The following is a 115,343-nucleotide window of genomic DNA, read 5'->3' on the forward strand; positions in this document are numbered from 1 at the left end:
GCCGAACGTGGCGCGTTTATCCCGCGGGGAAGCCCGCCGCCTGCGCAACAGCGACTTTATCCAAGCCGCCCATGTGATGGGAATGAGCGATTGCCGCATCCTGATCGCCCACATCCTGCCCAACGCCCTGATGCCGGTGGTGGCCATGCTGGCGATGCTGGTGGGCCACGCGATCCTGACCGAAGCGGCATTATCCTTCCTGGGGATGGGCGATCCGAACGTGGTGTCCTGGGGCAGCATGATCGGCCAGGGCCGCGATGTGCTGCGCAGCGCCTGGTATATGAGCGCCATCCCCGGCGTGGCGATTTTCTTTACCGTGGCATCGCTGAGCCTGCTGGGCGGCGCCATTAATGACTGGATTAATCCGCAGCGCGGGAGATTGCCATAATGACGCCATCCATACCCCTGCTCCAGGTGGAAGGCCTGCGGGTGACCTATCGCGCTTCCGGCGGCGAACCCGCCGCCCCCGCGGTCAAGGATCTGAGCTTTGAACTGGCCGCGGGCGAAACGCTGGCGCTGGTCGGCGAATCCGGCAGCGGCAAAACCACCACCGGCTACGCCCTGCTCGGCCTGCTGCCCGCGGCGGCGGCCGTTGAAGCCCGGCGCCTGGCCTTTGAAGGCGCCGACCTGCTGCGGGCGGACGAACGCCGGTTGCAGCAGATCCGCGGCGGACGGATCGGCATGATTTTCCAGGATGCGCTCTCCGCCCTTAACCCGCTGATGACCGTGGGCGATCAAATCGCCGAAGCGGTGCGCATTCATCGGCGCGTCAACCGGCGCACCGCCCGCCAGCAGGCGCTGGCGCTGCTGAAAAAAGTGCGGATTCCCCAGGCGGAAAGCCGGCTGGACGATTATCCGCACCGCCTGTCCGGCGGCATGCGCCAGCGCGTGGTGATCGCCATGGCGCTGGCGGGCAATCCATCTCTGCTGATCGCCGACGAACCCACCACGGCGCTGGATGTCACCATCCAGGCGCAAATCGTCAGCTTGCTGCTGACGCTGCAACAGGAGCTGGGGATGGCTATTTTACTGATTACCCACGACCTGGGCGTGGTGGCGGAAATGGCCGACCGGGTGGCGGTGCTGCGCTACGGCGAATGCCTGGAGCACCAGGACGCGGCCGCGCTGTACCGCGCGCCGCGCCACCCCTATACCCGGCAATTACTGGCGGCCCGGCCGCCGGTGGGAGGACGGCGATGAATCCTGTCTTGCTGGATGTCCGGGATCTGAATGTGCGCCATCATACCGCCAGCGGCACCCTGACCGCCGTCGATGCCGCCAGTTTCCATATCGGCTACGGCGAAACGCTGGCGCTGATCGGCGAATCCGGCTGCGGTAAAACATCGCTGGGCAAAACCCTGGTGGGCCTGCAAAAGGCCGACAGCGGGGAAATCCTGTTCCATGAGGTTAATCTGGCCCCGCTGTCGCGGCGCAAATTGCGGCCCTGGCGCCAGGCGATCCAGATGGTGTTTCAAGACCCGCTATCGGCGCTCGATCCGCGCCAGCGCGCGTATAAAGCCGTCGATTTGCCCCTGCGGCTGCATACCAAACTCGACCGCGCCGGCCGGCGGGCCCGCATCCGCGAATTATTCGATCAGGTGGGGCTGGATACCGCGTTATCGCAGCGTTTCCCCCACCAATTGTCCGGCGGGCAGCGCCAGCGGTTGAATATTGCCCGCGCGCTGGCCCCGGCGCCGGAGCTGATTGTCTGCGATGAGCCGGTTTCAGCGCTGGATGTCAGCCTGCAGGCGCAAATCGTCGCGCTGCTCGGTTCCCTGCAACGGCGCACCGGCGTGTCGTTTTTGTTTATCAGCCACGACCTGTCGGTGGTGGAGCATATCGCCGGGCGGATTGCGGTGATGTATCTGGGCCAGATTGTCGAGATACTGCCCAAGGACCGCCTGTGGACCCGGGCCGCGCATCCGTACACCCGCCTGCTGCTCAATTCCATACCCGGCGCCAGCCCGGATGAGCGACGGCTGCACGCCATCCCGCCGGATGATATGGACCCCCCCAGCCCTTACGCCCTGCCGGCGGGCTGCCGCTTCCAGCAGCGTTGCCCGCTGGTGCAACCGGTTTGCCGTACGCTCGCCCCGCAGCTGCTCGCCCTTGATAAGACGCAGTCGGTGGCCTGCCATTTGCACAATCCGGCGGTTATTCCCCCGGAACCCGCCAATATCATTATCAGGAGTAGCGTATCGTGAACCCCCTTAATCATGTACCGGACAGCGCGCCGGGATCGCCGGCGACCACGGGCGGACCGGTCACCGTCGGCGCCCTGCTGACCGCCGCGGATCGCCTGGCCGCGCGCCTGGCGGAAACGTCGGCCGCACGCGATGCCAACCGCGAACTGCCGGTGGCGGTCTTCGCGCAAATCCGCCGGCTGCGCCTGGGGGCATTGCGCGTCCCCGCCGCCTACGGCGGCGCCGGCGGCACCTGGCATGACGTGGCGCGCCTGTTTATCCGCCTGGCCGCCGGCGACGCCAATATCGCCCAGGCCTTTCTTTCCCATTTCGTGGCGGTGGAACGCGTGCGGCTGATGGGCAGCGAGGCGCAGCGGCGGCGCTATCTGCCCCAGGCCGCGGCGGGCGTACTGTTCGGCGCGGCGACGGCGGAACGCGGCGGGCGGTATCGCGGCGAATTGGCCACGCGCCTGACCCGGGATGGCGACCAGTACCGGCTCAACGGCACCAAGCACTATTGCACCGGCGCATGGTACGCCGACCTGCTGAAAATCCGATGTGTCGACGGGGACGGCGCCACGATCTCGGCGCTGGTGCCGGCGGATCGCCCGGGCATCGAGCGTTTGGACGACTGGGACGGCATGGGGCAGCGCTGCACCGCCAGCGGCACGACCGAACTGCGCGACGTGGCGGTTTTCGCCGAGGAAATCCTGCCGATGGAAGCCTGGAAAACCCAGCGCCATCACGGCGGGGCCAGCGCCCAGATTATCCATTGCGCCATCGACGCCGGCATCGCGCTGGCGGCGCTGGACGATGCGGTTGCCTGGGCGCGCCGGGGGGTCAGGCCGGTGAAAGAGAGCGGCGTGCGGCAGGCCGCCGACGACCCGTATATCCTGCATGCGCTGGGGCGCATGTCGGCCCGCGCCCGCGCCGCCGAAGCGATGGTGCTCAGCGCCGCCGACCTGCTGGAGGCCGCCGCCGCGACCCGCTTCGGCGCGGCGGGCGAATCCTGTTTGGCCGCCTGCGAAGCGGCCGCCGGCGAGGCTTCGCTGGCGGTGGCCGAAGCCAAGATATGGTCGACCGCGGTGTCGCTGGAAGTGGCGCAAATGCTGTTCGATATCGGCGGCGCCTCCACGACCTTGCGCACGCATAATTTCGATCGCCATTGGCGTAACGCCCGCACCCATACCACTCACGATCCCATTGCCTATAAATACCGCGCGCTGGGAGATTTTTACGTTAACGGCACCTTGCCGCCGCTGACTTTTTCCTATTAATCATCCGGGATAAACATATATGACAACCGATCCACGCAAATTTAGCCGTCGCCAGGTTTTGGAACTGATGGCGATTGGCGCCGGCACCATGGCGGCCTAGGGATTCCTGCCGTCGGCGCTGGCGGCCCAGGTGTCCGCCGCCGCCTCCGGGGAAGGCATCATCAAGGGGGGAACGCTGTTTGCCAACGTAAACCCCGAGCCCGCCGGCCTGGTGGCGGGCATTAATATTTCCAGCCCGGCGGTAGTGGTCTCGTCCAGCATTTTCGACGGGCTGGTGAGCTATGACAATAACTACCGGCCCCAGCCGCAGCTGGCCGAATCCTGGGAACAATCGGCCGACGGCAAAACCATCACCTTCAAGCTGCGCCAGGGCGTCAAATGGCACGACGGCCATCCTTTTACGTCCGCCGATGTGCAATATTCCATCCTGAACGTGGTGAAGAAAACCCATCCCCGCGGCGCCTCCAACTTCGCCAAAGTCACCGATGTGGAAACGCCCGACGATCATACGGTGATTTTCCGGCTGAGCGGCCCCGCGCCGGTACTGTGGTCGGTGCTGTTCGGCACCGAGACCCAGATTGTGCCCAAACATTTATATGAAGGCGCCAATCCGCTTACCAACCCCTGGAACGCCAAGCCTATCGGCACCGGCGCGTTCAAGTTCAAGGAGTGGGTGCGCGGCAGCCATATCGTTTTGGAGCGCAACCCGGATTACTGGGATACCGGTAAACCCTATCTGGATCGCATTATCTTTAAAATGTTGCCGGATGCCGGCGCCAGGGGCGTGGCCCTGGAGAGCAATGAGATCCAGTACGCGCCCAATAACCCGGTGGCCGAAAGCGACGTGGCGCGCCTGAGCCAAAACCCGGCGCTGCAATTGGATACCCGCGGCTGGGAAGTCCCCGCGCCGATTTTCTTTTTCGATTTTAACTTCAGGCGCAAAACCTTCCAGGATATCCGCGTCCGGCAGGCCTTCGCCCACGCCATCAATCGGCAGGGACTGGCGGAGATTGTCTGGTATGGCCTGGCCAACGTGGCGGAAAGCTGCGTGCCCAGCTTCCAGAAACAATTCTTCAAGCCCGGCTTGCCGCAGTATGAATTCGATCCGAAAAAAGCCGAGCAATTGCTGGATGCGGCCGGGCTGAAACGCGGGGCCGACGGAGTGCGGCTGCGGATTAACCATATCACCGAAGTCTCTTACGGGCAGGTCTACCTGCGCGCCGCGGAATATATGCAGCAGCAGCTCAAACATATCGGCGTCGAAATGGATCTGATTAACCTGGAGCTGGCGGCCATGATCCGCCGGGTATTCGGGGAATACGATTTCGACACGTTTTCCCAATGGTATTCCGCCTATCCCGATCCGCAAATCGGGGTCACCCGCCGTTTCTGGACCAAGAATATCAAGCCCGGCACCCCGTCGAGCAACAGCTCCGGTTACTCCAATCCGGAAATGGATCGCATCATTGAAGGCATCCAGGAAGAAGGGGATGTGGCCAAACGCAAACTGTATATCGATCAGATGCAGGAGTTGGTGCAAACCGATGCGGCATCAATCAATTTGCTGGAGCTGAAGTTCTTCGGGTTTTATTCCAAAAAACTCCAGGGCCTGCGCAAAGGCCCCATGCTGTTCTATTCAAGCCTGGCCGACGCCTGGCTGGAGAAATAACATGCCGACCACCTCCCTGACACCCCCTTTATTATTGGCCCGGGCCCGCGAACTGGGCCAGGAGCTGGCCGGCCAGGCGGCGGAGTATGACCGCCTGGCCCGGGCCAATATGCCGGCGTTCGACCGTATCCGCCAGCTGCGCCTCGGCGCGATGCGCGTCCCCCGCCGCCACGGCGGGGCCGACGGCGAGATCGGCGATGTGGTGGCGCTGATGATTGCGCTGGCCAAAGGCGATCCGTCGGTGGCGCAATCCCTGCTGCCGCATTTTGTGTTTGTCGAACGCACGCTGTTGATGGGTACGCCGGCGCAAATCACCGATTTTCTTGGCCAGGCGGCGCAGGGGAAACTGGTGGGCGGCGCATCGGCGGAATTGGGCGGCGCGTTTCGCGGCGAGGTGCGCACGCTTCTAAGCCGGCACGGCGATGCGTATCGCCTCAATGGCCTGAAGCATTACAGCACCGGCGCGCTGATGGGCGATCTGCTGAAAGTGCTGGCGGTGGATGAACAGGGCGACACGGTGCTGGCGGTGGTGCCGGCGGATCGCCCAGGGATTATCCGCCATGATGACTGGCAGGGCATGGGCCAGCGCGGCACCCTGAGCGGCCGCACCGAGCTTGATGATGTGCTGGTGGAGGAAGCGGAAGTCATGCGCGCGCAGCGTTGGCAAACCGAACGGCACCATACCGGCGCCGCCTCGCAAATCCTCCATTGCGCCATTGAAGTCGGCATCGCCATGGCGGCGCTGGAGGATGCGGCCGCCTGGGCGCGCAGCGGCGTGCGGCCGGTGAAGGAAAGCGGCGTCGACCGCGGCCAGGACGATCCTTATCTGCTGCATTATGTCGGGCAAATCGCCGCCCAAACCCATGGGGCGCATGCATTGGTGCTGGCGGCGGCGGCGAAAATCACGCTGGCCGCCCGGGCGCGCTTTGCCGGCGCCGATGCGCAAGATATCGACCGGCTGGCCGTGGAAGCCTCCATCGCCACCGCCGAGGCGAAAGTCATCGCCACCGAGGCCGCCCTGTTCGCCGGCCAGACCTTATTCGACGTGGGCGGCGCGTCCACCACGCTGCGTAAACATGATTTCGACCGGCACTGGCGCAATGCCCGCACCCATACCACTCACGATCCCGCGGCCTATAAATACCGGGCGATCGGCGATTATCGGCTGAACCGCCGGGCGCCCCCCATCGGTTATGGCTATTGATGCCGCCATGGCGGGATAACCCGTTTGCAGACAATTCAGAGACCCTATGATTACCAACATAACTGCCAACACGCTTGAGCAATGGCTGGACGACGGCGGCGAATTGGCGCTGTTCGATGTGCGCGAACATGGGCAATTCGGCGAGGGGCACCTGTTTTTCGCCGCGTCATTGCCTTACAGCCGGCTGGAACCCGAGGTAGCGAAGCTCGCGCCCAATCCGTCGGTAAGGGTCGTGGTTTACGACGCGGGCGAAGGCGTGGCGCAACGAGCCGCCCGCCGTTTGCGGGATCTGGGCTACGGCGCGGTGCATGTGCTGGCCGGCGGCGCCCAGTCCTGGGCCGCGGCGGGCTACCAACTGTTCCAGGGGGTTAACCTGCCGTCCAAAACCTTTGGCGAATGGGTGGAAACGCGGCGCGCCACCCCGCACCTGGGCGCCGATGAATTGGCGCGCCGGCAGGCCGCCGGCGAAGCGTTGATCGTACTCGACGGCCGCCCGTTTGATGAATACCGGCAAATGAGTATTCCGGGCAGCATTTGCTGTCCGAACGGCGAACTGGGGGTCAGGGTCGACGCGCTGGCGGCGGATCGGGCCACCACCATCGTTATCAATTGTGCCGGTCGCACCCGCAGCATCATCGGGGCGCAGACCCTGATCGATTTGGGGATCGCCAATCCGGTGCTGGCGCTGGAGAACGGCACCCAAGGCTGGATGCTGGCGGATCTGCCGCTGGAACACGGGCAGCAGCGGCGTTACCCCGACGGGCTGCACGCGGGCCACGCCCGGGTTCAGGCCGCTGAACGCCTGGCGGCCCGGGCCGGGGCGGAGTGGATTGGCGCGCGCGATATACGGCAATGGCGGGAAAAAAACCATAGCGTCTTTTTGCTGGATGTGCGCACCGCCGAGGAATTCGCCGGCGGGAGTTTGCCCGGCGCCCGCCATGCGCCGGGCGGGCAGTTGCAACAGGCCACCGATCAATATCTGGCGGTCAGAAACGCCAAAGTGGTGTTATTTGATAATGACGGCGTCCGGGCGCCGGTTACCGCGAGCTGGCTGCGCCAATTGGGGCATCAGGCTTTTGTGCTGGAAGGCGGATTGGCGAGGGGGCTGGCCGATGGGGTGTCCCTGCCCCGGCCGGAACCCGCCGCGGTCCCCTCCTGGCCAACGGTGAGCGCGCGCGATCTCGCCGGCGAACTGGACCAGGGACGGCCGATCGACATCGTGGATCTGCGCGCCAGCCAGCATTACCGCAACGGCCATATTCCCGGCAGCCGCTGGTCGATCCGCCCGTTGCTGGATCGGCTGCCCGCCGCCGGCCCGGCAAAAATCGTCCTGCTGGCTGAAGATGCGGCCCTGGCCGCGTGGGCCGCCGCCGATATCCCCGCGCCATTGCGGCCCCGGATTTATCTGCTGGCCGGCGGATTTGCGGCGTGGCGGGACAGCGGCCTGCCGGTGGCCGTCACCCCCGATGCGCCCGCCGACGCCGAACGCATCGATTATCTTTTTTTCACCCATGACCGCCACGCCGGCAATAAAGACGCCGCCAGGCAATATTTGGCCTGGGAACAGGGTTTATGGGGCAGATTACATGCCCGGGAACGGGCGGTATTTAAACCGCTGCCCGGCGCGTAATGCCCCGGCCGGCTGCATCCGTCGGCGCCAGGCCGTATATCGGGCCGGGCGCCGGCATCAACGGGAACCAGGCGTTCGGAGCGGCACGGAATAATGCCGGCCGCCGCCGCGCATAATTTAATCTTATTATGCAAAACACCATCATACATATTTCCTATAGCCGGTTTTTTATTTAAAATTTCAGGTCCCGCCGCGGCATTTGTCCGTTTTTAATTGCCTGTTTCCTGACGGAAATAGCGCAAATGCATCTACCGTTATATTTCGCTAATCTGATTGATTTTGCTGAGCTTTCCTTTAATTAGGCGGTTGACAGCGATTGTCATGTCATTCAATTATCATGACAACTTATCGGCAACCAGAATGAATAATCATGCAATGGGATCAGCATGGGCTTATTTCCGGCCCGCAGCCATTATGGTGGCAAATAGCAGATAGATTACGGCGCGAAATTGAATTCGGCGGGTTTAAACCCGGCGAAGCCTTGCCGTCGGAGACCTTGCTCAATCAGGTATTCGGCGTCAGCCGGACCACGGCGCGCACCGCATTGGATAAACTCGAACAAGAAGGGCTGATCAGCCGCCGCGCCGGTAAAGGTTCGATCGTACTGCCGCCGCAGGTGGTGCAACCGCTGAGCCAGATGGCGAGTTTTGCGGAAGATATGCAGCGCCGCGGTTTTACCGCCGGTTATCAAACCCTGTCGGCCCGGATGGCGGTGCCTCCCGCCGATATCGCCGCCGCCCTGCGCCTGGACAGCCATGAAAAAGCCTTTATGTCGACCCGCCTGTTGAAAGCCGACGCTATGCCGATGGCGCTTTCATACAGCTGGCTGTCGCCGCATATCTTCACCCGGGGCGGGGTCCCCGGCGCCGACGAGCTTGACCGCCAATCGCTGTACGTTTGGCTGGAACAGCACTGCGGTTGCCGCATTATCGGCGGGCAGGAAACCATCAGCGCGTCGATCCTCACCGGCGAACTGTCCCGCGCCCTGCAGGTAGCCAAAGGCTCCGCCAGCCTGGTCGCCCGGCGTTTGAGCCACGATGCGGATCGGCGGCCGGTGGAGTATGTGACGGTGCACTACCGCGCCGACCGCTACAGCTTCACCATCGATCTGGTGCGCAAATAATGGCGGCCGGTAAAGGGTTGTTCGTCGGGGATATCAGCCTTGATACCACCCTTAGCATGGCGCATATCCCGCAGCCTGATGAAAAAGTCATGGTGCATATCAACAGCGAATCCGCCGGCGGCGTGATCAGCAATGCCGCCCTGGCCTGCCGCCTGGCGGGAGCCGACGTCGCGCTGGCGATTGAAACCGGCGACGATCTGTTTGCCGATTCCCTGCTGCGCGGCCTCCAGCGCACCGGCCTGCGGATTATCAGCCGCAAAGTCCCCGGCCGCACCTGCCGCGCCATTATTTTGCTCGAACCCCATGGGGAAAAACGCCTGCTGCTGGAACCGGGCGTCACGCTTTATCCCAGCCTCGAATGGGTGCGGACCCTCGATTTACAGGATATCGAATGGGTGCACACCGCCGCGTATGGCGATAGCGCCTGGCATCTGATCGAACGGTGCCGCCTGGCGGGCTGCAAATGGTCGCTGGATTTGGAACCCGCGACCTTCGCCAACGGCCTGGAACCCTTATTTCCCCTGCTCGACGGCGCGGAAGCGGTGTTCTGCAATCAGCGCGCGCTGCGGCAATTGGGCGATGACCCCGTTGCGCGCTTGCTGGGCCTGGGGGCGAAAGCCGTGATATGCACCCTCGGCCCCCAGGGCGCGCGCTATGTCGGCGCCGATGCCGATTTGCACGCCCGCTATCCCGCGGATGCGGTGATTGTGGATACCACCGGCGCGGGTGATTGCCTGGCCGGATGGTTTATCGCCGGCCGCCTGGCGAGAAAATCCCTGCAACAGTCACTGACCCAGGCGGTATTTGCCGCCACCTACAGCTGCGGGCAAATGGGCGCACAGCCCTCTTACCCCAGTATCGCACAACTCCAGCAATATCAATGCGCCGGCACGCCCGATGGCGATGCCTGAGCCCTGACCAAAGAGAGACTCCATGGCCGGACCACACGTACTTCCGCACAAACCCGATATGCTCGCCGCGCTGTTCCCGGTTAAAAAACCGGTGATCGGCGTGATCCATTTGCAGGCTTTGCCCGGCGCGCCGCGTTATCGCGGACAAGCGATGAAGGAGATTTTCGCCGCCGCCGTGGCGGATGCCAAAACCCTGGCGCAGGGAGGCATTGACGGCATTATTATCGAAAACGCCAGCGATCTGCCCTTCCGCCGCCCTGAAAACATTGGTCCGGAAACGGTCGCCGCGCTGACCGCCGCCTGTATGGAGGTGCGCGCCGCGGTGGATACGCCCATCGGCATTACCTGCGTGGCCAACGGCGCCATTCCGGCGCTGGCCATTGCCAAGGCCGTCGGCGCGCGCTGGGTGCGGGTGAACCAATGGGTCAATGCCTACATCGCCAACGAAGGTTTTATCAACGGCCCCGCCCCGGAAGCCATGCGCTACCGCGCCATGATTGATGCCCGCGACGTGGCCATTTTCACCGACGTTCACGTTAAGTTCGGCGCCCATGCCATTACCGCCGATCGCAGCATTCCCGAACAGGCCACCGACGCCGAATGGTTTGATGCGGACGTATTGATTGCCACCGGCACCCGCACCGGTTCGCCCACGGAACCCGCCGAGGTCAATGAAGTCCGCAACGGCACCAATTTGCCGGTGATCGTCGGTTCAGGCCTGTCGCCGGCCCAGGTGCCCGCGCTATTCAGCGCCGCCGACGGGGCGATTATCGGCCAATGGCTGAAACATGACGGCCTGTGGTGGCAGCCGGTGGACCCGCGCCGCGTGGCGGAGTTAATGCAGGCGGTAATGCAAGTCCGGGAGGGAAAATGACCCTTCTGACCGGTGAAACCGAGGTTTTCTCCTCCCAACCGACGGAGTCGGGCCGCTGCGTGGTGGCTTTTATGGCCAAACGGCAGCCGGATGCCGGCGGCGCGGTTTATCAGCCGCAGCATTATCAGGCGTTAATGACGCTGTTGGAGCAACTGCGCGGCGAAGGCTGGCTGCTGTCGTTCCGGGCCATGTTCGAGGCGCCGCGCGGCGACCTGCCCCCCATGGCGCTCGACAGCGGCGCGCTGCATGAATGGGATATGGCCGGCGCCTTCGAAGCGCCGACGCTCGACGCCGCGCTGGCGGGAACCGTGCGTCTCGAACAGGCGGGCTGGGCCAGGTTATTCGCTACCCAATGGCTGCTGGGTCCGCGTGAATTCGCCACGGTTAACGGCGCCGGACCGGATATCAAGCGCCCCTGGGGCTTTATGGCGCTGTGGGAATGGAACGATGCCTGGTGCGAAGCCACGGCGGACGAGCGCGCGGAGTATGACGCCGAATGCGACGTGGCGTTCAAGGGCGACCTGGCGCTGAATATCAATATCGCCGGCCGCCACCGGCTCGACTGGGCCCACAGCTGGCATCATTTGGGGATCTGGGAGGTTGACGGTTTAGACACCGTCGCGCGCGCCATCACCGGCCATCAGGAGGCCGCGGATTTTAAATTCACCACATCACGCCACGTTGCCGGCAAGGTTCGTCCGCTGGCCGACCTGCTGTTGCCCGTTACCGTCTAAGGAGACCCCATGTCAGAAAGTATTTGGCTTCATTATGCCCGTCCGCGTCCGCATTGGTATTTGCTGACCGCCGCCGAACAGCGGGAAAAACAGGCGCGCTGGGATGCGCTGTCACGCCGGGCCGCCGGGGAAGGCGCGCATTTTATGGGCCGGTACCATATCCGCGGCCAGCATGATTTCGAAACCGTCGACGTATGGACCTTCCCGGACGCGCAGGCCGCCTTTGATTATTGGTCCGGCCTGACGGCTGCGGCCTACAACCAGTGGTTCGCATTCGCCAACAATATCGGCCTGGGATTGGAAAAACAGGCAGCGGAGATACGTGACCATGACAATTCCGGTACTTGAAGCCACGGGCATCAGCCGCCATTTTGGCGGCGTCAGGGCGTTGGAGCGCGTTGATTTCCGGGTATATCCCGGCGAAATCTGCGCCCTGATCGGCGATAACGGCGCGGGGAAATCCACCCTGGTGAAAATTCTTTCCGGCGCCGATAAGCCTGACGGCGGCGTAATCAAAATCGACGGCCGGGACGTTGGTTTCGATTCGCCGGGCGCGGCGCAGGCCAGCGGCATCTCCACGGTGTATCAGGATCTGGCGCTGGCGCCGGAATTGACGCCGGTCGATAACCTGTTTTTGGGCCGCGAGGAAGTGCGCAGCGGCCTGCTGGGCAGGCTGGGGGTGTTAAATCGTTCCGCGATGCGCCGCAAGTCGGTGGCGCAATTTGCCCGCCTGGGGGTCAATTTACGCTCGTTATCGGTGCCGATTTCCGCCCTTTCCGGCGGGCAGCGGCAGTCCGTGGCCATTGCCCGCGCCGCCATGTGGGCCGGACGGGTGATTTTTATGGACGAACCCACGGCCGCGCTCGGCGTAATCCAGACCGAACGGGTGCTGCAATTGATTCGGCAGGTGCGCGACGCCGGACTGGCGGTGGTATTAATCAGCCACAATATGCCGCAGGTACTGGAAGTCGCCGATCGGGTCGAGGTGCTGCGGCTGGGGAAAAGCGTGGCGCAGATGCCGACCAAAGGCTTGCGGGTGGAGGACTTGGTCTCGGCGATGACTAGCGGTACTTATCGCCGCGCGGATAGCCGCACGGAGGTGATGCCATGAATAAAATCCTGCCTGATAACCGCGGCCAACGGCAGGAACAGCCGGCTACGCCGCGCGATATGCTGGCCAGGCTGATAGGCGGCGGCTGGATATTTATCCTGCTGATCGCGCTGATTGCGCTGTTCGGCATTCTGCGTCCCGAGCAGTTCGGCTCCGCCTATAACCTGTCGCAAATCGCCATCAACGCCGCCATCCTGCTGGTGCTTTCGGTTGGGCAGACCTACGTCATTATCGCCGCCGGGATTGATTTATCCGTGGGCGCGGTGCTGGTGTTTTCTTCGGTGGTGTCCGCGCAGTTCATGCTGTACCTGACCGGCAGCGCGGGCAATACCTTCGGCACCACCGACGCCGGCTGGGGCGTAATTGCCGCGGGCAGCCTGGCGGCCATAGTGACAGGGTCACTTTGGGGCGCCCTGAACGGTTTCCTGGTCGCGGTGGCGAAAATCCCGGCGCTGATCGTCACGCTGGGCACCTTTGGCATGGCGCTCGGACTGGCGCAGGTGCTATCGGGGGGCATTGATGTGCGCGCCATGCCGGAACGGCTGGTCGATACGGTCGGCAGCGGCGATATCGCAGGCATCCCCATGCTGGTCGTCATCGCCGTGGCGGTGCTGATAATCGCCGCCTTCTTTTTGCATCTGACCCGCTTCGGCCTGCATGTTTTTGCCGTCGGTTCCAATCTGGAAGCGCTGCGGCGCGCGGGGATCGGCGTGCGGTCGCGCCTGATCGCCATTTATATGATTTCCGGCGCGCTGGCCGGCGTGGCCGCCGTGATGTCCAACGCGCGGTTTTCAACCACCACCATCGGCGGACACGCCATGGATAACCTGGCGACCATTTCCGCCGTGGTGCTGGGGGGAACCAGCCTGTTCGGGGGCATCGGCAGCGTCGCGGGCACGATTATCGGGGTGTTTATCCCCATTATTTTGCTCAATGGTTTTGTCATTTTGGGTATTCCGCCGTTTTGGCAAACCGTGGCGATGGGGGTGGTCCTGATCCTCGCGGTTTGGATTGACCAGCTTAAACGCCGGGCAAGGGAACGCAATTAATGTGAGTCAACCGCACGTCTTAATAACATTTCTACGGGGAATAATGATGCGTAACAAAGTGATATTCGCTGTCTCATCGATGTTGGCCCTGGCGCTGGCGCGCAATGCCTGGGCCGCCGGACAAAACCAAACCGTCGCGCTGGTATTGGGCGTCAAAGGCAGTCCGTTTTATCAGGCGCTGCAATGCGGCGCGCAGGAAAAGGCCGCGCAAATGGGCGTGACCCTGCGGGTATCCGCACCGGACCAGTTTGCCGCCGACAGCCAAATCCCGGTGGTTAACGCCGTCACGGCCACCGGACCGGCGGTGGCCGCCATCGTCCCGACCGATATGCAGGCGCTGGTTGCGCCGATGAAACAATTGGCGGCGCGCGGGACAAAAGTGATGACCGTCGACCAAACGCTCAACGACACCGGCTTTTTGGCCACGGAAATCATTTCCGATAATGAACGCGGCGGGAAAATGGCCGCGGAGGCCATGAATAAACTGCTTGGCGGCAAGGGGGAAGTCTTGGTTATTACCCAGCCGCCGGGTTCCGCCGCGCAGGATGCCCGTGAAAAAGGCTTCGCCGAGCAGATAAAAACCTACCGGGGCATTACTTATCTCGGGCCGCAGTACCAAAGCGACGATCCGCAAAAGGCGGCGGAAATCATTACCTCCACCCTCTCCGCCCACCCCAACCTGGCCGGCGTGTTCTCAACCAACGACCAGGGCGCGATTGGCGCCATCACCGGCTTGCGCCAGGCCGGCGCGGTGAAAAAAGTCAAAGTGGTGGCCTATGACGCCGCCACCGCCGAAGTCAGCGCGCTTAAAAACGGCGCCATCAGCGTATTGATCGCGCAAAACCCCAAGCAGGAAGGCGAAGCGGTCATCACCACCGCGCTGGCCCTGCTGGCCGGAAAACCGGTAGCGAAACAGACGCTCACCGATTTGGTGGCAATTGATGCCGGCGAACACCAAAAAGCCGATAAATACGAGTATAAAGCCGACTGCATGTAATGGCGGCCGGCGGGGTCATCGGCCGCGGTGTGATGCGGGCAATGGTCATTATTCGGAAAGAATACGCAGCGGCCCCTGACGGAGCCGCTGCGTTTGATGACAAAGCCATACTTGCGGGCATGGCGGGGCCGCTGCTGCCGGGGCGTTAGTTGAGCACGCCGTTGCAGATCAGCATGGCCAGCATGCCGCCGATGGCGGGAATAAAAGTACGGCGCACAATCATAAACGGGGAGCATTCGCCCGCCTTGCTGACGGCGATAATCACGCCCGACACCGGGGATATCGCCCGCCCCATCCCCGCCATAAGCTGCATCGGCAAAATCATCCGCACCGCGCTTTCCCCGAATTTGGCCGCAATGCCCGGCGCCAGTCCGGAAAAGGAGAAAAACGCGGCCACCCCGGAACCGGTCAGGGCCGCGGTCACGCCCACCAGCAGCGCCATCACCACGGTCATGCTGGCAAAACCAAAGCCGGCGGTTTGCACGGTATTGATGATAAAATCCACCGCGCCGATAATTTGCAACCCCTGGGCAAACACATCCGCGCACACCAGCAGCGAGACAATGCTGGCGAACATGTTCCCCATGCCTTTAAAAAACACTTGCACGCCTTTACAGGCGGTTTTGAAATCCCGCTTTACCAGCAACTCGCATAAAAAGGCCAGCAACGTGCCGATGATCATGGCGGTGACCACATCCACCTTGATGCTGCTGACGATCAGCGGACTAAATACCAGCACCAGAACCACGGGAAAGACCGGCAGCAATGCGTAAAATCCCGGCGTCCGGCCGCCGCGATCCTCGGCGGCGCGATCGGGTGCCTGCCGGCTGGCCACATGCCCGTCTTTGGCGTCGAAATAGCGGGCGGTAAAAAATATCAACACGGCCACCGTGAGCATCACGCCGGCGGCCACCGGCAATTGATAATGGGCAAAGTACACCGCCGCTTCCATATCGGCATGCTTCGCCGCCAGATTGGCGGTGCCCACCGCCGGGCCGAGATCCATAAATGCCGACATCCCAATCATCGACGCCGCGGCCGCCTTGCTCACCCCTAAACGCACCAGAACCGGAAAGAAGGTCACCAGCAACAGCATGGCGAGCCCCGCCGCGCTGGAGATGGCGACGTGCAGCAACTGGGACAGGATATAGCCTATGGCCAGGATGAGATACGGCGCCTTGATCGCCTGGAGCGGCTTGATGCACAGGTTCACCATGGCGTTGGAGGCCTTGATATGATCCATATAATCGGCAAATCCCCCCGCGGCCATAATGATCAACCCGACCCCGGCCACCTGGGTGGTTAATGATTCTTTGACGAACGCGAAAATATCCCCGCCGACCCAGCCGATTGATTTCGCATTGCCATATAAAATAGAGTGGCCCGGGAAAAAAATTGCCGAGATCAGCAGCAAAAGCAGCCCCGCCAGCAGCAGGACGGTTTGCGGTTGATAATTTTTAATAATAAACCACGCCGCAACTACGGTAATCAACATTCCAATCAGAAAGCCGGCCATGATTTTCCCTTTTTATCGAGTGCCATCATTAGAGATAAAGTCTTGCAGCAACCCGGTGTAATAACCGGGCGCCTGGAAATAGGGGGCATGCCCCAGTCCCGGCATCTCGATGTGTCTGGTAAACGGCACCAGGGCCAGCAGGTCCGCCGTCAACTGCGGCTGCACCACATGGTCTTCGCCCCCCGTTAATATCAGCGTGGGTACGGCGATGCGCGGCAGCAGCGGCCGGTTATCGGCCAGTTGCAGCATCCGGGAGGCGCGCCTGAGCCCTTCGGGATGGGTTGCGGCCGCGATGTCGGCCGCATACGCCAGAACGGCCGGCGAAATATCCGCAAACGGCAATAAATCGCGCGCCCGGTTCCGGCCGTAGGCCTCGGCGCCGATGTCATGTAATTCCCGCAGCCGTTTTTCCAGTTTTTCCGACGCCGGCGCGGTGGCCGGGACCCCGTATCCCGGATGAGTGCAAGACAATACCAGGCGCTTGATATGGGCCGGATAGCGCGCCGCATACCGGCTGGCGACCGTCCCCCCCATGGAGTGGCCGACCAGGGAGACTTTTTTATCACCGAATTGCCGGATAAATTCATGCAGCGCCTGGACATAGGCGTCGATATCCGCCGCTATCAGCGCGGACGCGCCATAACCCGGCGCGTCCCAGGCGGCGACCTGATAAGCGGATGACAGCCCGGCAAATTGGAATGCCCAGGCTTTTGAACTGCCCAGCAGGCCATGCAAAAAAATAATCACTTCGCCGCTGCCGCAGGCGCGGAAAGATAATTGCCCCTGGGAGGTGGCGATAATATGTTGTGGCGGACACTCAGGGACAGTTTGGTTTTCTGGGTTCATGATCCTCACCTTATTTTATAAAACCCGCGTTTATTACCGCGCGTTATATCGCGATAACCGGCGCGGCGATATGCCTGGCGCGGCGGCGGGACCGGCGCGCGAATAGCGTCGAATAATGTTATCTAGGGTAAATGGATAATAATGCTATCTGATATGCCCGCCACGGTCGGCCGCCGGCCGCTATTTATTAAACACATTAAATTCTTCAAACAGGGATTCCATGACCTGGAAGTTATCGCCCAATTCTTTTCCAGTCACCTCGCCCATATAATTCACCAGGGCCTCAATCAGCACAAAACCGGAGCTGCGGCTATTAAATAATCCCTGGTGCCCGCTCTCCATAATCAATATGGCGCTGGCGAAATGGCTGAACGGGTTGACCGCGCGATCGGTGATCACCACGGTATCGCCCCGGTGCTGGTGAAACCACCGCACCAGACGCGTGGTGACGCTGGAGAAGCGAAAGTAGGAGATGGCCAGCAAGACGTCTCCCGGGCGCGAATCCACTAATTTATGCGGTAAATTACCAATATTGGCATCAAGTAAAATAATATCTTTCTTGATATAACGGCCCAGTAAATAAAAATACTCCGCCAGGGCATTGGCGCTGGCGCTGCCGATAACATATAGCCGTTTATCGGGGTCGCAAATCAGCGCCACGGTCTTTTCCAAATCCGGCACGCTGATTTTATGCAGCGTAGCGGTAATATTCGCCGTAATTTCCGCAAAATGTCGTTCAATGTAAGCAAAACTATTTTTTATATTGTTCTCTTTATTAAATCGGTCAATAGGCGAAACATTGCGGCACAGATCGGGTTTCACGGTGGCTTTTTTAAATTCCTGGAATCCGCTAAAGCCGATTTTTATCATAAACCGTCCCAGCGTTGACTTGGCGATGTTTATTTCCTGGCAAATATCGATCATTTTACTGTAGGGGATCGATAAGAAATGCTTGTCAAAATAGTCAATAATCCGCCGATCGGTCTCGGTCAGCGTGGTCAATTCGCCAATACGTTGAGAGAATTCGGTTTTGTTCATATCATTGCTCCCCTCTTCGTCAACGCCAAGTTCATTAATAACCCAACCGAAAAGATAAAAAAGGGGAATTAAAAATTCCCATATCAAAAATGTGGGTCATCTCTCATTTGCCCGCTTCCTTGCCGCCGGTTAACCAGTGCTCAAGACGTTTTCGGCGCCACCGTGAACACGGTGCGGCGGGTGCTGTCATCCCGCGGCCACGCCTGTTCGACCTCGGACAAAGGCACCGGCGTGGCGGCGATCGCGAATCCGCCGGGCAAGGTGGCATGCAGCAGCTCGCCGGCGGCGCTAACCAGCCGATCCAGCGCGATGCTGCCGATACCGCTGCCCATCAGTTCGATGGCCGACGAACGGAGCACGGCGCCCGGCAGCGAGATGTCCGGCCCGCCGGCCGCGCCGATTTGGACGAACCGCACCGGCCTGGCGCCGACCCCCGCCCTGGCGGCGGCCGTCAGCAAGCGCTCCGCGCTCCTCCCCCAGAGATAGTCGATAACCACATCCACGCCGGCGGCGAACTGCTGCCGGAAGCTGTCATCCACGTCCCGCTCGCCGTCGGCGAGCGGGAGAATAACATCGGCGCCAAGGGCCTTGAGCGCTTGCAGCGCATCGCTATTGCGTCCGGTGGCGATCACTTTCTTCGCGCCGAGATATTTGGCAATCTGCACCGCGAGCCGGCCCGCGGTGCCGGTGGCGCCGTTGATCAGCACGGTTTCCCCGGCCCGCAGCCTGGCGCGCAGGGTGTAGGCGGCCCAGGACGACACGCCCGGATTGGCGATGGCGGCGGCGGTGACGTCGTCCAGGCCGTCCGGCAGCGGGACACATTGCGCCGCGGGCGCCGCCGCGCTTTGCGCCATGCTGCCGTAGGGCGCGCGCGGCAACAGAAAATAGACCCGGCTGCCGTCCGCCAGGCGCCCCACCCCGTCAATGCCGGCGATAAAGGCGGCCTGGCCGGATGAACTGTAATGGGTGCCCGAGGCCCGGCTTTTCACCACATGGCTCATCGCGGCGGCGGTGACGGTGATAAGATGTTCGCCGGCCAAGGGCGACGGCGGCGCAAAATCACGGTATTCGGGCGGCTGCCCGGCTTGCATAATAACGGCGGCTTTCATATTAACCTCTTTATGTTTATGCTTGGGAATATATGTGTATAATGCACATACTAGAGGGGAGTTAAGATGTCGTCAATAAATAATGTGCAAAATACACATATAAGCGATCAGCTGCGGCAGTTGCACGGCGCGGTGCTGGATATCGTCAGCGCCATGAACCGGCCGCAGCGCGATGAGATATTGATCAAGGAAGCCGGTATCCCGCTCGATCGGGCGCTATTTCCGTTATTGGTGGGGATTGAACGGTTCGGCCCGATCGGTATCGTGGATCTGGCCGATCGCGTCGGGCGCGACTACACCACGGTGAGCCGCCAGGTCGCCAAGCTGGAAAGCCTGGCCCTGGTGGCGCGCCAGGGCAACCGCGCCGACCGCCGGGTGCGTGAAGCCGTTATCACCCCGCAGGGCAAGGCGATGACCGATTTGGTGGACGCCGCGCGCGAAAGGATGGGCCGCGCCATTTTTGCCTCCTGGGACCCCCGGGAGATCGACGAACTGGTGCGGCTGATGCGCAAGTTCGCGGATGCGTTCAGCGATGGACCGCCGGCGTGAACAGCCGCACACCCTTACCTGCCGCCGGTCAACGTGCGGGGATCAGCAGTTCGGTGGCTACAATCACCACGATCAGCCCCACCAGCACGGGCACGGAGGTGCGTTTCACCACTTCAAACGGCGAGATTTTCGCCATGCCCGCCACGGCCACCACCACGCCTGAAACCGGCGATATGGTGCGGCCGAGGTTCGACGCCTGCAGCATGGGGATCACCAGATAAGCCGGATTGATGCCCATTTGCGCCGCCAGTTTCGGGATCAGTTCGACAAAAGCATAGAACGGCGCATTGCCGGAGCCGGTGGTCATGGCCGCCAGCATGGTGATGGCCACCAGCACCAGCATCATCACGATGCCGCCGCTGCCGAAGGACTGCGCCATGCCGATCAGCCCGCTGATAAAACCGATGGTGCTCAGCCCCTGGGCAAACACGCCCGCGGCCACCAATAGCATCACCACCGTGGCAAACGCATCGGCCATGCCGCGGTAGGCCACTTCCAGTCCGGCAAAGACCTTCTGCGCGCTGAAGCTGCGGCAAAATTCAACGATCGCCGTCAGCAGCATGCAAATCACCAGAACGGTAATAATATGCAGCTCCGGCGCCCATTTGCCGTCGAAGATCAACACGCCGATAATCGGCGTAAACGGCAAAACGGCATAGAAACCCGGCGCATGGGTTTTGATTTCGCTGACGTCTAAAATATGGTGCTCTTCGTGATTTTTTTTATCCAGGTAACGCTGCCAAAAAAAGTGCGCGACGGCCATGCAGACGATCGCCGCGATAGAGATGGGCAGCGTGGTTTTAAACGCGAAATCCACCAGCGGCATTTCGGCGGCTTTGGCGGCCAGCACCACGTCGCCGGAGGTCGGGGAGAGAATAATGGCCGCGGGAGAGGCGCAGATAGCCGCCGCCGCGCCCCGGCTGATCCCGACATTGACCATCACCGGGAACAGGGTCGCCATCAGCAATACGCCCAGGCCGGTCGCCGACGACACCGCCAGCGACATCAGGCACGCCATCAAATAGGCGGCCACCATCAGCAGATAGGGCGAATTGATCATTTGCAGCGGACGCGAGGCGAGTTTCACCACCACGTCGTTGGCGCCGATATGGGTCATATAAGCCGCAAACCCGCACAGCACCATAATCATCATGCCGAGATCGCCGCCGCGGCTCATCAGCAGGATTTTCACATACTCGACAATATCGGTGGCCCGCCAGCCGGTGGCCGTCGCGCTGGCGGGCAAGACGTTCTTGCCCATCAGCGCGCTTAAAACCAGCAGTAACAACCCGCCCACCAGCAGGACGCCCGTCGCCGAGTAGCCTTTGATGATATAGCGCCCCACCACCACGGCCACGGCCACGCCTATAAATAGATCCAGCATAATCCCTCTCTTATGTCCGGCCACGTCAGCGCGTCGCCTGTTTTATGAATAGCAATATATGAAACCCAGAAACAAGGCCAGCACTTTGCACAAAACGACGGCAGGATGTTATGACGCCCATCAAGGAATATGGCGGATGTATCGACCAGGGTCGGCTAATAATGAAAAATAATCTATGGCTCACAGTATTCAGCGGGCGCTGAACGAACTGGCATGGGCGCCGGGGGAAGATGTCAGCGTTGACATCATGCCCGTATACCGGGCAAAGCAACCGCGGACCAAGCCGCCGGAAACGGCGGCGCGGGCCGAATAATCCGGACGCCATCATCGGCCTTCGGATTATTCGGGGTTAACAGGCCGCCAGGTGGCCGTTGCCAAAATCCTGGAACCGCTGTTCCGGCATCCGGTAGCCCAGCGGTTTAATGGGGTCGGGACGCTCCATATCCTGCAGCAGCGCCCGGAAGTCGCGCCGCCGTTCGGTATCGGGCAGCGGCACCGCGCTCAACAGCCGCCGGGTATAAGGATGGCGCGGATGATGCAGCACCCGATCCCGCGGTCCGATCTCGACAATCTGGCCGCAGAACATCACCGCCACCCGGTGGCAAATGCGTTCGATTACCGCCATATCATGGGAAATAAACAGGTAGCTGAGATTAAAATCGCGGCGCAGTTTTTCCAACAGTTCCAGCACCTGCGCCTGCACCGACACATCCAGCGCGGAAACCGACTCATCGGCGATAATCACCTTGGGATTAAGCGCCAGCGCCCGGGCAATGCAGATGCGCTGGCGCTGTCCGCCGGAGAACTGATGCGGATAGCGGTACATGGCATCGGCCGGCAGGCCGACCTGTTCAAGCAATGTCGCCACCCGCGCGCGCCGGGGCGTATCGGCGATGGCGTCGTGAATCAGCAGCGGCTCGCCCACCAGATCGAAAATGGATTTGCGCGGATTAAGCGCGGCATAGGGGTCCTGGAACACCATTTGAATATCGCGCCGTATCGCCTGTAGCGCGGCGCCTTGCAACCCGTTGAGTTCTTTGCCTTGCAGGCGGGCGCTGCCCTCGAAGGCAATCATATTCATCAGCGCCTTGCCGGTGGTGGATTTGCCGCAGCCGCTTTCACCGACGATGCCCAGCGTTTCGCCGCGCAACAGATCGAAGCTGATTTTTTCCACCGCATGTACCTGGCGCCTGGCGCTGAAGCCTTCCCGCCTGAGCGGAAAGCGTACGCTTAAATCGCGCACCGACAAGATCGGCTCCGCCGAGAGCACCGGCGCCAGCGGCGGCGCGCTGCCCAGCACCGGCACCGCCGCCAGCAGCTTGCGGGTATAGGCTGCCTGCGGCGCGCGAAACAGCCGCGCCGCGGGCAGCTGTTCTTCGATGCGTCCCTGATTCATGACCACCACTTCATCGGCCATTTCGGCGACCACGCCCATATCATGGGTAATCAGCAGCACGCTGGTGGCGAAATCCTGCTGCAAGTCCCGCATCAGTTGCAGAATCTGCGCCTGGATCGTCACATCCAGCGCGGTGGTCGGTTCATCGGCAATCAGCACTTCCGGCTGGCACAGCATCGCCATGGCGATCATCACCCTCTGGCGCATGCCGCCGGACAATTCGTGCGGATACTGTTTCAGCCGTTTTTCCACCTGCGGCAGCTTAACCGCGTCAAGCATCGACACCATGCGCCGGCGCAGCGCGCCGCGCGCCAGCGATTCATGCCGCCGCAGCGTTTCTTCCAACTGCTGGCCGACGGTCATCAGCGGATTAAGCGAGGTCATCGGCTCCTGAAAAATCATGCCGATCCGCTTGCCGCGTATCTGCTGCATCCTGCGCTCGGTCAGGCTAAGCAAATCGTCGTTGCCAAAGACAATCGCGCCGCTGGCGACCTGCGCATCCCCCGGCAGCAGCCCCATAATCGCCAGCGATGACAGCGATTTGCCGCTGCCGGATTCACCGGCGATGCACAACGTCTTGCCCGGTTCCAACGCGAAACTGATATCGTCCACCACCCGGCGCGGGCCAAAATCGATGGATAGACGTTCAACGGATAATACCGGACGGCTCACGGCTGCATTCATACCCCTGACCTCAACTCAGCACCACTTTCGGGAAATAAAACGACACCACCCAATTGGGCAGGTCGACAATCTCGCTGATGCGCAGATCGCCGCAAACCGAGCACAGCATATAGGCCTCTTCCGGCGACATGCCCTGCTCGCGGCTCAGCCAGTCGATGGCATGGCTAAGCGCATCTTTGGCGCCCTGCATCAAATCGCCGCCGACGCCGGTAAACACCTCATAGCCGGCCGCATCCAAATGGCGCGTCACCGGGCCGGGCGTGCTGAAACGCGGCGACGGCAGCGCCATGTTTTTCACCACGTCCAGCTTGAGCACCACGTCCATGGCGCTTTCGATGGCGGTGCCGCACACTTCGCCGTCCCCCTGCGCGGCATGGGTATCCCCCACCGAAAACAGCGCGCCCTCCACTTCCACCGGCAAATACAGCACGCAGCCGGCGCCGAGATCGCGGATGTCCAGATTACCGCCGACCCGGCGCGGCGGTACGACCGAATGCAGCCCCGGCGCGGCCGGCGCTACGCCAATGGTACCGGCGAACGGTTTGAGCGGCACCCGGCCATGACGGCCGAACGCGCTTGGCGTCATCGACCGCGGGTCGTACTCCCAAAGCGTCAGCGCCGGCGCGGTAAATTGATCCGCCAGCAGGCCGAAGCCGGGAATAATTGCCGTCCAGCCGAATCCGCCGGGCTTGAACTGTTCGATGGTGACTTTAAGCACGTCGCCCGGCCGGGCGCCTTCCACATAAATGGGACCGGTCACCGGATTAATCCGGTCGAACGGCAAATTACCGACGTCCAGCGCCGTGGACCGGCTGGAAAAATAGCCGTTGCCGGAATCCAGACAATTGAATTCCAGCGTGGCGCCGGGGTCGACCCGCGCCGCCGGCGCCAGGCTGTTATCCCAGCCGAAATGGTGATGGGCGCTGTGAATCGTTTTTACCAGGCAATGTTGGCACATGACCTTCTCCTTATAGACCGCCTACTTGGCCGGCGCTTTAATCCAGATGGCATCATAGTTGACCGGGACATGTACCGGGTCCACATACAGCGCATCGTCTCCGCCCATCCGCGCCGAGCGGACGGTAAAGCGTTTTTCATTGAATACCGGCACCCACGGCGCGTCTTTCATCACATCGGTAAAGATTTTGCGCCACATGGCCAGGCGTTCCTGCTGCTGTTCCGGTTTCGCCATGCTGTCGGCCTTGACCGCCGCTTCGTCCAGCGCCTTGTTACAATAGCGCGCCCAGTTCCAGCCGCCCTCCACCGCGCCGGCGCAGCCGAGAATCGGGCCGTAGAAATTGGACGGGTCCGGGAAGTCGGCGATCCACGCCATCCCGCCGGACCAGACCATCGGCGCTTGATCGGCCGAGCCGCCGGCGGCGATAACGTTGGCCTGCGCCAGCGATTTGATGCTTACCTTGATACCTACCTGGGCCAAATCCTGTTGAATCGACTGGGCAATGCGCGGCTGCGGATCGGTGTTCATCACATAGAGTTCGGTACTGAAACCGTCAGGCAAGCCGGCGTCTTTCAGCAGTTGCCTGGCCTTGGCGACATCGTAACCGTAGCCCTGGTAATCTTTGTCGTAGCCCGGCATGGCCGGCGGCAGCGGCTGGTTGGCCGGCGCGGCGCGGCCGTTGATGATGCGCACGATGCGGTCTTTATTAATCGCCATGTTCACCGCCTGGCGCACCGCCAGCTTATCAAACGGCGGCAGCGTGGTTTTCATGGTGACATAGCCGGTCTGCAACTGGTCGCCGGTCACCAGCATGCCCCGGTATTTCGGGTCTTGCTTAAACTGTAGAAAACGCGCCGGCGGCACGCCGTCGCCGGCGATATCCACTTCACCCTTTTCCAGGCGCAGCAGGGCCACCGACGGGTCCTGGCCGACTTCGAAGCGGATGCTGTCCATATGCGGCAGCCCGGCCTTGAAGTAGTGCGGATTCTTTTTAAAGATCAGTTCCTGGCCCAGTTTCCATGCGCCCAGTTCAAACGCGCCGGTGCCCACCGGATGCTTGCCGAAGTCGGCGCCCCATTGCTCCACCGCCTCTTTCGGCACCACCGAGGCGAAGTTCAGCGCCATAACGTGCAGGAAGGTGGCGTTAGGCTCTTTTAGCGTAATTTTCACCGTGGAGGCGTCCGGCACTTCGATACCGCTCAGATGCTCGGCTTTGCCGGCGGCCATCTCGTCATAACCGACAATGGAACTGAAGAAACCGGCGCCCGGACTTTGCGTTTTCGGGTTAACGGTACGCTCCAGCGAATATTTGACATCATCGGCGGTCATCTCGCGTCCGTTATGGAATTTGACCCCCTGGCGCAGCTTAAAGGTATAGACCTTGCCGTCGTCGGAGACGCCGTAGCTTTCCGCCAAATCGGTCACCAGATCGGTCGTGCCGGGTTGATAATCCATCAGCCCGTCGAACAGACTTTTGATCATCGACCAGTTTTGCCAGTCATAGCCAATGGCCGGGTCCAGGGTGGCGACATCGTTTTGGTACGTAATTACCGCTTCGCCGCCGTTAACCGCATCTTCCGCGTGGCCTGTGCCGGCATAGAACGCGCCGGCCAGGGCCAGCATGAGTAAACTTTTTTTCATGTTCCCACTCCTCTACTGTTTTTTTACGTCAATGCGGGGATCAACCCAGGGCAAAGCCAGGTCCGCGATTAAATTACCCAATACGATGGCCACGGCCGACACGGTAGTGACGCCGACAATGACCGGAATATCCACTTGCTGTATCGCCTGCCAGGCCAGTTGGCCGATACCGGGCCAGCCGAACACCGACTCCACCACCACCAGACCGCCGATAAAAATACCGATATCGATGCCGATCATCGGTATCAGCGGCAAAATGGCGTTGGGCAGGACATGGCGGCAGATCACCCGGACGCGGCTCAGCCCCTTGGCGCGCGCGGTGCGGATAAAATCCTGATGCAATACTTCAATCATCGAGGAGCGCAGCATGCGCGAATACCAGCCGCTGCCCAGGATGCCCAGCGTCAGCGCCGGCAGCGCCAGGTGCGCAAAACCGCCATAGCCCCCCATGGGGAACCAGTTCAGCACCACCGCGAACACATAAAGAAACAGCATGGCGGCGATAAACTGCGGCGCCGAGACGCCGACAAACGAGAATGCCATCAGCAGCTTGTCCGCCACCCCGCCCCGGCCCAAAGCCGCCAGCGATCCCAGCACAATACCCAGCACCAGTTCGCAGAAAATACCGGCGGCCATCAGCTCCAGCGACGGGCCGATACGGGCGGCGATCAGTTCGCCGACTTCGCTGCGCTGGATAAACGAGCGGCCCAAATCGCCGTGCAGCAGGCCGGTCAGATAGTGCCAATATTGCAGGTAGAACGGCAGATCCAGGCCCAGTTGGTGGCGAATGCTGGCCACCACTTCCGGCGAGGCGCTGCGCCCGGCGATTTGCCGCGCCGGATCGGCCGGCAGCATAAACAGCAGCAGATAGCTGATCAACGTTACGCCCAGGAGAATCAGCAGCGCATGGCCAAACCGCCGGCTAAGGAAAATCAGCATCAGGTACGTCCTTTCAAAGTGGGGTCCAGTACATCGCGCAGCGCGTCGCCCAGCAGGTTGAATGCCAGCGAGAGCATTACAATGGCGGCGCCGGGGAAAAACACCAGCCAGGGGGCCGAGGTAAAATAGGTCTGGCTTTCGAAAATAATATTGCCCCAGCTGGCGGTCGGCGGCTGGACGCCGACGCCGAGGAACGACAGCGTCGCTTCCAGCAGCACGGTGGTGGAGATGCCGAGGGTGGCCCAGACCAGAATGGTCGGCACCAGATGCGGCAGCAAATGCACCGCCAGGATGCGCCAGGGTCCGGCGCCCAGGGTTTTTTCCACCGCCACGAAGTCCCTGGCGCTCAGGGCGGTGGTTTCGGCGTAAATCACCCGGGCAATCTGCACCCAATTCACCATCGCAATCACCAACGCGACGATCCATACGCTGGGCTGAAAAATCGCCGCCAGCGTAATGGCCAGCAACAGTGCCGGAAACGCCATCATCAAATCGGTCAGGCGCATCAGCAGGCCGCCGATTTTGCCCTGCGCATAGCCGGCCACCAGGCCGACCAGCGTGCCGATTAACACCGCGAGGCCGTTGGCGGCCACCCCCACCAGCAGCGAGGTGCGGGCGCCGTAAATCAGCCGGGACAGCAGGTCGCGGCCCAGCAAGTCGGTGCCGAGCCAGAATGTGCCGTCCGGCGACAGCGGCGCGCCGTCCATCGTCAGCCCTTCGGTAAACTGTTCGTTGGGATTGAAGGGCGCGCACCAGGGGGCCAGCAGCGCGGCCAGTACCACCAGGGCGATAAAAAGAGCCGCCAGGCAAAGCATCGGCCGGCGCAGGATATGACGCAGGGTCGACATGTTTAACGCCCTCCCCGCCATTTGCGCCGGCGGCGGTTTTGCAGCGACTGGCAGAGTTCGTCGATGCGCCAGTTGCAGCGCATCGATTCGCTACGCAGCCAGGCGTAGGCGTCTTCCTCGCTGATATCGCGTTCGACCATCAGCGCGGCCAGCGTTTGGGACAGCAGCGGCGTGCTGTCCAGCCGGCGGCGCATTACGTCCAGTTCGCGGCCGTCTTGATTGAGCTGCTGACGCAGGCCGATGGCCATCATCAGCGTGGTATAGATGGCGCGCTGGTTGATGGGTTTATGCAGCAGCGCGGTGGCGCCCAGCGCAATGGCCCGCTGGATTTGCGACAGCGCTTCGTGGGACATCAGCGCGACGACCGGCAGGCCGCCGGCATTCAGCCGCGCCAGCACGCGGGGACTGGCGAAATGTTCCAGTTCCACCAGCGCGCCGCAAAACGGGCCTTCGGCAATATCGCCATCGCGGCTGACCGCGTGCCAGCACATGCCCATGCGCGGCAGGCTTTTTTCCAGCGCTTCCAGCGAGCGCGCTTCGCAGTCCACCAACAGCAGCGGACAGGATTTAAAATCCGGCAGGGTTAGCAACGTCATTTCACAATCCTCAGCAGGTGGCCGCCAGGATGGGGCCGCGCGGGCAGACATTCGCGTAAATCGGTGGCGGTTAAATAAGGGTCGGGCGCCAGGCGTTGGGGTTCGCTATGGATGAGCCTGAAAGCGCCGTGACGCAGTTCGGCGATATGACACGGCAAATGGCAGTGGTTGTTGCGCCGGGAAATTTTCATCGGGCCCATAAAAGTGACATTTTCATCGCGGTACAGCGCTTCGCAAATCCGCTGCGGATCGTCGCAGCCGGTCTGCCGTCTGGCGCGGGCAAACAGCATCACGGACAGGTAACCGCCCGTATAATGGTGCGAATAGCGCATGATGCCCCGGTGGCGGCGGCGTTGGGCGGCGCAGAACGCCGGATCGGCGGCTTCGAAAAACGGCCCGCAGGAAAGCAATCGCAGCGCGCGCATGTCGCCTATCGGGCCGAGTTCGGCTTCGCTGAGGTTGCAACTGAGCACCGGCAGTTCGAGACCGCGCAGCAGGCAGGCGGCATCGAGCTGTTGCAGGAAGTCATAGGACGACTCGCCCACCAGATTGTTGAGCACGAAGTCGGGTTTGGAATCCAGCAGCGGACCAATCAGATCTTGCGGGCGGGCGCCGGCGAGATGGAGATATTTTTCGCCGGTGACGTCGCCATGGGCGGCTTCGATGATTTCCCTGGCGATGCGGTTGCTTTCCCATCCCCAAACGTAATTGGACCCGATCAGGTAGCCGCGGGTGCCGAAGGTGGCCAGCGCCAGGCGCAATATCGGCAGCAAAGTCTGGTTCGGGCAGCCGCCAAGATAAATGACGTGTTCGCTGCTTTCGTAACCTTCATAGGGGCAGGCATACCAAAGCAGCGCGTTTTGCTGTTCCAGATCGGGGATGATTTCTTTGCGGCTGGCGGACGTAATGGTGCCGAACAGATGGCGGATGCCCTGCGCCATCAATTGCGCCATACCTGCGCCGTAGCCGGCGAGCTGGCCCTGCGGGTTGTGATGATGGCCGTTCAGGGTGAAGTCGAACGCGGGGTCGGCGTTGACTTCATTGATGGCATCGCGCATTCCCGCCAGGGCGCTGGCCGCCACGTGGCGATAGGCGCCGTCGGTTGACAGCAGGATGCCGATGTCCACAGGTTGCCGCATGATCGTTCTCCAAAAAAAAAGCCCGATCTTCCCGGTAGGGAGGATCAGGCTTCGTTACCTGCACCACGAAAATAATAAGTTCAAGACTTATGGGAACGGGCCCGGCTTGCCGATGATGATATGAAAGAATCGTGCCAATTTGCCAGGCGTATAAAGTTCAACGGGTTATGCCCATTGCGGCCGTGGGACGGCGCGCCCATGCACCACGGTGGGGCGCGCGCTTGATGATAGTGCACCAACGCTGCGGCGCGGGCCGCCGCGGCCTGGCGCCGTCGGCACGGATGATAAAAGTGTCATCATGATGGATTTATTATGGATTTTTGTGTTTTCCACCCCATTTCCGGCGCGCCGCCTCTGACAAAATCCCCTTACATAACGCAATGATTTCCCAGGGATGCGGCAATGAGTGATATTGCACTAACGATCGGTATGTTGGCGCTGGTGGCGGTGATAGGGTTATGGATAGGCAACTGGCGCATCTATGGCGTGGGGCTGGGGATCGGCGGCGTGCTGTTCGGCGGCATTATCGTCGGCCATTTCGCCCAAACCGCGGGCCTGGGCCTCAATGGCGATATGCTGCATTTTATCCAGGAATTCGGCTTAATCCTCTTTGTCTACACCATCGGCATCCAGGTCGGTCCGGGCTTTTTCTCCTCACTGCGCGTCTCCGGCCTGCGGCTCAACCTGTTCGCCATGCTGGTGGTGGCGCTGGGCATGCTGCTGGCGGCCATTATCCACAAAGCGTTCAACGTGCCGCTGCCCGTGGTGCTCGGGGTGTTTTCCGGCGCGATCACCAATACGCCGGCCCTGGGGGCCGGACAGCAAATCCTGGCCGATCTGGGCACCAGTCCCTTGCAGATCAGCCAGATGGGGATGGGGTATGCCATGGCCTATCCCTTCGGCATCTGCGGCATCCTCCTGACCATGTGGCTGATTCGCTTTGCGCTGCGCATCAATGTGGATCGCGAGGCGCAACAATACGACCGCGACAGCGGTGCCAGCCACGCGCAGCTGCAAACCATGAATATCCGGGTGATTAACGCCAACCTGGTAGGATTGGCGGTGCAGGATGTGCCGGTGCTTAATAGCAGCGAGATTGTTTGCTCGCGCCTCAAACGCGGCGACATGCTGATTGTTCCCCTGCCCACCACGCTTATCCAGGCCGACGATCTGCTGCATCTGGTGGGTTTGAAACCGGATCTGGAAAAAGCGCGCCTGGTGATCGGCCAGCAGGTGGATACCTCGCTTTCCATGCACGGCACCGACCTGCGCATGGAGCGGGTGGTGGTGACCAACGAAAAAGTGCTGGGCAAGAAAATTCGCGATCTGCATTTTAAACAGAAATACGACGTGGTGGTTTCCCGCCTGAACCGCGCCGGCGTCGAGCTGGTGGCCGGCAGCAATGCCAGCCTGCAGTTCGGCGATATCCTCAATCTGGTGGGCCGGCCGGAGGCGATTAACGCCGTGGCCGCGGTGGTGGGCAATGCGCAGCAAAAATTGCAGCAAGTGCAGATGCTGCCGGTGTTTATCGGCATAGGCCTGGGGGTGCTGCTGGGGTCGCTGCCGGTATATGTGCCCGGCTTCCCCGCCGCGCTGCGCCTGGGACTGGCGGGCGGGCCGCTGGTGGTGGCGATTATCCTGGGCCGCATCGGCAGTATCGGCAAGCTGTACTGGTTTATGCCCCCCAGCGCCAACCTGGCGCTGCGCGAGCTGGGCATCGTGCTGTTCCTGGCGGTGGTGGGGCTCAAATCCGGGGGAGATTTTGTGCATACGCTGATTCAGGGGGACGGCATATCGTGGCTGGGCTACGGGGCGCTGATTACCGCTATCCCGCTGATTAGCGTCGGCCTGCTGGCGCGGCTGGCGTTCAAGATGAATTACCTGAGCCTGTGCGGCATGCTGGCCGGATCGATGACCGATCCCCCGGCGCTGGCCTTCGCCAACGCCCTGCACGGCACCAGCGGCGCGGCGGCGCTCTCTTATGCCACGGTGTATCCCCTGGTCATGTTCCTGCGCATCCTGTCGCCCCAATTGCTGGCGCTTATTTTTTGGGGGGGGATGTAGCCAGCCGGGCGCATAGCGCCAGGCGCTGTATTTTCCCCGATCCGCCGCGGGGCAGCGCCTCAATCACATAAAATCGCGTCGGCACCTTATACGCGCCCAGTTTATCCCGGCACCAGTCCCTCAGGGCCGTCTCATCCAATACCGCGCCGGCGTCGACCACCAGGGCGGCGGCGATATTTTGGCCATAGGCGGCATCGGGTATGGCAAACGCGGCGGCCTCGCGGATGGCGGGAAAGTCATTCAAGGCCTCGTCGATTTCCTGCGGCGCGATATTTTCGCCGCCCTTGATAATAATTTCTTTCAGCCGGCCGGTAATAAAATAAAACCCCCGGCTATCGCGATGGCCTAAATCGCCGGTATGCAGCCATCCCCGCGCATCGATGACCGCGCCGCTGCCCGCGGCATCGCGGTAATATCCGTCCATCACATTGGCGCCGCGCAGGATAATTTCACCGGCGCGGTTATCCGCCAGATGCGTCCCCTGGCGGTCGCATACGGCGGCGGTAATGCCGCAGGGTAGACCAACGCTGCCGCACACCGCGCCGCCGTGGGGATTGCAAAAAGCCAGCGACGCGGATTCCGTCATTCCCATGCCCTCGATCACCGGGATGCCGAAACGGCTGACGAACCGCCGGTGCTGCGATGGCGACAGCGGGGCCGAGGCGGAGCGCGCGAATTTAACCCAGGGATAGCGCCGGGGGCCGGGGCCGGCCGCATCCAGCAGGAACGCGATCATGGTCGGCACCAGATTGAGCCAGCTGCAACGATAGGTACCGACCATCCCCCACCAGGCCGATACGGAAAACCGGCGCGGCGCCACTACGCTGCCGCCGGTAATAAACGGCACCAGGGTGCCGATGACCAGGCCGTTGATATGATACAGCGGCATGGCGCACAATAGCCGGTCCCGGGGGGTCAGTTGATGCCAGCGGGCAATTTTGCCCGCCGCCGTCAGCAAATTGCCCTGGGTTAATAACACTCCTTTCGGTTTACCGGTGGTGCCCGAGGTGTAAATCAGCAACGCCGGCGTCTTGCGGGTTAATTCCGGGGGCGGCGGCGGCGCGCTGGCCGGGGCCAAAGGCGGCTCTTCCGGTTCGTGCAGCGCGATCCCCGGGCGCCGATCCGCGGGCAGCGCCGCCAGCGCGGCGCGCAGGCGCGCGACATGCTCTTCGCAGGTCACGACGACCCGGCACCGGCTGTGGGCAATAATCCAGCCCAGGGTTTCCTCGCCGGCCAGCAGGCTGAGCGGCACCGCGATATACCCCGCCAGCATCAGCGCCAGGGTAAAGGTGGCGCCATGGACGCCGCCGGGCAGCAGCAGCGCGATTTTATCCCCCGGACGATGGCCCAGGGCATGCAACATCGCCGCCGTCCGGCGCGCGGCCAGCGCCAGTTGCGCGAAGGTCAGGGTTTGCCCGGTCTCCGGGGCCAGCATAAACACCGCGCCCGGACGCTCCAGCAGATGCAGGTGCAACACCGCCGACAGGGAAGCGAACGGCTGGATATTCACCCCGCTCTCCTGAGCAAATACTCCCCGAACAGGGCGTCCAGCGAAGGCATATTTTCTTTAATCGGGCGGGAAATGCGCACCTTATTAAAAAAATGCCGATAATTCAGGTTGGCGGAAAAATGATTGCCGCCCCAGGTGCCGCATCCCAGGGAAAGGGTAAACGGCAGCCCATTGTCGAAATTGCCGCCGGCGGCGAAACTGTGCGCCTGGTTCACGATGACGCGGCTTACCGGCAGGTCCAGGCCCGCCTGCAGCGCCTCGGCGGGGTCGGTGCCATGCAGGCCGACGGAATGGCCGGCGCCCTGCCAGGCATACAGCTCCCGCACCCGGGCGCAGGCTTGCCGGAAGTCCTGCGCCTGGTAAACCGTTAATATCGGCGCCAGTTTTTCGCCGGAGAACGGAAAGTCCGCGCCGACCCCCCGCTCTTCCACCATAAAAAAGCGGGCCGCCAGGCACGCCGGGCGCCGCAGGCCGACGGCGGCGGCGATCAGCGGCGCCGGGCGGCCAATCAGCTCCCGCGCCAATTTGCCGTCCCCGTGCGGCCAGAGCGCCTGCTGCAACCGTATTTTTTCCGGCGCCGTCAGCAGTACCCCGCCTTGTTGCGCCAGCGCGGCCAGCATGGGCCGGTAGCGTTCGGCGGGGATAATCACGCTGTTTTCCGCCGAGCAGCTGGTGGCGTTATCAAAGGTTTTCGAGGCGGCTATTTTTTGCGAGGCCGCGGCCAGATCCGCCGATGCGCTGATAATCGCCGCCACATTGCCGGCCCCGACCCCAAAGGCCGGCGTGCCGCTTTGGGCCGCCGCGGCCACGTTGGCCCGCGAACCGGTGACGATGACCAGATCGGCGGCGCGCATTAACCACGCGGTATGCCGCCGGGTCACCGGCACGGGCAGCATTTGCACCAGTCCATGGGGCAAATCGAGCACGTCCAGCTCGCGATAAATATACTCCAGCAGCAAAGCGCAGCTGGTGGCGCCTTTCGGGGAGGGGGCGATAATAATCGCATTGCGGCATTTCAGCGCGTTGATAATATTATTGACGACCGTGGCCACCGGGTTGGTGGAGGGCGTAATCGCGGCGACCACCCCCACCGGGCGGGCGATTTCGGTTATGCCGCGGTGCGGATCGTCGCGGATCACGCCCACGGTCTTCTTGCCGTGCAAATCGCGCAGCAGACCCAGCGTCTTGCGGTGATTTTTGGTCACCTTATCCGCGACGTTGCCCAGCCCGGTGTCCCGCACCGCCAAGGTGGCCAGCGCCAGGTTATTACCCGGCTCGATCACCGCCCAGCCGACGGCGCTGACCAGCAAATCGATTTGCGCCTGGTTATAGACGTCGATTTGCCGCTGCGCATCGCGAGCGCGCGCCACCAGCGCCAGGACCTGCCGCTGCGCCGCGATATCCGCTGCGTCCCCGCCCCGGATATCGGCTTCCTCGCGGGTTTGGCTCATTTGCGCGTACCGGGGGTCCAGATCGACACGGCCTGGGCATCGATACGCTTGGGCAATAACCCGGCATCGAAGAACGCGTCGGCGATATGCTGCTGTTCGCCGAGGCTGTCCGGCGTCACCGGCTTAACCAGATAGGTACGATGCGCGTTGGCCTGCTCGACGGTGGCGACATCCAGGTTGCCCCACAGCGGCCCCAGCAATTTTGCGGCATCCGCGGGATGGGCCTTGATCCAGGTGCCGGTGTTTTCCAACTGCCGGTAAATCAGGTCAAGGATTTCGGGATGGCTTTGGGCATACGCGGTGGACGCCAGATAATAGCGTTGATAGCTGGCCAGCCCCTGGCCTTCGCTCAGCACGCGGGCATTTTGCTGGCGCTGGGCGCTGGCGACGAAGGGTTCCCAGGTGACCCAGGCATCGACTTTGCCGGTTTCAAATGCCGCGCGGCCATCCGCCGGCGTAAGGTAGGCCGGGGTAATGTCCTTGAACGTCAGGTGAGCCTTGGCCAGCGCGGCAATCAGCAAATAATGGCTGCCGGCGGCCTTGGTCACCGCGATGCGTTTGCCCTTTAAATCGGCCAGGGTTTTTAACGGCGAGGCTTGCGGCACCAAAATGGCCTGGGCATCGGGAGAGGGTTCCTCGCGGGCGAAATAGGTCAGGTTGGCGCCGGCCGCCTGGGCGAAAACCGGGACGGTATCGGCGACATCCGCGGAAACATCCACATTGCCGATATTCAGGGATTCCAGTAACGGCAATCCGCTGGAAAATTCATACCAGCTGACTTTCACCCCTTGCCGGCCCAGGTCTTTTTCCAGCGTGCCCTGTAATTTCAGCAGGGTCATCAGGGTGGAGGATTTTTGATATCCGATACGCAATTCCGTGTCCGCCCGGGCGGAGATATGCGTCAGCAATGCCAACAGCGCGGCGGCAATATATATCAATCGGCGAGGAGCGCGACTAAAGGCAAACATAACATTATAATCCGTAAGTATTGGGTAATAGTAAGCTCCAAGACTTGCAATATTATGTCAAAGTATAAAACCTGCTTAAGATAGTCTTTTTTTTGCGTTGATTTCATTGCTCTAAAACAGGGCGATCGATTGCACCACCGGCCAGCGGGAAAACCCGTTTCCAGCCCGTTTACCGGGAGTAAAACCGCCCCCGGCAGCCTTTGTTATAATTAAAAATAACATCCCGGCCAAGGTTTTATTTTTTACTTAATTAATTAAATACAACTTATCAACATTTGCCAAATTAATTTCCGGTTAGATCATAAAAGTATTTCCATAGGTTAAAATAACATTTACCGGTTAATTTAAGACACTGTTAGGATTTTTCCATTCATAACAAGGGATGGAAATATAAAATGGTCGTGCGATCCGGTATTGCTTTATTACTTTCATTGGCCCTGTCGGTCAGCGCGTATGCGGCCGATACCTTACGTATCGGCTACCAGAAATCCGGTACCACCCTGGTGTTGCTCAAAGGACAAGGCTCGCTGGAAAAGCGCCTCGCCGCCCGGGGCGTGGACGTGAAATGGACGGAGTTCCCCGGCGGTCCCCAGCTATTGGAAGGATTGAACGTCGGCTCGATTGATTTTGGCTTTACCGGCGAAACGCCGCCCGTGTTCGCCCAGGCCGCCGGGGCCGACCTGGTTTACGTCGCCAATGAGCCCGCCTCGCCGGCCGCGGAAGCGATTTTGGTGCCCCACGACTCGTCTTTGCGCAACGTGGCGCAACTGAAAGGCAAAAAAGTGGCCCTGAATAAAGGGTCGAATGTTCACTATCTCTTGGTGCAGGCCCTGCGCGAAGCCGGCCTGGCGTATAGCGATATTACGCCGGTTTATCTGTCCCCCGCCGACGCGCGCGCGGCGTTCGAACACGGCAGCGTAGACGCCTGGGTGATTTGGGACCCCTTTGCCGCGGCCGCCGAGCAGCAATTAAAGGCGCGTATCCTGCGCGACGGCCGGGGGATCGTTGATAACTATCAGTTCTATTTGGCGACCCGGTCCTTCGCCCGGCAGCATCCGCAGGTGATTAGCGCGCTAATCGACGAAATACGGCAAATCGGCAAAAACGCCACCAGCGATCCGCAGGCGGTAACCCGCCAGGTGGCGCCGCTGCTGGGCTTATCCGAGGATATCGCCCGCGTGGCGGTCGAACGGCAAAAGTATGACGCCCGCTTTATTACCCCGGCGGTGATCGCCGGCCAGCAACGCATCGCCGATACCTTCGCGTCGCTGAAATTAATCCCCAAGACGTTAAATATCAACGATGCGGTATGGACCCCGGCCGGGCAATAACCGGATCGGCGACGCCGTCGCGGTTTTACGGGAGCAACAGGATATGAAACACATCACCACGCAGCTTATGGAACGTTTGGCGCCGTGGCTGCTGCCGGTCCTGCTGCTGGCGGGCTGGCAACTGGCCGTCGGCACCGGCTGGTTATCCAGCCGGATTCTGCCGGCGCCGAGCGCCGTAATCGAAGCCGGCTGGCGGTTAACCTATTCCGGCGAACTGTGGCGGCATTTGGCCATCAGCAGCTGGCGCGCCGCCGTGGGGTTCGCCATCGGCGGCTCCCTCGGTTTATTGCTGGGGTTCATTACCGGCCTGTCGCGCTGGGGAGCGTTATTGCTCGACAGCACCGTGCAAATGATCCGCAACGTTCCCCATCTGGCGCTGATACCGCTGGTGATCCTGTGGTTCGGCATTGACGAATCGGCAAAAATTTTCCTGGTCGCCCTCGGCACGTTGTTCCCCATCTACCTCAATACCTATCACGGCGTGCGCAATGTGGACGCCGGATTGGTGGAAATGGCCCGCAATTACGGTTTGTCCGGGCTTTCGCTGTTTTCCCAGGTGATTTTGCCCGGCGCGCTGCCGTCGATATTGGTGGGCGTGCGGTTTGCGCTGGGCTTTATGTGGCTGACGCTGATCGTCGCGGAAACCATTTCCGCCAATTCCGGCATCGGTTATCTGGCCATGAACGCCCGGGAATTTTTGCAAACCGATGTGGTGGTCATGGCCATTATTTTGTACGCCATCCTCGGCAAAGCGGCCGATACCGCGGCGCGCGCCCTGGAGCGCATTTGGCTGCGCTGGCATCCGGCATACCAGAAGGCGGGAGAAACGGCATGAGCGCGGATATCTATCAGGTTAAACGGGAGCCGGTTAAACGGGGGATCGCCCTGGCGATACGCCAAATCGATAAGTCATTTCACGGCCGCCGGGTGCTGGAGGATATCACGCTCGATATACCGGCCGGGCAATGCGTGGCGATTGTCGGACGCAGCGGCTGCGGCAAAAGCACCCTGCTGCGCCTGCTGGCCGGCCTGGAGCAGCCCAACCGCGGGGAATTGCTGGCGGGGAATACCCCCCTGCGCACGGCGCAAGGCGAGATGCGGCTGATGTTCCAGGATGCCCGCCTGCTGCCCTGGAAAAAGGTGATTGATAACGTCGGCCTGGGCCTGGGCAAAGGCTGGCAGGCGCGCGCCCTGGCCGCCCTGGATACCGTGGGGCTGGCCGGACGGGCCGGCGACTGGCCGGCCGCCCTGTCCGGCGGGCAAAAACAGCGGGTCGCGCTGGCCCGGGCGCTGATTCACCGTCCGCGGCTGTTATTGCTGGACGAGCCGCTGGGCGCCCTGGATGCCCTGACCCGGATCGAAATGCAGCAGTTAATTGAAACGCTGTGGCAGCAACAGGGCTTTACCCTGCTGCTGGTGACCCATGATGTCCATGAAGCGGTTACCCTGGCCGATCGGGTGATATTGCTGGACGGGGGCCATGTGGGCCTGGATATCGCCATCGATTTACCCCGGCCGCGGCGCCATGGCCAGGCCCGGCTGGCCTTGCTGGAAAGCACCATACTGGATCGCATTTTTTCCGGCGACCGTGATTCCGCGCAGCAGGATCACGGTCGGCGTACCCACACCCTCTGAATAAACCAGGCAGGCTCCACGTGGAACAGGAAACGTTGGTACTTACGCCCCAGGAAGCGCGGCTGTGGCATCCCGCCGCCGCCCCGGCGGGGACGGAGGATCGCACGCAGCGGCTGCTGGCGCGCATCCAGCATGATAAACCGGCCATCGATATCGAGCGGGCGCGTTATTTCACCGAATCGATGCGCGAAACCGCGGGCGAGTTGTTGATTTTGCGCTGGGCGAAAGCGATGTACCACATCGCCGGGCATATTACGGTCTATATCGACGACGATCAGCTGATAGTCGGCCGGGCCGGCAAGCCGGGCCGCTACGGTATACTTTATCCGGAGCTCGACGGCGATTTCCTCGACGAGGCCCTGGCCCGGCTGCCCGCGCGGGTGGAGTCGCCGTTTACCGTCCGGACGGAAGACATCGCCATTATCAACCGGGACATTTCCCCCTACTGGCAAGGGAAAACCTATCATGAACAGCTGGCCCGCGCCCTGCCCGGCGACACTCTGCGCCTGACCTACGACCCCGCCGACGCGTTGAGTTCCCGTTTTATCGTCAACGAAACCTCGTCGTTCCGCTCATCCATACAATGGGTGCATGATTACGACAAAGTGCTCAGGCTGGGCTTCAAGGGGATCAAAGAAGATGCGCAGCGCAGATTGGCGCAGCTGGACCCGTTCAATCCCGTCGATAACGTGGAAAAAGCGCCCTTTCTCCAGGCTATTATCCTCAGCGCCGATGCGGTGATCCTATGGGCCGGCCGCCATGCGGCGCTGGCCCGGGAACAGGCGGCGCGCGAACCTGACCCGCGCCGGCGCCGGGAACTGCTGGATATCGCCGAGCGCTGCGCCCGGGTGCCGGAGCATCCGGCGCGCGATTTCCGCGAGGCGCTCCAGGCCCAGTGGTTTACCCAATTGTTTTCCCGTATGGAACAAAAAACCGGCACCATTATTTCCAACGGCCGCATGGATCAATACCTGTTCCGCTATTACCGGCAGGATCTGGCCAGCGGCGCGCTGACCGAGGACCAGGCGCTGGAGTGGCTGGGCTGCATGTGGGTGGCGATGGCGCAGTTTGTCGATTTGTATATTTCCCCCACCGGCGGCGCGTTTAATGAAGGTTATGCCCACTGGGAAGCGGTCACCATCGGCGGCCAGACCCCGGAAGGCCAGGATGCCACCAACGCGCTGTCCTATTTGTTCCTGCGCTCAAAACGCGAGTTCCCGCTGCACTACCCGGATTTGGCCGCCCGCATCCACAGCCGCACCCCGCAGCGGTTCCTGTATGAGGTGGCGGAAACCATCAAGGAAGGCGCGGGGTTCCCCAAGCTGATCAACGACGAGGAAGTGGTGCCGCTGCTGCTGGCCAAGGGCGCCGGTTTCGCCGAGGCCTATGACTACGCGGTGTCCGGCTGCGCCGAGTGCCGGATGCCCAATCGCGACACCTATACCAGCCCCTGCGCGTATATTAACTTCCCCGCGGCGCTGGAAATGGCGCTGTATAACGGCCGGATGAAAAAATATGGCGACGGGCGCCTGGGCCTGGAAACCGGCGATGCGCGGGATTTTGCCGATTGGGAGACGTTCTGGTCGGCGTATGTCGCGCAGCATCTTAATTTTCTCAAGCACGCGTTTATCCAGCAAAAAATCATTATTGATTTGCGCGCCCGGCATTTTGCCTGGCCGCTGGGCTCCGCCCTGCATGATTTAGCCATGGACGCCTGCAAGGATATTCACCAGCCGGTGATTGAAGGGGGCATCGATTTAGGGTATTTCGAATTTATGGGCTACGGCACCGTAATCGATTCCCTGGCGGCGATCAAAAAATGGGTGTACGAAGAGCGGCGCATGACCATGGGGCAATTGATCGAGGCGCTGGCGACCGATTTCGAACGCCACCCCGCGATCCGCGCCCTGCTGTTAAGCGCGCCGAAATACGGCAATAACGACCCCTATGCCGATGATATCGGCAAGGCATTGGATAAACTGTGCCTGGAGTTTACCCGGCAATACTCCCGGACGCTGGGCGTGCACCTCGATTTGCGCCTGGTGCCCTTCACCTCCCACGTGCCTTTCGGCAAAGTGGTGCATGCCTCCCCCAACGGCCGCCGGGCCTATACTCCGTTATCGGACGGGTCTTCGGCGTCCCAGGGCTGCGATATCCACGGCCCCACCGCCGTGCTGCTGTCCAATTACCACACCAAAAACTACCAGTTCCGCGAGCGGGCCGCCCGCCTGCTGAATGTGAAATTCACCCCGTCGGTGGTGGCCGGGGACGCCGGTACCCGCAAACTGTGCGATTTAATCAAAGTCTGGTGCGACCTGAAACTATGGCATATCCAGTTCAATGTGATTAACCGGGAAACCCTGCTGGCGGCCAAGGCCGATCCGGAGCGCTACCGCGGGCTGATTGTCAGGATTGCCGGCTACAGCGCTTATTTCACCGACCTGTCGCCGGACCTGCAGGATGATTTAATCGCCCGCACCGGCCACGCCGAGCTGTGAACGACGCGCCGTCCGGATGGGTATTCAATATCCAGCGCTACTCGCTGCACGACGGCGGGGGCATCCGCACGGTGGTGTTCCTCAAGGGCTGCCCGCTGCGCTGCCGGTGGTGCAGCAACCCGGAATCCCAGGCCCTGCTGCCGGAAATCGCCGTCGATAGCGGTAAATGTCTCGGGGGCGCCGATTGCGGCCTGTGCGCCGGGCGCTGCCCGCAGCGCTGCCTGGACTATGATGCCGGCGGGCGCATCCGGCTGGACGCCAATCGCTGCCGCCATTGCCTGGACTGCGTGCCGGCCTGCCCGACCCGCGCCCTGCACGCCTTCGGCGATCGGCTGGCCAGCGATCGGGTGATGGATATCGTCGAGGCCGACAGCCTGTTTTACGCCCGCTCCCGGGGCGGATTGACCCTGAGCGGCGGCGAACCCCTGATGCAGGCGGCGTTCGCGCTCGCGCTGCTGCGGGAAGCGAAAAAACGGCGCATCGATACCCTGCTGGAGACCTGCGGTTACGGGCCGTGGCAGGCCTTGAAAGCGCTGGCCGGTTATACCGACGGCATCTATTTCGATCTCAAAAGCCTGGACGACGCCAAACACCGCGCGTTCACCGGCCGCTCCAACCGCCGGGTGCTGGAGAATCTGGCGCGGCTGCGGCGCGAGTTCCCCGCGTTGCCGATTCTGGTGCGCACCCCGTTAATCCCGGGCTTTAACCACCGCCGGGAGGAGATCGATCGCATCGTCGATTTTATCACCCCCCTGGCGGGGGTGCGTTATGAAATCCTGCCCTATCACCGGCTGGGGCGGGACAAGTATCGCCTGCTGGGACGGGAATATCCGCTGGGGGACGCCCGGCTCGATCCCGCGGACGCCGGCGCGGCGATCGACCTGGCCCGGCGGCGCTGCGGGGATCGCTACGGTCCCCCCGGCGCGTAAGGCTGCCGCCATACCTCACCAGCTTACCCGCGCCGCGCATTTGGAATGCCGGAAATATCAGTTGGTAAGCCGGCGTCCGTTCGCCATCATGGGCTGATAGCCACGCTGTAACCGCCACGAGGAATCACCTATGGGCCTTCATCTTTTCTGGTTTCTGCCGACCCACGGCGACGGGCGCTATCTTGGCAGCGCGCAGGGCGCGCGCAAAGTCGATCACGGTTATTTACAGCAAATCGCCCAGGCGGCGGAGCGGCTGGGATACGGCGGCGTGCTGATCCCCACCGGCCGTTCCTGCGAAGACTCATGGCTGGTGGCGGCGTCGTTAATCCCGGTAACGCAGCGCCTGAAATTCCTGGTGGCCCTGCGTCCGGGCGTGATTTCGCCGACCCTGGCGGCCCGGCAGGCGGCCACTCTCGACCGGCTCTCCCAGGGGCGGGCGCTGTTTAACCTGGTGACCGGCGGCAACCCCGACGAGCTGGCCGCCGAGGGGGTATTCCTCGATCACGCCCAGCGTTATGAGGCGGCGGCGGAATTCACCCATATCTGGCGCCGGGTGCTCGAAGGCGAGACCGTGGATTTCAGCGGTAAACATTTGCAGGTCAAAGGGGCGCGCCTGATGTTTCCCCCCGTACAGCAGCCCCGTCCGCCGCTCTATTTCGGCGGTTCGTCGGATGCGGCGCAGGACCTGGCGGCGGAACAGGTGGAATTGTATCTGACCTGGGGGGAGCCGCCCGCCCAGGTCGCGGAGAAAATAGCGCAGGTGCGCGAAAAAGCCGCCGCGCTCGGCCGCAAAATCCGTTTCGGCATCCGCCTGCATGTCATTGTGCGCGAAACGACCGAAGAAGCCTGGCGGGCCGCCAACCGGCTGATTGCCCACGTGGACGACGAAACCATCGCCCAGGCGCAGGCGTCGTTTGCCCGGTTCGACTCAGTCGGGCAAAGCCGCATGGCGGCGCTGCATAACGGCAGCCGCGACAACCTGGAGATCGCCCCCAATCTGTGGGCCGGGGTCGGACTGGTGCGGGCCGGCGCCGGCACCGCCCTGGTGGGCGATGGCCCCACCGTCGCCGCGCGTATCCGGGAGTATGCGGACTTGGGCATCGATACGTTTATTCTTTCCGGGTATCCCCATCTGGAAGAAGCCTATCGCGTGGCGGAACTGCTGTTCCCCCTGCTGGATGCGGCGCCGAATACCGGCGTTGCCGCCCAGGATGCCATCCGCCCGCAGGGAGAAGTCATCGCCAATGACTTCGCCCCCGGCAAAGTGCATTAGGCCAGGCGGTAAACCGCGGTCCGCTCCCCATTGACATACAGCAACCGCGCCTCGCCGGCCGGCAGTTGCAGCGCCAGTTCGCGCCAGGCCGGCCGGTAATCACCGCGCTGTTCGATACGCAGATCGATGCGGCGCGCGTCGCTTTGCATTTCCCAATCGAGCCAGAGCGCGTGCCCATTGCGCCAGCCGTGGCTTTCGCCGTCGTCCTCATAGAGCAGGCCCGCGCTTTGCCCGGCGCCCAATAAGGGAAACAGGGCCAGCCGGCGGCGGTCATCCTGGGCGCTATCGTGGCACTGATAGCAGTCGGACAGCGGAATCGCCGCGCCGGCCCGCACCAGCATCGGCAGCCGTTCCAGGGGCGCGTCCAGCTCGATATCCTGACCGCCGGCGAACCATTGCCCGCTGTGCCAGTCATACCAGCCGCAGTGATTATCGGGCAGATAGACCCGGCGCCGGCGCGCGCCCGCTTCCACCACGCTGGCGACCAGCACATCGCGTCCCAGCATAAAATCGTCGTTTTCCGCAAACGTGCGCTCATCCTGTTCATGATCGAGAAAGGTCGGGCGCAGCATGGGCTCATCGTCGCTGCACGCCTGCCAGAACAGGGTATAAAGATAAGGCATCAACCGGTAGCGCAATTGTATGGCCGCGCGGATAACCGGCGTGATCGCCGGGTACATCCAGGGTTCATTAACCGTATGGTCATCGTTCCAGGAGTGGATGGTGAAGCGCGGATGCATCACGCCGTTTTGCACCCAGCGCGCGAACAGCTCCGCATCCGGCTTTTCGCCGGAGAATCCCCCTACGTCATGGCCGACGTTATATAACCCGGACAGGCTCATGCCCAGCCCCATGCGGGTATTGAACCGCAGCGTCTGCCAGCTAGTGCGGTTATCGCCGCTCCAGGTCTGCACGTAGCGCTGCATGCCGGCGCAGCCGGAACGGGAGATCAAATACGGCCGTTTAGCCGGCGCGAAGCGCTGCTGGGCTTCCAGCGAGGCCCGCATCATCAGCAACGGCATGACCGGACGGATATGCTTGATGGCGATTTCGCGGCCAAAACCATGGCAGCGGGCTTCCCCGTCCCAGAGTTCATACTCGTTATTATCATTCCAGGTGGCATCGATGCCCATGGCCAGCAGTTGCTCCGTTACCTGCTGCTGCCACCAGGCGACGGCGCGCGGGTTGGTGAAATCGAGGTTGGCCCCCTCGTCGTCCCAAAACACCGACCGCGCCGGCCCGGTTTCCTGCGAGTCGCGGATAAACAGCCCCTGCGCCGCCGCCTGTGCGTATTGTGGATGATCTTGCAGCAGGCAGGGTTTGATATTGGCGGCCAGCTTCAGCCCGGCCTGGTGAAACGCCCGGGTCATTACCTGCGGCTGCGGGAATTTGTCATGGTTCCAATTGAAGACATACCGTTTGTCATTAATTGACGTATAGCCGGAAGAGAGCTGGAACGAATCGCAGGGGATGGCGTGTTCCCGGCATAAAGCGATAAATTTCAGCAACTGTTGCTGCGCATCCGGGGCGTCGGTGTAATGCATGGTCGATCCGCTGTAGCCGAGGCTCCATTTGGGGCCAAACAGCGTTTTACCGGTCAGGCGCACCATGGCTTTGGTGACATCCAGCACCCGCGGCCCCAGGAGCAGGTAATAATCCAGATCCCCCGCCTCGGCGCGGTAACGCCGATAGGCCGGATGATAATTATCCAGTTCGTTGCCTAAATCGAACCAGCTGGTGCTGAGATTATCGTAAAACAGGCCAAAACTGGCGGCGCTGCGCTGCGTGATGGTGAAGGGAATATGTTTATACAGCGGATCGGTAGCGGCGGCGTTATAGCCCATCGCATCAAGATTGCGCATTTCGAACCGCTTGCCGGCGCGGTTGAGATCGCCGCTTTTTTCTCCCAGGCCATAATAACGTTCCCCGTCGTTCCTGCGCTGGTAATGTTCGATTCCGTCGCCGTGGGCATTAAGCAGATAAGCGCCGGTGGGGCGGTCGCCGGCCAGCGGCAGCCAGCCATGTTCCGGCGAACGGAACTCCCATTCCAGCCACAGCGGCCGATGCACCGTTACCCTAAGCGTATCGGTACTCATACGCAGCCCGGCGGCGTCATGTTCGAGTTCATAAGCCGGCAAGCTAAAATCATCCACGTACTCGCGATCGCGCCCCTCCCAAGGTACATCCTGCCGCGGCGCGATACTCCAGGTGCGATCGAGCGCCAGCGCCCCATGGCGTTTAATCAATACGCGGAACAGGCTATTTTCCAGCACATACAGGCGGAATAAATGCAGCCCATCCACCTCGAGCTCGACAAAGCGCTCGGTTTGCTGGCTGAAGGTCCAATTTTTCAAGGTTTTCATAGCGTGGTAACTCCCTATCCGTCACGCCGGCGAGCGATCGCGCCGTTGTGCAATAAACATCACCAGGAAAATAGCGCCAATCAGGTCAAAAAATCCCATGGCGATAAACAGCGGTTTAAAACCGATGGTATCGGCGGTGACGCCGATGATTAACGAGAATATAAAACTGGCGATCCAGGCGCACGAACCGCGCATGCCGTTTACCGTCGCCATCTGTCCTTTTTCAAAGGTTTCCACCACCAGCGCGCTGAGCATGCAGGAGATCACCTGATGGCCGAAGCCGCCGATGGAAATCAGCAAGATGGCCAGCCAGGGGGTTTGCACCAGCGTCATTAACGCCAGCGACAACATCAGGAAGGCGCCGGTGATGGAGCTGGCGACGATGGAATTAACCCGCGTGCACCCAAACCAGCGGATATAGATGCGCGTGAGGTATCCGCTGGCGATACTGCCCAGATCGGCGGCGAGAAACGGCATCCAGGCAAACATGACGATTTGTTTGAGATCCATGCCGCGATCGTTGGCCAAATAAAGCGGCACCCAAAAACTCAGCACCCCCCACGCGGGCTCCGCCAGGAACGCCGGGATGGCGATGCCGTAGAACCGTTTGGTTTTCGAGATGATTTTCAGCGATTGCCAGAAGGACTGCTTGACGAATACGCTATCGTTGTCCTGGCCGATAAAGTCGCGTTCATCGTCGCCCAGGTTGGGATGGGTCTGCGGCGTATGGTAAAGCCACCACCACAATCCAGCCCACAGCAAACCCAGTCCGCCGGCGAGTAAAAACGCGCCATGCCAGCCCAGGGAAGCGTGGGCGATATAAATAATCGGCGGCGCCAGCATCGCGCCCAATGAAAACCCGACCCCGGCCCAGCCCGCCGCCACCGGACGCTCTTTTTTCGGGAACCAGTCGCCGATCGCCTTGGCGTTGGCGGGCGTGGCCGCCGCTTCGGACGCGCCCATAAAAAAGCGCAGAATGGCCAATTGCAGCCAACTGCTCGCCCCCGCGTGCAGCAGACACATCAACGACCAGATCGCCGCGCAAATCAAAAAGCCCATTTTCAGGCCAATCACATCGATCAGCCAGCCGCAAAACGGCTGGAACACCGTATAGGCCAACTGGAATGCGGCGATGATCCAAGAATACTGTTCGGTGGTCATATGGAGGCTGTTTTTTAACTCGGGCGCCAGTATCCCCAGCGCGTTACGCGTAATGTAGTTAACCGTGACCCCCAGCAAAAACAGGGCCAGCATCCACCAGCGCAGGTTTTTCACCACGCGTTTACCCGTAATAGACGCCGCTTTGGCATGGCTATTGAAATTCATGATTTCCCCTGCGTTCCGTGACCTTTTCCCGACAGTAAAAGAGTGAAAAATGCGGGTCTATGCAATTTTTTGCAAAAGTTTTCATGTAATAGTCGGTTATCGATGTTATCCCTCGATCCAGCGCAACCAGCGGGCACAAAGGCCTTATGAAAACTTTGTCATAGACGAATATGACGGCGATCACAGAATGAAAGGAAAGTTAAAAATCACCGCCATAGCCCGCGAAACCGGCCTTTCCATCAGTACCGTTTCCCGGGTGCTGGCGGGTAAATCCAATACCAGCATCGCGGCGCGCACCCTGGTATTGCAGGCCGCCCGTGAAAAAGGCGTGATGGACGACCTGTCCAGCGGCCGGCTGTTGTTGAATAGTTTGCAGGTCTTCGCCCCGCCGCGGGCGTTTGACGTGCGTACCGATATCTTTTATTACAAGGTCATCCAGGGAATCAGCCAGGCGCTGGCGCAGCATGACGTCCGGCTGCGCTATTATGGGCTGGAGGAGAACGACAGCGATGCCGCGCTGTTTCTGGAAAAGATGAACCAGCCCGACGGGGAGGCCGCGCTGATTATCGGCATCGATGATGCCGATATCCATACCCTGGCGGCGGAGTTGCATAAACCCTGCATATTGATCAATTGTTATGACCGCGGTATGCGACTGCCGTCGATTTCACCGCATCACCAGCTTATCGGCGAATTTTCCGCCAATTACCTGTTCGAACAGGGGCATCGCAATATCCTGACGCTGCATTGCCTGCGGCGCTACACCATGGAACTGCGGATGAATGGCGTACGCGCCGCGTGGCATGCCCGCAATCTGGTATTTAGCGAAGAACGCCATCAGCTTATCGCGCAGGGGTTCGGCACCGCCGAATCGGAACGGATGCTCGGGGAATTTATGCGCCGCTGCCCCCCGGGCGAGCGGCCGAGCGCCATCCTGGCCGGCGGGGATTTTATGGCGGTGGGCGCGGTCAATGCCTTGCGGCAGGCCGGTTTACGCGTGCCCCAGGACGTATCGGTCATGAGCATGGATGGGTTTAATTTGGCTACTATCCATGATATTCCGCTGACCTCGGTGCATGTTCCCCGCGACGAATTGGGGAAAGAAGCCGTCAGAATGCTCCAGCAGCGGCTTTTGTGCCCGGACGGCCCGGTGGGGAACCTCTTGCTTAACGGTACGCTGATGATCAGGGATTCAGTACGCCGCATCCGCGACAACAAAAACCATTCCGCCGTGCAGCGGGAGGGGTTGTACGACTAAGCTGCCATAACCGCGCTGCTATAACCGCGCGACCAGGCGCGTCAGGCGATGAAATTCATCCACCGCCAGAGGCGGCAGGCGCTGGGTAAGCGCGGCCTGCACGCGCGGCACCCGCGCGCTCAGATCCGCGTAGAGCTGCTCGCCGGAATCGGTCAGCGACAATAGCGAGCGGCGGGCATCCTGGGGGTCGCGCGGGTCGCGCATAATCCGGGTGCGCACCAGGCGCATCACCATGCGCACCGCATTGCTCTCCTCGATGGAAGCCCGCAGCGCCGCGCCGCGGATATCGATATGCGGCTGGGTGGCGACCGCATCCATCAGGGCGAACAGCGACGCGCTGATATTCTCATCCACCCGCTCGCGCCATAAGCGCCGATAGTTGCGGCAGGCCTGGCGCAGGAAATACCAGGGATAATGGCTCAGGGGCCGGATGGCCGCTGCGTCCGCGGCCTCCTCCCCGCCCCGATCTTTTACCGCCAGATCGTCGCCCAGCAGCGCCCAGCTCTGCACCAGCGCCGCCTGTTCGGCATGGCCGAGCGGCGCCATAAGCTGGCGATTCACCTCTTCTACCTGCGCCACCATCTCTTCGAGGATGACCACCGCCTGCGGCAGCAGGGTCAGCACCGAGCGCCGGGAATCACGGGGGTCCTTGCGCCGCTCCAGCAGATTTTGCTCCATTAACCGCGTCAGGATGGGGCCGATGGTGGCGCGATCGATCCCTACCCGATCCGCCAGCTCATAATGCCCGATGCCCGGCTTGTGAAACAAACCGCTGAGCGCCAGAAACTGCGGCTGGGTAAACCGGTTATCGATGGTATTGCGCCATAATGCCGTGCTCGTCTGCTCGGCCGCCGACAGGGCGAAACCCGAGGTCGTGATAATCGCAGGCTGGAAATGACTCATGATTGGGGCGACGGCAGCGCCGCCCTCACCTCTGCTTGCCCGATCGGTTTTCTCCCCTGGCGGTAAAGTTGTTAATCACGTTGCTCAGCAGACGCGCGACATTATTGTCCCCCTGGTTGACCGGTACGGCCCCGGTGAAAATGATCGACCCCACCGAAAATACCGCGCCGCCGCCGGGATGTTCGACCAGAACCATATCCGATCGGACGTCGCGATTATAACGTGCATTTAAGGTGTTAGATACCGTGGTCACATCCTCGGGCACCGGCACATACCACTCGCTATGCTGCTCCGATGACGCCAGGATAATGGTATGCGCCGGCGTGCCGTGATGGTAATCGACGCGGTCGATTTCATCGCCGCTGGTGCCGTTCATAATCAGCCCGAAGTCGCCGATTACATCGTCGGTAATCCCGTCGAACACCCACGCCGCATCGGCCTGGTAAGAGCGCGGGGAACGCCGGTAGCCGGGCGCTTTATTATCCCAGCCGTGTCCGCCCATGCCGATGCCGAACAGGCGATGGGGGCTGCGGCCGCGGCTGCGCCAAATGCCGCCCAACTCGCCGGTGCTGGCGTGATAGCGCTCGCCGGGGTCGGCGTCCCAATGGCGCAGGCCTTCCGATTTACGCACTTCCAGCACATGGGGCAGATCGGCAAACGGCGTGGTGACCCAGTAAAAACCGTCGCCGCCCAGGTACATCAGGCCGCCGCCGCCGGCGACATGGCGCTCATAAGCATCAAGCATATCGCCGCTGTAATACTCCGGATGGCTGCCGGTAATCACCGTCTGGTAAGGGGCGAGCACGCTGCCGCTCTCCTGGTGCAGGTCGTGCTCGGTCAGCACATCGAAGGGCGCGCCCAGTTTAGTCAGGAACCACACCATATACAGATCGGCGGAAAAGCGGCGCGGCGCATGGAACCCCCAAAAGCGGTAGTTGGGGCGCATATTGGGGATCGGGCGCAGGGCGCTGGAGTACGCCACGCCGGAGCCGTCGTTATGCAAATCATAATGGCTTTTCCCCCATTCCTGATGCAGCGCCACCAGATCTTCCCAATCCCCGGTCTGCACCGGTATTTCACTACCCTGTTCGAACTCCCCTTCGGTCAGGTGTTCATTGGCATACGCCAGGTAGGTATAGGTGGCCATCACCAGGACGATATCGGCCGTGGGCGCCTCCGGCGCCGGCCGCACCATTAATGGAATGTAATCATCCGCCTCGCCGGCGGCCCGCAGGCGCAGCGCATAAACCCCGCTCGGCAGCCCCGGCGGCACCTGCATCCGGGTGCTTACCGGCCAGCAGGCGTCCGCCAGGTCATCATCGTGGAAATGGATGGCGTCGTATTGGGCCGGGTCCTGTTTCCAATCATGCACCGCGTTATTCCAGCCGGGCCCGGTCATCGCCCGGGTGGGGGCATTGATCAGATCCAGATGATAGCCGCCGCGGTTATCCGGCACCCGCTGGGTGCCCATCTGTTGTTCAAAGGCCCATTGGGCGGCCAGCGCGCCGTCAATGGCCAGGACGGGGCGCGCGATTTTGCCGTTATAGCGCGCGCGGGGAAAATGCTGGCCGCCCTGGGTGTCGATATGCCCCGCCGCCAGCAGGATGGGGCTGTCGCCGCGCAATACCACCCCTGGGCCAATCGCGGCCCGGGCGGGCTGTCCCGCCTGCCGTACGGTTAATAACGACCGTTGCGGCGACACCTCGGCTTCCACGTGATACCAATGCCGGTTCAATACCGGCCGATCCGTGCTTACGATCAACCGCTGCCGGTGGTACAGTCCCAGGCGGCCTTCCGGGGTGAGCGCGACGCTAAAATCCACGCCGGGCAGGCCGACGGCGGTTTGCCGCGCGCCGTTGGCGGACAGCGTCGGCCAGAGGTCCACGCTGAGGCCCAGCGTGGCGCCGAGCGTTATCTCCCGCTGGCTGCGGGCATAGGAACCGATCGGGGTATCGCGCTCCTGCGCCGCGATTTCCCGGGCGGGAACCTCCGCCACCTCCTCATAGAGAAAACCCGGCCCGGCCGGATTGTCATCGCCGTGAATCAGACGCACCAGATCAAGCGTTACCCGCGCAATGCTGCTGCTGACCATGACGTCCACCGACTCGCCCGCGCGGCAACCGAGCGCGGATAAATACCCTATCAACATGATCCGCTCCTTATTTTGTCTTGTGGATGAAGTAACGCGCGGCTTCCAGGGCCGCCGCCATGACCAGGACGCCCCCGGTGATAATGCCGCTCAGTTCGGTGCCGATGTCCAGCAAAATCAGGCCATTGCGCAGCGTGCCGATCAGCCAGACGCCCACCAGCACCCGCCAGATACTGCCTTTGCCGCCGGTAAAAGGCACGCCGCCCAGCAGCACGGCGGTGAGGATAATCACCTCGAAACCGTCGCCCAGCGTGCCCGATGGAGCGCTGTTAAGACGGGCGATTTGCAGCAGGCCGGCAATGCCGACCGCCAGCCCGGTGAGGATATAGAGCGCGGTAACCACCAGCCGCACCCGGATGCCAATCAGGAAAGCCGCGCGCGGATTGACGCCGATGGCGATGATCTGGCGGCCAATAGGGAAACAGCTGGTGGCGATAATGCACGCGATCCCCAACAGGGCGGCGACAATCACCAGGTTGGGCAGGCCAAAGGTGGCGGCGGAGCCGAAATTGGCGAACGCATCGGGAAAACCGTAAATCGATCCCTGGCCGAAATATTGCGCCAGGCCGCGGGCCGCCGCCAGGCCGCCAAGCGTGACGACGATGGGAGAGAACGACAGCATGCCAATCAGTACGCCGTTTAGGGTGCCGGCGGCCGCGCCAACCGCCAGCCCGACGATAATCCCGGGAACCAGCCCCCAGCTATTAAGCGCCAGTCCGGCGCATACGCCCACCAGCGCCAGCACCGAACCCACGGAAAGGTCGACATATCCCGCCATCATCAGCATGGCGAACACCGAGGCGACAATAAACGTCGGCGCATTTTGCGTGGCGATCGCCAGCAAATTATCCACGGTGAAAAAAACCGGTGTCCGGGTGGAGAACCAGGCCATCAGGGCCACCGTCGCCACCGGCAGAATCCAGCGGGTTATCAGCAGGCCGATATGCTTCACACCCGCGCCGGTACGGGTATCATGGGCGTCCGACGCGGTTTCGCGCCGGCGTTTAATCAAGATGGACATAATTTTACCGCCATAAAAAGGAGTCGGCCCCGCGCCGTTAACCGTGCGCCAGGGCAATCAATTTTTCTTCGCCGATGCCGGGTTCCACGATGCTGGCGACGTTGCCTTCCACCAGCACGATAACCCGATCGGCCAGCGCCACCACTTCTTCGGGATCGCTGGAGGCGAAAATCACCCCATGTCCCGGCTGGGCGGCATAATCGCGGATCAGGCCATAGAGATCCTGGCGCGCGCCGATATCCACGCCCTGGGTCGGTTCATCAAGCAATAGGATATGGCTGCTATCGACGCCGGTCATCCAGCGTCCCACCATCAGTTTTTGCGCATTGCCGCCGGAAAAATTATTGCCTTCGCGCTCCGGATCGGCGGGCTTAAGCCCTATCCGCCGCGCCGCGCCGGCAAAAATGGCCCGTTCGCGCCCAAAGCGCCGCCAAGGCCGGGAGAGCGTCGAAAAATGGGGCAGCAGCAGGTTGTCGCGGGCGCTCATGCTGCCGAACAGTCCCTGTTCTTTACGGTCGGAAGCGACCAGCACGATGCCCTGTTTGCGCGCCTTCTGCGGCGTAGAAGAGGCGATGTCCCGCCCCTGCAGCAACACCCGGCCGCTACTGCGTTTCACCCCGGTCAGCCCTTCCAGCAGATCGGTGCGCCCCGAACCGAGCAGGCCGAAGATGCCGACGATCTCCCCCTCGCGCAGGGTCAGGTCCACCGGCCCGGTCCAGGCGGATCGATAGTGCTCCAGGGTCAGTAACGGCGGGTGGTGGCGGATATCGCGCTCGATGCTGGCGATTTGGCTTTCCGGCGCAATGGCATGCACCAGATCCTCAAGGCTCAGATCCTCGATCGGCCGGGTCCAGAGCACATTGCCGTCGCGCAGCACCGTGACCCGATCGGCCACTTCCAGCACCTCGCGCAGCAGGTGGGTGACATAAATCACGATCAGGCCATGATCCTGCGCCAGCCGGCGAACCAGCTCAAGCAGCGCGGTGACCTCATGTTCGCTGAGGGCCGCGGTGGGTTCATCCAGGATCAGCACGGACGGTTCCTTCAGCAGCGCGCGGGCGATCTCGATGGTTTGCTGTTCGCCTACGCTGAGCTCCTCCACCAGCCGGCCGGGATCGACATCGACCCCCAGCGACTCCAGGATTTCACTGCTGCGCTGCCGCTGTTCGCGCTGGCGGATAGTGCCGAGCCGGCTGCGCATTTCGTTAACCAGGAAAATATTGTCGCTGACCGTCAAGGGGCCGATGAGCTGAAAGTGCTGGTATATACTCGCCATACCCGCCTCGAAGGCGGATGTGGGGGTAAAGTGCTGATAAGACTGATTACCGATGATGATCTCGCCGGCATCCGGCGTAACGGCGCCGCTCAGGCAGCCCAGCAGGGTGGATTTCCCGGCGCCGTTAGGGCCCAGCAAGGCATGGACCTCGCCGGCTTTAAGATCGAGATTTATCCCTTTAAGTACCTCCTGCACGCCGAACGCTTTGCGCAGCGCGCGGATACTCAGCCCCTTCGAGGTCAGATCGATACTCATGATCAGTCCTTATACTGCGCGATCAGCGCATCCAGGCGCGTTGGATTGCGCAGGGTGCCCAGTTCCACGGCGGTCTCATAGTTGGTGCGCCCCTTGCCGGTGATGGCGGCCAGCGAGTTGTCGATGATGGACTGCGATAAATCGTCCAGCAGTATGGCGGCGGAAGCGCGGTAAGCCCCCCCTTGTTTCACCGCTTCCAGGCCTTCCACCGTGCCGTCCTGGCCGGCGATATAGACATCATCCGGCTTAATGCCGGCATTTTTGAAGGCCCGCAGCGCGCCGAGGGCGGCATCGTCGTTAATCCCGATGAACACGCGCAGGTTGGGATGCTGCCGCAGGGCATCCTCGGCGATTTGCATGCCGCAGGCCTGGGTGGCGCAATCCTGCTGGGACACCACCGGCAGCCCGGCCGCCTTGAACTGTTTGAGCGGTTGGTCCCAGCGGCCGGCAAACCCTTTGAGCGGCGTCAGGGTGGTCACGGCGGCGGTAATATTGCCTTGGGGATAGCGTCCCTTGACCCAGGCCAGCGCATCTTTAGCCACCAGATCTCCGCTTTGCGCGTTATCAAAACCGACCGACCCGTCCGAACCCGGGGTGGCGCCGGCATAGGTCAGCCATTTCATGCCTTTTTTCTGCGCCTGGATTCGCAAACCGTCCAGCGCGGTGGCTTCCACCGGCAGCACCACGATGGCGTCCACCCGGCGCGTCACCCAGCTTTCAAGGGTGGCGCGCTGCGACTCCAGGTTACTCTGGTGGGTGTTATCGAGCAGGACCTTCACGCAGCCGTTTTTTACGCCGGCCGCCTGTACTTTTTTCTTTAGCGCAATGGCAAACTGCGACTCGCCGACCGGGTGGCTGAAACCGATGGTGTAGGTTTTTTCGCAGGACGTCCCCGCCGCCCGGGTGGCCGGGCTGAGCGTGATGCCAAGGGCCAGTGCACCCGCCGACAGTAATAGTGCGCGATGGTTAAATAATGGGGTCATAGCGGTGCTCCATAAAGTCCGTGGGTTATTCGCCGCAGGTCTTTTGCCCGTTGCGTTAGCCACAAAACTAAACTAGAACGTGTAGCATGTAAATAGCATGATAAATAACCGCTCCTTTGCCAGTCGGTCCAGGCCATAATAGATAAATAATCTTAATAATTATCAATAACCGGAATTACATGCTGATTAAAATCATATTATCGCTTTATATCGCCATGCGGCGTTGGGTTATGCCCGTGGCCACGTCCATTGCCAACCGATATCCATAAGATTTTTAGATGTCATACGTTCTATCACAGTAAAAGGCGGCGCTCCCCCGCGCGGCAACGGTCTTCGCGGGCGGCGCAGGGGACGGGATCGCGCGCTAGCGATCCTGGGGCGGTCACATTAATTTCATATGGCTGTTTGCGGCGCGCCGGGGGAATGGGAAGGGCCAAGCACAGCAACGAGCGGCTTTCTCCCGCCGGGCGGGAGAGCATATTACGCCGTGCCCGCGGGGCCGCCGCCGGCCTGGGTGCGGTAATAACGGCGCGCGTTGGCGCAGAATAAGCAATGCTGGTCTTCCGGCGCCATATCGCTGACTATGCGTTTAAACCCGCTGAAAATGGTATCAAAACTGCCGCACAGGCTGTCCACCGGGAAATTGCTGGCGAACATCGCCCGCTTCGCGCCGAACATCGCGATGGTTTCGCGCACGATCCAGCGATTATCGTCAACCGACCATGGGCGTCCGGCCAGGCCGATCCCGGAGATTTTCACCACCACATTGGGTTCGTCCGCCAATTGCCCCATGGCGCTATGCCATGCGGCCAGTCCTTCCGGGCTGCGATCGCTCGGTAACCCCGTATGATTAAGAATAATCAGCGTGCCGGGAAAATCCCGAGCCAGCCTTCCCGCCTCCGCCAGATGCCACCATGGGGTCTGTAAATCGAAATGCAGGCCGTATTTCTCCAGTTGCGCATAACCCCGGCGCCAGCGATCCTGGCTCATCAAGGTTCGTTCCCCCTGCCTGGCGGCGTCGGGAGACGCGGCGCCGCCGGGTTTATGCCTGACGCTGCGCACCAGCGCAAACGACGCCTGCCGGGCCAGCAATTCGGCCGCGTCGTCGGCATCCAGCCATGCCTGGGCCACCACGGCGTTGGGAAAGCCGTAGGTCTGCGCCACCTGGTGGATATAGCGGGTCTCCTCCAGCGGTTGCCCGGGTTCCCATTCGGCATCGATATACACCGTCTCGACGATATTGTGCCCCGCGGCGTCGGCGAAATAATCCGGCGGCAAATATTCCCGCTTAATGGCGCTGTAATCACCGTAGCGAAACGGAATCATCGCCTCAGGCGCCAGCCACGGATGCGGGTTGATCGCCGGCTGCCAGAAGTGGTGATGCGCATCCACCACCGGCCCTGCGTACAGTGCGTCGTTCATGAGCGTACTCCTGTTTTCACATTCAGTTTGATTAAACAGGTCCCCAAAATATAGACCGCGGAACAGGCGGCAAAAAACAGCAGCACCCCGCCGTAGCTGCCGGTTTTTTGCAAAATAACGCCCACCAGGATCGGAACCATAATCCCCCCCAGGCTGCCGGCCATATTCATAATCCCGCCCACGACCCCGACGTGTTGTTTGGCCACCAGGAGGACGGGCAGGCTCCAGTACAAACTGCCCCACATTAAAAAGCAGGCGGCGATGGACAAAAACACCACGGCCATATAGGAACTGGTCAGGTACGGCAGCGCCATAAAGGCCGCCAGCGTAATGGCGCCGGACAGGGAAAGCAGGGATTTCAGGGCGACGCTGTGGCGCACGCCGGCTTTCACCAGGGCATCGAGTAAAAAGCCGCCGGAAAGCGACCCCAGCGCGCCGCAAATAAAAATAATAAACGTCGCATTGCCGATGGCGATCAAATCAAAACCCCGGCCCTGCGCCAGATAGCTGGGTCCCCAGGTCAATAAGCCGAAAAACATCATTGCCCATGCCGCGCGCCCTACCAGCATCGCGATTAACCAACGCGGCGCAATGCCCAGGCCGGGGGTATCCGGCGCGTCGCCGGCGTCGTGGGCGGCGGCTTCGGTGATGGCGGCCAACTCCCCTTGATTGACCTGCGGGTGCCGGGCGGGATTATCGCGCAAGTAATACCACGACAGCCAGCCCAGCAGGATGGTCACGCCGCCGGCGATGGCGAACACCAGGCGCCATGATCCCAGCATGGCGATCATATGGGCGATGATAATCCCGCCCAGGGCCGCCCCCAGCGGACCGCCGCAATCCATGATCACCGCGCCGCGCCCGCGTTCTTTGGAAGATAACCACAGCGAGTTGAGCTTGCCGCCGGCGGGAAACAGCGGCGCTTCCGCCGCCCCCAGCGCCATCCGGCTCAATAATAGCGATATGCCGCCGGTGGCCAGCGCCGCCGCCGCCTGAAACAGACCCCACAATAGCGTCGAGCCGGTAATGATTTTGCGCGGCCCAAAGCGGTCAATCAGCCAGCCGCCCGGAATTTGCAATAACGCATACGCCCAGAAAAAGCTGCTGAGGATCATGCCCTGCATGGTAGGCGATAATTGAAATTCACGGGCGATGGTCGGCATGCCGATGGAAAGGGAGACCCGATCGATCAGGTTAATCACCACTAATAAAAAAATGATGCTGAAAATAAACCAGCGTACCCGGGTCGGCCGCGCGGCAATCGCCGCGGCCGGCGGGGACGGCGAAGCATCCAGACGCGTTGCCGGCTGAGCGGCCGGCCCGGTTGAAGTATCCTGTTTCATGGCTAGCTCCTCGCCGCTGGATCGGCGCCCGCGGCCATTCTTACCGTCAGCTTCAGGGCGTTTTCAAACGCCGAGGACGAGGCGGCGTTTTGTCCGTACAGGTTATACGCCGTACCGTGATTGGCCGTGGCGATAGGGATGGGTATCCCGCCCTGGACCGTCACGCCCCGTTCAAAACCCAGCATTTTCAACGCGGTGGCAAACTGGTCGTGATACATGGAGACCACCGCGTCCAGGCGCTGCGTCTCCACCGCTTTAAAGGTGGTATCCGCCGGGAACGGACCATATACCTCCATGCCGGCGGCCCGCGCCCGTTCCATGGCGGGCTTGATAATGGTCCGCTCTTCGTCGCCGAACAGGCCGTTCTCGCCGCCATGGGGATTAAGCGCCTGTACGGCGATCTTGGGATGGGAAATACCGGCCTGGACCAGCGTGCGCTGCATCAGTGAAATGGTATCGAAGACGCCCTGGATGCTGAGATTGGCGACAATATCGCGAAAAGGGATATGCGAGGTGACCCGTCCCGCCCAGAGGTTATCCACCACGTTCACTTCACAGCCAAAACCGTGAAAACCGGTCTGCTCGGCGAACCAATGCAGCTCATCGCGATGCTGCAAGCCGCCAAGATGCATCGCTTGTTTATTGAGCGGGGCAAAACAAATCGCCCGGGTATCGCCGGCCAGGGTCAGCTCCACCGCTTTTTTCAGGGTTTCCAGGATATATACTCCGCTTTGGGCGGTGGCCTCGCCGTACGCAAAAGGCGCCGCGTGGCTGCCGCGGTGATCGATTAATACCGGCACGCCTGGGGTAAAGCGGTAATCGTGCACCGACGCGGCTTCTTCATACGGGAAATGACAATCGGCGATGGCCATTCCTTTTTCCAATTCCCGCTTATCGGCGATAATGACAATATTGGCCAGCTGGCGATAACTTTCCTGCGCCAGGACCTTGGCCACCAATTCCGGGCCAACGCCGGCCGGATCGCCCAGCACCAACGCAATACATGGAGTTGCCATAAATTTTTCCTCTTATTAATCTACCGGGTTAATCTACCGGAGTTAAATTCATACATGGGGCAAAATAGTTTTGGCATTAATATCCTGGCCGGCCTCCTGCAATGGAATATCCGGCCGCATAAAAAAGGTTAATCCGATACCGACGATTAATAACGCAATCGAGCCATAAAACGGCAGGCTCCAGTTACCGGTTTTATCAATAATCAACCCAAACAATATCGGTGAAATAATCCCCGCGATGGCCGACCCCGCATTCATCATACCGCTGGCTATGCCGACATATTTTGGCGTGATATCCATGGGTACCGCCCAAATAGGCGCGATGGTCAATTCCAGGCAAAAGAATGCCAGGCTCAGGCAAATGGTGATAATGGGCAATGATTGGGAATAAATCACCGGAACTAATAACAGCAAGGCGCTAAGAAAACTGAAGATAATGACATTGCGACGGGCGGCGACCACGCTGCCGGTGCGTTTAAGGATACGATCGCTGATCAAGCCCCCTACCGTATTGCCCACCACGCCGGATAAAAACACGCCCGCGGTGAACAGCGCCGACTGTTTCAAATCGAGGTTGCGGCCATGTAAAAAGAACGTCGGCAGCCAGGTGAAAAATAACCAGCCCGTCCAGCCATAACAGAAATAGACTCCCATGGTCGGTCCCATGCGCTTGAGCAATGCGCCCCAGGGGGTCTGCTGGCGTATTTTAGGCTTGGCGGTGGCTTCCGACGGCGGCATGTCGGCCAATTCTTCGGCGGAAATACCCTTTGACTGGCGCGGATCGTCGCGGAAATGATAAATCCACAATGCCAGCCATACCAGCGTCACCACGCCGGTGGCGATAAACGCGAAGCGCCAGGAATGCAGCAGTACCAAGGCGGCAATCAGCGGCGGCGTAACCGCGTTGCCGAAGCGGGAAAACGAATGGGTGATCCCCTGCACGAAACCCCGTTTTTCACGCTTAAACCAAAAGGTGATGGCCCGCGCCTGGGATGGCAGCGCGGCGCCCACGCCCACGCCCAGCAGCAGGCGGGCTAAAAACAGGGAAATAAAACCGCCCACGAAACCGGTGGCCACGGTGGCCACGACCCAAATACTGCCGCAGATAATCAGCGTCTTGCGCGCGCCGAAGCGATCGCAAAACCAGCCGCCGATAATCTGGAAAATGGCATAGGTATAAGCAAAGGCGGAAAAGATAATGCCCAGTTCGGTATTATTTAATCCAAGTTCGTTCTTAATCAATCCAGCCGACGCGGATAAATTCACCCTGTCTATATACATTAGAAACGACATGGCGCAAAACAACGCCAGTATTTTGCTGCTTTTTTTGATGTTTAAAAACATTTTTTTAATTATCCTTTCGCTATGAATTTTTAATGATTTCCGCCCCGTTTTACCCGCACACGGGATTATTGGTTAATGCCGCTCCGGCGGCCGATGGTTCGCCCCTACACGACCCGCGCGCTTTACTTAATCCGGCCTGGGCATCATCATTTTCATTCTCTAAACAAAAGCTCAATTGATTAACTTATGATCGTATATATGCAGACTTTAAAATCGAAATAAATTGAAGCGAGTCACAAATGAAGGCCATATAAATCAATTTTGCTATACAACATGAGCAAGATCTCATAATTTATCGCTATCAAGTCGTGGATATATTGAACATATGTTCATTTGCGGCAGGGCTGATTATACAAATTAACCGTCGCGCATTACGCGGATTAAAATCGGCCGGTTATTAAAACGCGCCCGCGACGAGGGGATCGTGGAAATCACCGTGCGTTATCACCCGGTGTTCAGTACCCGCCTGGAGCAGCAGCTAAAGGCGCGGTTTGGAGTAAAGCAGGCGCCGATCGCCGTGGATTATCACGACGAAAACCAGCAGCGCCGGCAGATTGCCGCGCTGGTGTGCAATTACCTCGCTACGGTATTAAAGCGCCGGCGGTGGGCCAGGGCCGCAACGTGGCGGCGGTGGCCGATCATGTGGGCATCGGCGATATCGCCGGCTAGGGTTTTTTCAATGCCCGGGGCGAGCGGATCGATACGGCGATGAACGATCGCGTGATTGGCCTTAGCTTAAACGAGTTGCAGCAGATCCCGTGCGTTATCGCTATCGCCGCGGAAAATACCAAAGTGCTGGCGATCCTGGGCGCCCTGCGCACCGGCGCCATCGATATTATCGCCACCCGCGCTTACAACGCCGCCATGGTCCTGAATATGAATGCCTCCGGCCGGATTACGCCTGCGGACCCGCAGTGCGCCGGGAGGCGGGTTCCGGGCGGCTAAGCGGCGCCGTTTGCCTGATCTGGGCGATAAAGTTGTTTACCGTCGGGGATTTTTCATCGCGCCTGAACAGCGCGGCCACCTCCGAAATAATGGCGCCGCCGGATAGCGGCTTAAAAACCAGGTTGGGCAGCCCGACGATTTCGGTCACCACCACCGGCACCACGGCAACGCCGGCGCCCAGTGAAACCTGCGTCAATACCGCCATCAAGCTGCCGGGGGATTCTACGCTGAGCGGCACGAACTTCCCGCGGCGCGCGACTTCCCGGGTGCCGAGATCCTGCTCGGGCACGATGAATTTTTCCCGGCTGAGCTGGTGCGGTTTAATCCGCCCATGGGCGGCCGCCAGGGGATGTTCCCCCGGCAACGCCAGGCAAAACGGGTCGCGCAGCAAGATATGCGTTTGCAGCGATGCCGGCAAAAGCATTGGACAGCGGGCCATGGCCAGATCGACCTTGCCTTCCTCAAGCCACTGGGGCAGCAGCCGCATGGGCAGCTCCCGGGCGTGGACGTAGACCTCGGGCCAGCGGGTGCGAAACAAACGGATTTGCTGCTGCAAAATACCCGAATAGGCGGCCGAGCCCACATAGCCCACCTCAATGCGGCCAAGCTCGCCGCGCCCCGCCCGCCGGCCGATATTCACCGCCTGATCGTATTGCTGCAAGGTTGCGCGCGCCTGGGCCAAAAACAACGCGCCGGCGGACGTCAGGGCGACGGCGCGCTTGCTGCGGTTGAACAGCCGGGCCTGCAGCGTACGTTCGATTTCCTGGATCTGCACGGTCAGGGTGGGAGGAGATATCCCCAATTGTTCCGCGGCCTGCGCAAAGTGCAGCGTTTCGGCTACGGCAATAAAATAGCGCAGATGGCGCAGCTCCATATCGTCCCCCGGGATGATCTGATGATGGCCGCGGCCGTTGCGCGCCCCGCCGGCGGTAATAATGGCTGCATCCGCGCGCTGGCAGCCATGCCATTATAACCGCTGGCCGGCGGCATGCATGCCGGGTATTAGGTTTTACCTAATTAAAGCGCAATTTTTGGTGATTGAAATAAATTAGCGGCTAACGCATGCTGGCATCAAGATCAATAACCCACGCCACCCGGACAGCACTTATGGGCCGCCAGATTGCTATTTTCAGCGATGTACACGCCAATTTGCCCGCCCTGAACGCCGTACTGCGCGATATCGATGCGCGGGGCATAACCGACATTTTTTGTCTGGGGGATTTGGTGGATTTTGCGCCCTGGCCCAACGAGGTCATTGAACTTATCCGTAAACGCGGGTCCGTAAACGCGGGATACCGACGGTGATGGGCAATCATGACGACCGGGTAGGCTTTGACCGCGCCATCACGCCGCTCGGGAAGCATTCACCCCGGGAACAGCGGTCCAGGGCCGCGGCCATTGCGCTCAGTAAACGTGACGTCACCGCCGGCAACCGCGCGTTTCTGACCCAATTGCCCGCCGCCATCCGGCTGGAGCTGCATGCCGGTTCCCTGGCTAAAACCCTGCTGCTGGCGCACGGCAGCCCCGCTGCGCTGGATGAGTATATTTATGCCGACCGCGACGAAGGGTATTTGCTGGCGTTGGGGCGCCGATATCGCTGCGACGCCCTGATCATGGGGCATACGCACCGGGCCTACCGCCGGCGGATAGCGCGCCCCGGCGGCAGCCCGCTATTCATCGCCAATACCGGCGCGACGGGGCGGAAAAAACCCGGCGAACCGCTGGCGACCTATTTGGTATGCCAATTGGCGGCGGGGGCGCTGACGGCCGACATCGTGACGGTTGATTATGACGCCGCCGGCCTCGCGGCGGCCATTATCGCCAGCGAAATACCGGATTTTTATGCGCAGTACTTTGTTTATCAACCCCAATTACCCTGATCTTTCTTCACCCACCTCCAGGAGTATGTATGTTATTCAAGACCACATGGTTATCCGCCGTCGCCGCCATTTGCGTATTAAGCGGCGCGGCCAGCGCGGCGTCCCCCCTGCCGGTGCGCCCGTATCTCAATTTGGCCGCCGCGCAGCATATTGCGCAGGCGGCGCAGGACAAAGCGCAAGCGTCCGGCTGGCCCTGCGTCATCGCCGTGGTGGACGAAGCGGGCGCGCCGCTGGTGCTGATACGCATGGATAATGCCGCGGTGCCGGCCGGCGTGGAATTAGCGCCGGGCAAAGCCCGAACCGCCGCGCTGTTTCATCGCCCCAGCAGCGATCTTGAAACCGCCATTAACGGCAAACGCCCGGCGGCGGCGACCGCGCGCGGGTTTATCATGATGGCCGGCGGGTTGCCGATTCAAACGGACGGACATTTCGTCGGCGGGATCGGCGTATCGTCAGATACTCCCGCCCATGACGAGGTTATCGCCCAGGCGGGGGTTGACGCGTTTAACCCCTAATCGCCGCTCGATTACAGATCTTGCTTGGTCGGACGGAACAGGATCTCATTGATATCCACGTCATCCGGCTGGGCAAGGGCGGGCGCCGCCGCTGTTTGTTCAAAATGTTGAGTCATGGACTCCCCCGCTTTATTGCCGATATTGCTCATCGGTGACTTTTTCCAGCCACTCGACGGCGCTGCCGTTAAGCGATTCCGCAATGGCGATGTGCGTCATGGCGTTATCCGGCGTGGCGCCGTGCCAATGTTTCACCCCTTGCGGTATCCAGACGATATCGCCCGCGTTGATTTCCTGGATACCTTTGCCTAATTCCTGCACCCAGCCGCGGCCGTGGACAACTATCAGGGTCTGCCCCAGCGGATGAGTGTGCCAGGCGGTACGCGCGCCGGGCTCGAAGGTTACGGTAGCCCCGCCTACCCGGGCCGGCGCCGCGGCCTGGAACGTCGCATCGAGGCGGACTTTACCGGTAAAGTAGCTTTCCGGGCCGGGCCTGGAAGGTTGGGACCCGCTGCGGGTAATCTGCACTTTTGCCGTCATATCGTTCTCCAATTGGCCATTCTCCCCGGCCGGCATACCCGCCGCCGGGGAAATAATAAGCATAGCCTACAGCCCGGCGGGTTTTACCAGCGCTTGGGGATAACGGCCGGCGCCGGGGACAGCGAAATCCTTAACGGTCGATGATTTCCTGTGGAATCGGCTCGCCGTGATATTTTTGATAAATGGCATTGAGTTTGCCGTTTTGCAGATTGGTTTTGATCCATTCGTCCAAGTGCGCTTTCAGTTCCGGCTGGTCTTTCGGCAAACCGATCGCCAGGTCGAAGATCTGTAGCGTCATCTTGGGTTCAAAGGCCAGTTTGGGATTCTGTTTCTTAATCTGGTTCACCAGCGTCGCCGACGTCGCCACCGCAAACGCCTGCCCGCTCACCGCGGCGGTGACCAGAGTCGCATCATCATCGTAGCGCTGCACGGTAAAACCGCGCTTGGCGGCTTCAGCGCTGAGCTGCGTATCCTGGGTGGTGCCCCGGGTCACGGTAATGGCTTTGCCTTTCAGATCGTCCCAGCCGGCGATTTTCACCGCCGTCGGCGCGCCGATCACCGAGCGCAGGCCGGCATAAGCGCGCGAGAAGTCGACCACCTGGGCGCGCTGCGGCGTGACCGACAGGGTGGAAATGACGATATCCGCCTTGCCGGTTTGCAGATTGGGAATCCGGGTTGGGCCGGTGGTTTCGATAAAGGTCAACTTCAGTCCCCAATCTTTCGCCAGCAACTGCGCAGTTTCCACATCCGATCCGGTCGGCTGGAGTTTGGCGTCCAGCATGCCGGACGGCGGGATGGACAGATCGGTCGCCACGCGCAGCGTTCCGCGTTGATTAATCTCCTGCCAGGAATTGGCGGCCGCGGCGGGGTTAAGCGCCAGCAGGCAAAACAGGGAACCAATAAGGGTTATTTTATGAATAGTACGCATAGGGTTTCTCCAGGTTTTCTGAGGTTCTAACGCCGCCGGTTTACAGTTCGTTAGCGATAAACTCTTGTAACTCCGCGGTGGCCGGTTGTTTTAAAATGGAAGCGTCGCCGCTTTCACGTACGGTTCCCTGATGCATAAAGACCACCTTATCGGCGATGCGCCGGGCAAAATTCATTTCGTGCGTTACCATAATCATGGTCATGCCGCTGCCGGCCAGCCGTTCGATGACCCGCAGCACCTCGCCGGTTAATTTGGGATCGAGCGCGGAGGTGACCTCGTCGAACAGCATGACTTTCGGTTTCATGGCCAGCGAACGGGCAATGGCGGCGCGCTGCTGCTGCCCGCCGGACAGCTGCTCCGGGTAGCTGTCCGATTTATCCATCAGGCCGACCTGCTCCAGGACCGAATGGGCCAGGCGCCGCGCTTCGGTTTTAGACTGTTTTTTTACCGACACCGGCCCCAGGGTAATATTTTGCTCAATGGTCAGATGGGGAAACAGGTTGTAGCTCTGGAACACGATGCCGACATCCTGGCGCAGTTTGCGTAAATCCAGATGCGGGTCTTCCACGCGATGTCCGCAGACTTCGATGCTGCCGCCGTTAATCACCTCCAGGCGGTCGATGCAGCGCAGGGCGGTGCTCTTCCCCGACCCGCTGGCGCCGATCAGCGCCACCACCTGCCCCCGGTCGACCGAAAAAGAGACGTCGTTCAGTACCGGCACCCGGTCAAAACTTTTTTGCACGTTATTGAGCACGATAATGGACATAGTGATTTCCTTTGACGCTTAGGCCGTTTTGGCAATCGCGGCGTTTTGCCGCCGCATTTTCTTACCGGATGCGCTGCGCTCAAGGCGGCGGCTCAGTACCGATACCGGGAAACAGAGGCAGAAATACAGGCATGAGACGATCAGGTAAGTGATAAACGGCTCGAATATCGAGTTATTGATTAACTGCCCGGCGCGCGCCAGTTCGACAAACCCCACCACCGACGCCAGGGATGTGTTTTTGATGATTTGCACCGAAAACCCCACCGTGGGCGGCGTGGCCAGCATCACCGCCTGCGGCAGGATAACTTTGAACAGGCGCTGCGTCCGCGTCAGCGCCAGGCACTCCGCCGCTTCCCACTGGGCGCGCGGCACCGCCTGGATACAACCGCGCCAGATTTCGCCCAAATAGGCGCTGGAATAGATGGTCAGGGAGACCCCGGCGGCAAATAGCGGCGAAATGGACAGGCCCAAGGATGGCAAACCGAAGTAGATCATAAACATAATGATCAGCAATGGCGTGCCCTGGATAAGCTGGACGTAGGCGCTCACCGCGAAACGCACGCTCTTGAGCGGCGCAATGCGGCCCATGGCCACCAGAAAACCCACCAGGCCCCCGCCGCCGAACGCCATCAGCGACAAAATGCAGGTCCAGAAGGTTCCTTCCAGCAGGAACTGGATATGGGCCGGATTAAGAGAGGAATTCATGTCTCGCTCCTCAAATGTTGGTGCCAAGGCGGCGGCGGCGCGGAAAGGCCGCCAGCCCGATCAGCCAAAACGCCAGGCGCATTAAAAACGACAAGGCGATGTATATGCCGGCGACGATAAAGAACGTTTCAAACGGGCGATAGGTTTCCGACTGGATAAAATTGGCCGTGGCCGTCAGCTCTTCCGTGGAAATCTGCGACGTTACGGAGGAGGCCAGCATCAGCAAAATAAACTGGCTGGTCAGCGCGGGATACACCCGCTCGATAGCCGGACGCAGCGCCACGTGCCAATATTGCTGCCAGTGGGACAACCCCAGCGTTTCCGCCGCCTCCCACTGCCCCTTGTGGATCGATTCAAACCCGGCGCGCATGATCTCCGCGGTATAGGCCCCCACGTTAATCGTCAGCGCTATCACCGAAACGGTGAACGCCGAAAACGAAAAACCCAGGCTGGAAAGCCCGAAATACACCAAAAAGATCTGCACCAGGAACGGCGTATTACGAATGGCCTCGATATACACCCCGGCCAGCCGGGAGAACGACGCGCGGCGGGAGCGCCGCGCAATGGCGCACAGGGTGCCGATCAGAAAGCCGGAAACGGTAGTGATTACCGCCAGCTGCGCCGTAAGCAAAGCGCCATCCATCAGCATTTGCCATTGCGCGAATATCGCAGTGAAATCAAGCTTCATAACCCGTTACCTATTTTGTCGCAGCCGCGGTTTCCCGCCCGGTGATCCGGTCGTAAACTTTAAACAGCGCCTGATTGCCGTGCGATCCCTCGCCATGAGCCTGCGCATCCTGATATTGCGTCGCCACCAGCGCGGTGGCGGGCAGCGGAACCGGGTGTTTTTGCGCCGCTTCCAGCACCAGCCGCAAATCTTTCATCATCAAATCGATGCGAAAGCCGGCGGAAGTGTCCCCGTCGATCATGGCCATGCCAAGCTTGTCGAGCATCCATGACGCCGCCGAGCCCCCCAGCAGCACTTCGCGCATCTGCGCCAGGTCGATGCCATAGGCGCGTCCCAGCGCCAGCGCTTCGCAAATGGCCTGAATATTAATGCCGCAAATCAGCTGGTTGCACAATTTTACCGTCTGGCCGGCGCCCGATTGCCCCACGTGGTTGATGGTGGTGCCCATCGCCCGCAAAAAGGGCTCGGCGCGGGCGAACCCCGCGGCGTCGCCGCCGACCATGATGGTCAGCGCGGCGTTTTTCGCCCCGGCCGGCCCGCCGGAAACCGGCGCGTCGAGCATGATGACCCCCGCGGCCGCCAGCGCCTCGCTCATTTCGCGCGTGGCCTGCGGCGCTATGGTGCTCATATCAACAAACAGTTTGCCGCGCGGCGGATTGGCCAGCAGCCCCCCGACGCCGCGCACCACGTCCTGCACCTGCGGCGTGTCGGGCAACATGGAAATCACGATATCGGCATCGTGGGTCGCGTCGGGGATATCCCGCGCCGCCTCGACGCCGTACGGCGCCAGTGCGGCCACGGCGGCGGGCAAGACATCATAGGCGCGCACGCGATAACCGGCCTGCGCGAGATTGCGGGCCATTTCACGCCCCATCACCCCCAGGCCAAGAAAACCAACGGTACCTTTGGTGGTTGCATTGCTCATAGCGATCGGTTCTCCTGTCGTTATGGATGTAAGCTATGGATGTAAACTATGGATATAGCGACGGATCAGTTTTGTTGTTCAAGACGGTTAAGTTTTTCGACGCGGCGGACAAAATCCTCATCCTGTACGAACCGGGCCTGCAAAAACGCGTCGATCAGATCGCGCGCCAGCCATGGCCCGACAATTTGCGCCCCCACGCACATAACGTTGACATCGTCATGCTCCACCCCCTGATGGGCCGAATGGACGTCATGGCAGACCGCGGCGCGGATGCCGTTGATTTTGTTGGCCGCAATCACGGCGCCCACGCCGGTGCCGCACACCAGAATGCCCCTGAGCAAGGCATCCACCCGGACTTTGCTGCACACGGCATGGGCGATATCCGGAAAATCAACCGGATCGGGCGTGTGGCTGCCGATGTCGTCCACCTGATGGCCGGCCGCGCGTAGCCAGTGGGTAAGTTCTTGCTTGAGGTGATAGCCAGCGTGATCGCTGCCGATAACGATATTCATTCGGGTTTCCTTATAGGGTGGTTATTCAGAAAAAGGCGCTGCCCCCGCCATGCGGATGGTGGCGCGGCGGCGAAAATCCGCGCCGATCTCGAAATGACGATCCAGCAGTTCTTCGGCCCGGCTTTCGTCGCGCTCCACGATGGCGGCGAAAATGGAACGGTGATGGTCGATAAGAAACTCTTCTATGCCATCGACCTGGATGATCTGCTCGCGCCGATCGAGGTGCGAACGCATCATTAACGCGCTGATTGACTGGTAAATGCTGATAAGCGTCGCCGAACCCGACGCCAGCACCATCGCTTCATGAAAACGGAAATCCGCCTGGCCGCCCGCTTCCGGGGTATGGATAGTGTCGATAATGACGCGCAGGCATTGCGCCAGCCGATCGTAATCGCTTTGGGTCGCCCGGCGGCAGGCAAGGCGCACCGCCTGGCGTTCAATGGCGATGCGCGCCTGCATTACGTCGTCGATGGCGTTGGCTTGATGGGCCAGCACAAAAGTAAAAAATTCGCCCAGGATCGATACGCCCGGTTTTTTCACCACCGTTCCGATGCCATGTTTAATCTCCACCGCGCCGATCATCGCCAGCGCGCGCAGCGCTTCGCGCAATACCGGCCGGCTCACCCCCAATTGCGCGGACAGTTCCCGCTCGGGCAGCAGGCAATCCCCCGCCTTAAGCTCCCCGGAAAGCAGCTGTTCGCGCAGAAAACCCACCACGCGGTTGTAGCCGTTGCCCGTTTCCGGTGATTCGCGTCTTATCGTCATCAGATTACCAATTCATGCAAAACCAGTGGTAATACCAATGGTAGTTATGTTAACAAAACATTAATGTGATGTTACTCACAGTTGATTTTGACGCCACCGGACGGCGGTCACATTTTGATCGCTAAAAAGGGAAATTGGCATTGATAGGGGAAAACCGGGCTATGAAAAAGCCGCGCGGGGGGACGCGCGGCCGTGGGGGAGATGACATGTTGCGATAGCATTAACCAGGCCGCGGTAAACCAGCCTGCCTTATATAGCAGCACGGCGTTGACCGCATCGGCGGCCGCCCGCCGGGCGCTACCATTTTACGCCATTGGTTTGCCAGGCCAGCAGGCGATCGCGGGCGGCGAACAGCAAGGTGATCAGCGAAGAAAAAATAATCGCCATCACGATCAGCGCGCCGTACATATTGGCGTAAGCCGCCCAGCCCTGCGCCCACTGCAAATACCAGCCCAGCCCCGCTTTTACCCCCATCATTTCCGCCGCCACCAGCACGGAAAACGACGCGCCCAGCCCCATAAACAAGCCGACGAACACGTGCGGCAGCGCCGCCGGGACGGCCACGCGCAGGATCAAGAAGGGCTGGCTGGCGCCGAGGGTGCGCGCCACATCGTAATAACGGCTGTCGACGCCCACCATGCCGGACCAGGTTAATACGGTTACCGGGAACCAGGCCGCCAGGGCAATCAAAAATACCGCGGCGGAAAAACTCGACGAAAAGAAATAGAGCGATATCGGCAATAAGGCGGTGGAAGGCACCGGCCCCAGAAAGCGCAAAATCGGGTGCACCCAATAACCCAGGCCCCGCGACCAGCCGATGGCGACCCCGGTAACAAACCCGCTGAGGCTGCCGAAAATAAATCCCAGCGCCAGCAGCCGCAATGAATGCAGCACGCTGTCCGCCAGGCGGTAGCCGTCGGTGGCATAGGCTTCCACCAGCGCGCGCGGCGGCGGAAAAAACGGCACGGGCAGCCAGGCCAGTTTGGCGGTGGAGATTTCCCAGAGGGCCGCCAGCGCCGCCAATGCGATTAACCAGCGGCTGGCGCGGCGCAGCGGGCGGCTGACCGGCCCAATCGCCCGACGCGTCCAGGGAAGATGTTCCAGAAGAACCACCAGCAGCAATAGCAGCGCAAAGCCGGCGACCAACTGGTGGGTTTCACGGCCGAAGCGCGGCGGAGCGAAGCCGACCTGTTTATCGGGCCACAGGATCATCAGCGCCGCCACCAGCGCCCAGGACAGGACAGCGGCAATTCCCGAGATCCAGGGCGTAAAGGGAACCGTCTTGTTCCGTTCCGCTGATTGCGCCGCGGTTCGGCTTAGGATGCGCGTATTCATCACCGGTTCCTTGTCAGCCGTGCTGCATATTCATCTGGTCATGATCCAAGAGTTCGGGGACATAATGGTCGGCGAACTGGACGGCATCGGTATCCGGGCGGATCACATTGATTTTCTTGAGTTCGTTAACGTACTTCTCGATTTCGCCGCGCAGCTGCACGCCGGTTGAGTGGTGATGGTGGGTATGTTCGCGCAGCATGGCGGCGATATCGGCGGGATCTATCGAGCCCGGCACAAAAGGCGCGAATATTTTCGCCGCCTCGTCGGGGTGATCGGAGGTCCACTGCTGGGCATCGACGATCGCCAGGGTCAGGGCTTTCGCCACCGCCGGGTTTTCCCGCACCAGGGAGCCGCGCAGGCCGAGCACGCAGCAGGTCACATTGGCGTATTCGCCGCGCAAATTATTATCCACTTCCAGCAGTTCGTCATGATGCTTAATCAGCCAGGCCTGGGGGTCATCCCCCGCCACCGCCTGGACTTCGCCTTTGCGCAGCGCTTCGCCGAACAAATTGTCGGGATATTGCACCCAGTTCACGTCCTTATCCGGATCGATGCCCTGCTTGGCCAATTGAATGGCGAAGAAATTACGGATAGGGCTGGCCTGATCGGTCACCGCCACCGATTTGCCGGCCAAATCGCTGAGCTGGGTAATGCCGGAATTTTTCGGCGTCAGCAACCGCATGCAGCCGCCGTGGGTGCCGACGGTCAAATCGACGTCAAAACCCTGCTCCAGGGGCTTGAGCCAGCGCAGCGCCATGCCGATGCCGCCGTCGGCGTGGCCCGTGGCGATGGATTGTAATAAGGCGTCGGTGGAGCCGCTAAAGTTCACCGGCTCGATATTCAGGCCGTATTTAGTGAAAAACCCCTGCTTGAGCGCCACGGAAATCGGGGACTGGCAGACCGCCGTTTGCCCCCAGGCCAGGCGTACGGTGGTTAATGGCGCCGCGGTTTCCGCCGCCTGCGCCCTGGCCGGTGAAAATAATCCCAGCGCGCCGCTCAATCCGGCGCCGGCGCCCATATAGGCAAATGATTTAATAAAACTGCGCCGTGACCAAATATTGTGGTCTGTCATTATAATTTATCCTTTTTCACTGTGTATTTCGCTACGCCATTGCTGTTGCCATCATGGATGGCGGGAATATAAAATTATTATTCACTGTAGCGCGGTAGTGTTCGCGGAAAAAATATTAATATCGCATTTGCAAATGTCATTTTTACCTACCCGGCAAATGGCAGGGTTATTTGCGTTAAACAGATTTGCAATGATGTTATTTGCATTTCTCATTGCCGGCGTTTTATTCATTAATAAGGGTTTTGGGCAATGAGGCCTGGCGGATGTCGATAATACAAGCACACACATCAATACCATCACGGGGACTGGCGCTGGCGATTCATCAGGTCAGCCATGCATTTGAACTGGAAGGCAGCGAATTGCCGGTGCTGGAAAATGTGTCATTGCGGGTGGCGCCGGGGGAATTCGTGGCGCTGCTCGGCCCATCGGGGTGCGGCAAGTCAACGCTGCTGCGGCTGGTGGCGGGTTTGGAACCGCCGGGGCGGGGGCAGATCGAGGAAGACGGCCATAATATCGGCGGCCCCGATCCTGCGCGGGTGGTGGTGTTCCAGGACCCGACGCTGTATCCCTGGCGTACGGTATGGCAAAACGTGGCGCTGGGTCTGCAAACCCGGGGCAAGCTCGATCGGGAGGGCAAGGCGCGGGTGCATGATATGCTGGCGCGCGTCGGACTGGATGCCTTTGCGCAGGCCTATCCCCGCCAGCTATCGGGCGGCATGGCGCAGCGCGCGGCCCTGGCGCGGGCGCTGGTGAACGATCCGCGTTTGCTGATCCTCGATGAACCGCTGGGTAAGCTGGATTCGCTGACCCGCATCCGCATGCAGGGCGAACTGGTGGATCTCTGGCGCGAACGGGGTTTCAGCACCCTGATGGTGACCCATGATGTGGAAGAAGCGATCTTGATGGCGAACCGCGTCGTGGTCTTCAGCCCGCGTCCGGCCCGCATCATGGAAATTATCGACATCGAACTGCCCTATCCGCGCCAGCGCAACGATCCGCAGCTGGTGGAGCTGCGCACGCATATCCTGGCGCAGCTCGGCGCGGCCGAAGCCGCCGTGGCGCTTAATACCTGACGCGGCGCGCCGGCCTGGTTTCCCCCTTGCCGGGGGAGATCGGGCCGGCTGCCGCTATTAACCATGAATAGCCAATAAATCAACCGCGCCGCAAATAGCCGCAAATAAAATCTGCGGAAATAAGCAGTATTTAAATATTTAACACGGCTGCATCAATAAATTAATTATTGGCTTATGTGGGTATAAACCAGCGAGCCCTCGATGGGCTGAGGATTTTTAATCAGATTTAATACCGGACACCAGGTTTCGACCGCGTGATATAATGCGTCGACGTCAGCTTGGCCGGCGGAAGAATCAATTTCCACGGTGTAGCGGATATTAAACGGGAAGAACGGCACTTCTTCAAACCCGGCGACTTTGCCGCCGCGCTGGTCGACATCGGCTTTCACTTCCACTTCCAGCCGCGACAACGGCACCTGCAGGTCGGCGGCGTGGATCAGAAAAATATGCGTCAGGCAGCTGGACAGCGAACCGAGAAAAATCTCCGGCGATGCCGGCCCGAGATTATAACCGGCAAAATCCGGCGGGCTGTCGCTGATAATATGATGATCGCGAATACGTATATGGCGGATACCGCTGCGGCCTTCCGCCGTGGCGCGGGCGCTAATCGTTTCAACCGCCAGCGTTTTAGGGTCCCTGGCTTTACGCTTGAGTAACGCCGCGCGCTTCTCGGCTAAATACTCATTTAAATCACTCATCCTTTTCTCCCGGTAATTCACATGATTTATCCATCAAACCCATGGGCCGCCATGACTGCCCGGTTAACGTTATTAGCATTAGCGCGCACAGTTCATTCCAATAGGTTTGGCGCGCCAACCGGCGATAAAAGCTACTCCGCCCGCTGCCTGACCGGGGCGATATTGCCCATATCGATGCCATAGATATTCCCCAAGGCGATGATGGATTCCAGTCCGCGCGCGATATCCGGCGAGGATTCAATGATCGGTTCCCGTGCCGTCCATTGGGTCAATTTTTGTCGGAGAACGTCGGTTAGGCTTTTTAACTTTGTATATTCCATAATGCCGCGACCTCTTGCTCGATACACCCGTTGGCTTGTCGTATCCAGTTAATCGCGTAATCGTCCATAAATGAAACAATCATTTATACTTTGGTTATGCGCCAGACGGATATATCGGCAGGATGACAGGTCCTTAATCCAGGTCATCCCATTTTTCAGGGATCGACGCCAGCAGCGTTTGGGTGTAGGGATGCGCCGGGGCGGTGAAAATCTGTTCCCGGCTGCCGGTTTCCACCAGGCGTCCCTGATACATCACGGCAATGCGCGGCGCCATATAGCGCACCACGCGCAGGTCGTGGGAAATAAACAGATAAGCCAGCCCATGCTCCCGTTGCAGCCCGCGCAATAAATTAAGAATTTGCGCCTGTATCGATACATCCAGCGCCGAAACCGGCTCATCGAGGATCAGCAGCCGCGGCCGCAGCGCCAGGGCGCGCGCAATACCGATGCGCTGGCGCTGCCCGCCGGATAACTCCGCCGGATAACGCCGGGCCAGGGCCGGGCTGAGGCCTACCTGTTCCATTAATTCGCCAATGCGCGCGGTCCGGCCGGCCGCATCGCCGATGCGGTGCACGTGCAGCGGCTCCCCGATGATATCGAACGCGGTCATTCTGCGGTTAAGCGAGGCGAAGGGGTCCTGGAACACCATTTGAAATTCGCGGCACAGCTTGGCGTTATGACGCCGCTTTACCGCGGTGATGTCCTCGCCGTCGAACCATATCCGCCCGGCGGTGGGCCGGGTCAAGCCTACCAGCATGGTGCTGAGGGTGGATTTGCCGCAGCCGGACTCCCCCACCAGCCCCAGGGTGTCACCGGCATGCAGTTGCAAATCGACACCGTCCACCGCCTTGACCGCGGCGCCGGCGCGGCGAAAGCCGCCCCCGCGGGGCGGAAAATGCTTGCTGACGCCGTCCACCCGCAGCAAAGGCGGCGGATGGCCGGGTTGCGCGTTCGGCACCGCGGCTATCGGCATAATGCGGTCCTCCCCGCCGGCGCCGCCATAATCAGCTCATCGGCAAAATGGCAGGCGCTAAGATGATACGTATCCGCAGGGTCCGCCAGCGGCGGCGGAACCCGGTCGGCGCAGATGGCGCGCTGCCGGCACAGCGTACAGCGCGGCCGGAACGCGCACCCGGACGGCAGGCGGGCGAAATCCGGCGGTTCGCCGGCGATGGCCTCCAGCGCCCGGTCCACCGGGGTATCCAGGCTGGGAATACTGGCCAGCAGCGCGCGCGTATACGGATGCCGGGGCGCGCCGAACACCGCTTGTACCTTGCCTTGCTCGACAATCCGGCCGGCATACATTACCGCCACCCGGTCGGCATAACGCGCCACCAGGCTCAGATCGTGGGTAATCAGCAGCAAGGCCGCGCCGGTTTGCCGGCAGGCGGCGCGCATGCTTTTCATCACCTGCGCCTGGACGGTGACATCCAGCGCGGTGGTCGGCTCGTCGGCGATAATCAGCTGCGGATGGTTGACCAGCGCAATGGCTATCAGCACGCGCTGGCACATGCCTCCCGACAGTTCATGGGGATATTTTTTCATGCAGCCGGCGGCATCGACGATACCCGCCATGCCCAGCGCCTGCTCCGCCCGGCCGGTACGCGCGGCGCGGGCCAGCGCGGGCTGGTGGCGGCGCAGGCTTTCGTCGATCTGCCTGCCGATGGTCAGCACCGGATTAAGCGATGACATCGGGTCCTGGAAAATCATGGCGATTTCATCGCCATACAGCCGCGCGCGGCTGGCGGCGTCAAGCGTCAGCAGGTCGCGCCCGTTAAATTCAATCGCCCCGCCGGTGACGGCGATCCGCGGCGGCAGCAGCGACATCAGCGCCAGCGCGGTCAGGGTTTTGCCGGACCCCGACTCCCCCACGATGCACAGGGTCTCGCCGCGCGCCACGGTGAATGACACATCGGCGATCGCCCGCAGGCGGTCGCGCCGGGCGCCAAGGTGCACCTCAAGCCCCGTTACCGCCAGCAGCGGCGCCGGGGACGGCATAATCGGATCGGTGTTTGGCATTATCGAGTCCCCATCGGATCCAGCGCTTTATGCATGGCGTCGCCAAGCTGATTCAGTCCCAGGACCAATAGTAGTAGCATCAGGCCGGGAACCACGGCGTACAGCGGCGCGGCGGTCAGGTAATCCCGGCTGTTGCTGAGCATCGATCCCCATGACGCGGCGGGGGGTTTAATGCCCAGGCCGATAAACGACAGCGACGCTTCCAATAAAATGGCATGGCCGGCCGCCGAGGCCAACTGGGTAATCACCACGCCGATGCTGTTGGGCATCACATGGCGCAGCATAATGCGCCACAGGCCGGTGCCCTGCACCATGGCCGCTTTCACATAATCCAGTTCGCGTTCACGCAGTACGCTAGCGCGCATCAGGCGGGCAAAAATGGGCAGATTCACCAGCGCCACCGCGATGCAGATTTGGGCCAGGCCCGGCCCCAGGATGGCCACGGTAATGACGCCGAGCAAAATGCCGGGATAGGCCAACAGAATATCGCAGCCGCGCATCAGCAGGGTATCTATCAGGCGCCCGCCCATGCCGGAAACCAATCCCGCCAGAATACCGAGGCCGGCGCCGGCGCCGACGCTGGTTAACCCCACCAGCAGGGAAATACGCGCGCCGAACAGCACGCGGCTCAACAAATCCCGCGATAATTCGTCGGTTCCCAGCGGATGGCCCGGCGTGCCGGCGGGCATCAGCCGCAGCCCGCTGAACTGGGCGTCGGGATCGCAGGGGGCCAGCCAGGGCGCCAGCAATGCCGCCAGCGTAATCAGCAGCACCACGCCCAGGCCAAACAGGCCGGACGGCGTGGCGAGCACGGCCTTGATCGGTCTGAAGCGGTTGAGCGGCGCCCGCGGCGCGGCGGCCGGCGCGAGTGTGGTCAGGCTCATCAGGTGTTCCCCCGCGCCAGGCGGATGCGCGGGTCCAGGGTCCCGTAGAGCACATCCACCACCAGATTGAGCACCAGGAAAAACAGCACCAGGATAATCAAAATGCCCTGCACCATGCCGTAGTCGCGGTTAATAATCGATTGTACCAGCAGGCGGCCGATGCCCGGCCAGGCGAACACCGACTCGATCACGACGGCGCCCCCGAGCATGCGGCCCAGCAAAATGCCGGTCATGGTGACAATCGGCAGCAGGGAATTGCGCAGCACGTGCCAATAGATAATGCGCCGGCGGCTCAGCCCCTTCGCCCGGGCGGTGCGGATATAGCCCTCCCCCAGGGCGTCGATGACCGCATTGCGCGTGGAGCGGATCAGTACCGCCGCGCCGTGCAAACCCAGCGTGAAGGTCGGCAGCACCAGCGAACGCAAAAAACCGCTTACCGATTCGTCGGCGCTGATAAAGCCTCCCGGCGGCAGCCACCCCAGCGTCACGGCAAACAGCAAAATCGCCAGCATGCCGAACCAGAAGTTGGGCGTGGCGACGGCCAGGGAGGACACCAGCGACGCCAGCCAGTCGATGATTTTACCCTCGCCCAGCCCGGCGGCCAGGCCGAAGGGCACGCCGATCGCCAGCGCGGTCAGCAGCGCCGTCCCGGCGATCAGCAATGAAAACGGCAGGCGGCTGAAGATCAGCTCGCGATTGTCGCGGTGATAGATATAGGACACGCCGAAGTCGCCCCGCACCATATGCCCCAGCCAGGCGGCATACTGAACCGGCTGCGCGCGGTCAAGGCCGTACTCCGCCCGGATGCGCTGCACATCTTCCCGGCTGGCGTCGGGGCCGGCGATCATATCCGCCGGATCGCCCGGCATGGCGCGCACCACCGCAAAAACAATCACGCTTGAGACCAGCAGCACCGGAATCCACTGCAATATCCGGCGTATCAGATAGGCTGCCATGGCGCACTCCCCGGAGAATAATAGACCGGCGGCATTATTGTAGTTTCGCCGCCGTAAAGATGGGCATCCCGTCCAGGTTGAATTGCACCCCGGTCAAGGACTTGGCGGATGCCCACAGCACGGGCAGCGTGGCTACCGGCAATACCCAATTTTCACTGAGCAGCAACGCGTCGATGCGCTGCCAGGCGCGATCGGTATCCGCGCCGGAAGGCTGCGACGTGACCAGGGCGACATCTTCGCCATACTGCTTGAAGTTGATTTGCGCCGGGTTGTCGGCGGCGCGGAAGATCACCGCCGACAGCAGGATGGCCGCGGGGCCGCGGCTGGCCCTGGCATAAACGTGGGCGGCGATTTGGAAATCGCTTTTACGAAAACGGGAAATGTAGGCGGCCTCGGACATTTCGACGATAGTGGCCTTCAGGCCGATTTGCTCAAGCGCGCTTTGCAGCACCTGCGCCATGGCGCCGATTTGCGGTTCCGACTGGCTGCGCGACATGATGGCCACTTCCGCGCCCGCGACGCCGGCCTTGGCGATCAGGGCCTTGGCCTGGGCCAGATCGTAAGCGCAATCCTGCCCGCGTCCCGCGGTTTCGCGTTTACTGTATTGCGGCCAGGGCAGGCATTTCACCAGCGAGGAAGGACCGGCGATATCATGGGCGATGCGCGCGCGGTCCAGCGCCAGGCTGATGGCGCGCCGCACCTCGGGTTTATCCAGCGGCGCGGCCTGGGTATTGAGCGTGATATCCAGCACCCGGCCCTCGGCGGTGGCGGCGCCGGTGGCGAAACCGGACGACGCCAATTGCCCGGCGGCTTCCCGGTCAAGGGACGGTAAAAAATCCACCGTACCGGCGCTCATTTGCATCACTCCCGACTGCTGATCGGGAATGATTTTAATCGTGATCTTCTTCAACGCCGGCTGGGCGCCCCAATAGGCGTCATTGCGCACGAAGACGGCGTCCTGTCCCGGTTCAAAGCTGCTCAGCTTAAACGGGCCGGTGCCGTTGCCGCCGGTCTTGATTTTTTTCGGCTGGCTGCCGTCGATGATAAACGCCAGATCCAGCAGGTCGAATACGGCATCGGACGCGCCGTTAAAATGCAGCACCACCGTGCCGTCATCCGGGGTATCGATGCTGCCGATCATTTTCGCCAGCGGCAAAATATTGGCCCCGTTGGCGGGATCTTTGGCGTAGTTCAGGCTGAACGCCACATCCCGCGCCGTTAACGGTTTGCCATCATGGAAGGTCACGCCTTTAACCAGATGCAACGTCAGCGTCTTGCCGTTATCCGAGCGATCCCAGGATTGCGCCAGCGCCGGATGGGGCTGCCCGTTGGCATCGAGGACGATCAGGGAGTCATAAAGCAAATGCGTCAGGACATAAGTGCCCATGCGCAGCTCGGTGGGATCAAAGGACGTAATATCGGCATTTTGACCGATGACCAGGGCGTCGCGCGGCGCGGCGGCGGCGCCCATACTCCACGGCCCGATGCTTAGCAGCAGCGGCAGGATAACTCCGACGGCGCGCGCCCAGCGGCCCAACTGTTTTAATCTCATACCTTCCCTCATAACGCTTTATGATGTTGCAATGACCGTCAGCGGCATTATTTGATCAACTTTTTGCTTCGTTCAGAGCAAATACTATTGAATAATGCGGGTTTATAAAAGAAAATAAGCCCACAAAACATATATTTTGATCAAATATGGTTATGCGAAAAATAGATAAGCCAACTAAAGTCAGCGAAACCGAGATTACCGACCGGCTGCGGGACGCCATTATCAATCGCCAGGAATTCGATGGGGGCGCGCCGCTGCGCATCGATGCGCTGGCGACGCGGTTTGGCGTATCCCATATGCCCATCCGGGCGGCGCTGCACCATCTGGAAAGCGAAGGGCTGATTGTAACCCAGCCCAATAAAGGCGCGCGGGTGGTGGCGGTGGACGAGGATTTCGTCGCGCAACTGCTGGATATCCGCATCATCATCGAAAGCTATCTGGCGCGCCGCGCCGCCGAGCGCATGACGCCGGCACGCCTGGCGCACCTGGAAGCGCTGCGGGCGCAGCACGAAGCGGCGGTGGACGGAGGCGACGCGGCGCAGGCCCTGCTGGCCAACCGGGATTTTCACGCCGCCATCCATCATATCGCCGATAACCGCGACGCCAACCTTATCCTGGACCGCCACTGGCGGCTGATTCGCGCGCTGTGGCGGCGGTACGGGTACCAGGCCGATCGCTTCGCCGGCGTGGTGGCCGACCACCGGCTATTGCTCAGCGCCTTTGCCGCCGGCGACAGCGAATCGGCGGCGGCCGTCACCGCCGCCCATACCGCGCGCGCCAAGCTGGTGCTGCTCAACCGAATGCGCCAACAGCCGCCGGAGGCAGTCGCCCTCCCGCGCGCGCCCCGACCGTCCGGGGATAACCATGATTAATCCGCGTATCGACGCCTTTGACCTGGTGCATTGCCCGGTCACGGCGAAAACCACCTGGTCGTTTATCCGGCTGCGCATGTCCGATAACGTGACCGGCTGGGGCGAGGCCACCTGGGTGCGCGACCCGGCCGCGCTCGACGCCAGCCATGCCGCGATCCGCCGCCATCTGGTGGGCCGGGAATGGCCGGTATTAGCCGGGTTCCTGGCCAGGAATACCGCCGGCGTCCCCCAGTCCGCCATCGCCAGCGCCCTGGAACAGGCGATGTGGGATATCCGCGGCAAACGCGGCGGCTGCGCGGCGGCCGCGCTGGCGGATAAACACTACCGCCGGCGGGTTCCGCTGTACGCCAATATCAACCGCAGCATTATCGACCGCTCGGCAACGGGTTTCAGGCTGGCCGGGCAAAAAGCCGTGGCGGCCGGTTTCACGCGCATTAAAATTGCGCCGTTCGACGGCGTAACGCCGGAAAACGCCCCTACCCCGGCGGGGCGGCTATTAATCGAGGCGGGGCTGGCGCGCGTGGCCGCCACCCGGGCCGCCATCGGTCCGGCGACCGAACTTTACGTGGATTGCCATTGGCGTTTCGACCCGCGCACCGCGGCGGCGGTGATGAAAGAAGCGGCGGCCCTGGGCGTGGTCTGGTTTGAATGCCCGCTGCCGGAAACGGCGGCGAATATTCCCGCCTTAAAGCGGCTGCGCGCCAGCGCCAACGCGCTGGGTATGCGGCTGGCCGGCCTGGAAGAGCTGACGGGGCCGGCGGATTTTATCCCCTGGCTGGCCGCCGGGGCGTATGACGTGGTGATGCCGGATGTGAAATATGCGCGGGGCATCGCCGGCGTGCTGGCCGTCGCCGACCTGGCGGCCTCGTACGGCGTCGGCTGCGCCCCGCACAACCCCAGCGGACCGATTGCCCATGCGGCCAGCTTAACCGCCTGCGCCATCGGCGGCGCCATTGAACAGCTGGAGCATCAGTTTGATGAAACGCCGTTGTTCTGGCATATGATTGACGCGCATTTTCCGCGCCCGGCGCACGGCGCGAGCCTGCTGCCGTCGCTGCCGGGGCTGGGCACGCCGCTGCTGATTGGCGACGCCATGGCCCCGCGGACGCCGCTGTCCCGCGCCGGCGGTTAGACCGGGGGGCGGCGGCCGGCGGATCGATTAGCATCATCTGCCGATCGCGCCGGGCGGGCGCGGCGCTTAGCGGGGCGGTAAAACGTAGGCGGACCCCTGAACGTTTACCAGCACCGGATCGCTGCGGTAGCGGTCCGGGAACAGGCGCTGCAACTGGGTCAGTTTCGGTAAGTCATTGATCATGATGTAGCGGGCCTGGGGATTATTGGTCAGGTAGTTTTGGTGATAATCCTCCGCCGGATAAAACTGCGCGCCCGGCTCGATGGTGGTCGCCAGGGGCGCGCCGTAGGCATGGCCGGCGTTCAACTGCGCGATATATTCCCGGGCCACCCGCTGCTGCGCGTCGGTTTGCGGGAAAATGGCCGAGCGGTATTGCGTACCGGTATCCGGCCCCTGATAATTCAGCTGAGTGGGGTTATGCGCCACGGAAAAGAAGATTTGCAATAATGTTCCATAGGATACCTGGGCAGGGTCGAACGTGACTTCCACGGACTCCGCATGGCCGGTGTCGCCGCCGCTGACGGCCTGGTAGTTGGCATCCTGCGCATTGCCGCCGGTATAACCCGCCACCACGCTTTTGACGCCTTTAACATGTTGAAACACCCCCTGCACGCCCCAAAAACAGCCGCCGGCCAGGAGCGCCGTTTCGCCCTGCGCGGACGCGGGCGCCTCGTCGCGGGCCGGCGGCGCAATCGCCACCGCCGCGTCGGCATCCCCCTGGGACCAGGCCAGGCCTTGCCAGAACAGCGCGGCGATCGCCAGGGCCGCGATCGCTGGCCCGCGCCGGCGCGTAAAGGTTTTTTTAGCTATGAGCATCATGCCCCCGTCTGCTGGTTAATCGCGGCGTTGACGCCGCATCCTCAGGGTATGCCGCCAGCTTGGCATAACCACCCGGTTCGCCAGATGACGGCTTGATGACAAAATTGTCATCAAGCCCGGGTTTAAAACCGGCATAATGTTAACCCGATCAAAACCTGCCGGTACCGGCGGGTTACAATATTTGTCGATGCCGCCAGATAAGTGGTTTAATCACTGTTTTGCTTGACCATTATTCACAGAAGGACATACCCAGAATGCAACCGATTATCCGGCGTCCGGCCGTTCAGGGATGGCTCCTGCTTGACCCGTTCCGGTAAACCGCGCCGTCCCCATGGACGGTGGATCTATTACATCTTATATGAGGATATTCTTTGGCCTTGCCCCGTTCACTGGGAGTGGGAAAGCGCCTACGGCGCCTGGCTGCCTTATTATTACGCGCCTACCCTGGAGTTTATCGCGGGCGACCCCGACAAAGCCGTCAAAGTGGCGAGAGGAAAACCCCGCCGCCCCTGATCGGCGGCGGCTATATGTAATAAGCGGAAAAAACGCTGTGCAGATGCTCTTTTAACGCCGCTTCGGCGCCGTCGGGGTCATGCCGCCGGATCGCTTCGTAGATGTTGACATGCTGGCGGTAGCTGTTGCCGTTATGCTCCAGGATCTGCTGCGGTTCGGTAAGGGCCACCCGGGCGGCGATCAGCCAGTCCAGCAGGGCGATATGGATGGCCAGGAACAGCGGATTGCCGGGGATCTCGGCCAGAACGCGGTGAAAAGCGATATCGGAGCGAACAAACAGATCGTGATCGACCAGCGATTTGCTGTTGATCTCCAGCGCGGCGGCCAGCCGGGCGATTTGTTTATCGGTGGCTTTTTCCGCGGCATACCTGACCAGGCTGGACTCAAAAAACTGCCGCAATTGCTCGAAGTGGTTTATCCCCCCCGGCTGGTGCAGGAAATCCTTGGCCATGCCGGAAATTTCGCTGATGATGGTATCGGGGGAAGGACGGGTGACCCGCGCCCGCTCGCCGTTGCTGATTTGCAATAGGCCTTTGCGCTTGAGCGCCGCCAATGCTTCGCGCACCGAAGGGCGACCCACCTTGAACATTTCCATCAGCTCGCGTTCGGACGGCAGTTGATCGCCCTCGGCGAATTCGCCGCGGCGCACCATAAACTCCAGTTCCTCCTCCACCACTTCCGACAATTTTTTGCGGGTGAGCGGACGCCGCAGGAAGGTAACCGCCTGCTGGCTGGTAAGCTTGTCGTTTTTCTTGGACGTGGTCATGTCAGTATGATCGATTTCGCCGGGATATTTCCCTGGGATAAAAAAGCCAAAATATTAGGCGAATCATAGCATATTGCATTAACGACCGCATGCCCGCAACGGGATACGGCGGCGGCGGCCGCAATGCCGCCGTCGCGGGTGGATTACGGGTGTCCGCCCTGGCGGCGGGACGGCTGCGGCGCGCCGCCCGCGGCGCCGCTGAAAGGACGGCCGTCAACGGAATCGACCATCCGCAGGGCTTGCGGGCGTAGCCAGCGCTGGACCCGGGAAGGCATGTCCAGGCCAATCAGCAGGATGACCACAAAGGTCAGGCTAAAAGACAGTCCGCCCAGGGCGGTGCCCAGATCCAGCCGCTGGGCGATGCCGGCGCCGAGGATGGGCGCCAGCGCGCCGCCCAGGGCGCCGACGTTATAGGTGAACCCCAGGCCCGCCGCCCGCTGCCCGGTATCGAAATAACCGCCGATCAGCTTCGGCAGCAGGCCGGAAATGCCCTGGCCCAGCATTTGCTGCACGAACAGCAGTCCCCCCAGCAGCCAGATACTGGAGCCATGGATGGCGAAAACCGGAATTATCAGCACCTGGGACAGCAGCAGGCTATAAACATACGCCCTGCGCGTTCCCAGCCAATCGCCGGTAAAGCCGGCCACGCAGCAGCCCACCGCGGCGCCGAATCCGCTGAAAAACAGCAGCTTGGCCACCACCGCCGGCGTATAGGCCAGCTCGGTTTTCAAATAGGTGGGCAGCAGCGCCTGGATCGGCCATGAGTAGAGGAAGGCGCACAGCACCACCCCCATCAGCATCACGCCGGTGGGCCAGCGCGGGCCGCTGCTTTGCACCATAAAACCGATGAAAATGGCGGCGCAGGTCAGCCCCAGCAGCGTCACCATCAGCGCCGAGCCGGCCTGCCCGGTAAAGCACAGGTAGAGCGCGGCGGCGGCAATGGCGGTACAGGCGATATTAACCACCCGGTGCCGGCCTTTGTACAGTACGTCCACCATGTTGCGCGCCGGGGCGTCGGCATCGCGTTTTTTCTCCCAGTCTTGCGCTTCGGGAATATTTTTGCGCAGCCAAAGGGCAAAAACGATGGGCAGAATACCGATAAAAAACAGCGCGCGCCAACCCCACTCCGGCACGACAAACCGATAAATCTGGGCCGACAGCACGCCGCCGATGGCAAAGCCGGAGATCAGAAACCCGCTGGCTTTATTACGCATATGGCGCGGCCAGCTTTCGATGACATAGGTGGAGCTGGCGCCATACTCCCCCGCCATGCCCATGCCGATGATAATCCGGGCCAGGAACATGGTGATATAGCCGGGGGCCAAACCGCAGGCCAGCGTGCCGCAGGAAAACAGCACGATGCTGGTAATCATGGCCGGGCGGCGGCCATAACGATCCCCCATGGCGCCCAGCGCCAGACCGCCGAACCAGCGCGAGATAAACGCGGCGCTGATCAGGCTGGCGGCTTGTACGGTATTGAGGCCGAATTCCTGCTGTACTTCGGTAAGCACCAGGGCAATTAAAACAAAATCGAACCCATCGAGCATATAACCCATCCAGGCGGCCAGGAAGGCTTTCCATTGCGGGCGCGATAATTGCCGGTACCAGGGTAGAGAAAGATTAATACTCTGCATAAGGTATCATCTCCTGATCAATAGCGCCGCAGCGATCTATTGATCTTTATATAAGACAGTAGGGTATATATCAGTAATCGGTTAAAACAAATAAGATGCTATTTACGATCCCGGCCGCCTGCGCGGCGGATACATTATTTCCCTGGCTTATTAAAGTATGGTTATCAGCGGCCGGACGGACATCGCGCCGGCCGCGGCGCTTATGATTTATTCCGGGCGGCCAATTCCTCGCCGAGCTGTTCCGCCAGCGCCCGCAGCGCGGGAATAAATTCCGCGCTGACCGGCGAAAACGGGTTACGGCACAGGGGGTTGGCGATTACGCCCATAAAATGCAGCACCGTTTTCAGGCCGCGGAACACCCCGGCCCGCACCAGCAGGTCGATCACCTGATTGCACTCGCTTTGCAATTGTTTAGCGCGGGTTATTTCCCCGCGTTCCAACGCCGTCACGATCTGTAAATAACGCCATCCCATAATATTGTAAGTACTGCCGATGCCGCCGTCGGCCCCCGCCATTTGCCCGGCCAGAAATATTTCATCGTAACCGTTATAGATAATTTTATCGGGGTGGGCGCGGCGCACCTGCTCCATTTGATAGAGGTTATCCGAGGTTTGTTTTAAAGCGACGACATTAGGCAAGGTAATTAAAGTGGAAATTTGTTCCAGGGTTAATTTCACGCCGCTCAGGGCGGGAATATTATAAACCACCATCGGTTTACCCTGGGCGGCATCAATGATCGCCCGGTAATGGTCGCAGTGTTCGGCAAAGCTAAACGGGTAATAAAACGGCGTCACCGCCGACACGGCGTCGTAACCGCAGTTCGCCGCGCTGGCGGCCAGGGACTGGCTGTCGGCGGTACTGATGCAGCCCACGTGGGCGATCAGGGCAACCTTGCCGGCGGCCTCTTCGGCCACGATTTCCAACACTTCCCGCCGCTCGGCGACGGATTGCAAAAACGCCTCGCCGGTGGAACCGCCGACATATAATCCATCGATTCCCTGGCGCAGGTTAAACCGCACCAGCCGGCGCAGGCTTTCGCTATCCAGCCGCTGGTGCCGATCAAAGGGGGTGAGCAGCGCGGGCAGCACCCCGGTAAGTTTTGCTGACATAACAACCTCGATTGTGAAGTGGATGCGAACCAACTATATACCTATGTACCTAGTATACCAATACATCGATCGAGGCAGGATAGCGGGAGAATAGAGAAACGTGATCGGCCTCAAAACGGTTGCCCGTTTAAGGCCGTTTTAACGCAGGATTTGTGAGCTAGCGCGGAAATTTGCCTATCGCTGCGTGAACCGCAGCGGTCCGTCAGGGAATAATTTTCCGCCGGCGGAACTGGTCGAACAGGGAAAAGAACATCTTTTCGGTGTCGATGAATTCATGAAAGCCGCAGCGGCGGGCTTTGCCGCCGTCGGCGAACATGTCGTAATCCCAGGAGAACACGAAATCGGCGAAGCGCCAGCCCGTTGCCGCCATGGCGCCGCCGGCGGCCAGGCCGTGGCGCTCCGTCAAAGATCGCCACAGTTCGGTTTTATCCCCCATGATATCCGCCAATGCCATCGGCAGCGGCGGCGCGACCGCCAGACCGAAATAATCGGCGATTTTCGGCCACATCTCGCTCCAGCGAAACAGATCGCCATTGTTGATGTTGAACGCCTGGTTGGCGGCCCTGGGCTCGGTGGCCGCCCACAGCGTGGCGCGGGCGAGCAGCCCGGCATCGGTCATTTCCAGCAGGGCCTGGTACGCCCCGGGCTTGCCGGGGAAACGCAGCGGCAAGCCCAGCGCCTGGCTGACGGAGGCGTAAATGGCGATGCTCAAGGCCAGGTTCATGGGGTTGCCCAACGAAAAGCCCCCCACCACGCTGGGCCTGATGGCCGACCAGCTCCAGGTTTTATCTTTCTGGCGCCGCTCCAGATACTGCTGCTGATCGATATTGAATTCCGGCGGCATATGGCCGGCATCGCTTTCACGGGCCGGGGTTTTGAACGGGCCCAGATGCGCGCCGTAGACCTTATACCCCTGCATCAGGCTGATATGCTCCAGCCGCGCCGCCACCGCCTCGGCCCCTTGCACGACATGTTGCAGCATCGCCAGATTGGGGGCGACTAATCCCGCCCAGTCCGGCGCATCCTGATAAGCGGCATAAAAGATATGGGTGATATCGGTCAGCGGCCGCAGTGCGGCGCGGGTGGCGTCGGCATCCAATAAATCAACCGCCAGATAGTCCACCCCCGGGCGCGCCGCGCCGCCGCGGCGCGACAGGCCGATAACGCGCCAGCCTTGGGAAACCAATTCTTCAATCAGCCGGCCGCCAATGACGCCATTGGCCCCGGCAACCAGAGCGACTTTCGAGTTACGCATGGAGTTGTTCTCCGAGTTTAGGGTGCAATAACTGTAATTGATTAACATAACCACGATAATAGGGGTAAAATAGCTAACACTTATAAGCATAACTTTCAGGTAAGCGCGATGGATAAGCTGACCGCCATGAATACCTTTATTCGCGTGGCCGAACTCGGCAGCCTGTCCGCGGCCGCGCGCGATCTGGGCCTGACGCAGCCGGCGGTGAGCCAGCAGATTACCGCCCTGGAAAAGTTATTGAATATTTTGCTGTTTTACCGCACCACCCGCGCAATCACCCTGACGGAAGCGGGTAAAAGCTATTATCAGCAGGTCAAACCGATCCTGCTGGCGGTGAATGAGGCCGAAGAGACCCTGCATGGCTTAACCCAACGTTTGACCGGCAGTTTGCGCATCCATGGGCCCACGGGCATCGGCCAGCGCTACCTCGCCCGGCTGGCGATCGCTTTTCAGCAGCTTCATCCCGGCCTGTCCATCGAGTTGCTGCTCGACGATCGCCTGGGGGATGTGGTGAGCGAAGGCATCGATGTGGCCATTCGTTTGGGGGATTTACCGGCGCCCGGCACCGTGGCTCGCCGGCTGGGAACCGTCGAACGCATCCTGGTCGCCGCGCCGGATTATCTTGCCGCGCAGGGCGCGCCGCGGACGGCGGCGGAATTAAGCGGGCATGCCTATATTCGCTATAGCGGCCCTTCCGGGGATTCGCCGCTGGTGCTTCACGGTCCCGATGGCCCCGAGGTCGTAGACGTGCATCCCGTGTTTCAGGCCAATAATACCTTTGCCCTGCTCCTGGCCATCGAGGGCGGATTAGGCATCGGCGGCGCGCAGCTACCGCTGATCGGGCGCCAATTGGCCGATCGCGCCCTGGTGCGGGTATTGCCCGCCTACCGTTACCCCGCGCTGAAGCTGCACGCCGTTTATCCCGCCGCGCGGTTTATACCGGGCAAAGTCAGGGCATGGGTGGACTATCTTGCGCAAGCCCTGGACCAGGAGGACTTTATGGCCGCCACCCGCTCCGGCCCCGCGCCTTAAGCGGCACCCGGCGGTTACACGATTTTCACGTCCAGATCCTCCATGGCGTCCAACGCCGCCCGGTCCGCGGCTTCGATACTGCTATCCGTGACGATGCAATCAATTTTGCCGATGGGCAGCACTAGGTTAAATCCGCGCCGGCCGAATTTGGTCGAGTCCAGCACCGCCACCACATAACGCGCGGTTTTGGCCATGGCGTCGCTGATGGCGTACCCCTCGTTGAAGGTGGTAATGCCCTGTTCAAGATCCAGGCCATCTGCGCCGACGAACATAATATCGGCAGTGATGCTGTTGAGCGAAAGCTCGGCGATGGTGCCGTGCATGGAGCGGGTTTTATGCCGCACGGTACCGCCGCAAATCACCAGCGTGATCTCTTTATTGTCCGATAACGCATAGGCGGCCGGCAGATTATTGGTAATCACCGTGATATTACTGAACCGCGCCAGTTCCTCGGCAATCAGCATCGTGGTGCTGCCGCTATCGAGGATCACCGTATCGCCGGTTTTCACCATGGCGGCCGCAACCACGGCAATGCGCCGCTTGGCGTCCTCAGCCAGCGGATAACGGTCCTCCAGGCCTAACTCCGCGCTATCCCTTTCCCGCGCACCACCCGCGCCGTCCTCCGGTTGGCCATTGGCATGCGCCATGGGTTTGCTGGCGCCGCCGTGGAACCGGCTGACCAGCCCCTTCTCCTCCAACAAACGTAAGTCGGCCCTAATGGTTACCTCCGATATACCAAAACTATTCGAAAGCTTAGAGACACTGATACTGCCATTTTTGTTCACCAGATTGATGATTTTATTTCTTCGCTCAAAAGTATTCATAAGAAAATTCTACCCCTATATTATGGATACAGTGTAAACGAAAGAAAGAGTAAAGAGGAGAGGCAATTCGACCCGTACCGCCACCCCTTTCATTTTTCGGGCCGACGGGAGCCAAGGGTGATAAATAACCTACCTACAGAGGCGCGAAGGCGTGACCGCCGGGCCTCTGTAGCAATGGGGTTACTCAGGCACCTTCAACATGATTTTACCCTGCATGGGGCGTCCTTGCAGGGCGGCGACGGACTGGACATATTCGCTGAAACCCTCGACGCTGGCGATCAGCGGTTCAATATCCAGGGCGTGGTCTTGTAATAATTCTACCGCTTGGCGCCACTCCTCGCCCGGCCACGGCGCCGAATAATTCATCCAACTGCCCGAGATCCGCAGTTCCTTACGCAAAATATGGCCAAAAATCGTGGGATTAAGCAACACATCGCGATGCAGCGTCCCTACCAGGGAGATCTGCGCACGCGGGCCGGCGATCTCCAGCGCCAGCGCCACCGTTTGCGCCGTGCCGGCGGTTTCGAGAATCAATTGATCGAACTGGCGCTGCGCCATACGCCCGGTAATTTGCGCCGGCGTCAGCTCCCCGGCGTGCCAGGCGTCATCGGCGCCGGTCTTTAGCGCCAGCGCCAATTTGTCCGGATTGATATCAAGCACGCTGACCGATGCGGCCCCAAGCGCGCGCGCGCACTGCATCGCCAGTAATCCGATAGTGCCCGCGCCGATAATGACCACGTGTTTGCCGGTGCATCCGCCCGCCAGGTGGATGGCGTGCAGGCCAACGGTAATCGGCTCCAGGAACGCGCCGGCCAGCAGCGATAGCCCGGCAGGGAGTTTCAGCAGATTGAGCCGCTTGACCACGATATATTCGGCATTGCCCCCCGCCGACCGGGACCCGACGAACTGGTATTGCCGGCATAACGAAAAGAAGTGGCGCCGGCAGGCTTCACATTCGAAACAAGGCAATAGCGGCACGCAGGCCACGGCGTCGCCGGCAGCCAAATCGTTAACCGCAGACCCGGCCGACACCACGTGCCCACTGAACTCATGCCCCAGCGTAATCGGATAAAAATGCGCGCCGGTATAAAATACCCGCGGAATATCGGACCCGCAAAGACCCGAATATACTACTTTCACCAATACGTCCTGCGGTGATGAAACGGCGGGGACCGGCACTTCTTCCACGCGCAGCTCTCCGCCATCGTATGATACGACCGATTTCATAGTAATAACTCCAGGATAAGTGGGGAGCCAGGCTCCCCCGGTGATTCAGGAATGTTTTTCTATTTCCGGCGCCGTCACGATAAGCGCCTCATCCGCCCTGGCGAAAGCGCGGGCACGCCGCCAGGTGAGCCAAACTCCTATCACGTAAATCGCGCCAATCAGCGCCAACCCGGTAATATTTTGCCAGGTGAGCAATTGAATCAGCAGGTAGGTGATGGGCGAACCGCCCTGATCCATGGACGCCACCGTGGCGCCGCTGTCTTTCAACGCCCCGGCATTGGCCGCCAGTTGGGTATGCAGCCCAATGGTTTGCGTGGCAATCCATAAGGTGATGCCCATGATAATCACGCCGGAAATCAGGGTGCGGAATAAATTGCCCTGGTGTACCGCCACCGCCATGGCCACAAAGAAACCGATGGTGGCCAGATCGCCAAACGGCAGCACCTGGTTACCCGGCGTTACTACCGCCACCAGTATGGTCAGGGGGATGAAGATCAGGCTGGCCGACACGACCGCGGTATGGCCGAGCAACAGGGCGGGGTCCAATCCGATCAAGAACTCCTGTCCGCCAAAACGGGCCTGCAGACGTTTACGGGCGTGGCGCGCAATGGGCATAAGGCCGTCCATGATGGGTTTAATTACCCGCGGCATCAGCAGCATCACCGCCGCAGTTTTCACCGCCAGTTGCAGTATGGCTTTGGCGTCATAGCCCGCCAGGATGCCGATGATAATCCCCATGACAAACCCGACGGTGACCGGCTCGCCAAAGGGGCCGAAGCGCTTTTGCACATCATCGGCGCTGAAATGAATACGGTTCAGGCCGGGAATACGGTTGATGATGCTGTCCACCAGTACCGCAATCGGCCCCATATACGCCGAGGTTCCGTGCGGTATGGCGATCCCTTCCAGTCCGAAAAACTCCCGGGTGTCCCTGGCGAACCAGTCCCCCAGCTTGTAAACGAAAGCGGCATGCAGCGCCACCCCGGCGATACCCAGCCAATATGAGCCGGTGGCGATATGGATCAGCGCTCCGGTAAAGGTCATATGCCAGATATTCCAGATATCAACGTTAACCACCCTGGTCAAACGGGTAAAGAGCATCAGGATATTGACGCCGATGGCGATGGGAATGGCCACCAGCGCGATTTGGGAGGCCCAGGTCATCGGCGACGACCCCGGCCAGCCGATATCCACCACGCTGAGATTGATATGGAAATTTTCAGCCATGCTCTTGGCCGCCGGACCGATGGAGTCTAGCATCAGGCCGATCACCAGGCCGATACCGACAAAACCGATGCCGATATGCAGGCCCGATTTAAAAGAATCGCCCGGTTTCATGCCGAGTATGATCGAGAAAATGATAATCACAATCGGTAACATCACGGTTGGCCCGAGCGCCAGGATGTAACGCATTACTTCGTTAAACATGATGTCACCCCACAAGTATTTTTATGATTTTTTGCTTTAGTTCATCGATGCCCACGCCCGAGACAAACGGCATACCGTGTACCAGCGGTATGTCGCCGAATTGCCGGTCGACACGCGCAGTGGTACAAATCAAATCTGCGCCGTCCATATAGGTCTCGATTTCGGTCACCCGGCACTGCACTAAATCCAGCTGGATGCCCTGCTCTTCGCATAACTCTTTAATCTCTTCGGCAGCTAATGTGGACGTGGCTACGGCGCCGCCACAGGCGACAATGACTTTACGTTTCACAATGCGATTCCTCGTTTTTTTGGTTTTCATTAAAGATCGACTGGCGAAACACCCTGCCGAGCGATGGCGCATCGGTAGTTAACAATCCTTCTACCAGCGCCGGGTCCTGCAGTCTGCCGAACAGCGTGCGCAGCAATCGCAACTGCTCTGTCGGATGAGTCACCACCAGTGCGATAATCAGCCGAACCGCTACCATGTCGTCGCCGTCCGCCTGCCTGAACTCCACCGGCTGCGCAAGCCGCAGCAGGTAAATTGCCGGCTCCAGGGCGTGCTCAGCCTCGCAGTGCGGAATGGCCACCGCGTGTCGCTCCAGGGAAATACCTGTCGGATATTGGGTTTCACGCGCCTCAAGCGCCGCCCCATAGCCTGGTGTAACAATGCCGGCGGCCAGCAGGGTTGCGCTGATATGCGCCAAGGCCTGGCGATAATCGCTAAACTGTTGGTCCGTACTGACTAGAAGACGAGTGGTTGTCATGCTTTACCCCTCACAGCCATATTGATAAGCACGCAATACGTCCTGGATTTTATCGATGATCAGGCTGCGGGCGTCGGCGGGCAGCGACTGCGCCATTACGCGCTGGAATTGCAGCGGCAAATACTGGCTCAGTAATCCGAGCGGAATGGGAGTCTCGGTCAGGTTGGTCAACAGGCGGTCCACCGCCTGGGCAATACGCTCGTTCGGCCAGTAATAACGGATGCGATCAGACAGGCTGTAATGCAGATCGATCAGCGAGCGAGTGAAGGTCGGGTGATAATATTTTTTCCAATAATGAGGTTCATCTAGCATCACTTCATCAATCACCTCCAGGATGCGGCTGCGTTTTTCCGGCGCTATCAATTCTTGCTCGATGGATGCCAGGGCAAAAATAGCCTCGCGCAGGGCAAACGTCAGCGCCGGGCCGACTTTAAGAATGGCGAAATGACCGGCCACCAGCTCGCTGTAGGCTTCTTGGGACTGGTAATCTGTGGAATGGGCTTCATACACATAAGGCGTATCGGCGATGTAGCGCGACAGCTCCCGCGCCAGCTCCGGACGGAAAGCGATGACCCTGGTATGATCGAACTCGACCCCCGGCTGCACCACCACGCCGATGACCCGGCCAAATGCCTGTTCCAAACCGTAGCGGGCAAACGCTTCGCGATGCGTTTCTATGGTCGCCCTGGCATCCGCCACCGTCGTGACATGCACCTGCCCGATGGCCTGGGATTCGCCGCCCGGCACCGGCACCTCGGTGCCGATCACATAGGTCAGCACCGCTTTTTGCGCCTCGGTGGCCACCGATTCCGCCACGGCACATAACCCGGCCGCGCGTTCGGCGACGGTCAGGGGATCAAGCGGCACCGCATCGCCGGCGCAGGACATGGACGCATCAAGATGAATTTTGCTATAGCCGGCTTTCACATAATCGGCGACCAGGGTTTTGGCCTTTTCCATGGCGCTGGCGGCATCGTCCCCTTGCCAGCAGTTCGGCCCAAGATGATCGCCGCCCAGGATAATGCGGTCATGAGGGAAATCGAGTCCGTCGGCAATCCGGTAGACAAAATCCCTGAAGTCCGCTGGCTTCATGCCGGTATAACCGCCGAATTGATTGACCTGGTTGGATGTGGCCTCGATCAGCACGTGGCGATCGTTCGCCAGATCGAAGCGCAGCGCGGCCTCAATCACCATGGGGTGCGCTGAGCATACAGAACAGATACCTACATGCTCGCCTGCTTTATGCCTTCTGATAATTTCTTTCATATTTCCTCCATTTGATTTCGATTATAATCATTATATTTCGATTATCTAGCAATGCGCATTTTCGATTTTCGTGATCCGTGTCTAAAACATCCTTTGTCGGTGACTGAAAATCAAAAGGCGCGTCCACGCCGATGGCGGAGCGCCGCAAAAAGACCAGCCAGGAAAAAGCGCCGGAGCATAGGATGAGAGAGGAAATTTGTATTTAAATACAATGAAATAATACTTTACGGCACGCCGGCACTGAAAAGAAAATGCCTGTTCGGCGACCATCTGCATGGGCGTAGGGAAGTGGAGGCAGGACGTTGCGGGTCGGAAAAGCGCGGTTCTTGCCGCGCCAGGCCGTCATCGCCGCCCGGCGCGTTGTCTGCGCCGGAGGCGGCTGATTTTATAAAAGCCGTAAGCCGTCGGCCGTCTTAAGCGTCCGGACTTTACTTTCGAATTGTTTCGCTTGCCAAATGAATCTCCCTCGCAGACGCCTTTATGGCCCTGGCCTCCATCCCTTCTTTCTTCACCAGCATCACGCGCCAGGTGCCCATGATCACCGCGCCGGTGAGCGATCCGGCCAGAATACACAGCACCCATAGCACCGGCCGGCTGACCAGCGGCAGGATCAGAAACCCACCGTGGGGAGCCGGTACCTGGATATGCAGGCTATAGCTGAGCACGGAGGAAAGGGACGAGGCCACCATCATGATCGGGATCACACGCAAGGGATCTTTGGCGGCGAAGGGGATGGCCCCCTCGGTGATATGGGTGCAACCAAGGATGTAGTTAACCACGCCGGCGGCGCGCTCCTCTTCGGTGAAGCCGCGTCGGAACAAGGTGGTGGCCAGGGCAATCACCAGCGGCGGAGTAATGCAGGCGGCAGATACTCCGGCCATAAACAGGGTATTGCCCTGCGCCAACAGCAATGTCCCTGTCACATAGGCCGCCTTATTCACCGGCCCGCCGAAATCAAAAGCGCACATCATGCCGACCACGATGCCCAGCAATACCGGATTGGCCTCCTGCATGGCGCTCAGCCAGGCCATCATCCCGTTATTAATACCCGCTACCGACTGGCCTAGCAGCACCATCAGGGCGCCGATGGCAAATACCCCCACCAGCGGCAGGATAAAAATCGACTTCAGCCCTTCGTACTGACGCGGCAGGCCGGCCAGCAGTTTCATCATCGCCAACATCAGATAGCCGGCGGCGAAACCGGCGATGATGCCGCCGAGGAAACCGGCGCCGGTAGCCGTGGCCAGCAAGCCGCCGACAAAGCCGGCCACCATGCCTGGACGCCCAGCAATAGAGGCGGCGATAAAAGCGGTGAAAACCGGTACCATAATGGAAAACGCCTGCTGGCCCACTTTCATTAGCAGCGCGGCAAAAGCGTTATACTCGGACGACTCCGGATTGGACGAATAGATGCCCCATAAAAACGACAGCGCGATCAGAATACCGCCGGCTACTACAAAGGGCAGCATATTGGAAACGCCGCTCATCAGATGCTTATAGATCTGGCGCCCCGCCGATTCATGTTGCCCACCGGCTTCCGCCGTAGTACCGGCCGGCCGGCTTCGCAATGGCGCTTTCCCGGCCAGCACCTGTTCGATCAGCGCCGCGGCGCGCATGATACCTTCTTTAACCGGCACCTCAATCACCGGCTTGCCGTTAAAACGGCCGATATCAATATCCTTATCGGCGGCAACGATGATCCCCAGCGCGTCGCGAATCTCTTCTGCGGTTAATTGATTCTCCACGCCGGAAGCGCCGTTGGTTTCAACTTTAATTTCAACGCCGAGTTTTTGCGCCGCATTTTTTAATGCAACCTCCGCCATAAAGGTATGGGCAATACCCGTAGGACAACCGGTCACCGCCAATATTTTGCTCATAGCATCACCTATTGGATTATTTTAACGTTAACCTGTGGAATATAGTTATGCACCTTTGATAATGTTCCGAGACCTTCGGATTCCGCCACATTTGCACCGGTGGCGGCGGCTTTTTTTAATGCCTGATCCACAGGTCCGTTATATAGCCATTCGCTGAGAAAGGCCGCCAGCGCGGCATCGCCGGCGCAGGCTGAACTTAATACACGTACATTTATCGCATCGCAAAAAAATAAAGACCGTCCGTTGGAAAAATAAAGTCCCTGGGCGCCCATCGTCAGCAGCACATTGCGAGCTCCCAGTTGATGTAACCGGGCGATGGCGACCCTGGCCTGCGCCGCAGTGCTGACGGTAAAACCAAAAATCTCCCGCATTTCTTCATCGTTGGGTTTGATTAATAATGGTCGGAACACCAGCAGCTTCGCCAGCACCGGCGCACTGATGTCCAGAATCACGCCGATATCCCTGCTCTGACACAGCGTAAGCAATTGATGATAGTAACCGCTGTCGATGCCGGGCGGTAAGCTGCCGCTGATCACCAGATAATCCCCTGGGCTGAGGTAGTTTAATTGTGCCAACAATTGCTGCTGGCGCTGTTCATTCACCCGTGCCCCGGGGGATACTAATTTATATTCGTTGCGGCCATCATTGATAAAGACATTAATCCGCGTCGGTTCATCAAGCCAAATAGGACAAACATCGTAGCCTTGGGAATTAAGCTCATCCATAATATAGCGGCCGGTAAAACCACCAAAAAAACCAATTATCCGCGACGGGACATTATAATGCCGCAGCACTATAGAAACATTTACCCCCTTTCCGTTAGGAAAATAATTGACTCCCTGAGTTCTATTTACCACCTGCGGAGCCAACTCCCGGCATTGAATATTCATATCAACTGCCGTATTGAGCGTCAGCGTATAAATCAAGGGCATCCCCTCCCCTTACAATAAAATAAGTCATAAACTGACGATTATAGCCGCCCGGCGCAGCCGCACACATTAATCACCTTTTTTACCACTTCTTTCATGGCCAGTTTCGCCGGCTGGTTATAATGCCGCGGGTCGTTTTCCTGCTGATGCTCCTGGAAATAGCGCTTCAAGGCATCCGAAAAGGCGATTTTCAATTCGGTGGCCACGTTGACCTTGCATACCCCTAGGCCGATGGCGCGGCGGATATCCTCGTCGGACAGCCCCGAGGCCCCGTGCAGCACCAGCGGAATATCCACCCGGCGCTGGATTTCGGCCAGGCGCTCAAAATCAAGACGCGGTTGTTTGGCATACAGGCCATGAGCGGTGCCGATGGCCACCGCCAGCGAATCAATGCCGGTAAGCGCCACGAATTCCGCGGCCTGGGCCGGCGACGTATACAGCGAGTCCTTTTCGTCGACCACCAAACCGTCCTCCATGCCGCCAAGCCGGCCCAGTTCCGCCTCGACACTCGCATCGTAGCGGTGGCAATAGGCCACGACCTCTTTGACCAACGCCACATTGTCCCCGTAGGGCAGATGCGATCCATCGATCATGGCGGAACGGATGCCGCGGCTGACTTTGCTTTCGATATCCCCCAGGGACTCATGGTGATCAAGATGAACAATCAGCGGTATGCGATGCTCGGCGGCAAGGGCGCGGCACAGCGCGACAATGTTATCAACGCCTGCATAACGGTATGTGCCCGGCGTACCCGCCAGCATCACCGGTGCTGAACATTCGGCGGCGGTTTCCACCACCACTTGAAGCGTTTCCAGGTTATGGATGTTAAACGCGGGCACGGCAAAACCTTCGCGCTGCGCTTTCTGCAAGACATTTTTGCTTGAAATAATGTACATACCCGAGTCCTTTTAGTGTTTCGATCCGGCCCGCCGGCGTGATGTAGGATTTTCATAATGAAACCAAAATTAAAAAATCACGCTCTCTTCGCTCAAAAATGTAGCTTCATTCAGCCTGTACTTTCGTGATCGACTTCACTTATTATTAAATAATTTTAATTTTGAAAGTTATTTAATAATTAATACCTTCATTTAAAATATGAATCACTCTCGGAATGATGCCTTACGCCCCGGTCATGCCACGGTAAGGCTATTGAATTACAACAATTTGTGAAGGGCTTCGCACCCCCCAGTCCCGTTGTTGCGGTAACATCATGCTGCTGGGCATAGGTTTAAAAATAAAGGCGGGGATTTACGTATATACTTCACGCTGGTGCGAAAATTTGAGGCGATATCACGGTGTGATGTTGTTGTTATCCATGGGGGAGCATGTGCCGAAACCATCTACCAGCCAACTGAAGCGGCGCCTTGAGATCGCCGAGATGGTGCGTAAAAACCGGGAAATCAAGGTGGATGATTTGTCGGCCCGGTTGGGCGTCTCCGGCGTCACCATCCGTAACGATCTGAATTACCTGGAACAGCAGGGATATCTTAAGCGGTCATTTGGGGGCGCCATCTATACTACCCCTAACGACCTGCCCCATAACGCCACCCAGTCGGGCGGATTGCCTGGGGGCAACCGGGCGGTGGAAATCGAACTGGCGCGCCAGTGCGCGCAGCGTATCGAGGACGGCGATGTCCTATTCCTCGGCCACGGGGAACTGACGCGGAAAATGCTGCCGTTCCTGGCGCCGCTAAAAAATTTAACGTTGCTGATTAACGATCTCAGCCATGCGCAGGCGGCACTGGATTTTATCAACGGCAAAGTGATTCTCGCCGGCGGCAACCTTAATCCGGCGACCAAGGCCCTGCACGGTGATTTACTATTGGCCGCGCTGGATGCTTGCCCCATCACGGTAAGCGTGACCGCCATCGATACCATAGCCGGCGGCGCCGAACTGATGCTGTATGACGAGACGTGGGCGGCAACCTACCGGGCAGTCATGGCCTGCGCCAGTCGGCGCATCGTGCTGTTGCCTAAACGCATGGCGGAACAGGCGGGAGCTTTTCCCGTGGGCCGCCTGGATGATATTAGCTGTATGATCGCGCCGCAGGATGTGATTGCCGAATACCACCAGCCTCTGGTCGCCAACGGGTTGCTCAATCGCTACACCAACAACGAATGTTTCACCTACATCCACGCGGCACTGAACGCTAAAGACTGAGTCATGGGAGTCTGGCTATTATGCGAACGATTTGTACCATCGGTGAAATCCTGGTCGAGTTCCTGGCTAAGGAAATCAATCAGGATTTAACGTTGCCCGGTGAGTTTACCGGCCCGTTCCCAAGCGGTGCGCCGGCGATTTACGCCGATCAGGTTGCCATGCTGGGCTTTCCTTCCATGTTATTTAGCTGCGTGGGCGCGGATACTTTCGGCACGCTTTGCATGAATCGCCTGCGCCGCGACGGGGTGAACATCGCCAATGTGGCGGTGATCCCTGCGGCCGTCACCGGTACCGCTTTTGTCAGTTACCAGAACCAGACCCAGCGTAATTTTATTTTTAATATGACCCAGAGCGCCAATGGGTATCTGAGCGCCGAGTATATCGACGAGCACCAGCTTAGCAACTGCCGGCATCTGCATATCATGGGTTCCTCGCTGTTTTCGTTTCGCATTATCGATGCCATCTGTAAAGCGATTCATCAGATAAAAAATAATCATGGCACCATTTCGTTCGATCCCAATATCCGCAAAGAAATGCTGAATATTCCTGAAATGTCCCAGGCGTTTGATTTTATTATGGAATACACGGATATTTTTCTGCCCAGTGAAAGCGAACTCGACTATTTTGCCGAAAGCGAGGATAAGGACGAGGAGCATGTGGTCGCCAAATTGCTGGCCGACGGGATTGGGCACGTAGTGATTAAACGCGGCGCCAAAGGCGCCAGCTACTATGCCATTGACGGCCGGGGCAAGCGCATCGAACATCATATTCCCGGTTTTAGCGTCGATACCGTTGACCCCACCGGTGCCGGGGACTGTTTTGGCGCCACTTTCGTTTGCCTGCTGCTGGAGGGGTATCCGGTGAAAAAGGCGCTGCGTTTCGCCGCCGCCAGCGGGGCGCTGGCCATATCCCGGCAAGGCCCGATGGAAGGCACGTCCACCCTGCCCGAGCTGGAGCTATTCGTGGCGGCCGGCGGACAGCATTGAAAGCTATCCCGGCACGCCGCCCTCAGACGCGCTGATTGGTACTACAGGGTATCGACGGCGCCGCTTTCATTTAGCGCTTCGGCGCTGCCGTTATCCAGACGCTGGCGCCGCCGCAGATTGGGGAACCAGGCCATCCACAGTCCGACCACCAGCAGGGTGCCGATGCCGCCCAGGGCGGCGGCCGGCACCGCGCCTACCCACGCCGCGAGCAGGCCCGATTCAAATTCCCCCAGCTGGTTGGACGTATTGATAAATATCGAATTGACCGCGCTGACGCGGCCGCGCATGTCGTCCGGGGTATCGAGCTGCACCAGCGCGCCGCGGATTACCATGCTGACCATATCGAAGGCGCCGAGGGCGAACAGCGCCAGCAGCGACAACCAGAGTACGCTGGACAGCGCGAACACCAGCGTCGCGACGCCAAAGCCGGCCACCGCGATAAACATGATCATGCCGACGTGCCGCTCCAGCGAACGGCGGCTTAACCAGAATCCCACCAGCAGCGCACCCACCGCCGGCGCGCCGCGCAGCAGCCCCAGGCCCCATGCGCCGGTGTGCAGGATATCCTTGGCGAAGATCGGCAGCAAAGCGGTGGCGCCCCCCAGCAGCACGGCGAACAGATCCAGCGAAATCACCCCCAGCACATCCGGCCGCGCGCGGATAAAACGCACGCCGGCGAACAGGGTGGCGAAACTGGCCGGCACCCGGCGCGGCGGCGTATGTTCATAATGCAGCCGGCTGACCATGACGATGGATATCAGATAGAGCGCGCCGGCGGCCGCATACACCGTGCCGGCCCCCGCGACGTACAAAAAGCCCCCCAGGGCGGGCCCGACCATCATGGCCGCCTCGCCGGAAGCGGCATTGGCGGCCATGGCGCGCGCCAGCAGCGCCGGCGGCACCAATGCCGGCAGCATTGATTGCAGCGACGGCGCTTCCATGGCCTTGGCCACGGAGATCAGGAAAATCAGCCCGAGGATCACCACTTCATTAACATGGTGGGTCAGGGTCAGCGCCGCCAGCGCCGCGATGGCCAGCCATTCGGCCAGTTGGCCGAACAGCACGATGCGCCGGCGATCGAACTGGTCCGCCACATGGCCGGCCGGCAGCGCCAGGGCGACCGACGGCAAAAACTGCGCCAGGCCGATCAGGCCCAGATCCAGCGCGCGCCCGGTGATGGAATAGATTTGCCAGCTCACTGCGATGGACAGCATCTGGAAGCCGAAGCTGGAACCGGTACGGGCCAGCCAGAACGCGACAAAAGAACGATGGTGCAACAGCGAGTCCGCGCTGGCGGTAGCAGAAGAAGGCATGGCGAATCCTGATGGTAAATGAGTATAGTCGTGCCCAAAAAATAACGGTCGTACCCGGAGCGGGAGGTTCAGCTTAACGTACTTGCCGCGGTTTTCACCATATCAATCAGTGCTAAAACGGTTTTTTCGCCCCGGGCCGCCGGCGGAAAAAAGATGACCCGGCGGCCTGCGATAGGCCGTCGGGTCATAGCGGTTATTTACGCCTGAAATCAGCGTATTTGGACGTTACTTAACCGTAAACACGTAAGCGCCATGGGTTTTATGGCCGTCAACGGACACCACGTGCCATTTCACCTGGTACCGGCCGGCGGCTAGCGGCGCGGCCAGCGGCACGATTAGCCGGGTATTGGCCGCGCCGTCGATTTGCGGTTTCCCGGTCGCCACCGCCGTATTATCGGCCAAGGCGAGCTCTACGCCGCTAAACGCGGGTTCCACGCCTTCGGTGAATTCCAGGGTAAGCTTATCGGGCGCGGCCGACACGGTGCTGCTGGCGGCGGGCGTTTGGGTTTTCAGATGAGCGTGGGCCAGCGCCTGCTGGGAAAGCAGCGCCCCGGCCAACAGGATGGCCGTTGGCAGCAGCGTGCCTTTACTAAAAAAAGCATGGCGCTTCAAGGTATGGCAATGCATATTAAATCCCTTTTTGATCAATCAAATACAATCCCGCCCCGCCGCCCGAAGCCGATAAAAGGCGACGGGCGCGTTGCTGCGCCATAACGGCGCCGGCGGGTAACATCGTCGGTTATGATTAAAAGACAGGGATTCGGGCCGGGGGTCCGCGGGCCAGGAAAGCAGGGAACACCAGGCGGGCAAGCAGCGGCGCCCCCGGTTGCGCCGGCGGCGGCCCGGCGGTCGATACCGCCGACCAGAACAGGGCGACGCCCGCCGCATCCAGCAGCGGTAAATGAATTAATAATAAACAATATCCGCAGGCGAAATCCGCCGACATCGGCATGGAGTGGGGCAACGATCCGCCGCGATCGGGATGCCGCGGGAACGGGGCATGGGCCATGGCATGGCCCATGGTATCAGCGCTAACGGCATCGCCGACGGCATGGCCCATTTCCCGGCCATCCAGCATGCCGCCAGGCGCAGCGCCGGCGCGGGCGCGCTCCAGTGATTGTGATATCACCGGCGCAATAAACAGCATCAGTAATGCCCAGATGCCCAGCCAGGCGGCGCAGCGGCCGCGGCGCGCGGGATAACGCGTTATCGGCGCCACCGCGGCCGGCAAAGGGAACATAACAACTGGATAATTATAAGCATTCTCATTTGCCTATAGTAAAACACTTAATGCAGTAAAGGAGCCGCCGGCCAAAAAATATTTTGCCCGCGGCCGTTCAGCGGCACCCGGGTGAAAAGGCATCCCGCAGCGCGGCGATATGTTCGGGGCCGATGCCGCAGCATCCCCCCACCACGGTGGCACCCTGCCCGACCCAGCGGCGCGCCCACCCCAGGTAATGTCGCGGGTCGAGATCGTCCCTGATGGCCGAAATGCCGGCATAGGGCTGGTCCGACGGCGGTTCGGGCATAAAGGCATTGGCATAGACCCCCAGCGCCGCCGCGGGGGTGGACGACGCATCAATCACGCGCCTGGCGGCGACGATCGCCTCGCCCATCGCCTCCGGCTGGCTGCAATTAAACAAGATCCCCGCGGCGCCCGCCGCCAGCGTCGCCGCCGCGGCGGCGGCCACCGGTTCGCCCGACCGCAGCTCCGCCGGCCCGGTGCGCCCGGCTTCGTCCTTAAGGGTATAAGCGATATAGACCGGCAGCGCGCTGACGCGTTTAACGGCGTTCAGCGCCGTCAGGGCCTCCAGCGTGGAACTCTGCGTTTCGATGAGCCAAAAGTCGACCCAGGGCAGCAGCCCCGCGATCAGCGGCGCCAGGATCTCGTCCGCCCGATCGGGAATAAATTTTTCCGGCCGGTAGCTCTCGAACAGCGGCGGCAGCGAGCCGGCCACCCGCACCGGATATAGGGGAGCGGCGGCGTTGGCCCGGTCGGCCGCCGCGCGGGCCAGTTGCCCCGCCAATCCCGCCAGGGACTGCGCCTGCCGGGCAAACCGCGCCTCGCCCAGCATATGCGGCACCAGGCCAAAGGTATTGGTGGTCAGCACCTGCGCGCCGCTATCGGCATAAATTTGATGCGCCCGCGCCACGTACTCCGGGGCTTCGATCAGCGACAGCGCCGACCACTCCGGCAGGCGAAACGGCGCCCCCAGCTGCTCCAGCAGGCGGCCCATGCCGCCGTCAAGCAGCGTAATCGCGCCGCGTATTACCGTACTGCCTTCGTCGCCCATGGCGGCTCCTTAATCAGGGGGAAAGGGGAATATCCGCGATCTAGCGCTGCGGGCCGCGCGGCCGGTAGCCCTGGCCGAAATGGCGCTCCAGCCGCCCCTGCGCCAGCTCAAGCACCATCGACATCAGCCAGTAGATGGCCGCCGCCGCCGTCAGCATTTCCATATAATGATAGGTGCTGCGGCCATAGGATTGCGCCAGAAAATTAAGCTCCCATAACCCCATCAACGACACCAACGATGAATCTTTCAGCATGGAAATAAACAGCGAGCCCACCGGCGGGACAATAATACGCAGCGCCTGCGGGGCGATAATATGGGTAGCAATCACGCTGCGCGGCAGCCCCAGCGCCATGGCGGCCTCCGTCTGCCCGCGGGGGATGGCGATCACCCCGCCGCGGATGGTTTCGGCCAGATAGGCGCCGTAATTGAGCGACAGGGCGATAATGCCCGAACTGAAGGCCCCCAGCACGATGCCCGCCTGCGGCAGGGCCAGATAAATAATCAGTACCTGCACCAGCAGCGGCGTGCCGCGAAACAGCGACGTATAAAACGTGGCGCAGCCAAAAGCGATGGCGCTGGAGGATAACCGGCCCGCGGCGGTAATAATGCCCAGCAGCGTGCAAAACAGCATGGCGACGGCGGTTATCACCAGGGTCAGCGCCGCGCCCTGGATAAAACCGTCCGGCGACAAATGCAGCCCCAGCATAAACGGCAGCTTTTGCCGGATCAGGCCAAAATCCAGATCCATGCGAGAAAACAGCCCCAGCAGCAGCGTCAGCAATAATACCCAGGTCGCCAGGGTGCGCAACCGAAACCCGGCGCGATGCCGTTCCGGGGCGATCGCCGCATCGGCGCCAAGCTTGGATGGGTTCGGGGAAGCGGCGGGGGTCGGCACCATTATGGCGCGGCCCGGGTAATATCTTCCCCCAGCCAATGGCGGGAAATTTTGGCCAGCGTACCGTCGGCGCGCAGGGCATTCACCGTATCCGCCACGGTTTGATCCCACTGCGCGTCCCCTTTATCGGTCGCCACCCAGTTGGGTTCGGCATACAGCTCGGCGACGATGCGGAAACGATCGCTTTTGGCGATGCGGGCGTTGGCGGTGGCCAGATCGGAAACGATGGCGTCCAGGCGGGTGCCGGCCCCCAACGCCAGATTCTGGAAGGCGACGGTTTCATCCGTCGGTACAATCTGCACCCGGTCAAACGGGAAGCTAATAGGCGCGGCCCCCGGGATCGCCAGCGATTTATTCAGGTAATTCTCATAACTCGATCCGATGCCGACGCCCACTTTTTTATTGTTTAAATCGGCGGCGCCCTTGATGTTTTTCTCGTCTTTATTGACCACCAGCACCGCCGGCGAACTGTAATAGGGCACCGGGAAATTCAGCACTTTGGCGCGCTCGGTATTGGGCGTCATGGAACAGATGCACACATCCCACCGCCCCTGCCATTTGCCGCCGACGATAGTCTCCCAGCCCGGCGTGGCCAGTTCCAGCTTCACGCCGAGCTTTTGCGCCACCGCCTTGGCGACATCGACGTCAAAACCCGCGAGCCGGTTATTTTCGTCGATAAAGCCAAACGGCGGATAGTCGTTGACCAGCACGTCGCGCAGCACTTTGGTCTGGTTGACCCGGTCAAGTGTCGGGCCGGCCAACGCCGCCCCCGCGCCGGCCAGCGACCCTAGAAGGCCCAGCAGCCAGGCTATTACAGTATGTTTCATCGTGGTTCCCGTGGGGTCGATAACGCGACCCGTTAATTGCGTTTGAACACCTGGCTGAAGCGGCTGAGAAACGCCTCCGACGCCGCCCCGCCGATTTCCACGCGGCTGGCATCCGGATGCAGGGTCGCCAGTTTGGGTAAATGCTCCGGCGCGTTGGCGTCAGGATGAGTGGGCCAATAGGCGCCGGCCTGCGCCACCAGTTCCTGCCCTTCCACGCTGGTCAGGGTTTCCATCAGCAGTTTGCCCGCGTTGGGATGGGGCGAACCATTGAACAGCCCTACCGGCTGAAGCAGTTGGATGGCGCCTTCATCCAGAATATAAAAATCGATCGGCTGGCCTTTTTCGCGCGCGGCAATCACGTTTTGCGAAGACACCATGGGCGACAGCGTCCGCTCGCCGGTGGCGATCAGCCGCGCCGAGTCGGCGTTGCCCCGCGTAAACAGAATATTCTGCTGCGCCAGTGCGGCCAGTAAATCCCAATTCATTTTACCGTTATCCAGCAGGGTCAGGAAAAAGGCCTGATTCGACGCGGCGACCTTGGGATCACCCAGCAGCAGCTGGTCTTTCCAGCGCGGATCGGTAAAGCCCTTAAGGTTGTGCGGCAACACCGATTTATCCGGAAAAGCACGGCTATTGTATGCGGCGGTCAGCAACGCGACGGTGGTGATGTAATACGCCCCGTCGTTATCCCGGTATTGGGCGGGGAATTTGTCGAAATCGCTGACTCTATACGGCGCGAGATAGCCTTTTTTCTTCCATTCGTCGGCCACGAAGGTTTCGTTAATCATCACCACATCGGCCAGCGTCTTGCCGGCGGCCTTTTCGGATTCGATGGTGGGGATCAGATCAAGCGACTGTTTCTGCACGATTTTCAGGCTGATATCGGGAAAGTTTTTCTGCCAGAAGTCGGCCAGCTGCTGGTTGGTGTCTTTACGGAAGGTATTATAAAACACCACTTGTTTTTCGGGTTTGGCGGCGTCGTAAAGCGCAGAGAAACGTTGAGCCAGCGGCTCCGCGTGGGCGGGGGCCAGCGCGGCCCAGGCCAGGGCTGATAATAGGCCCAGCGTACGTCGGTTAAACATAAAGTATTAAGCTCCAGGTCGAGAAAAAGAATGCGCCAGCGCGGATGTGCCGCGCCCATGGGCGGCGCGAGGCAACCGCGGATTTTGCCGGCGGTTGAGCGTATTCACCGGGTTTCCCGCGGCGCCAGGCCGGCGGCGTGGCGTCCCGCCACCTGGCCGGTAATAAAACATTCGGCCAGATTGCCCGCCGCCAGGTATAAAAACCCCCAGATGCTGCCCAATTCGCCGGCGGCGTACAGCCGGGGAATCGGCTCGCCGTAGGGATTGACCACGCGCTGTTGCGCGTCGTGGGCCGGGCCGCCCTGAGTATTGTTGACCAGCGGCCACAGGCGGCCAACGTAAAAGGGCGCCGTTTTCACCGGCAGCATGCTCGACGCGGGCCGGCCGAATTCGTCCGCCTCGCCCCGCTCGCACTGGGCATTCCATCGGTCCAGGGTCGCGCCCAGGGTGGCGCCGTCGGTGCCGATCAGCGCCGCCAGTTCGTCGATGGAAGCGGCGGTTTGCAGGATGCCGTTGGCGACTTCCTTGAGGTTATCCTCGCTCCAGGCATACGGCGTGAACGCGCGATCGTTGAGTACCGCCTGCCCCAGGGGATAGCGTTTACGTCCCTCCTCGTCAACGATAAGAAACGCCGGAATATTGGGGAATTGCCGGGTGACCGGGTCAAACTGGTCCAGCGGCCGGTGGCCGGTATCCTGCAAGTACGGGTGGTATTCATTCATAAACCGCTCGCCCCGTTTATTGACCATAATCCAGGACATCGCCACCTGCGGCGCGGAAACCTCCGGCAACCAGTCGGGCAGGCGCTTCACGCGCAGGGCGAACGGATAATCGGGATCGACATGGCGAAACCCGTACGAGCCGTGAAAATGCCACATATGCCACAGATCGGCGCCGACGGATTGCGCCATGCGGATACCGTCGCCGGTATTGGCCCGGGTGGCCGCGGACATCACCGGGCGGATCTGCCAGTATTTGCGTTGCATTTCCGGCGCCGCCTCGAACCCGCCGGTAGCCAGGATCACGCCGCGCCGGGCGCCGACAGAACGCTCCCCGTCGCCCTGACGCACCGTCAGGCCGGTGACCTCGCCCTCCGGCCCGGTAACCAGGCGTCCGGCGGCGGCGGACAGGCGTACTTCGATGCCGCGGGCGCGGATATTATCGTGCAGCAATTTGAAGACGTTCGGCCCCAGCAGGCGTCCGCGCGCATGGGGGTATTCCCGCTGCGCGTCGAAGCCCGGGATCTCCGCCACCTCGACGATGCCCAGCGCGTCATGGCCGGGGAACGGGTAGTTGCCGCCGCGCTCGCGCACCACGATGCTGGCATCGTTGATTTTGGCCAGCTCCCGGAAATAGGCTTCCAACCCGATCATGCCGTCGGTCATCATATCGATCACCGCGTCGGGCACGTCCGGCCCGGCCGTTTCGCGCAAATAGGCGCGGCCCGGTTCGCGGTCGGTGACGATTCTTATCCCGCCGCCCGAACAGATGGAAATGCCGCCGGGATCGGGCATTTTTTCGATCAACAATACATGTGCGCCGCTATCGTGGGCGGCCAGGGCCGCCGCGGCGCCGGCAAAACCGAATCCGACGACAATTACGTCAAAATACTCGTCAAATAGCGTTTCCCCTGCTGCGGATTGGTTCATATCACCCCTGTTGATGGTTGGTTATTCATTGGTGGAAATAGTCTGGCCCGAGACTTTCCAGACGATGCCCAGGACCGCGACGCTGATGACGACAATCACCACCGACAAACTGGCGGCCAGTTCAATAGAGCCGTCGGAGATATATTGCATGATCACCGTGGACATGACCTGGCTGTCGGTTTGCGCCAGCAGAACCGACATCGACAGTTCGCGGATGCTGAGCGAAAACACCAACACCCAGCCGATACCCACCGAGACGCGCAGCAGCGGCAGCGTAATATCCAGAATGATGCGCAGCCAGCCGGCGCCGGCGATCCGCGCGGCCTCCTCCAGCTCCACGGCGATTTGGCGCAGCGCGGTGCGCGCCAGCACAAAGGCCACCGGCAGCTGCTTGGCGGTATAGGCGATCAGCAGCAGGGCCAGGGTGCCGTACAGCACGCCGACGTAGCCGAGCATGATGCCGACGCCGAAGGCGATGGAAGGGAACCCGTAGGCAATCATGATCAGCACCGTAACCACGCCGCGCCCCGCCAGTTGGGTGCGTTCCACTACCCAGGCGCAGATGGTCGCCAGGCTGGCGCACAGCGTGGCGGTGGCAAAGGCCAGCAGCAGGCTGTTTTTCAGGGCGCCGAACGCGCCGTCGCTTTGGTTAAGTAAATGGCGATAGTTATCCAGCGCCAGGTTGCTCAGGGTAATATCCATACCGAGCACTTTGAGCAGGGAAAGCAGCAATAGCGACCCCAGCGGCAGGATCACGCTGACGAAGATCACCGCCAGCACCAGGATCAGCAGCGGCCAGCGCCAGCGCCCCAGCGGAATGACCTGCCCTTTGGTGGCCTTGCCGCTAAGGGTGCGGTAATCGTCCCGCCCGATAAACAGGCGCTGCGCCGCCAGGCACACCAGGGTATAGAGCACAATGGGCACGGCGATGGCCGCCGCCAGGTTCAGCCGCGGCGGGAAAGACAGCAAATCATACAGCTTGGTGGTCAGCACCGAAAAATTGGCCATGGTGCCGATTACGGCGGGCGCGCCGAACGACGACAGGGTATCGAGCATCACCAGGATGGTGCTGGCCAGGATCGCCGGCAACACCAGCGGCAGCGTGATGGTCATGGCGCTGCGCCACCGGCCGGCCCCGAGAATCCGCGCCGCCTGCTCATAGCTGGAGTCGACGTTATTGAGCGCCGACAGCACCGAGAAAAACACCAGCGGATACAGATGGATGGTTTCAATCAGCACCAGTCCGTTGAAACTGATAATGTCAAACGGCGGCGCGGAGAGGCCCAGCAGGCTTTTCAGCAGCAGATTGATATAACCGGAATTGGGCGCGGCGAGGAACAGCCAGGCGATGACGGTAATAAATGTCGGGATGACAAAAGTGATCCCCACCGAGGCGATAATAAAACCTTTAAACGGCGTATCGGTACGCGCCACCACCCAGGCCAGGAGGGTGCCGACAATCGCGGTGCCCAGCACCACGCTTATCACCAGCCGCACCGAATTCCACGCCGCCGCCAGCATGCCGGGCTCGTGCAGCACGGCGTCGAAGGTCGCCAGGGTAAAATGCCCGTCCTCCCCGGTCAGGCTGAATTTAAACAGCCAGGCCAGCGGATAGGCCACGATCCCCAGTAAGACCAGGATCGCCGCGCTAATAATCAGCCACTTGACCGGCTGAAAAGACAACCGGCCGGCACCCGCGCCCGGAAAGCGCAATGACTCTTCAACGCGGCTCATGGCAGCACCCACACCCGGTCGTCTTCGATGGCGACGTCGATAGCGGGGCCATCGCCGGGCGGCAAATCGCGGAATTCGGCGCCGATGGCCTCCTCTCCCAGTCGTAGGGTGACGTCATAGTGATTACCGAGAAACTGCGTCTTTTCCACCACCAGGCGCGCGCCCCCCGGCCGCAGCTGGAAGTCCTGCGGCCGCACCACTACGCTGCGCCGCTGGCCCAGCCATGCGGCGCGCGGGCTGTCTTCCCCCACCCGCGCCCAGCAGCTCAAGTCGGCGTCCAGCGCCACCCGCACCCGCGGCGCGGACGGATCGACCTCGATAACCACGCCTTCGAGAATATTGGCCCGGCCGATAAATTGCGCGACGAACCGGGTGGCCGGCTGCTGCCAGATTTGCACCGGGGTGCCGATCTGTTCGATGCGCCCGGCGTTCATCACCACGATGCGATCCGCCAACACCAGCGCTTCATCCTGATCGTGGGTGACATACAGCATGGTCACGCCGACCCGGGCCTGGAGCGCTTTGAGTTCGGTGCGCATAACCTGGCGCATCGCTGCGTCCAGGTTGGATAGGGGCTCGTCCATCAGTAACAGGGACGGTTCGGTTACCAGCGATCGCGCCAGGGCCACGCGCTGCTGCTGTCCCCCGCTCAGATCGGCCGGTTTGCGATCGGCGTAACCGCCCAGATTGACGATATCCAGCATGCGGTTAACCCGGCGGGTTATCTGTTCCGATTTCATGCCGGCGATTTGCAAGCCGTAGGCCACGTTATTAAAGACCGTCTTGTGGGGCCAAATGGCATAGTTCTGGAACATCATGCCGAGCTGCCGCTTTTCCGGCGGCAGCAGATAACGCCGGCTTGCCGCCAGGCGTCCGTTTAAGTGAATTTCGCCCGCGTCGGGCTGCAGGAAACCGGCCACCATGCGCAGCGTCGTGGTTTTGCCGCAACCGCTTGGACCGAGTAATACCACCAGCTCGCCGGGAGCGATGGATAAATCGATGTCGTCGACGGCGGTATGATGGCCCATTGATTTGCGTAACCCGCGTAGTGCGAGTCTTGGCGCGAGGGTATCATTGCTCCCCGGCGAGGATAATGCTGATAAGGCGACCAACTGCAACTCCCGTCACTGACCTATTTAAAATTCAACGCGCGCGCATCTTTACGTGAAAATACCGCCCGGCCGCGGTGGCTGAACCCGGCCGGACCTGCCTGGCGTTATGTTAGGAATGCACGTCCTGGGTAAACCATTCGTCGGGCAGTTCCACCCCGCGCCCCGCGGCCAGGGCTTTTTCCAACAGCACCGCGCCTGCGGCCGCAAATTGATAACCCAATCCATGGTAATTCAGGAACCCGGTGATTTCGCTGGCCGCGCGCCGTCCGCTGGCCGCGCCCGAGACCAGATCGGCCAGCGAGGGGGCATGCGCGAACGCGGCGCCGTGGCCCCCGCCCTGCTCCCGGTGGCTGATACCCCGCGCCACCACCAGGTGATCGTCGCCCATATTGCCGGGATCGTGCACCACCAGCCGGTCAAGGCGGCCAAGCGCGTCGCCGGCGATTTCCCCGGACCGGATCGACCCGAGATGCATGCCGGGCCGCAGCGCGTCGCCGTCCAGCACCGGTTGCAGGCTGTTGGTGGCGCACAGGACGATATCCGCCCGGCTGACCGCCTCGCGGGCGCTGGCCGCCGCATGCACCTCGATTCCCAGCTTGCGTTCCATCCGGGCGGCGAAAGCGCGCCGGCGCCCTTCGTCCGGGCTATAGACATCCAGGCGGTCCAGCGTGCGCACCGCGGCCACGGCTTCCGCCTGGGCGAACGCCTGCCAGCCGCTGCCGAGAATGGCGGCGCGGCGGGCATCTTCACGGGCCAGATAACGCACCCCTAACCCGCTTGACGCCCCCACCCGCATCCGCTGCAACACGCCGTCCGGGAACAGCGCCAGCGGAACCCCGCTGCCGGTATCGAACAGCATCACCAGGCCGACCCAGCGCGCGCCGGGAGCCGCGGGGATCTTGACCTTGCGCGTCGCGCCGTTCGCCTTGGGAAACGAGAGAATATCCGAGTTGATTCTGACGGCGCCGATATGGTAGCGAGGCGCCACCGCGCCCAACATTTTTAAGGAGTAGACCGCATCCGGCGCCGACGTTGGCGTAATCATATCGGAGCGACGGCCGTTGATGGTCTCGCCCAGCGCCACGTCGCGATAGGTTTGCTCAAACGCGGCGATACAGGCCTCCATCGTCAGCACGCTGTCGATGTCGTCGTTGGAAAAAATAAGCATCTCATTCGCCTTGCACCTGCCAACATCGCGCAATCGCGATACGTAATTCATCAATATCAATTTAACTAACCGGAAACACAATGAATAAAAAAGCATAACTATTGCCATTTAACGCACAAGACGCCGCCGGCGATCGACGGCATACTATGGCTCGGTTTTTACCGCCCCGATAACAGGGCGCCGCGGCGCGGACGATGGCCCGCTGCGGGTTCGCGCTTTATTCGCCGGAGGATTGATTATGGGTTTCCACAATGCCGATTTCGTTATGCCGGGCCAGGGTGAATCATTGGCGGAGACGATTGCCGGCATTATCAGCGTCTTGGACGTGGATACGCTGCCGCCCCGGGCGATCGCGGCGGCGGTTAATGATTTAATCGATATGGCCGGTCTGTGCGTGGCGGCGCGTGAAAGCGATTATATCGGCGCCCTGCTGCGCACCGGGGATCAAGACGGCGTCTGTACCGCCATCGGCCACCGGGCCGGTTTTTCGGCCGCCGCCGCCGCGCTGATTAACGGCACCGCCACCCACGGCGAGGATTTCGACGACACGCTGGAAGGCGCGCCGATCCGGGTCGGGGCCATGGTGCTGCCCGCCGTGCTGGCGGCGGCCGAGCGCCACCACCGCACCGGCCGAGATGCGCTGCGCGGGATGATCGCCGGGCTGGAAATGGTGTGCCGCTTTAATCATGTGGTGCCCGGCGCCATGCATAAAGCCGGGTTTCATCCGGTGGGTATTATCGGTACGCTGGGCGCTACCGCCGGCGTCGGCGTGACGCTGGGGCTGACGCCGCGGCAATTGACCGACGCGTTTGGCATCGCCGGCAGTTTTGCCTCGGGTATCGGCGAGTTTCTGACGGAAGGGGCCTGGACCAAGCGCCTGCATCCGGGCTGGGCGGCGCAGTCGGGCTATAAAGCCGCGTTACTGGGCCAGGCGGGATTTGTCGGCCCGCGCACCGTATTTGAAGGGCCGCGTAATATTTTTCGCGTGTTCAGCCGCGATGCGCCGGCCCAGTATCCCCCGCTGTTATCGGGACTCGGCCAGGAGTGGCTGATGGAAAACATCGCGTTCAAACCCTATGCCTGCGGCACCATGATTCATCCTTTTATCGACTGCATGCTGCGCCTGCGCGCCCGTCATATCGCGCCGGACGACATCGTCTCGATTACCTGCGAAACCGGCGAAGGCCTGGTTGACCGGCTGTGGGAACCGCTGGCCGCGAAACGGTCGCCGCCCAGCGGCTATGCGGCTAAATTCAGCATGCCCTTCGCCATGGCGGTGGCCTGGTTTGACGGCGCCGCCGGCCTGGAGCAATTTACCGACCGGCAGGTCCAGCGGCCGGAAGTACTGCAACTGGCCGCCCGGATCAGTTATGTCATCGATCCGCATAACGAATATCCGCGCAACTATAGCGGACATATCCGGGTCACGTTGCGCGACGGCGCCGTGCACGAGCTGCGCCAGCCGCACTTTCGCGGCGGGGTTAAAGAGCCGCTGGGCCGGGACGAACTGGTAGCCAAATTTGAGCGCAATATCGCCTACGGCGGCCTGTCGGAAAGTTACGGCGCCCGCCTGCTGAATTTCTGCCTTAATATAGGCGACGTTGCCGATATGGCGGCGCTGGCGCAATTCAGGCCTTGAAAGCGCCAAAATGGCGCAACATCAAATTAGAACATTTTTCGCTAATCCTATTGAATTATGTTCTTTGACAGTCCTTATCCACTTATATGACAATCGCTGCCAGCAACCCCGCAGGTTATAAAAAATAGCGCTGAGTCGTCAGTATGAATATATCGGGTTTTTATCGTCGTGATAGACAGGGTGTGATTGTTCTGCTGCTTTCGGTAGTGATTTTTGTTTTGGCTCTCTTGTTTCTGCCCGGTTTCTTCAGTGCCGGAAATTTAATTAACTTGGTAAGAAGCGTTACCTTATTAGGTATTTTGGCGGTTGCCATGGGTATGATAGTGATTGGTCGCGGGATCGATCTCTCTATCGTTGCTGTCATGGCTATGTCAACCGCCTGGTTTTTAAATATGCTGAACCAGCACGTTCCGCTGGCCCCGGCATTAGGCTACACCGTACTGGCGGTATTGCTGGTGGGGTGTATCAATGGCGTATTGATTGCCTACGCTGAAATTCCCGCGCTGTTCGCCACCCTGGCGACCGGTATTTTTGTCTATGGTTTCGCCCGTTCCCAGCTTATCGCCCAGGATGTGATTTATCTGCCAGCGCAGCAACAGGGGCTTGCGGCGCTGGGTCATGCCCGCCTGGCCGGCATCCCGCTGGAGATTTTTCTGTTCCTGCTGCTGGCGCTGCTGATGGCGGCGCTATTGCGTTATTGCAAATACGGCCGGTTTATTTATCTGATGGGGGACAATTACCATGCGGCCCGCAATAGCGGGATACCGGTACGCCCGCTGATAGTATTGCAATATATTATCTCCGCCCTGATTGCTTTTATCGCCGGATTGGTGATTGTGGCCAGCCTGCATTCGATCAATACCCGCATTATTAATTCAACGTTATTGTACGACATTATTCTGGTGGTGGTGATCGGCGGCATTGGCTTAACCGGCGGGCGCGGCGGAATACGTAATGTTATTTACGGCACCCTGCTTATCGGGATTATCATTAATGGCCTGACCATTATGGATATCCCGGATTTATATCAAAATTTAATAAAAGCCGGGTTTTTACTGATTGCATTGATTATCGATGGCGTATTAAACCCGCGCGACGAACAAACCGATCAGCAAGGCGATATTTAATTTTACGCGGCTTATATCATAACAGGCAGGGGATAAAAATGAAAAAATGGCAACATATCGCGGCATTGGGGCTGGCGCTCAGCGTCTGGGGCGGCAGCGCGTTTGGCCGCGATGATCCGGGTCCGGCCAGCGTGGCGCAAAACCTGGCCGGCAAAACCGTGGTGCTGATTCCCATGGCGATGGGCATGGATTTATCACAGGGCTGGGCTTTTTATATCGGCAATTCTCTCAAAGCCGCCGGCATTACGTTTGAAACCCGCGACCCCAACTGGAAGCCGGATGACGGCGCGCAGGCCCTCACCGATGCGATTAACCGCAAAGTGGCGGCGGTGATTGTGCAATCCCCGGATTTGCAGTCCTACACCAAGCTGTATAAGCGCGCGCAGCAGGCGGGCATTTACGTTATCCAGGTGGATAACCCGAGTAATTTCTCTTCCGATGCGTTTGTGGGCAGTAACTGGACCACGGTCGGCCAGCTGGAAGCGCAGGCGGTGGTGAAAGGCTGCGGCCCCGGCTCATCCCATAAAATCGGCGTGATCCAGGGCGATCAGGTCAATGCGTCCAGTCTCGATCAGTATACCGGCCTGACCGAAGAGCTGAAAAAACACCCCGGATTCACCATCGCCGCCGCCCCCTATTCCAACTGGGATGAAACCACCGCGCGCAACGTGACCAGCACCCTGATCCAGCAGCACCCCGACGTCTGCGGCATCGTGGATTTCTGGTCCACTACCGCCCAGGGCACCGGCGCGGCCATACGCGACGCGGGTAAAACCGGCAAAATCTACCTGGCGACCACCGGCGGCGGCGAACAGGCGGACTGCGATCGGCTCAATAACGGTCTGATTGACGCGCTGGTATCGACCGATGTGCCCAATCAGTCGCGGGATATCAGCACGCTGGTGAAATACCTGCTGCAAACCGGCATCAAAGCGGGCAGCGCCAAAACCTGGCTATACACGCCGGAAAGCATCACCACCCGCGAGGATATCCATCCCGGCACCTGCTGGTCGCTAAAGGCCAACGCGGCGGCCTGATCGCCTTAAGCGCCGGTCATTTCCCCGACCGGCCCGTTACCCCCACTTCGGTTATCCGTCATGTCATTACGTGA

The 115,343-nt window shown here is 60.7% G+C and carries 108 protein-coding genes and 1 pseudogene (2 of these 109 running past the window's edge); 40 read left to right on the plus strand and 69 right to left on the minus strand.

The window, feature by feature from the left end:
• The 15 genes from ACL2XP_RS16075 to ACL2XP_RS16145 all read left to right on the plus strand — a co-directional run.
• A protein-coding gene (locus tag ACL2XP_RS16075) for an ABC transporter permease (protein ID WP_413733837.1) crosses the window boundary here: on the plus strand, window positions 1–388 show its 3' end. The gene continues 461 nt to the left of window position 1, outside the view; 388 of the gene's 849 nt are visible here — the last part of the coding sequence; its start codon lies beyond the left edge, outside the window; it ends in the stop codon at window positions 386–388.
• Entirely contained in the window at window positions 388–1,200 is an 813-nt protein-coding gene (locus tag ACL2XP_RS16080) for an ATP-binding cassette domain-containing protein (RefSeq protein WP_413733839.1), read from the plus strand. Before ACL2XP_RS16075 ends, ACL2XP_RS16080 begins: the two co-directional genes overlap by 1 nt.
• Window positions 1,197–2,204 (plus strand): oligopeptide/dipeptide ABC transporter ATP-binding protein, encoded by a 1,008-nt coding sequence (locus ACL2XP_RS16085; RefSeq protein WP_413733840.1) that lies wholly within the window; start codon window positions 1,197–1,199, stop codon window positions 2,202–2,204. The genes ACL2XP_RS16080 and ACL2XP_RS16085 overlap by 4 nt, the downstream gene beginning before the upstream one ends.
• Window positions 2,201–3,460: an acyl-CoA dehydrogenase family protein gene (locus ACL2XP_RS16090; protein ID WP_413733841.1), complete on the plus strand. Its 1,260-nt coding sequence runs from the start codon at window positions 2,201–2,203 to the stop codon at window positions 3,458–3,460. Before ACL2XP_RS16085 ends, ACL2XP_RS16090 begins: the two co-directional genes overlap by 4 nt.
• A 130-nt stretch (window positions 3,461–3,590) precedes the next feature.
• Complete coding sequence (locus tag ACL2XP_RS16095) at window positions 3,591–5,129, plus strand: ABC transporter substrate-binding protein (protein ID WP_413733842.1); 1,539 nt, start codon at window positions 3,591–3,593, stop codon at window positions 5,127–5,129.
• A gap of 1 nt (window position 5,130) precedes the next feature.
• Window positions 5,131–6,333 (plus strand): acyl-CoA dehydrogenase family protein, encoded by a 1,203-nt coding sequence (locus tag ACL2XP_RS16100; protein WP_413733845.1) that lies wholly within the window; start codon window positions 5,131–5,133, stop codon window positions 6,331–6,333.
• Window positions 6,334–6,379: 46 nt separating this feature from the next.
• The gene (locus ACL2XP_RS16105) at window positions 6,380–7,963 is read left to right on the plus strand and encodes a rhodanese-like domain-containing protein (RefSeq protein ID WP_413733846.1); all 1,584 of its coding nucleotides are present in this window, start codon (window positions 6,380–6,382) and stop codon (window positions 7,961–7,963) included.
• A gap of 370 nt (window positions 7,964–8,333) precedes the next feature.
• Window positions 8,334–9,086: a GntR family transcriptional regulator gene (locus ACL2XP_RS16110; RefSeq protein WP_413733848.1), complete on the plus strand. Its 753-nt coding sequence runs from the start codon at window positions 8,334–8,336 to the stop codon at window positions 9,084–9,086.
• Window positions 9,086–9,997, plus strand: a complete 912-nt coding sequence (locus ACL2XP_RS16115) for a carbohydrate kinase family protein (RefSeq protein WP_413733849.1) — start codon at window positions 9,086–9,088, stop codon at window positions 9,995–9,997. The genes ACL2XP_RS16110 and ACL2XP_RS16115 overlap by 1 nt, the downstream gene beginning before the upstream one ends.
• Before the next feature lie 22 nt (window positions 9,998–10,019).
• Complete coding sequence (locus ACL2XP_RS16120) at window positions 10,020–10,871, plus strand: BtpA/SgcQ family protein (RefSeq protein ID WP_413733850.1); 852 nt, start codon at window positions 10,020–10,022, stop codon at window positions 10,869–10,871.
• Complete coding sequence (locus tag ACL2XP_RS16125; protein WP_413733852.1) at window positions 10,868–11,605, plus strand: hypothetical protein; 738 nt, start codon at window positions 10,868–10,870, stop codon at window positions 11,603–11,605. Before ACL2XP_RS16120 ends, ACL2XP_RS16125 begins: the two co-directional genes overlap by 4 nt.
• Before the next feature lie 9 nt (window positions 11,606–11,614).
• On the plus strand, window positions 11,615–11,953 hold the full coding sequence (locus tag ACL2XP_RS16130) for a hypothetical protein (protein WP_413733853.1): 339 nt from the start codon (window positions 11,615–11,617) through the stop codon (window positions 11,951–11,953).
• Window positions 11,934–12,716: an ATP-binding cassette domain-containing protein gene (locus ACL2XP_RS16135; protein WP_413733854.1), complete on the plus strand. Its 783-nt coding sequence runs from the start codon at window positions 11,934–11,936 to the stop codon at window positions 12,714–12,716. The genes ACL2XP_RS16130 and ACL2XP_RS16135 overlap by 20 nt, the downstream gene beginning before the upstream one ends.
• Window positions 12,713–13,765, plus strand: coding sequence for an ABC transporter permease (locus tag ACL2XP_RS16140; RefSeq protein ID WP_413733855.1), 1,053 nt, complete (start codon window positions 12,713–12,715; stop codon window positions 13,763–13,765). Before ACL2XP_RS16135 ends, ACL2XP_RS16140 begins: the two co-directional genes overlap by 4 nt.
• Window positions 13,766–13,808: 43 nt before the next feature.
• Complete coding sequence (locus tag ACL2XP_RS16145) at window positions 13,809–14,762, plus strand: ABC transporter substrate-binding protein (protein WP_413733856.1); 954 nt, start codon at window positions 13,809–13,811, stop codon at window positions 14,760–14,762.
• A 145-nt stretch (window positions 14,763–14,907) separates the two neighbouring features.
• On the opposite strand, the gene dcuC (ACL2XP_RS16150) is transcribed toward ACL2XP_RS16145, so the two are convergent.
• From dcuC (ACL2XP_RS16150) to ACL2XP_RS16165, 4 genes are all read right to left on the minus strand, one after another.
• Window positions 14,908–16,278 carry a C4-dicarboxylate transporter DcuC gene (gene dcuC / locus ACL2XP_RS16150; protein ID WP_413733857.1) on the minus strand — a complete coding sequence of 457 codons (1,371 nt, stop codon included), beginning with the start codon at window positions 16,276–16,278 and terminating at the stop codon, window positions 14,908–14,910.
• 12 nt (window positions 16,279–16,290) lie between these two features.
• On the minus strand, window positions 16,291–17,124 hold the full coding sequence (locus ACL2XP_RS16155) for an alpha/beta fold hydrolase (RefSeq protein ID WP_413733858.1): 834 nt from the start codon (window positions 17,122–17,124) through the stop codon (window positions 16,291–16,293).
• A 180-nt stretch (window positions 17,125–17,304) separates the two neighbouring features.
• Window positions 17,305–18,162 carry a MurR/RpiR family transcriptional regulator gene (locus ACL2XP_RS16160; RefSeq protein WP_413733859.1) on the minus strand — a complete coding sequence of 286 codons (858 nt, stop codon included), beginning with the start codon at window positions 18,160–18,162 and terminating at the stop codon, window positions 17,305–17,307.
• Between the two features lie 140 nt (window positions 18,163–18,302).
• Entirely contained in the window at window positions 18,303–19,271 is a 969-nt protein-coding gene (locus ACL2XP_RS16165) for a quinone oxidoreductase family protein (RefSeq protein WP_413733861.1), read from the minus strand.
• Between the two features lie 66 nt (window positions 19,272–19,337).
• Here ACL2XP_RS16165 and ACL2XP_RS16170 point away from each other — a divergent pair, with 66 nt between their 5' ends.
• Window positions 19,338–19,820, plus strand: a complete 483-nt coding sequence (locus ACL2XP_RS16170) for a MarR family winged helix-turn-helix transcriptional regulator (RefSeq protein WP_413733863.1) — start codon at window positions 19,338–19,340, stop codon at window positions 19,818–19,820.
• A 28-nt stretch (window positions 19,821–19,848) separates the two neighbouring features.
• On the opposite strand, the gene dcuC (ACL2XP_RS16175) is transcribed toward ACL2XP_RS16170, so the two are convergent.
• A complete protein-coding gene (gene dcuC, locus ACL2XP_RS16175) occupies window positions 19,849–21,204 on the minus strand; it encodes an anaerobic C4-dicarboxylate transporter DcuC (protein WP_413733864.1) in 1,356 nt (451 codons plus the stop codon).
• Window positions 21,205–21,379: 175 nt separating this feature from the next.
• Here dcuC (ACL2XP_RS16175) and ACL2XP_RS16180 point away from each other — a divergent pair, with 175 nt between their 5' ends.
• Window positions 21,380–21,517, plus strand: a complete 138-nt coding sequence (locus ACL2XP_RS16180; RefSeq protein WP_413733865.1) for a hypothetical protein — start codon at window positions 21,380–21,382, stop codon at window positions 21,515–21,517.
• 36 nt (window positions 21,518–21,553) lie between these two features.
• Here ACL2XP_RS16180 and ACL2XP_RS16185 read toward each other — a convergent pair whose 3' ends face one another.
• The 7 genes from ACL2XP_RS16185 to ACL2XP_RS16215 are packed head-to-tail and all read right to left on the minus strand — an operon-like array spanning window position 21,554 to window position 29,405.
• Window positions 21,554–23,284: an ABC transporter ATP-binding protein gene (locus ACL2XP_RS16185; protein WP_413733866.1), complete on the minus strand. Its 1,731-nt coding sequence runs from the start codon at window positions 23,282–23,284 to the stop codon at window positions 21,554–21,556.
• Window positions 23,285–23,294: 10 nt separating this feature from the next.
• The gene (locus tag ACL2XP_RS16190; protein ID WP_413733867.1) at window positions 23,295–24,242 is read right to left on the minus strand and encodes an acetamidase/formamidase family protein; all 948 of its coding nucleotides are present in this window, start codon (window positions 24,240–24,242) and stop codon (window positions 23,295–23,297) included.
• Between the two features lie 21 nt (window positions 24,243–24,263).
• Window positions 24,264–25,883, minus strand: a complete 1,620-nt coding sequence (locus ACL2XP_RS16195; RefSeq protein ID WP_413733868.1) for an ABC transporter substrate-binding protein — start codon at window positions 25,881–25,883, stop codon at window positions 24,264–24,266.
• A gap of 12 nt (window positions 25,884–25,895) precedes the next feature.
• Entirely contained in the window at window positions 25,896–26,819 is a 924-nt protein-coding gene (locus ACL2XP_RS16200; protein ID WP_413739187.1) for an ABC transporter permease, read from the minus strand.
• Between the two features lie 2 nt (window positions 26,820–26,821).
• On the minus strand, window positions 26,822–27,670 hold the full coding sequence (locus ACL2XP_RS16205) for an ABC transporter permease (RefSeq protein ID WP_413733870.1): 849 nt from the start codon (window positions 27,668–27,670) through the stop codon (window positions 26,822–26,824).
• Between the two features lie 2 nt (window positions 27,671–27,672).
• Window positions 27,673–28,266, minus strand: coding sequence for an ANTAR domain-containing response regulator (locus tag ACL2XP_RS16210; protein ID WP_413733872.1), 594 nt, complete (start codon window positions 28,264–28,266; stop codon window positions 27,673–27,675).
• Window positions 28,263–29,405 (minus strand): transporter substrate-binding protein, encoded by a 1,143-nt coding sequence (locus ACL2XP_RS16215; RefSeq protein ID WP_413733873.1) that lies wholly within the window; start codon window positions 29,403–29,405, stop codon window positions 28,263–28,265. The genes ACL2XP_RS16210 and ACL2XP_RS16215 overlap by 4 nt, the downstream gene beginning before the upstream one ends.
• Before the next feature lie 402 nt (window positions 29,406–29,807).
• On the opposite strand from ACL2XP_RS16215, the gene ACL2XP_RS16220 reads away from it, so the two are divergent.
• Complete coding sequence (locus tag ACL2XP_RS16220) at window positions 29,808–31,469, plus strand: putative transporter (protein ID WP_413733874.1); 1,662 nt, start codon at window positions 29,808–29,810, stop codon at window positions 31,467–31,469.
• Here ACL2XP_RS16220 and ACL2XP_RS16225 read toward each other — a convergent pair.
• Genes ACL2XP_RS16225 through ACL2XP_RS16235 form a run of 3 tightly spaced genes read right to left on the minus strand, consistent with a single transcriptional unit; the run spans window position 31,447 to window position 35,398 of the window.
• Window positions 31,447–32,979: an AMP-binding protein gene (locus ACL2XP_RS16225; protein ID WP_413733876.1), complete on the minus strand. Its 1,533-nt coding sequence runs from the start codon at window positions 32,977–32,979 to the stop codon at window positions 31,447–31,449. The genes ACL2XP_RS16220 and ACL2XP_RS16225 overlap by 23 nt on opposite strands.
• Window positions 32,976–34,430 carry an acylating sulfoacetaldehyde dehydrogenase gene (gene sauS, locus ACL2XP_RS16230; protein ID WP_413733878.1) on the minus strand — a complete coding sequence of 485 codons (1,455 nt, stop codon included), beginning with the start codon at window positions 34,428–34,430 and terminating at the stop codon, window positions 32,976–32,978. The genes ACL2XP_RS16225 and sauS overlap by 4 nt, the downstream gene beginning before the upstream one ends.
• A complete protein-coding gene (locus tag ACL2XP_RS16235) occupies window positions 34,427–35,398 on the minus strand; it encodes an aliphatic sulfonate ABC transporter substrate-binding protein (RefSeq protein ID WP_413733879.1) in 972 nt (323 codons plus the stop codon). The genes sauS and ACL2XP_RS16235 overlap by 4 nt, the downstream gene beginning before the upstream one ends.
• 395 nt (window positions 35,399–35,793) lie before the next feature.
• Here ACL2XP_RS16235 and ACL2XP_RS16240 point away from each other — a divergent pair, with 395 nt between their 5' ends.
• From ACL2XP_RS16240 to ssuD, 6 genes are all read left to right on the plus strand, one after another.
• Window positions 35,794–36,729, plus strand: a complete 936-nt coding sequence (locus tag ACL2XP_RS16240) for a sulfonate ABC transporter substrate-binding protein (RefSeq protein WP_413733880.1) — start codon at window positions 35,794–35,796, stop codon at window positions 36,727–36,729.
• A gap of 43 nt (window positions 36,730–36,772) precedes the next feature.
• Window positions 36,773–37,564 (plus strand): aliphatic sulfonate ABC transporter permease SsuC, encoded by a 792-nt coding sequence (gene ssuC / locus ACL2XP_RS16245; protein WP_413733881.1) that lies wholly within the window; start codon window positions 36,773–36,775, stop codon window positions 37,562–37,564.
• Window positions 37,561–38,364 (plus strand): aliphatic sulfonates ABC transporter ATP-binding protein, encoded by an 804-nt coding sequence (ssuB, locus tag ACL2XP_RS16250; RefSeq protein WP_413733882.1) that lies wholly within the window; start codon window positions 37,561–37,563, stop codon window positions 38,362–38,364. The genes ssuC and ssuB overlap by 4 nt, the downstream gene beginning before the upstream one ends.
• A 20-nt stretch (window positions 38,365–38,384) precedes the next feature.
• Window positions 38,385–40,862 (plus strand): glycyl radical protein, encoded by a 2,478-nt coding sequence (locus ACL2XP_RS16255; protein WP_413733883.1) that lies wholly within the window; start codon window positions 38,385–38,387, stop codon window positions 40,860–40,862.
• Window positions 40,859–41,791, plus strand: coding sequence for a glycyl-radical enzyme activating protein (locus ACL2XP_RS16260; protein WP_413733885.1), 933 nt, complete (start codon window positions 40,859–40,861; stop codon window positions 41,789–41,791). Before ACL2XP_RS16255 ends, ACL2XP_RS16260 begins: the two co-directional genes overlap by 4 nt.
• Before the next feature lie 130 nt (window positions 41,792–41,921).
• On the plus strand, window positions 41,922–43,064 hold the full coding sequence (gene ssuD, locus ACL2XP_RS16265; protein WP_413733886.1) for an FMNH2-dependent alkanesulfonate monooxygenase: 1,143 nt from the start codon (window positions 41,922–41,924) through the stop codon (window positions 43,062–43,064).
• Here ssuD and ACL2XP_RS16270 read toward each other — a convergent pair.
• Both ACL2XP_RS16270 and ACL2XP_RS16275 read right to left on the minus strand, forming a co-directional pair.
• Window positions 43,061–45,427, minus strand: coding sequence for a TIM-barrel domain-containing protein (locus tag ACL2XP_RS16270; protein WP_413733887.1), 2,367 nt, complete (start codon window positions 45,425–45,427; stop codon window positions 43,061–43,063). The two genes, ssuD and ACL2XP_RS16270, sit on opposite strands and share 4 nt — an antisense overlap.
• 21 nt (window positions 45,428–45,448) lie before the next feature.
• Window positions 45,449–46,804, minus strand: a complete 1,356-nt coding sequence (locus ACL2XP_RS16275; protein WP_413739189.1) for an MFS transporter — start codon at window positions 46,802–46,804, stop codon at window positions 45,449–45,451.
• Between the two features lie 136 nt (window positions 46,805–46,940).
• Between ACL2XP_RS16275 and ACL2XP_RS16280 the strand changes: the two genes are divergently transcribed.
• Window positions 46,941–48,011: a LacI family DNA-binding transcriptional regulator gene (locus tag ACL2XP_RS16280; protein ID WP_413733888.1), complete on the plus strand. Its 1,071-nt coding sequence runs from the start codon at window positions 46,941–46,943 to the stop codon at window positions 48,009–48,011.
• Between the two features lie 18 nt (window positions 48,012–48,029).
• On the opposite strand, the gene ACL2XP_RS16285 is transcribed toward ACL2XP_RS16280, so the two are convergent.
• From ACL2XP_RS16285 to ACL2XP_RS16325, 9 genes are all read right to left on the minus strand, one after another.
• The gene (locus ACL2XP_RS16285) at window positions 48,030–48,914 is read right to left on the minus strand and encodes a MarR family winged helix-turn-helix transcriptional regulator (RefSeq protein ID WP_413733889.1); all 885 of its coding nucleotides are present in this window, start codon (window positions 48,912–48,914) and stop codon (window positions 48,030–48,032) included.
• Window positions 48,915–48,939: 25 nt separating this feature from the next.
• Window positions 48,940–51,063 carry a N,N-dimethylformamidase beta subunit family domain-containing protein gene (locus ACL2XP_RS16290; RefSeq protein WP_413733890.1) on the minus strand — a complete coding sequence of 708 codons (2,124 nt, stop codon included), beginning with the start codon at window positions 51,061–51,063 and terminating at the stop codon, window positions 48,940–48,942.
• 10 nt (window positions 51,064–51,073) lie between these two features.
• Entirely contained in the window at window positions 51,074–52,084 is a 1,011-nt protein-coding gene (locus ACL2XP_RS16295) for an ABC transporter permease (protein WP_413733892.1), read from the minus strand.
• Between the two features lie 37 nt (window positions 52,085–52,121).
• Window positions 52,122–53,615 carry a sugar ABC transporter ATP-binding protein gene (locus ACL2XP_RS16300; protein WP_413733894.1) on the minus strand — a complete coding sequence of 498 codons (1,494 nt, stop codon included), beginning with the start codon at window positions 53,613–53,615 and terminating at the stop codon, window positions 52,122–52,124.
• A gap of 2 nt (window positions 53,616–53,617) precedes the next feature.
• A complete protein-coding gene (locus ACL2XP_RS16305; protein WP_413733895.1) occupies window positions 53,618–54,598 on the minus strand; it encodes a sugar ABC transporter substrate-binding protein in 981 nt (326 codons plus the stop codon).
• 480 nt (window positions 54,599–55,078) lie between these two features.
• A complete protein-coding gene (locus ACL2XP_RS16310; RefSeq protein ID WP_413733896.1) occupies window positions 55,079–56,020 on the minus strand; it encodes an amidohydrolase family protein in 942 nt (313 codons plus the stop codon).
• A complete protein-coding gene (locus ACL2XP_RS16315) occupies window positions 56,017–57,363 on the minus strand; it encodes an MFS transporter (RefSeq protein WP_413733897.1) in 1,347 nt (448 codons plus the stop codon). The genes ACL2XP_RS16310 and ACL2XP_RS16315 overlap by 4 nt, the downstream gene beginning before the upstream one ends.
• Window positions 57,364–57,365: 2 nt before the next feature.
• Entirely contained in the window at window positions 57,366–58,379 is a 1,014-nt protein-coding gene (locus ACL2XP_RS16320; protein WP_413733898.1) for a 4-hydroxythreonine-4-phosphate dehydrogenase PdxA, read from the minus strand.
• A gap of 48 nt (window positions 58,380–58,427) precedes the next feature.
• Window positions 58,428–59,723, minus strand: coding sequence for an MFS transporter (locus ACL2XP_RS16325; protein WP_413733899.1), 1,296 nt, complete (start codon window positions 59,721–59,723; stop codon window positions 58,428–58,430).
• Between the two features lie 370 nt (window positions 59,724–60,093).
• Between ACL2XP_RS16325 and ACL2XP_RS16330 the strand changes: the two are divergent.
• Window positions 60,094–60,668: pseudogene (locus ACL2XP_RS16330) on the plus strand (sugar-binding domain-containing protein); the annotation flags it as partial.
• On the opposite strand, the gene ACL2XP_RS16335 reads toward ACL2XP_RS16330, so the two are convergent.
• The gene (locus tag ACL2XP_RS16335; RefSeq protein WP_413733900.1) at window positions 60,619–61,542 is read right to left on the minus strand and encodes a LysR substrate-binding domain-containing protein; all 924 of its coding nucleotides are present in this window, start codon (window positions 61,540–61,542) and stop codon (window positions 60,619–60,621) included. The pseudogene ACL2XP_RS16330 and the gene ACL2XP_RS16335 sit on opposite strands and share 50 nt — an antisense overlap.
• A gap of 233 nt (window positions 61,543–61,775) precedes the next feature.
• Here ACL2XP_RS16335 and ACL2XP_RS16340 point away from each other — a divergent pair, with 233 nt between their 5' ends.
• The 3 genes from ACL2XP_RS16340 to ACL2XP_RS16350 are packed head-to-tail and all read left to right on the plus strand — an operon-like array spanning window position 61,776 to window position 63,063.
• Window positions 61,776–61,973: a metallophosphoesterase family protein gene (locus ACL2XP_RS16340; RefSeq protein ID WP_413733902.1), complete on the plus strand. Its 198-nt coding sequence runs from the start codon at window positions 61,776–61,778 to the stop codon at window positions 61,971–61,973.
• A complete protein-coding gene (locus ACL2XP_RS16345; RefSeq protein WP_413739191.1) occupies window positions 61,973–62,548 on the plus strand; it encodes a metallophosphoesterase family protein in 576 nt (191 codons plus the stop codon). The genes ACL2XP_RS16340 and ACL2XP_RS16345 overlap by 1 nt, the downstream gene beginning before the upstream one ends.
• Window positions 62,549–62,577: 29 nt before the next feature.
• Window positions 62,578–63,063, plus strand: a complete 486-nt coding sequence (locus tag ACL2XP_RS16350) for a GlcG/HbpS family heme-binding protein (RefSeq protein WP_413733904.1) — start codon at window positions 62,578–62,580, stop codon at window positions 63,061–63,063.
• 129 nt (window positions 63,064–63,192) lie between these two features.
• Here the strand turns inward: ACL2XP_RS16350 and ACL2XP_RS16355 are convergent, their stop codons facing one another.
• From ACL2XP_RS16355 to ACL2XP_RS16400, 10 genes are all read right to left on the minus strand, one after another.
• On the minus strand, window positions 63,193–63,600 hold the full coding sequence (locus tag ACL2XP_RS16355) for a cupin domain-containing protein (protein ID WP_413739192.1): 408 nt from the start codon (window positions 63,598–63,600) through the stop codon (window positions 63,193–63,195).
• A gap of 130 nt (window positions 63,601–63,730) precedes the next feature.
• On the minus strand, window positions 63,731–64,528 hold the full coding sequence (locus tag ACL2XP_RS16360; protein WP_413733905.1) for a transporter substrate-binding domain-containing protein: 798 nt from the start codon (window positions 64,526–64,528) through the stop codon (window positions 63,731–63,733).
• A gap of 40 nt (window positions 64,529–64,568) precedes the next feature.
• Entirely contained in the window at window positions 64,569–65,294 is a 726-nt protein-coding gene (locus tag ACL2XP_RS16365; RefSeq protein ID WP_413733906.1) for an amino acid ABC transporter ATP-binding protein, read from the minus strand.
• An 18-nt stretch (window positions 65,295–65,312) separates the two neighbouring features.
• Window positions 65,313–65,999, minus strand: a complete 687-nt coding sequence (locus tag ACL2XP_RS16370) for an amino acid ABC transporter permease (protein WP_413733907.1) — start codon at window positions 65,997–65,999, stop codon at window positions 65,313–65,315.
• A 10-nt stretch (window positions 66,000–66,009) separates the two neighbouring features.
• On the minus strand, window positions 66,010–66,687 hold the full coding sequence (locus ACL2XP_RS16375) for an amino acid ABC transporter permease (RefSeq protein ID WP_413733908.1): 678 nt from the start codon (window positions 66,685–66,687) through the stop codon (window positions 66,010–66,012).
• Window positions 66,688–66,697: 10 nt separating this feature from the next.
• Complete coding sequence (locus ACL2XP_RS16380) at window positions 66,698–67,612, minus strand: NAD(P)-dependent oxidoreductase (protein WP_413733909.1); 915 nt, start codon at window positions 67,610–67,612, stop codon at window positions 66,698–66,700.
• Window positions 67,613–67,677: 65 nt separating this feature from the next.
• Complete coding sequence (gene rpiB / locus ACL2XP_RS16385; protein ID WP_413733911.1) at window positions 67,678–68,124, minus strand: ribose 5-phosphate isomerase B; 447 nt, start codon at window positions 68,122–68,124, stop codon at window positions 67,678–67,680.
• A 21-nt stretch (window positions 68,125–68,145) separates the two neighbouring features.
• On the minus strand, window positions 68,146–68,889 hold the full coding sequence (locus ACL2XP_RS16390; RefSeq protein WP_413733912.1) for a FadR/GntR family transcriptional regulator: 744 nt from the start codon (window positions 68,887–68,889) through the stop codon (window positions 68,146–68,148).
• 297 nt (window positions 68,890–69,186) lie between these two features.
• Window positions 69,187–70,224 carry an ABC transporter permease gene (locus ACL2XP_RS16395; RefSeq protein ID WP_413733913.1) on the minus strand — a complete coding sequence of 346 codons (1,038 nt, stop codon included), beginning with the start codon at window positions 70,222–70,224 and terminating at the stop codon, window positions 69,187–69,189.
• A gap of 13 nt (window positions 70,225–70,237) precedes the next feature.
• Window positions 70,238–71,296 (minus strand): ABC transporter substrate-binding protein, encoded by a 1,059-nt coding sequence (locus ACL2XP_RS16400; protein WP_413733915.1) that lies wholly within the window; start codon window positions 71,294–71,296, stop codon window positions 70,238–70,240.
• A gap of 263 nt (window positions 71,297–71,559) precedes the next feature.
• Between ACL2XP_RS16400 and ACL2XP_RS16405 the strand changes: the two genes are divergently transcribed.
• On the plus strand, window positions 71,560–72,369 hold the full coding sequence (locus tag ACL2XP_RS16405) for an ABC transporter ATP-binding protein (RefSeq protein ID WP_413733917.1): 810 nt from the start codon (window positions 71,560–71,562) through the stop codon (window positions 72,367–72,369).
• Between the two features lie 164 nt (window positions 72,370–72,533).
• Here ACL2XP_RS16405 and ACL2XP_RS16410 read toward each other — a convergent pair whose 3' ends face one another.
• The 7 genes from ACL2XP_RS16410 to ACL2XP_RS16440 form a co-directional block, all read right to left on the minus strand.
• Window positions 72,534–73,067, minus strand: a complete 534-nt coding sequence (locus ACL2XP_RS16410) for an OsmC family protein (protein ID WP_413733918.1) — start codon at window positions 73,065–73,067, stop codon at window positions 72,534–72,536.
• Window positions 73,068–73,198: 131 nt separating this feature from the next.
• A complete protein-coding gene (locus ACL2XP_RS16415; RefSeq protein WP_413733920.1) occupies window positions 73,199–73,387 on the minus strand; it encodes a hypothetical protein in 189 nt (62 codons plus the stop codon).
• A 133-nt stretch (window positions 73,388–73,520) separates the two neighbouring features.
• Window positions 73,521–74,360 (minus strand): ABC transporter ATP-binding protein, encoded by an 840-nt coding sequence (locus tag ACL2XP_RS16420; protein WP_413733921.1) that lies wholly within the window; start codon window positions 74,358–74,360, stop codon window positions 73,521–73,523.
• Window positions 74,351–75,406 (minus strand): ABC transporter ATP-binding protein, encoded by a 1,056-nt coding sequence (locus tag ACL2XP_RS16425; protein WP_413733922.1) that lies wholly within the window; start codon window positions 75,404–75,406, stop codon window positions 74,351–74,353. Before ACL2XP_RS16425 ends, ACL2XP_RS16420 begins: the two co-directional genes overlap by 10 nt.
• Window positions 75,406–76,290 (minus strand): ABC transporter permease, encoded by an 885-nt coding sequence (locus ACL2XP_RS16430; protein ID WP_413733923.1) that lies wholly within the window; start codon window positions 76,288–76,290, stop codon window positions 75,406–75,408. Before ACL2XP_RS16430 ends, ACL2XP_RS16425 begins: the two co-directional genes overlap by 1 nt.
• On the minus strand, window positions 76,290–77,246 hold the full coding sequence (locus tag ACL2XP_RS16435) for an ABC transporter permease (RefSeq protein WP_413733925.1): 957 nt from the start codon (window positions 77,244–77,246) through the stop codon (window positions 76,290–76,292). The genes ACL2XP_RS16430 and ACL2XP_RS16435 overlap by 1 nt, the downstream gene beginning before the upstream one ends.
• Window positions 77,247–77,280: 34 nt before the next feature.
• On the minus strand, window positions 77,281–78,798 hold the full coding sequence (locus ACL2XP_RS16440) for an ABC transporter substrate-binding protein (protein ID WP_413733926.1): 1,518 nt from the start codon (window positions 78,796–78,798) through the stop codon (window positions 77,281–77,283).
• A gap of 152 nt (window positions 78,799–78,950) precedes the next feature.
• Between ACL2XP_RS16440 and ACL2XP_RS16445 the strand changes: the two genes are divergently transcribed.
• On the plus strand, window positions 78,951–79,670 hold the full coding sequence (locus ACL2XP_RS16445; protein ID WP_413733927.1) for a GntR family transcriptional regulator: 720 nt from the start codon (window positions 78,951–78,953) through the stop codon (window positions 79,668–79,670).
• Window positions 79,663–80,802, plus strand: coding sequence for an enolase C-terminal domain-like protein (locus tag ACL2XP_RS16450; RefSeq protein WP_413733929.1), 1,140 nt, complete (start codon window positions 79,663–79,665; stop codon window positions 80,800–80,802). Before ACL2XP_RS16445 ends, ACL2XP_RS16450 begins: the two co-directional genes overlap by 8 nt.
• Before the next feature lie 66 nt (window positions 80,803–80,868).
• Here ACL2XP_RS16450 and msrA read toward each other — a convergent pair whose 3' ends face one another.
• On the minus strand, window positions 80,869–81,621 hold the full coding sequence (gene msrA, locus ACL2XP_RS16455) for a peptide-methionine (S)-S-oxide reductase MsrA (RefSeq protein WP_413733930.1): 753 nt from the start codon (window positions 81,619–81,621) through the stop codon (window positions 80,869–80,871).
• 300 nt (window positions 81,622–81,921) lie between these two features.
• Between msrA and ACL2XP_RS16460 the strand changes: the two genes are divergently transcribed.
• Entirely contained in the window at window positions 81,922–82,134 is a 213-nt protein-coding gene (locus ACL2XP_RS16460) for a hypothetical protein (protein WP_413733931.1), read from the plus strand.
• Window positions 82,135–82,144: 10 nt separating this feature from the next.
• Here ACL2XP_RS16460 and ACL2XP_RS16465 read toward each other — a convergent pair whose 3' ends face one another.
• From ACL2XP_RS16465 to ACL2XP_RS16480, 4 genes are all read right to left on the minus strand, one after another.
• The gene (locus ACL2XP_RS16465; protein WP_413733932.1) at window positions 82,145–82,900 is read right to left on the minus strand and encodes a transcriptional regulator NanR; all 756 of its coding nucleotides are present in this window, start codon (window positions 82,898–82,900) and stop codon (window positions 82,145–82,147) included.
• 143 nt (window positions 82,901–83,043) lie between these two features.
• A complete protein-coding gene (locus ACL2XP_RS16470; RefSeq protein ID WP_413733933.1) occupies window positions 83,044–84,534 on the minus strand; it encodes an MFS transporter in 1,491 nt (496 codons plus the stop codon).
• Between the two features lie 200 nt (window positions 84,535–84,734).
• Entirely contained in the window at window positions 84,735–85,643 is a 909-nt protein-coding gene (gene nanA, locus ACL2XP_RS16475; RefSeq protein ID WP_413733934.1) for an N-acetylneuraminate lyase, read from the minus strand.
• 202 nt (window positions 85,644–85,845) lie between these two features.
• Entirely contained in the window at window positions 85,846–86,898 is a 1,053-nt protein-coding gene (locus ACL2XP_RS16480) for an SDR family oxidoreductase (protein WP_413733935.1), read from the minus strand.
• Window positions 86,899–87,006: 108 nt separating this feature from the next.
• Here ACL2XP_RS16480 and ACL2XP_RS16485 point away from each other — a divergent pair, with 108 nt between their 5' ends.
• Window positions 87,007–87,930, plus strand: a complete 924-nt coding sequence (locus tag ACL2XP_RS16485; protein ID WP_413733937.1) for a LysR substrate-binding domain-containing protein — start codon at window positions 87,007–87,009, stop codon at window positions 87,928–87,930.
• Window positions 87,931–87,944: 14 nt separating this feature from the next.
• Here the strand turns inward: ACL2XP_RS16485 and ACL2XP_RS16490 are convergent, their stop codons facing one another.
• From ACL2XP_RS16490 to ACL2XP_RS16530, 9 genes are all read right to left on the minus strand, one after another.
• Complete coding sequence (locus tag ACL2XP_RS16490; protein WP_413733938.1) at window positions 87,945–88,754, minus strand: DeoR/GlpR family DNA-binding transcription regulator; 810 nt, start codon at window positions 88,752–88,754, stop codon at window positions 87,945–87,947.
• 180 nt (window positions 88,755–88,934) lie between these two features.
• Window positions 88,935–89,981, minus strand: coding sequence for an alcohol dehydrogenase catalytic domain-containing protein (locus ACL2XP_RS16495; RefSeq protein ID WP_413733939.1), 1,047 nt, complete (start codon window positions 89,979–89,981; stop codon window positions 88,935–88,937).
• Window positions 89,982–90,026: 45 nt separating this feature from the next.
• Window positions 90,027–91,409: a galactitol-specific PTS transporter subunit IIC gene (locus tag ACL2XP_RS16500; RefSeq protein WP_413733941.1), complete on the minus strand. Its 1,383-nt coding sequence runs from the start codon at window positions 91,407–91,409 to the stop codon at window positions 90,027–90,029.
• A gap of 4 nt (window positions 91,410–91,413) precedes the next feature.
• Window positions 91,414–91,698: a PTS galactitol transporter subunit IIB gene (gatB, locus tag ACL2XP_RS16505; protein ID WP_413733942.1), complete on the minus strand. Its 285-nt coding sequence runs from the start codon at window positions 91,696–91,698 to the stop codon at window positions 91,414–91,416.
• On the minus strand, window positions 91,688–92,173 hold the full coding sequence (gene gatA / locus ACL2XP_RS16510; protein WP_413733944.1) for a PTS galactitol transporter subunit IIA: 486 nt from the start codon (window positions 92,171–92,173) through the stop codon (window positions 91,688–91,690). The genes gatB and gatA overlap by 11 nt, the downstream gene beginning before the upstream one ends.
• Window positions 92,174–92,176: 3 nt before the next feature.
• Entirely contained in the window at window positions 92,177–93,439 is a 1,263-nt protein-coding gene (gene gatZ, locus ACL2XP_RS16515) for a tagatose-bisphosphate aldolase subunit GatZ (RefSeq protein ID WP_413733945.1), read from the minus strand.
• A gap of 428 nt (window positions 93,440–93,867) precedes the next feature.
• Window positions 93,868–95,316 carry a PTS fructose transporter subunit IIC gene (locus ACL2XP_RS16520; protein WP_413733946.1) on the minus strand — a complete coding sequence of 483 codons (1,449 nt, stop codon included), beginning with the start codon at window positions 95,314–95,316 and terminating at the stop codon, window positions 93,868–93,870.
• An 8-nt stretch (window positions 95,317–95,324) separates the two neighbouring features.
• Window positions 95,325–96,242, minus strand: coding sequence for a 1-phosphofructokinase (gene pfkB, locus ACL2XP_RS16525; protein WP_413739193.1), 918 nt, complete (start codon window positions 96,240–96,242; stop codon window positions 95,325–95,327).
• A gap of 44 nt (window positions 96,243–96,286) precedes the next feature.
• Window positions 96,287–97,141: a tagatose bisphosphate family class II aldolase gene (locus tag ACL2XP_RS16530; RefSeq protein WP_413733947.1), complete on the minus strand. Its 855-nt coding sequence runs from the start codon at window positions 97,139–97,141 to the stop codon at window positions 96,287–96,289.
• A gap of 431 nt (window positions 97,142–97,572) precedes the next feature.
• Between ACL2XP_RS16530 and ACL2XP_RS16535 the strand changes: the two genes are divergently transcribed.
• Both ACL2XP_RS16535 and ACL2XP_RS16540 read left to right on the plus strand, forming a co-directional pair.
• On the plus strand, window positions 97,573–98,406 hold the full coding sequence (locus tag ACL2XP_RS16535; protein ID WP_413733948.1) for a DeoR/GlpR family DNA-binding transcription regulator: 834 nt from the start codon (window positions 97,573–97,575) through the stop codon (window positions 98,404–98,406).
• Between the two features lie 20 nt (window positions 98,407–98,426).
• The gene (locus ACL2XP_RS16540; protein ID WP_413733950.1) at window positions 98,427–99,392 is read left to right on the plus strand and encodes a sugar kinase; all 966 of its coding nucleotides are present in this window, start codon (window positions 98,427–98,429) and stop codon (window positions 99,390–99,392) included.
• Window positions 99,393–99,433: 41 nt separating this feature from the next.
• Here ACL2XP_RS16540 and ACL2XP_RS16545 read toward each other — a convergent pair whose 3' ends face one another.
• The 11 genes from ACL2XP_RS16545 to ACL2XP_RS16595 form a co-directional block, all read right to left on the minus strand.
• Entirely contained in the window at window positions 99,434–100,705 is a 1,272-nt protein-coding gene (locus ACL2XP_RS16545) for an MFS transporter (protein WP_413733951.1), read from the minus strand.
• 225 nt (window positions 100,706–100,930) lie between these two features.
• Window positions 100,931–101,332, minus strand: coding sequence for a copper homeostasis periplasmic binding protein CopC (gene copC, locus ACL2XP_RS16550; protein ID WP_413733953.1), 402 nt, complete (start codon window positions 101,330–101,332; stop codon window positions 100,931–100,933).
• A 118-nt stretch (window positions 101,333–101,450) separates the two neighbouring features.
• The gene (locus ACL2XP_RS16555; protein WP_413733954.1) at window positions 101,451–101,945 is read right to left on the minus strand and encodes a DUF2946 family protein; all 495 of its coding nucleotides are present in this window, start codon (window positions 101,943–101,945) and stop codon (window positions 101,451–101,453) included.
• Window positions 101,946–102,042: 97 nt separating this feature from the next.
• A complete protein-coding gene (locus ACL2XP_RS16560; RefSeq protein WP_413733955.1) occupies window positions 102,043–102,999 on the minus strand; it encodes a homocysteine S-methyltransferase family protein in 957 nt (318 codons plus the stop codon).
• A gap of 40 nt (window positions 103,000–103,039) precedes the next feature.
• Complete coding sequence (locus ACL2XP_RS16565) at window positions 103,040–103,897, minus strand: amino acid ABC transporter permease (RefSeq protein WP_413733957.1); 858 nt, start codon at window positions 103,895–103,897, stop codon at window positions 103,040–103,042.
• Window positions 103,897–104,721 carry a transporter substrate-binding domain-containing protein gene (locus ACL2XP_RS16570; protein WP_413733958.1) on the minus strand — a complete coding sequence of 275 codons (825 nt, stop codon included), beginning with the start codon at window positions 104,719–104,721 and terminating at the stop codon, window positions 103,897–103,899. The genes ACL2XP_RS16565 and ACL2XP_RS16570 overlap by 1 nt, the downstream gene beginning before the upstream one ends.
• A 32-nt stretch (window positions 104,722–104,753) precedes the next feature.
• A complete protein-coding gene (locus tag ACL2XP_RS16575) occupies window positions 104,754–105,803 on the minus strand; it encodes an ABC transporter substrate-binding protein (RefSeq protein WP_413733959.1) in 1,050 nt (349 codons plus the stop codon).
• Window positions 105,804–105,907: 104 nt separating this feature from the next.
• Window positions 105,908–107,452: an FAD-dependent oxidoreductase gene (locus ACL2XP_RS16580; protein ID WP_413733960.1), complete on the minus strand. Its 1,545-nt coding sequence runs from the start codon at window positions 107,450–107,452 to the stop codon at window positions 105,908–105,910.
• A gap of 21 nt (window positions 107,453–107,473) precedes the next feature.
• Entirely contained in the window at window positions 107,474–109,186 is a 1,713-nt protein-coding gene (locus ACL2XP_RS16585; protein WP_413733961.1) for an ABC transporter permease, read from the minus strand.
• Complete coding sequence (locus tag ACL2XP_RS16590) at window positions 109,183–110,214, minus strand: ABC transporter ATP-binding protein (protein ID WP_413733963.1); 1,032 nt, start codon at window positions 110,212–110,214, stop codon at window positions 109,183–109,185. Before ACL2XP_RS16590 ends, ACL2XP_RS16585 begins: the two co-directional genes overlap by 4 nt.
• A gap of 193 nt (window positions 110,215–110,407) precedes the next feature.
• Entirely contained in the window at window positions 110,408–111,466 is a 1,059-nt protein-coding gene (locus ACL2XP_RS16595) for an ornithine cyclodeaminase family protein (RefSeq protein ID WP_413733964.1), read from the minus strand.
• Window positions 111,467–111,704: 238 nt separating this feature from the next.
• Between ACL2XP_RS16595 and ACL2XP_RS16600 the strand changes: the two genes are divergently transcribed.
• From ACL2XP_RS16600 to ACL2XP_RS16615, 4 genes are all read left to right on the plus strand, one after another.
• Window positions 111,705–113,105 carry an MmgE/PrpD family protein gene (locus tag ACL2XP_RS16600; protein WP_413733966.1) on the plus strand — a complete coding sequence of 467 codons (1,401 nt, stop codon included), beginning with the start codon at window positions 111,705–111,707 and terminating at the stop codon, window positions 113,103–113,105.
• A gap of 143 nt (window positions 113,106–113,248) precedes the next feature.
• A complete protein-coding gene (locus tag ACL2XP_RS16605; protein WP_413733968.1) occupies window positions 113,249–114,232 on the plus strand; it encodes an ABC transporter permease in 984 nt (327 codons plus the stop codon).
• Window positions 114,233–114,270: 38 nt separating this feature from the next.
• Window positions 114,271–115,269 (plus strand): sugar ABC transporter substrate-binding protein, encoded by a 999-nt coding sequence (locus ACL2XP_RS16610; RefSeq protein ID WP_413733970.1) that lies wholly within the window; start codon window positions 114,271–114,273, stop codon window positions 115,267–115,269.
• A 60-nt stretch (window positions 115,270–115,329) separates the two neighbouring features.
• A protein-coding gene (locus ACL2XP_RS16615; RefSeq protein WP_413733971.1) for an ABC transporter permease crosses the window boundary here: on the plus strand, window positions 115,330–115,343 show its beginning. 2,110 nt of this gene lie beyond the right edge of the window; the window shows 14 of its 2,124 coding nt (coding positions 1–14); its start codon is at window positions 115,330–115,332; its stop codon lies beyond the right edge, outside the window.

The sequence above is a fragment of the Sodalis sp. RH21 genome (genome assembly GCF_047324175.1).
Lineage (GTDB): Bacteria > Pseudomonadota > Gammaproteobacteria > Enterobacterales > Enterobacteriaceae > Acerihabitans.

Coding starts and splice junctions, on each gene's coding strand:
- ACL2XP_RS16080 (WP_413733839.1), top strand. CDS start 388: ATGACGCCATCCATACCCCTGCTCCAGGTGGAAGGCCTGCGGGTGACC.
- ACL2XP_RS16085 (WP_413733840.1), top strand. CDS start 1,197: ATGAATCCTGTCTTGCTGGATGTCCGGGATCTGAATGTGCGCCATCAT.
- ACL2XP_RS16100 (WP_413733845.1), top strand. CDS start 5,131: ATGCCGACCACCTCCCTGACACCCCCTTTATTATTGGCCCGGGCCCGC.
- ACL2XP_RS16105 (WP_413733846.1), top strand. CDS start 6,380: ATGATTACCAACATAACTGCCAACACGCTTGAGCAATGGCTGGACGAC.
- ACL2XP_RS16110 (WP_413733848.1), top strand. CDS start 8,334: ATGCAATGGGATCAGCATGGGCTTATTTCCGGCCCGCAGCCATTATGG.
- ACL2XP_RS16115 (WP_413733849.1), top strand. CDS start 9,086: ATGGCGGCCGGTAAAGGGTTGTTCGTCGGGGATATCAGCCTTGATACC.
- ACL2XP_RS16120 (WP_413733850.1), top strand. CDS start 10,020: ATGGCCGGACCACACGTACTTCCGCACAAACCCGATATGCTCGCCGCG.
- ACL2XP_RS16125 (WP_413733852.1), top strand. CDS start 10,868: ATGACCCTTCTGACCGGTGAAACCGAGGTTTTCTCCTCCCAACCGACG.
- ACL2XP_RS16130 (WP_413733853.1), top strand. CDS start 11,615: ATGTCAGAAAGTATTTGGCTTCATTATGCCCGTCCGCGTCCGCATTGG.
- ACL2XP_RS16135 (WP_413733854.1), top strand. CDS start 11,934: ATGACAATTCCGGTACTTGAAGCCACGGGCATCAGCCGCCATTTTGGC.
- ACL2XP_RS16140 (WP_413733855.1), top strand. CDS start 12,713: ATGAATAAAATCCTGCCTGATAACCGCGGCCAACGGCAGGAACAGCCG.
- ACL2XP_RS16145 (WP_413733856.1), top strand. CDS start 13,809: ATGATGCGTAACAAAGTGATATTCGCTGTCTCATCGATGTTGGCCCTG.
- dcuC (WP_413733857.1), bottom strand. CDS start 16,278: ATGGCCGGCTTTCTGATTGGAATGTTGATTACCGTAGTTGCGGCGTGG.
- ACL2XP_RS16155 (WP_413733858.1), bottom strand. CDS start 17,124: ATGAACCCAGAAAACCAAACTGTCCCTGAGTGTCCGCCACAACATATT.
- ACL2XP_RS16160 (WP_413733859.1), bottom strand. CDS start 18,162: ATGAACAAAACCGAATTCTCTCAACGTATTGGCGAATTGACCACGCTG.
- ACL2XP_RS16165 (WP_413733861.1), bottom strand. CDS start 19,271: ATGAAAGCCGCCGTTATTATGCAAGCCGGGCAGCCGCCCGAATACCGT.
- ACL2XP_RS16170 (WP_413733863.1), top strand. CDS start 19,338: ATGTCGTCAATAAATAATGTGCAAAATACACATATAAGCGATCAGCTG.
- dcuC (WP_413733864.1), bottom strand. CDS start 21,204: ATGCTGGATCTATTTATAGGCGTGGCCGTGGCCGTGGTGGTGGGGCGC.
- ACL2XP_RS16180 (WP_413733865.1), top strand. CDS start 21,380: ATGGCTCACAGTATTCAGCGGGCGCTGAACGAACTGGCATGGGCGCCG.
- ACL2XP_RS16185 (WP_413733866.1), bottom strand. CDS start 23,284: ATGAATGCAGCCGTGAGCCGTCCGGTATTATCCGTTGAACGTCTATCC.
- ACL2XP_RS16190 (WP_413733867.1), bottom strand. CDS start 24,242: ATGTGCCAACATTGCCTGGTAAAAACGATTCACAGCGCCCATCACCAT.
- ACL2XP_RS16195 (WP_413733868.1), bottom strand. CDS start 25,883: ATGAAAAAAAGTTTACTCATGCTGGCCCTGGCCGGCGCGTTCTATGCC.
- ACL2XP_RS16205 (WP_413733870.1), bottom strand. CDS start 27,670: ATGTCGACCCTGCGTCATATCCTGCGCCGGCCGATGCTTTGCCTGGCG.
- ACL2XP_RS16210 (WP_413733872.1), bottom strand. CDS start 28,266: ATGACGTTGCTAACCCTGCCGGATTTTAAATCCTGTCCGCTGCTGTTG.
- ACL2XP_RS16215 (WP_413733873.1), bottom strand. CDS start 29,405: ATGCGGCAACCTGTGGACATCGGCATCCTGCTGTCAACCGACGGCGCC.
- ACL2XP_RS16220 (WP_413733874.1), top strand. CDS start 29,808: ATGAGTGATATTGCACTAACGATCGGTATGTTGGCGCTGGTGGCGGTG.
- sauS (WP_413733878.1), bottom strand. CDS start 34,430: ATGAGCCAAACCCGCGAGGAAGCCGATATCCGGGGCGGGGACGCAGCG.
- ACL2XP_RS16235 (WP_413733879.1), bottom strand. CDS start 35,398: ATGTTTGCCTTTAGTCGCGCTCCTCGCCGATTGATATATATTGCCGCC.
- ACL2XP_RS16240 (WP_413733880.1), top strand. CDS start 35,794: ATGGTCGTGCGATCCGGTATTGCTTTATTACTTTCATTGGCCCTGTCG.
- ssuC (WP_413733881.1), top strand. CDS start 36,773: ATGAAACACATCACCACGCAGCTTATGGAACGTTTGGCGCCGTGGCTG.
- ssuB (WP_413733882.1), top strand. CDS start 37,561: ATGAGCGCGGATATCTATCAGGTTAAACGGGAGCCGGTTAAACGGGGG.
- ssuD (WP_413733886.1), top strand. CDS start 41,922: ATGGGCCTTCATCTTTTCTGGTTTCTGCCGACCCACGGCGACGGGCGC.
- ACL2XP_RS16270 (WP_413733887.1), bottom strand. CDS start 45,427: ATGAAAACCTTGAAAAATTGGACCTTCAGCCAGCAAACCGAGCGCTTT.
- ACL2XP_RS16280 (WP_413733888.1), top strand. CDS start 46,941: ATGAAAGGAAAGTTAAAAATCACCGCCATAGCCCGCGAAACCGGCCTT.
- ACL2XP_RS16285 (WP_413733889.1), bottom strand. CDS start 48,914: ATGAGTCATTTCCAGCCTGCGATTATCACGACCTCGGGTTTCGCCCTG.
- ACL2XP_RS16290 (WP_413733890.1), bottom strand. CDS start 51,063: ATGTTGATAGGGTATTTATCCGCGCTCGGTTGCCGCGCGGGCGAGTCG.
- ACL2XP_RS16295 (WP_413733892.1), bottom strand. CDS start 52,084: ATGTCCATCTTGATTAAACGCCGGCGCGAAACCGCGTCGGACGCCCAT.
- ACL2XP_RS16300 (WP_413733894.1), bottom strand. CDS start 53,615: ATGAGTATCGATCTGACCTCGAAGGGGCTGAGTATCCGCGCGCTGCGC.
- ACL2XP_RS16305 (WP_413733895.1), bottom strand. CDS start 54,598: ATGACCCCATTATTTAACCATCGCGCACTATTACTGTCGGCGGGTGCA.
- ACL2XP_RS16310 (WP_413733896.1), bottom strand. CDS start 56,020: ATGAACGACGCACTGTACGCAGGGCCGGTGGTGGATGCGCATCACCAC.
- ACL2XP_RS16315 (WP_413733897.1), bottom strand. CDS start 57,363: ATGAAACAGGATACTTCAACCGGGCCGGCCGCTCAGCCGGCAACGCGT.
- ACL2XP_RS16320 (WP_413733898.1), bottom strand. CDS start 58,379: ATGGCAACTCCATGTATTGCGTTGGTGCTGGGCGATCCGGCCGGCGTT.
- ACL2XP_RS16325 (WP_413733899.1), bottom strand. CDS start 59,723: ATGTTTTTAAACATCAAAAAAAGCAGCAAAATACTGGCGTTGTTTTGC.
- ACL2XP_RS16335 (WP_413733900.1), bottom strand. CDS start 61,542: ATGGAGCTGCGCCATCTGCGCTATTTTATTGCCGTAGCCGAAACGCTG.
- ACL2XP_RS16340 (WP_413733902.1), top strand. CDS start 61,776: ATGGGCCGCCAGATTGCTATTTTCAGCGATGTACACGCCAATTTGCCC.
- ACL2XP_RS16345 (WP_413739191.1), top strand. CDS start 61,973: ATGGGCAATCATGACGACCGGGTAGGCTTTGACCGCGCCATCACGCCG.
- ACL2XP_RS16350 (WP_413733904.1), top strand. CDS start 62,578: ATGTTATTCAAGACCACATGGTTATCCGCCGTCGCCGCCATTTGCGTA.
- ACL2XP_RS16355 (WP_413739192.1), bottom strand. CDS start 63,600: ATGACGGCAAAAGTGCAGATTACCCGCAGCGGGTCCCAACCTTCCAGG.
- ACL2XP_RS16360 (WP_413733905.1), bottom strand. CDS start 64,528: ATGCGTACTATTCATAAAATAACCCTTATTGGTTCCCTGTTTTGCCTG.
- ACL2XP_RS16365 (WP_413733906.1), bottom strand. CDS start 65,294: ATGTCCATTATCGTGCTCAATAACGTGCAAAAAAGTTTTGACCGGGTG.
- ACL2XP_RS16370 (WP_413733907.1), bottom strand. CDS start 65,999: ATGAATTCCTCTCTTAATCCGGCCCATATCCAGTTCCTGCTGGAAGGA.
- ACL2XP_RS16375 (WP_413733908.1), bottom strand. CDS start 66,687: ATGAAGCTTGATTTCACTGCGATATTCGCGCAATGGCAAATGCTGATG.
- ACL2XP_RS16380 (WP_413733909.1), bottom strand. CDS start 67,612: ATGAGCAATGCAACCACCAAAGGTACCGTTGGTTTTCTTGGCCTGGGG.
- rpiB (WP_413733911.1), bottom strand. CDS start 68,124: ATGAATATCGTTATCGGCAGCGATCACGCTGGCTATCACCTCAAGCAA.
- ACL2XP_RS16390 (WP_413733912.1), bottom strand. CDS start 68,889: ATGACGATAAGACGCGAATCACCGGAAACGGGCAACGGCTACAACCGC.
- ACL2XP_RS16395 (WP_413733913.1), bottom strand. CDS start 70,224: ATGAATACGCGCATCCTAAGCCGAACCGCGGCGCAATCAGCGGAACGG.
- ACL2XP_RS16400 (WP_413733915.1), bottom strand. CDS start 71,296: ATGACAGACCACAATATTTGGTCACGGCGCAGTTTTATTAAATCATTT.
- ACL2XP_RS16405 (WP_413733917.1), top strand. CDS start 71,560: ATGTCGATAATACAAGCACACACATCAATACCATCACGGGGACTGGCG.
- ACL2XP_RS16410 (WP_413733918.1), bottom strand. CDS start 73,067: ATGAGTGATTTAAATGAGTATTTAGCCGAGAAGCGCGCGGCGTTACTC.
- ACL2XP_RS16415 (WP_413733920.1), bottom strand. CDS start 73,387: ATGGAATATACAAAGTTAAAAAGCCTAACCGACGTTCTCCGACAAAAA.
- ACL2XP_RS16420 (WP_413733921.1), bottom strand. CDS start 74,360: ATGCCGATAGCCGCGGTGCCGAACGCGCAACCCGGCCATCCGCCGCCT.
- ACL2XP_RS16425 (WP_413733922.1), bottom strand. CDS start 75,406: ATGCCAAACACCGATCCGATTATGCCGTCCCCGGCGCCGCTGCTGGCG.
- ACL2XP_RS16430 (WP_413733923.1), bottom strand. CDS start 76,290: ATGAGCCTGACCACACTCGCGCCGGCCGCCGCGCCGCGGGCGCCGCTC.
- ACL2XP_RS16435 (WP_413733925.1), bottom strand. CDS start 77,246: ATGGCAGCCTATCTGATACGCCGGATATTGCAGTGGATTCCGGTGCTG.
- ACL2XP_RS16440 (WP_413733926.1), bottom strand. CDS start 78,798: ATGAGATTAAAACAGTTGGGCCGCTGGGCGCGCGCCGTCGGAGTTATC.
- ACL2XP_RS16445 (WP_413733927.1), top strand. CDS start 78,951: ATGCGAAAAATAGATAAGCCAACTAAAGTCAGCGAAACCGAGATTACC.
- ACL2XP_RS16450 (WP_413733929.1), top strand. CDS start 79,663: ATGATTAATCCGCGTATCGACGCCTTTGACCTGGTGCATTGCCCGGTC.
- msrA (WP_413733930.1), bottom strand. CDS start 81,621: ATGATGCTCATAGCTAAAAAAACCTTTACGCGCCGGCGCGGGCCAGCG.
- ACL2XP_RS16465 (WP_413733932.1), bottom strand. CDS start 82,900: ATGACCACGTCCAAGAAAAACGACAAGCTTACCAGCCAGCAGGCGGTT.
- ACL2XP_RS16470 (WP_413733933.1), bottom strand. CDS start 84,534: ATGCAGAGTATTAATCTTTCTCTACCCTGGTACCGGCAATTATCGCGC.
- nanA (WP_413733934.1), bottom strand. CDS start 85,643: ATGTCAGCAAAACTTACCGGGGTGCTGCCCGCGCTGCTCACCCCCTTT.
- ACL2XP_RS16480 (WP_413733935.1), bottom strand. CDS start 86,898: ATGCGTAACTCGAAAGTCGCTCTGGTTGCCGGGGCCAATGGCGTCATT.
- ACL2XP_RS16485 (WP_413733937.1), top strand. CDS start 87,007: ATGGATAAGCTGACCGCCATGAATACCTTTATTCGCGTGGCCGAACTC.
- ACL2XP_RS16490 (WP_413733938.1), bottom strand. CDS start 88,754: ATGAATACTTTTGAGCGAAGAAATAAAATCATCAATCTGGTGAACAAA.
- ACL2XP_RS16495 (WP_413733939.1), bottom strand. CDS start 89,981: ATGAAATCGGTCGTATCATACGATGGCGGAGAGCTGCGCGTGGAAGAA.
- ACL2XP_RS16500 (WP_413733941.1), bottom strand. CDS start 91,409: ATGTTTAACGAAGTAATGCGTTACATCCTGGCGCTCGGGCCAACCGTG.
- gatA (WP_413733944.1), bottom strand. CDS start 92,173: ATGACAACCACTCGTCTTCTAGTCAGTACGGACCAACAGTTTAGCGAT.
- gatZ (WP_413733945.1), bottom strand. CDS start 93,439: ATGAAAGAAATTATCAGAAGGCATAAAGCAGGCGAGCATGTAGGTATC.
- ACL2XP_RS16520 (WP_413733946.1), bottom strand. CDS start 95,316: ATGAGCAAAATATTGGCGGTGACCGGTTGTCCTACGGGTATTGCCCAT.
- ACL2XP_RS16530 (WP_413733947.1), bottom strand. CDS start 97,141: ATGTACATTATTTCAAGCAAAAATGTCTTGCAGAAAGCGCAGCGCGAA.
- ACL2XP_RS16540 (WP_413733950.1), top strand. CDS start 98,427: ATGCGAACGATTTGTACCATCGGTGAAATCCTGGTCGAGTTCCTGGCT.
- ACL2XP_RS16545 (WP_413733951.1), bottom strand. CDS start 100,705: ATGCCTTCTTCTGCTACCGCCAGCGCGGACTCGCTGTTGCACCATCGT.
- copC (WP_413733953.1), bottom strand. CDS start 101,332: ATGCATTGCCATACCTTGAAGCGCCATGCTTTTTTTAGTAAAGGCACG.
- ACL2XP_RS16555 (WP_413733954.1), bottom strand. CDS start 101,945: ATGTTCCCTTTGCCGGCCGCGGTGGCGCCGATAACGCGTTATCCCGCG.
- ACL2XP_RS16560 (WP_413733955.1), bottom strand. CDS start 102,999: ATGGGCGACGAAGGCAGTACGGTAATACGCGGCGCGATTACGCTGCTT.
- ACL2XP_RS16565 (WP_413733957.1), bottom strand. CDS start 103,897: ATGGTGCCGACCCCCGCCGCTTCCCCGAACCCATCCAAGCTTGGCGCC.
- ACL2XP_RS16570 (WP_413733958.1), bottom strand. CDS start 104,721: ATGAAACATACTGTAATAGCCTGGCTGCTGGGCCTTCTAGGGTCGCTG.
- ACL2XP_RS16575 (WP_413733959.1), bottom strand. CDS start 105,803: ATGTTTAACCGACGTACGCTGGGCCTATTATCAGCCCTGGCCTGGGCC.
- ACL2XP_RS16580 (WP_413733960.1), bottom strand. CDS start 107,452: ATGAACCAATCCGCAGCAGGGGAAACGCTATTTGACGAGTATTTTGAC.
- ACL2XP_RS16585 (WP_413733961.1), bottom strand. CDS start 109,186: ATGAGCCGCGTTGAAGAGTCATTGCGCTTTCCGGGCGCGGGTGCCGGC.
- ACL2XP_RS16590 (WP_413733963.1), bottom strand. CDS start 110,214: ATGGGCCATCATACCGCCGTCGACGACATCGATTTATCCATCGCTCCC.
- ACL2XP_RS16595 (WP_413733964.1), bottom strand. CDS start 111,466: ATGCTTATTTTTTCCAACGACGACATCGACAGCGTGCTGACGATGGAG.
- ACL2XP_RS16600 (WP_413733966.1), top strand. CDS start 111,705: ATGGGTTTCCACAATGCCGATTTCGTTATGCCGGGCCAGGGTGAATCA.
- ACL2XP_RS16605 (WP_413733968.1), top strand. CDS start 113,249: ATGAATATATCGGGTTTTTATCGTCGTGATAGACAGGGTGTGATTGTT.
- ACL2XP_RS16610 (WP_413733970.1), top strand. CDS start 114,271: ATGAAAAAATGGCAACATATCGCGGCATTGGGGCTGGCGCTCAGCGTC.